112 protein-coding genes, 1 tRNA gene, 1 other RNA gene and 1 riboswitch (1 of these 115 running past the window's edge) are annotated in these 113276 nt (G+C 60.9%); of the genes, 74 read left to right on the top strand and 40 right to left on the bottom strand.

What is annotated here, in order from left to right:
* The 4 genes from ACKTSJ_RS01385 to ACKTSJ_RS01370 form a co-directional block, all read left to right on the top strand.
* Nucleotides 1–1846, top strand: the 3' portion of a protein-coding gene (locus tag ACKTSJ_RS01385; RefSeq protein ID WP_407896645.1) for an Orn/Lys/Arg decarboxylase N-terminal domain-containing protein. 401 nt of this gene lie to the left of the window's left edge; the window shows 1846 of its 2247 coding nt (coding positions 402–2247); its start codon lies beyond the left edge, outside the window; the stop codon is at nt 1844–1846.
* A gap of 174 nt (nt 1847–2020) precedes the next feature.
* Nucleotides 2021–3373: a diguanylate cyclase domain-containing protein gene (locus ACKTSJ_RS01380; protein WP_407896643.1), complete on the top strand. Its 1353-nt coding sequence runs from the start codon at nt 2021–2023 to the stop codon at nt 3371–3373.
* Between the two features lie 14 nt (nt 3374–3387).
* On the top strand, nt 3388–3810 hold the full coding sequence (locus ACKTSJ_RS01375) for an RNA-binding S4 domain-containing protein (RefSeq protein WP_407896641.1): 423 nt from the start codon (nt 3388–3390) through the stop codon (nt 3808–3810).
* Between the two features lie 120 nt (nt 3811–3930).
* Nucleotides 3931–5499 (top strand): AAA family ATPase, encoded by a 1569-nt coding sequence (locus ACKTSJ_RS01370; protein WP_407896639.1) that lies wholly within the window; start codon nt 3931–3933, stop codon nt 5497–5499.
* A gap of 111 nt (nt 5500–5610) precedes the next feature.
* Here the strand turns inward: ACKTSJ_RS01370 and ACKTSJ_RS01365 are convergent, their stop codons facing one another.
* The 8 genes from ACKTSJ_RS01365 to rpe all read right to left on the bottom strand — a co-directional run bounded on the left by ACKTSJ_RS01365 (nt 5611) and on the right by rpe (nt 12917).
* A complete protein-coding gene (locus ACKTSJ_RS01365) occupies nt 5611–5811 on the bottom strand; it encodes a DUF3079 domain-containing protein (protein WP_407896638.1) in 201 nt (66 codons plus the stop codon).
* Between the two features lie 35 nt (nt 5812–5846).
* A complete protein-coding gene (locus ACKTSJ_RS01360) occupies nt 5847–6284 on the bottom strand; it encodes a helix-turn-helix domain-containing protein (RefSeq protein ID WP_407896636.1) in 438 nt (145 codons plus the stop codon).
* A gap of 100 nt (nt 6285–6384) precedes the next feature.
* A complete protein-coding gene (locus ACKTSJ_RS01355) occupies nt 6385–8340 on the bottom strand; it encodes a RelA/SpoT family protein (protein WP_407896634.1) in 1956 nt (651 codons plus the stop codon).
* A 5-nt stretch (nt 8341–8345) separates the two neighbouring features.
* Nucleotides 8346–9365, bottom strand: coding sequence for an anthranilate phosphoribosyltransferase (trpD, locus tag ACKTSJ_RS01350; RefSeq protein WP_407896632.1), 1020 nt, complete (start codon nt 9363–9365; stop codon nt 8346–8348).
* Nucleotides 9362–9931 (bottom strand): anthranilate synthase component II, encoded by a 570-nt coding sequence (locus ACKTSJ_RS01345; RefSeq protein WP_407896630.1) that lies wholly within the window; start codon nt 9929–9931, stop codon nt 9362–9364. Before ACKTSJ_RS01345 ends, trpD begins: the two co-directional genes overlap by 4 nt.
* A gap of 9 nt (nt 9932–9940) precedes the next feature.
* Nucleotides 9941–11428: an anthranilate synthase component I gene (gene trpE / locus ACKTSJ_RS01340; protein WP_407896628.1), complete on the bottom strand. Its 1488-nt coding sequence runs from the start codon at nt 11426–11428 to the stop codon at nt 9941–9943.
* A gap of 113 nt (nt 11429–11541) precedes the next feature.
* Nucleotides 11542–12228: a phosphoglycolate phosphatase gene (locus tag ACKTSJ_RS01335; protein ID WP_407896626.1), complete on the bottom strand. Its 687-nt coding sequence runs from the start codon at nt 12226–12228 to the stop codon at nt 11542–11544.
* Complete coding sequence (gene rpe, locus ACKTSJ_RS01330; protein ID WP_407896624.1) at nt 12228–12917, bottom strand: ribulose-phosphate 3-epimerase; 690 nt, start codon at nt 12915–12917, stop codon at nt 12228–12230. The genes ACKTSJ_RS01335 and rpe overlap by 1 nt, the downstream gene beginning before the upstream one ends.
* A gap of 106 nt (nt 12918–13023) precedes the next feature.
* Here rpe and apaG point away from each other — a divergent pair, with 106 nt between their 5' ends.
* Both apaG and ACKTSJ_RS01320 read left to right on the top strand, forming a co-directional pair.
* On the top strand, nt 13024–13407 hold the full coding sequence (gene apaG, locus ACKTSJ_RS01325; RefSeq protein WP_407896622.1) for a Co2+/Mg2+ efflux protein ApaG: 384 nt from the start codon (nt 13024–13026) through the stop codon (nt 13405–13407).
* Between the two features lie 44 nt (nt 13408–13451).
* Nucleotides 13452–14576, top strand: coding sequence for a murein transglycosylase A (locus ACKTSJ_RS01320; RefSeq protein ID WP_407896620.1), 1125 nt, complete (start codon nt 13452–13454; stop codon nt 14574–14576).
* A 45-nt stretch (nt 14577–14621) separates the two neighbouring features.
* On the opposite strand, the gene ACKTSJ_RS01315 is transcribed toward ACKTSJ_RS01320, so the two are convergent.
* The 4 genes from ACKTSJ_RS01315 to ACKTSJ_RS01300 form a co-directional block, all read right to left on the bottom strand.
* Nucleotides 14622–15014 carry a YqaA family protein gene (locus ACKTSJ_RS01315; protein ID WP_407896618.1) on the bottom strand — a complete coding sequence of 131 codons (393 nt, stop codon included), beginning with the start codon at nt 15012–15014 and terminating at the stop codon, nt 14622–14624.
* A gap of 105 nt (nt 15015–15119) precedes the next feature.
* Nucleotides 15120–15884 carry a DUF4197 domain-containing protein gene (locus tag ACKTSJ_RS01310; RefSeq protein WP_407896616.1) on the bottom strand — a complete coding sequence of 255 codons (765 nt, stop codon included), beginning with the start codon at nt 15882–15884 and terminating at the stop codon, nt 15120–15122.
* Entirely contained in the window at nt 15881–17650 is a 1770-nt protein-coding gene (gene lpdA / locus ACKTSJ_RS01305) for a dihydrolipoyl dehydrogenase (RefSeq protein WP_407896614.1), read from the bottom strand. The genes ACKTSJ_RS01310 and lpdA overlap by 4 nt, the downstream gene beginning before the upstream one ends.
* An 82-nt stretch (nt 17651–17732) precedes the next feature.
* Nucleotides 17733–18992, bottom strand: coding sequence for a glutamate-5-semialdehyde dehydrogenase (locus ACKTSJ_RS01300; protein WP_407896612.1), 1260 nt, complete (start codon nt 18990–18992; stop codon nt 17733–17735).
* Nucleotides 18993–19123: 131 nt separating this feature from the next.
* Between ACKTSJ_RS01300 and trpC the strand changes: the two genes are divergently transcribed.
* Complete coding sequence (gene trpC, locus ACKTSJ_RS01295; protein WP_407896610.1) at nt 19124–19918, top strand: indole-3-glycerol phosphate synthase TrpC; 795 nt, start codon at nt 19124–19126, stop codon at nt 19916–19918.
* A 655-nt stretch (nt 19919–20573) separates the two neighbouring features.
* Here the strand turns inward: trpC and ACKTSJ_RS01290 are convergent.
* Nucleotides 20574–21527, bottom strand: a complete 954-nt coding sequence (locus ACKTSJ_RS01290) for a TIGR01212 family radical SAM protein (RefSeq protein WP_407896608.1) — start codon at nt 21525–21527, stop codon at nt 20574–20576.
* A gap of 348 nt (nt 21528–21875) precedes the next feature.
* Here ACKTSJ_RS01290 and ACKTSJ_RS01285 point away from each other — a divergent pair, with 348 nt between their 5' ends.
* Together ACKTSJ_RS01285 and coq7 are read left to right on the top strand one after the other, a co-directional pair.
* Entirely contained in the window at nt 21876–22895 is a 1020-nt protein-coding gene (locus ACKTSJ_RS01285; RefSeq protein ID WP_407896606.1) for a porin, read from the top strand.
* Nucleotides 22896–23017: 122 nt separating this feature from the next.
* Nucleotides 23018–23644, top strand: a complete 627-nt coding sequence (coq7, locus tag ACKTSJ_RS01280) for a 2-polyprenyl-3-methyl-6-methoxy-1,4-benzoquinone monooxygenase (protein ID WP_407896604.1) — start codon at nt 23018–23020, stop codon at nt 23642–23644.
* Nucleotides 23645–23759: 115 nt separating this feature from the next.
* Here the strand turns inward: coq7 and ACKTSJ_RS01275 are convergent, their stop codons facing one another.
* Together ACKTSJ_RS01275 and ACKTSJ_RS01270 are read right to left on the bottom strand one after the other, a co-directional pair.
* Nucleotides 23760–24176 carry an OsmC family protein gene (locus ACKTSJ_RS01275; RefSeq protein WP_407896602.1) on the bottom strand — a complete coding sequence of 139 codons (417 nt, stop codon included), beginning with the start codon at nt 24174–24176 and terminating at the stop codon, nt 23760–23762.
* Between the two features lie 94 nt (nt 24177–24270).
* The gene (locus ACKTSJ_RS01270) at nt 24271–25026 is read right to left on the bottom strand and encodes a YdcF family protein (RefSeq protein WP_407896601.1); all 756 of its coding nucleotides are present in this window, start codon (nt 25024–25026) and stop codon (nt 24271–24273) included.
* A gap of 120 nt (nt 25027–25146) precedes the next feature.
* Here ACKTSJ_RS01270 and ACKTSJ_RS01265 point away from each other — a divergent pair, with 120 nt between their 5' ends.
* Nucleotides 25147–25998 (top strand): zinc dependent phospholipase C family protein, encoded by an 852-nt coding sequence (locus tag ACKTSJ_RS01265; protein WP_407896600.1) that lies wholly within the window; start codon nt 25147–25149, stop codon nt 25996–25998.
* A 134-nt stretch (nt 25999–26132) separates the two neighbouring features.
* Here ACKTSJ_RS01265 and phoU read toward each other — a convergent pair whose 3' ends face one another.
* The 9 genes from phoU to ACKTSJ_RS01220 all read right to left on the bottom strand — a co-directional run bounded on the left by phoU (nt 26133) and on the right by ACKTSJ_RS01220 (nt 33781).
* A complete protein-coding gene (gene phoU / locus ACKTSJ_RS01260) occupies nt 26133–26813 on the bottom strand; it encodes a phosphate signaling complex protein PhoU (protein ID WP_407896598.1) in 681 nt (226 codons plus the stop codon).
* An 8-nt stretch (nt 26814–26821) separates the two neighbouring features.
* Complete coding sequence (locus ACKTSJ_RS01255) at nt 26822–27352, bottom strand: phosphatase PAP2 family protein (RefSeq protein ID WP_407896596.1); 531 nt, start codon at nt 27350–27352, stop codon at nt 26822–26824.
* Complete coding sequence (locus tag ACKTSJ_RS01250) at nt 27318–28532, bottom strand: glycosyltransferase family 4 protein (RefSeq protein WP_407896594.1); 1215 nt, start codon at nt 28530–28532, stop codon at nt 27318–27320. The genes ACKTSJ_RS01255 and ACKTSJ_RS01250 overlap by 35 nt, the downstream gene beginning before the upstream one ends.
* A gap of 114 nt (nt 28533–28646) precedes the next feature.
* Entirely contained in the window at nt 28647–29621 is a 975-nt protein-coding gene (locus ACKTSJ_RS01245) for a hypothetical protein (RefSeq protein ID WP_407896592.1), read from the bottom strand.
* Between the two features lie 88 nt (nt 29622–29709).
* The gene (locus ACKTSJ_RS01240; RefSeq protein ID WP_407896591.1) at nt 29710–30078 is read right to left on the bottom strand and encodes a diacylglycerol kinase; all 369 of its coding nucleotides are present in this window, start codon (nt 30076–30078) and stop codon (nt 29710–29712) included.
* Nucleotides 30079–30195: 117 nt separating this feature from the next.
* On the bottom strand, nt 30196–30954 hold the full coding sequence (locus tag ACKTSJ_RS01235; protein ID WP_407896589.1) for a GNAT family N-acetyltransferase: 759 nt from the start codon (nt 30952–30954) through the stop codon (nt 30196–30198).
* Nucleotides 30887–31780 carry a lysophospholipid acyltransferase family protein gene (locus ACKTSJ_RS01230; RefSeq protein ID WP_407896587.1) on the bottom strand — a complete coding sequence of 298 codons (894 nt, stop codon included), beginning with the start codon at nt 31778–31780 and terminating at the stop codon, nt 30887–30889. The genes ACKTSJ_RS01235 and ACKTSJ_RS01230 overlap by 68 nt, the downstream gene beginning before the upstream one ends.
* Before the next feature lie 7 nt (nt 31781–31787).
* Nucleotides 31788–31913 carry a hypothetical protein gene (locus tag ACKTSJ_RS01225; protein ID WP_407896585.1) on the bottom strand — a complete coding sequence of 42 codons (126 nt, stop codon included), beginning with the start codon at nt 31911–31913 and terminating at the stop codon, nt 31788–31790.
* A gap of 23 nt (nt 31914–31936) precedes the next feature.
* Nucleotides 31937–33781: an EAL domain-containing protein gene (locus ACKTSJ_RS01220; protein ID WP_407896583.1), complete on the bottom strand. Its 1845-nt coding sequence runs from the start codon at nt 33779–33781 to the stop codon at nt 31937–31939.
* A 42-nt stretch (nt 33782–33823) separates the two neighbouring features.
* On the opposite strand from ACKTSJ_RS01220, the gene ACKTSJ_RS01215 reads away from it, so the two are divergent.
* The 10 genes from ACKTSJ_RS01215 (at nt 33824) to erpA (ending at nt 42204) form a co-directional block, all read left to right on the top strand.
* Nucleotides 33824–34969, top strand: coding sequence for an alpha/beta hydrolase (locus tag ACKTSJ_RS01215; RefSeq protein WP_407896581.1), 1146 nt, complete (start codon nt 33824–33826; stop codon nt 34967–34969).
* On the top strand, nt 34966–35697 hold the full coding sequence (locus ACKTSJ_RS01210) for a glycerophosphodiester phosphodiesterase (RefSeq protein WP_407896579.1): 732 nt from the start codon (nt 34966–34968) through the stop codon (nt 35695–35697). Before ACKTSJ_RS01215 ends, ACKTSJ_RS01210 begins: the two co-directional genes overlap by 4 nt.
* Complete coding sequence (locus ACKTSJ_RS01205) at nt 35694–37253, top strand: FAD-dependent oxidoreductase (RefSeq protein ID WP_407896577.1); 1560 nt, start codon at nt 35694–35696, stop codon at nt 37251–37253. The genes ACKTSJ_RS01210 and ACKTSJ_RS01205 overlap by 4 nt, the downstream gene beginning before the upstream one ends.
* Nucleotides 37250–38629: an FGGY family carbohydrate kinase gene (locus tag ACKTSJ_RS01200; protein WP_407896575.1), complete on the top strand. Its 1380-nt coding sequence runs from the start codon at nt 37250–37252 to the stop codon at nt 38627–38629. The genes ACKTSJ_RS01205 and ACKTSJ_RS01200 overlap by 4 nt, the downstream gene beginning before the upstream one ends.
* A gap of 97 nt (nt 38630–38726) precedes the next feature.
* Nucleotides 38727–39164: a 50S ribosomal protein L13 gene (gene rplM / locus ACKTSJ_RS01195; RefSeq protein ID WP_407896573.1), complete on the top strand. Its 438-nt coding sequence runs from the start codon at nt 38727–38729 to the stop codon at nt 39162–39164.
* A gap of 2 nt (nt 39165–39166) precedes the next feature.
* Nucleotides 39167–39559: a 30S ribosomal protein S9 gene (rpsI, locus tag ACKTSJ_RS01190; protein ID WP_407896571.1), complete on the top strand. Its 393-nt coding sequence runs from the start codon at nt 39167–39169 to the stop codon at nt 39557–39559.
* Nucleotides 39560–39639: 80 nt separating this feature from the next.
* A complete protein-coding gene (argC, locus tag ACKTSJ_RS01185; protein WP_407896569.1) occupies nt 39640–40668 on the top strand; it encodes an N-acetyl-gamma-glutamyl-phosphate reductase in 1029 nt (342 codons plus the stop codon).
* Between the two features lie 4 nt (nt 40669–40672).
* The gene (locus tag ACKTSJ_RS01180) at nt 40673–41416 is read left to right on the top strand and encodes a DUF6776 family protein (RefSeq protein ID WP_407896567.1); all 744 of its coding nucleotides are present in this window, start codon (nt 40673–40675) and stop codon (nt 41414–41416) included.
* Nucleotides 41417–41429: 13 nt separating this feature from the next.
* On the top strand, nt 41430–41837 hold the full coding sequence (locus tag ACKTSJ_RS01175; RefSeq protein WP_407896565.1) for a polymer-forming cytoskeletal protein: 408 nt from the start codon (nt 41430–41432) through the stop codon (nt 41835–41837).
* A 16-nt stretch (nt 41838–41853) separates the two neighbouring features.
* Nucleotides 41854–42204 carry an iron-sulfur cluster insertion protein ErpA gene (erpA, locus tag ACKTSJ_RS01170; RefSeq protein WP_407896563.1) on the top strand — a complete coding sequence of 117 codons (351 nt, stop codon included), beginning with the start codon at nt 41854–41856 and terminating at the stop codon, nt 42202–42204.
* Between the two features lie 48 nt (nt 42205–42252).
* On the opposite strand, the gene ACKTSJ_RS01165 is transcribed toward erpA, so the two are convergent.
* Nucleotides 42253–43350 (bottom strand): anhydro-N-acetylmuramic acid kinase, encoded by a 1098-nt coding sequence (locus ACKTSJ_RS01165; RefSeq protein ID WP_407896561.1) that lies wholly within the window; start codon nt 43348–43350, stop codon nt 42253–42255.
* Entirely contained in the window at nt 43351–44649 is a 1299-nt protein-coding gene (locus tag ACKTSJ_RS01160) for a peptidoglycan DD-metalloendopeptidase family protein (protein WP_407896559.1), read from the bottom strand.
* 139 nt (nt 44650–44788) lie between these two features.
* Between ACKTSJ_RS01160 and tyrS the strand changes: the two genes are divergently transcribed.
* The 29 genes from tyrS to ACKTSJ_RS01015 all read left to right on the top strand — a co-directional run bounded on the left by tyrS (nt 44789) and on the right by ACKTSJ_RS01015 (nt 75897).
* Complete coding sequence (tyrS, locus tag ACKTSJ_RS01155) at nt 44789–45985, top strand: tyrosine--tRNA ligase (protein WP_407896557.1); 1197 nt, start codon at nt 44789–44791, stop codon at nt 45983–45985.
* Nucleotides 45986–46256: 271 nt separating this feature from the next.
* Nucleotides 46257–46820, top strand: coding sequence for a c-type cytochrome (locus tag ACKTSJ_RS01150; RefSeq protein WP_407896555.1), 564 nt, complete (start codon nt 46257–46259; stop codon nt 46818–46820).
* Between the two features lie 20 nt (nt 46821–46840).
* Complete coding sequence (locus tag ACKTSJ_RS01145; RefSeq protein WP_407896553.1) at nt 46841–47413, top strand: NapC/NirT family cytochrome c; 573 nt, start codon at nt 46841–46843, stop codon at nt 47411–47413.
* 160 nt (nt 47414–47573) lie between these two features.
* Nucleotides 47574–49949: a hypothetical protein gene (locus tag ACKTSJ_RS01140; protein ID WP_407896551.1), complete on the top strand. Its 2376-nt coding sequence runs from the start codon at nt 47574–47576 to the stop codon at nt 49947–49949.
* 130 nt (nt 49950–50079) lie between these two features.
* Nucleotides 50080–51372, top strand: coding sequence for a peptidylprolyl isomerase (locus ACKTSJ_RS01135; protein ID WP_407896549.1), 1293 nt, complete (start codon nt 50080–50082; stop codon nt 51370–51372).
* Nucleotides 51369–51863 carry a TlpA family protein disulfide reductase gene (locus ACKTSJ_RS01130; RefSeq protein ID WP_407896547.1) on the top strand — a complete coding sequence of 165 codons (495 nt, stop codon included), beginning with the start codon at nt 51369–51371 and terminating at the stop codon, nt 51861–51863. Before ACKTSJ_RS01135 ends, ACKTSJ_RS01130 begins: the two co-directional genes overlap by 4 nt.
* Nucleotides 51864–52008: 145 nt before the next feature.
* Entirely contained in the window at nt 52009–52221 is a 213-nt protein-coding gene (gene rpsU / locus ACKTSJ_RS01125) for a 30S ribosomal protein S21 (protein WP_013030570.1), read from the top strand.
* Between the two features lie 56 nt (nt 52222–52277).
* The gene (locus tag ACKTSJ_RS01120) at nt 52278–52724 is read left to right on the top strand and encodes a GatB/YqeY domain-containing protein (protein ID WP_407896545.1); all 447 of its coding nucleotides are present in this window, start codon (nt 52278–52280) and stop codon (nt 52722–52724) included.
* 58 nt (nt 52725–52782) lie between these two features.
* On the top strand, nt 52783–54516 hold the full coding sequence (gene dnaG, locus ACKTSJ_RS01115; RefSeq protein WP_407896543.1) for a DNA primase: 1734 nt from the start codon (nt 52783–52785) through the stop codon (nt 54514–54516).
* Between the two features lie 131 nt (nt 54517–54647).
* Entirely contained in the window at nt 54648–56663 is a 2016-nt protein-coding gene (gene rpoD, locus ACKTSJ_RS01110; protein WP_407896541.1) for an RNA polymerase sigma factor RpoD, read from the top strand.
* A gap of 7 nt (nt 56664–56670) precedes the next feature.
* Nucleotides 56671–56747, top strand: a tRNA-Ile gene (locus tag ACKTSJ_RS01105).
* Nucleotides 56748–57081: 334 nt separating this feature from the next.
* Nucleotides 57082–57528 carry a division/cell wall cluster transcriptional repressor MraZ gene (gene mraZ, locus ACKTSJ_RS01100; RefSeq protein ID WP_407896539.1) on the top strand — a complete coding sequence of 149 codons (447 nt, stop codon included), beginning with the start codon at nt 57082–57084 and terminating at the stop codon, nt 57526–57528.
* Nucleotides 57525–58466, top strand: coding sequence for a 16S rRNA (cytosine(1402)-N(4))-methyltransferase RsmH (rsmH, locus tag ACKTSJ_RS01095; protein ID WP_407896537.1), 942 nt, complete (start codon nt 57525–57527; stop codon nt 58464–58466). Before mraZ ends, rsmH begins: the two co-directional genes overlap by 4 nt.
* Nucleotides 58459–58770, top strand: coding sequence for a cell division protein FtsL (ftsL, locus tag ACKTSJ_RS01090; protein WP_407896535.1), 312 nt, complete (start codon nt 58459–58461; stop codon nt 58768–58770). Before rsmH ends, ftsL begins: the two co-directional genes overlap by 8 nt.
* A complete protein-coding gene (locus tag ACKTSJ_RS01085) occupies nt 58767–60497 on the top strand; it encodes a peptidoglycan D,D-transpeptidase FtsI family protein (RefSeq protein WP_407896533.1) in 1731 nt (576 codons plus the stop codon). The genes ftsL and ACKTSJ_RS01085 overlap by 4 nt, the downstream gene beginning before the upstream one ends.
* Entirely contained in the window at nt 60494–61993 is a 1500-nt protein-coding gene (locus ACKTSJ_RS01080; protein WP_407896531.1) for a UDP-N-acetylmuramoyl-L-alanyl-D-glutamate--2,6-diaminopimelate ligase, read from the top strand. The genes ACKTSJ_RS01085 and ACKTSJ_RS01080 overlap by 4 nt, the downstream gene beginning before the upstream one ends.
* On the top strand, nt 61990–63366 hold the full coding sequence (gene murF, locus ACKTSJ_RS01075; RefSeq protein WP_407896529.1) for a UDP-N-acetylmuramoyl-tripeptide--D-alanyl-D-alanine ligase: 1377 nt from the start codon (nt 61990–61992) through the stop codon (nt 63364–63366). The genes ACKTSJ_RS01080 and murF overlap by 4 nt, the downstream gene beginning before the upstream one ends.
* Entirely contained in the window at nt 63351–64454 is a 1104-nt protein-coding gene (gene mraY, locus ACKTSJ_RS01070; protein ID WP_407896527.1) for a phospho-N-acetylmuramoyl-pentapeptide-transferase, read from the top strand. The genes murF and mraY overlap by 16 nt, the downstream gene beginning before the upstream one ends.
* 118 nt (nt 64455–64572) lie before the next feature.
* Complete coding sequence (gene murD, locus ACKTSJ_RS01065) at nt 64573–65955, top strand: UDP-N-acetylmuramoyl-L-alanine--D-glutamate ligase (protein WP_407896525.1); 1383 nt, start codon at nt 64573–64575, stop codon at nt 65953–65955.
* Nucleotides 65952–67115: a putative lipid II flippase FtsW gene (gene ftsW, locus ACKTSJ_RS01060; protein WP_407896523.1), complete on the top strand. Its 1164-nt coding sequence runs from the start codon at nt 65952–65954 to the stop codon at nt 67113–67115. Before murD ends, ftsW begins: the two co-directional genes overlap by 4 nt.
* Nucleotides 67116–67230: 115 nt before the next feature.
* Entirely contained in the window at nt 67231–68292 is a 1062-nt protein-coding gene (murG, locus tag ACKTSJ_RS01055) for an undecaprenyldiphospho-muramoylpentapeptide beta-N-acetylglucosaminyltransferase (protein ID WP_407896521.1), read from the top strand.
* 5 nt (nt 68293–68297) lie between these two features.
* Nucleotides 68298–69716 carry a UDP-N-acetylmuramate--L-alanine ligase gene (gene murC, locus ACKTSJ_RS01050; protein WP_407896519.1) on the top strand — a complete coding sequence of 473 codons (1419 nt, stop codon included), beginning with the start codon at nt 68298–68300 and terminating at the stop codon, nt 69714–69716.
* Nucleotides 69713–70630 carry a UDP-N-acetylmuramate dehydrogenase gene (gene murB, locus ACKTSJ_RS01045; RefSeq protein WP_407896518.1) on the top strand — a complete coding sequence of 306 codons (918 nt, stop codon included), beginning with the start codon at nt 69713–69715 and terminating at the stop codon, nt 70628–70630. Before murC ends, murB begins: the two co-directional genes overlap by 4 nt.
* Nucleotides 70627–71541, top strand: coding sequence for a D-alanine--D-alanine ligase (locus ACKTSJ_RS01040; RefSeq protein ID WP_407896517.1), 915 nt, complete (start codon nt 70627–70629; stop codon nt 71539–71541). Before murB ends, ACKTSJ_RS01040 begins: the two co-directional genes overlap by 4 nt.
* Nucleotides 71531–72223 carry a cell division protein FtsQ/DivIB gene (locus ACKTSJ_RS01035; RefSeq protein ID WP_407896515.1) on the top strand — a complete coding sequence of 231 codons (693 nt, stop codon included), beginning with the start codon at nt 71531–71533 and terminating at the stop codon, nt 72221–72223. The genes ACKTSJ_RS01040 and ACKTSJ_RS01035 overlap by 11 nt, the downstream gene beginning before the upstream one ends.
* 19 nt (nt 72224–72242) lie before the next feature.
* Nucleotides 72243–73472 (top strand): cell division protein FtsA, encoded by a 1230-nt coding sequence (gene ftsA / locus ACKTSJ_RS01030; protein ID WP_407896513.1) that lies wholly within the window; start codon nt 72243–72245, stop codon nt 73470–73472.
* 63 nt (nt 73473–73535) lie between these two features.
* Nucleotides 73536–74696 (top strand): cell division protein FtsZ, encoded by a 1161-nt coding sequence (ftsZ, locus tag ACKTSJ_RS01025; RefSeq protein WP_407896511.1) that lies wholly within the window; start codon nt 73536–73538, stop codon nt 74694–74696.
* An 80-nt stretch (nt 74697–74776) separates the two neighbouring features.
* Complete coding sequence (gene lpxC / locus ACKTSJ_RS01020) at nt 74777–75694, top strand: UDP-3-O-acyl-N-acetylglucosamine deacetylase (protein WP_407896509.1); 918 nt, start codon at nt 74777–74779, stop codon at nt 75692–75694.
* Between the two features lie 5 nt (nt 75695–75699).
* Nucleotides 75700–75897, top strand: coding sequence for a hypothetical protein (locus tag ACKTSJ_RS01015; protein WP_407896507.1), 198 nt, complete (start codon nt 75700–75702; stop codon nt 75895–75897).
* 11 nt (nt 75898–75908) lie between these two features.
* On the opposite strand, the gene ACKTSJ_RS01010 is transcribed toward ACKTSJ_RS01015, so the two are convergent.
* Complete coding sequence (locus ACKTSJ_RS01010; RefSeq protein WP_407896505.1) at nt 75909–76334, bottom strand: DciA family protein; 426 nt, start codon at nt 76332–76334, stop codon at nt 75909–75911.
* A 32-nt stretch (nt 76335–76366) separates the two neighbouring features.
* Here ACKTSJ_RS01010 and ACKTSJ_RS01005 point away from each other — a divergent pair, with 32 nt between their 5' ends.
* From ACKTSJ_RS01005 to ACKTSJ_RS00940, 14 genes are all read left to right on the top strand, one after another.
* Nucleotides 76367–77290 (top strand): M23 family metallopeptidase, encoded by a 924-nt coding sequence (locus ACKTSJ_RS01005; RefSeq protein ID WP_407896503.1) that lies wholly within the window; start codon nt 76367–76369, stop codon nt 77288–77290.
* Nucleotides 77291–77371: 81 nt separating this feature from the next.
* Nucleotides 77372–80089, top strand: a complete 2718-nt coding sequence (gene secA / locus ACKTSJ_RS01000; protein ID WP_407896501.1) for a preprotein translocase subunit SecA — start codon at nt 77372–77374, stop codon at nt 80087–80089.
* Between the two features lie 25 nt (nt 80090–80114).
* Nucleotides 80115–80612: a Crp/Fnr family transcriptional regulator gene (locus tag ACKTSJ_RS00995; protein WP_407896499.1), complete on the top strand. Its 498-nt coding sequence runs from the start codon at nt 80115–80117 to the stop codon at nt 80610–80612.
* 2 nt (nt 80613–80614) lie between these two features.
* Entirely contained in the window at nt 80615–81832 is a 1218-nt protein-coding gene (gene argJ / locus ACKTSJ_RS00990; protein ID WP_407896497.1) for a bifunctional glutamate N-acetyltransferase/amino-acid acetyltransferase ArgJ, read from the top strand.
* A gap of 64 nt (nt 81833–81896) precedes the next feature.
* Nucleotides 81897–83375 carry an N-6 DNA methylase gene (locus ACKTSJ_RS00985; protein ID WP_407896495.1) on the top strand — a complete coding sequence of 493 codons (1479 nt, stop codon included), beginning with the start codon at nt 81897–81899 and terminating at the stop codon, nt 83373–83375.
* Between the two features lie 11 nt (nt 83376–83386).
* A complete protein-coding gene (locus tag ACKTSJ_RS00980) occupies nt 83387–83809 on the top strand; it encodes a nucleotidyltransferase substrate binding protein (protein ID WP_407896493.1) in 423 nt (140 codons plus the stop codon).
* Nucleotides 83806–84126, top strand: a complete 321-nt coding sequence (locus tag ACKTSJ_RS00975; protein ID WP_407896491.1) for a nucleotidyltransferase domain-containing protein — start codon at nt 83806–83808, stop codon at nt 84124–84126. The genes ACKTSJ_RS00980 and ACKTSJ_RS00975 overlap by 4 nt, the downstream gene beginning before the upstream one ends.
* On the top strand, nt 84123–85349 hold the full coding sequence (locus tag ACKTSJ_RS00970; RefSeq protein WP_407896489.1) for a restriction endonuclease subunit S: 1227 nt from the start codon (nt 84123–84125) through the stop codon (nt 85347–85349). Before ACKTSJ_RS00975 ends, ACKTSJ_RS00970 begins: the two co-directional genes overlap by 4 nt.
* 51 nt (nt 85350–85400) lie before the next feature.
* The gene (locus ACKTSJ_RS00965) at nt 85401–85526 is read left to right on the top strand and encodes a hypothetical protein (RefSeq protein WP_407896487.1); all 126 of its coding nucleotides are present in this window, start codon (nt 85401–85403) and stop codon (nt 85524–85526) included.
* Nucleotides 85526–86500, top strand: coding sequence for a RhuM family protein (gene rhuM / locus ACKTSJ_RS00960; protein WP_407896485.1), 975 nt, complete (start codon nt 85526–85528; stop codon nt 86498–86500). Before ACKTSJ_RS00965 ends, rhuM begins: the two co-directional genes overlap by 1 nt.
* Before the next feature lie 2 nt (nt 86501–86502).
* Nucleotides 86503–87561 carry a virulence RhuM family protein gene (locus ACKTSJ_RS00955; RefSeq protein ID WP_407896483.1) on the top strand — a complete coding sequence of 353 codons (1059 nt, stop codon included), beginning with the start codon at nt 86503–86505 and terminating at the stop codon, nt 87559–87561.
* A complete protein-coding gene (gene hsdR / locus ACKTSJ_RS00950) occupies nt 87558–89909 on the top strand; it encodes an EcoAI/FtnUII family type I restriction enzme subunit R (RefSeq protein WP_407896481.1) in 2352 nt (783 codons plus the stop codon). The genes ACKTSJ_RS00955 and hsdR overlap by 4 nt, the downstream gene beginning before the upstream one ends.
* Nucleotide 89910: 1 nt before the next feature.
* Nucleotides 89911–90774, top strand: a complete 864-nt coding sequence (locus tag ACKTSJ_RS00945; RefSeq protein ID WP_407896479.1) for an ATP-binding protein — start codon at nt 89911–89913, stop codon at nt 90772–90774.
* Nucleotides 90761–91705 carry a Nudix family hydrolase gene (locus ACKTSJ_RS00940; protein ID WP_407896477.1) on the top strand — a complete coding sequence of 315 codons (945 nt, stop codon included), beginning with the start codon at nt 90761–90763 and terminating at the stop codon, nt 91703–91705. Before ACKTSJ_RS00945 ends, ACKTSJ_RS00940 begins: the two co-directional genes overlap by 14 nt.
* Here the strand turns inward: ACKTSJ_RS00940 and ACKTSJ_RS00935 are convergent.
* From ACKTSJ_RS00935 to lgt, 8 genes are all read right to left on the bottom strand, one after another.
* Nucleotides 91687–91872, bottom strand: a complete 186-nt coding sequence (locus ACKTSJ_RS00935; protein WP_407896475.1) for a DNA gyrase inhibitor YacG — start codon at nt 91870–91872, stop codon at nt 91687–91689. The genes ACKTSJ_RS00940 and ACKTSJ_RS00935 overlap by 19 nt on opposite strands.
* On the bottom strand, nt 91869–92627 hold the full coding sequence (gene zapD / locus ACKTSJ_RS00930) for a cell division protein ZapD (RefSeq protein ID WP_407896473.1): 759 nt from the start codon (nt 92625–92627) through the stop codon (nt 91869–91871). Before zapD ends, ACKTSJ_RS00935 begins: the two co-directional genes overlap by 4 nt.
* Nucleotides 92628–92699: 72 nt before the next feature.
* Nucleotides 92700–93299: a dephospho-CoA kinase gene (gene coaE, locus ACKTSJ_RS00925; RefSeq protein ID WP_407896471.1), complete on the bottom strand. Its 600-nt coding sequence runs from the start codon at nt 93297–93299 to the stop codon at nt 92700–92702.
* A 39-nt stretch (nt 93300–93338) separates the two neighbouring features.
* Nucleotides 93339–94202 carry a prepilin peptidase gene (locus ACKTSJ_RS00920; RefSeq protein WP_407896469.1) on the bottom strand — a complete coding sequence of 288 codons (864 nt, stop codon included), beginning with the start codon at nt 94200–94202 and terminating at the stop codon, nt 93339–93341.
* Nucleotides 94203–94253: 51 nt separating this feature from the next.
* A complete protein-coding gene (locus ACKTSJ_RS00915) occupies nt 94254–95468 on the bottom strand; it encodes a type II secretion system F family protein (protein WP_407896467.1) in 1215 nt (404 codons plus the stop codon).
* A gap of 130 nt (nt 95469–95598) precedes the next feature.
* Complete coding sequence (locus tag ACKTSJ_RS00910; protein ID WP_407896465.1) at nt 95599–96882, bottom strand: HlyC/CorC family transporter; 1284 nt, start codon at nt 96880–96882, stop codon at nt 95599–95601.
* A 63-nt stretch (nt 96883–96945) separates the two neighbouring features.
* Complete coding sequence (locus tag ACKTSJ_RS00905) at nt 96946–97923, bottom strand: phospholipase A (RefSeq protein ID WP_407896463.1); 978 nt, start codon at nt 97921–97923, stop codon at nt 96946–96948.
* Nucleotides 97920–98708 (bottom strand): prolipoprotein diacylglyceryl transferase, encoded by a 789-nt coding sequence (gene lgt, locus ACKTSJ_RS00900; protein WP_407896461.1) that lies wholly within the window; start codon nt 98706–98708, stop codon nt 97920–97922. Before lgt ends, ACKTSJ_RS00905 begins: the two co-directional genes overlap by 4 nt.
* Before the next feature lie 53 nt (nt 98709–98761).
* Here lgt and ilvD point away from each other — a divergent pair, with 53 nt between their 5' ends.
* From ilvD to ACKTSJ_RS00875, 5 genes are all read left to right on the top strand, one after another.
* Complete coding sequence (gene ilvD / locus ACKTSJ_RS00895) at nt 98762–100612, top strand: dihydroxy-acid dehydratase (RefSeq protein ID WP_407896459.1); 1851 nt, start codon at nt 98762–98764, stop codon at nt 100610–100612.
* A gap of 114 nt (nt 100613–100726) precedes the next feature.
* The gene (locus ACKTSJ_RS00890) at nt 100727–101356 is read left to right on the top strand and encodes an AAA family ATPase (protein WP_407896457.1); all 630 of its coding nucleotides are present in this window, start codon (nt 100727–100729) and stop codon (nt 101354–101356) included.
* 9 nt (nt 101357–101365) lie between these two features.
* A complete protein-coding gene (locus ACKTSJ_RS00885) occupies nt 101366–101959 on the top strand; it encodes a c-type cytochrome (protein WP_407896455.1) in 594 nt (197 codons plus the stop codon).
* A gap of 141 nt (nt 101960–102100) precedes the next feature.
* Nucleotides 102101–102418: a c-type cytochrome gene (locus ACKTSJ_RS00880; RefSeq protein ID WP_407896453.1), complete on the top strand. Its 318-nt coding sequence runs from the start codon at nt 102101–102103 to the stop codon at nt 102416–102418.
* Nucleotides 102419–102558: 140 nt separating this feature from the next.
* Nucleotides 102559–104079 (top strand): alanine/glycine:cation symporter family protein, encoded by a 1521-nt coding sequence (locus tag ACKTSJ_RS00875; protein WP_407896451.1) that lies wholly within the window; start codon nt 102559–102561, stop codon nt 104077–104079.
* Here ACKTSJ_RS00875 and ACKTSJ_RS00870 read toward each other — a convergent pair.
* The 5 genes from ACKTSJ_RS00870 to ACKTSJ_RS00850 form a co-directional block, all read right to left on the bottom strand.
* Nucleotides 104063–104860, bottom strand: coding sequence for a sulfite exporter TauE/SafE family protein (locus ACKTSJ_RS00870; protein ID WP_407896449.1), 798 nt, complete (start codon nt 104858–104860; stop codon nt 104063–104065). The genes ACKTSJ_RS00875 and ACKTSJ_RS00870 overlap by 17 nt on opposite strands.
* A complete protein-coding gene (locus ACKTSJ_RS00865) occupies nt 104860–105324 on the bottom strand; it encodes an EVE domain-containing protein (RefSeq protein ID WP_407896447.1) in 465 nt (154 codons plus the stop codon). The genes ACKTSJ_RS00870 and ACKTSJ_RS00865 overlap by 1 nt, the downstream gene beginning before the upstream one ends.
* A gap of 53 nt (nt 105325–105377) precedes the next feature.
* Nucleotides 105378–105556: non-coding RNA, 6S RNA (gene ssrS / locus ACKTSJ_RS00860), on the bottom strand.
* Between the two features lie 10 nt (nt 105557–105566).
* Entirely contained in the window at nt 105567–105881 is a 315-nt protein-coding gene (locus ACKTSJ_RS00855) for a cell division protein ZapA (protein WP_407896445.1), read from the bottom strand.
* A complete protein-coding gene (locus tag ACKTSJ_RS00850) occupies nt 105878–106078 on the bottom strand; it encodes a hypothetical protein (RefSeq protein ID WP_407896443.1) in 201 nt (66 codons plus the stop codon). The genes ACKTSJ_RS00855 and ACKTSJ_RS00850 overlap by 4 nt, the downstream gene beginning before the upstream one ends.
* Nucleotides 106079–106191: 113 nt before the next feature.
* Nucleotides 106192–106397, top strand: a riboswitch (cobalamin riboswitch).
* A 119-nt stretch (nt 106398–106516) separates the two neighbouring features.
* On the opposite strand from ACKTSJ_RS00850, the gene ACKTSJ_RS00845 reads away from it, so the two are divergent.
* From ACKTSJ_RS00845 to ACKTSJ_RS00820, 6 genes are all read left to right on the top strand, one after another.
* Nucleotides 106517–108583, top strand: coding sequence for a TonB-dependent receptor (locus ACKTSJ_RS00845; RefSeq protein ID WP_407896441.1), 2067 nt, complete (start codon nt 106517–106519; stop codon nt 108581–108583).
* Nucleotides 108584–108678: 95 nt separating this feature from the next.
* Complete coding sequence (locus tag ACKTSJ_RS00840) at nt 108679–109266, top strand: hypothetical protein (protein ID WP_407896439.1); 588 nt, start codon at nt 108679–108681, stop codon at nt 109264–109266.
* Nucleotides 109267–109293: 27 nt separating this feature from the next.
* Complete coding sequence (gene msbA / locus ACKTSJ_RS00835) at nt 109294–111033, top strand: lipid A export permease/ATP-binding protein MsbA (protein ID WP_407896671.1); 1740 nt, start codon at nt 109294–109296, stop codon at nt 111031–111033.
* Between the two features lie 93 nt (nt 111034–111126).
* The gene (locus ACKTSJ_RS00830) at nt 111127–111729 is read left to right on the top strand and encodes a peroxiredoxin (protein ID WP_407896437.1); all 603 of its coding nucleotides are present in this window, start codon (nt 111127–111129) and stop codon (nt 111727–111729) included.
* A gap of 188 nt (nt 111730–111917) precedes the next feature.
* Entirely contained in the window at nt 111918–112757 is an 840-nt protein-coding gene (locus tag ACKTSJ_RS00825; protein ID WP_407896435.1) for an REP-associated tyrosine transposase, read from the top strand.
* Between the two features lie 30 nt (nt 112758–112787).
* Complete coding sequence (locus ACKTSJ_RS00820; RefSeq protein ID WP_407896433.1) at nt 112788–112964, top strand: hypothetical protein; 177 nt, start codon at nt 112788–112790, stop codon at nt 112962–112964.
* Nucleotides 112965–113276 lie beyond the last annotated feature (312 nt).

Raw genomic sequence — 113276 nt, 5'->3', positions numbered from 1 at the left:
GGCGCGCCACATCATCCGCGAGGCGAAGTCCTACATGGATTCGCTGGCGCCGCCGTTCTTCCGCGCGCTGGTGGATTATGCGCAGGACGGTTCCTATTCGTGGCACTGCCCCGGCCACTCCGGCGGCGTGGCATTTCTGAAATCCCCGGTGGGGCGCATGTTCCACCAGTTCTTCGGCGAGAACATGCTGCGCGCCGATGTGTGCAACGCGGTGGACGAACTGGGCCAGTTGCTCGACCACACCGGCCCGGTGGCGGCCTCCGAGCGCAATGCGGCGCGCATCTTCAATGCCGACCATCTGTTCTTCGTCACCAACGGCACGTCCACTTCCAACAAGATCGTGTGGCACTCGATGGTGGCGCCGGACGACATCGTGGTGGTGGACCGCAACTGCCACAAATCCATTTTGCACGCGATCATGATGACCGGCGCGGTGCCGGTGTTCCTGACGCCGACGCGCAACAACTTCGGCATCATTGGACCCATCCCGAAATCCGAATTCGAGCCGGAGAACATCCAGAAGAAGATTGACGCCAATCCTTTCATCAAGGACAAGACCAAGAAGCCGCGCATCCTTACCCTCACGCAGAGCACCTACGACGGCGTGATGTACAACGTCGAGATGCTGAAAGAGATGCTGGACGGCAAGATCGACGCGCTGCATTTCGACGAGGCGTGGTTGCCGCACGCGGCTTTCCATGATTTCTACCAGGACATGCACGCGATCGGCAAAAATCGCCCGAGCGCCCGGGAGTCCATGATTTTCTCCACCCAGTCCACGCATAAACTGCTGGCCGGTCTGTCCCAGGCTTCGCAGATTCTGGTGCGCGACAGCCAGACGCGAAAACTGGACCGGGACTGTTTCAACGAGGCCTATCTGATGCACACCTCCACCTCGCCGCAATACGCCATCATCGCCTCGTGCGACGTGGCCGCCGCGATGATGGAGCCGCCCGGCGGCACCGCGCTGGTGGAAGAATCCATCGCCGAGGCGCTCGACTTCCGCCGCGCCATGCGCAAGGTGGAAGCCGAGTTCGGCGCCGACTGGTGGTTCAAGGTGTGGGGGCCGGATTACCTGTCGGAAGAAGGCATGGCCGACCGCGAAGACTGGGTACTGCGTGCGGACGACCGCTGGCACGGTTTTGGCAAACTGGCCGAAGGTTTCAACATGCTCGACCCGATCAAGGCCACGGTGGTCACGCCGGGGCTGGACGTGGACGGCGACTTCGCCGACAGCGGCATCCCCGCCAGCATCGTCACCAAATACCTGGCCGAGCACGGCGTGGTGGTGGAGAAGTGCGGCCTGTATTCCTTCTTCATCATGTTCACCATCGGCATCACCAAGGGGCGCTGGAACAGCATGGTGACCGAGTTGCAGCAGTTCAAGGACGACTACGACAAGAACCAGCCGCTGTGGCGCGTGTTGCCCGAGTTCATCGCCAAAAACCCGCGCTACGAGAAGATCGGTCTGCGCGATCTGTGCGACCAGATCCACGGCATCTACAAGGCCAACAATGTGGCCAAGCTGACCACCGAGATGTATTTGTCCACCATGGTGCCCGCGATGAAACCGTCGGATGCCTTTGCCAAAATGGCGCACGGCGAGATTGATCGGGTCGCCATCGACGATCTGGAAGGGCGCATCACGGCGGTGTTGCTCACGCCCTATCCGCCCGGAATTCCCCTGCTGATCCCGGGCGAGCGTTTCAACAAGATCATCGTCGATTACCTCCGGTTCGCGCGGGAATTCAACAAAAAATTCCCCGGCTTCGAGACCGACATCCACGGCCTGGTCGCGGACAAGAGCAACGGCGAGCGGGTGTATTACGTTGATTGCGTGAAATAACGCGTGCTATCAAACGCTGCTGCATGAGGGCGAGTGGAAAAGCTTCGCCCCATCGCACGTTCGCGCGGGCTGTTTGCGGGACGGATGGCCCGCGTTATCCAAAGTCACGACGGCCTGGCGCTTGACCCTGTGCGCGGTGGGGAGGATGATTTCCGCCGTGCAGGAGGCGAGGGTTTGCCAAAAATAAAAAACGGATTCACCCGCGATCAACAGCTCGCGCTGCTCGGTGCGGCCGTGGTATTCATTGTCATCGCAACGATGGGCGAACTGCTCCAGAACTATCGCGAAACGGACAAGAAAGAAGCGCGTTTCCTTGACAGCCTCACCTTCATTGGCAAGCTGCGCGCCCAGGTCGAGAGCGAATTGAATTCGGTGCTTTATCTGAGCAGCGGGCTGGGCAGTTACCTGGTGGTGCGCAACAACCAACTGCAAGCCAAGGAAGTCAACGACATCCTCGCCGTCCTGCACCAGAGCAGCGGGTATGTGCGGGACTTCGGCATCGCAGTCGGCTATACCCTGAAATACGTCTATCCCCGGGCAGGCAACGAAGCGGCGATCGGCTTGCATTACCCGGATCTTCCGCAGCAGTGGCCCATGGTGAAGCGGGTTGCCGAGCGTGGCATGCCAGCGCTGGACGGGCCGCTCGATCTGGTGCAGGGCGGACGCGGGCTGATTTATCGTGTCCCCCTGTACCTCGACCGGCACTATTGGGGCATGCTGTCCACTGTCATCGACCTGGATTCTTTCGCCAGCGTGATCGCTGCAAGGGTCGATCTGTCGCAGTTTGAGTATGCCATCCGCGCGAGTGCCGGTTCCACGGAGAACGGTGACGTGGTGCTGGGCGACAAGGCGCTGTTCGACCGGGCCGATGCACTCACCCAGGCGATCGATGTGCCCGGCGGAAGCTGGCTCATCGCAGTCCGCCCGCTGCGAGACCCCGGTTCCGGTCATGCCGATGCTTGGGCGCGGTCTCTGTTCTATCCGTTGGCGCTGATTGCGGCGTGGATGATGTACCTGCTGATCCGCAGCCGATCGGCCCTGGCCACCCTGGCCCTGTACGACCCGCTGACCGGGCTGCCCAACCGCCACCTGCTGGAAGACCGCGCCGAGATGGCTTTCGCGCGACAAAGGCGCAACCCCGGCCAGACTTGCGCCATCCTGTTCCTCGATCTGGACGGATTCAAGGGAATCAATGATCGTTGCGGACACAAGGCGGGGGATGCGGTGCTGCTCGCCGTGGCGGAGCGCGCGCGTGCCGTGGTGCGCGAAAACGATACGGTAGCGCGCTGGGGCGGCGACGAGTTCATCGTGCTGATGGACGATGTGGACCCGTCCACTGTGCAGCGACTGACGGAGCGGTTGCGCAGCGAGATCGAAGCGCCCATCCCGTTCGAAGGCGCCACACTCCGGGTCGGCGTGTCAATCGGCATGGCGCTGTGCCCGAAATTCGGGGGTAGCCTTGACACGCTTCTGAAGCTGGCCGACCAGCAGATGTACGCGGAAAAGCAGCAGCGCAAGGCGGCGTGAGCACGTTCAGTCCAATGACCGAACCCGCCGAAAAACTCCGCGTCGATAAATGGCTGTGGGCGGCACGTTTTTTCAAGACGCGCAGCATCGCCGCCGATGCTGTCGAGAGTGGCAAGGTGACCCTGGATGGCGCGCGCATCAAGCAGGCCAAGACGGTGGGGGTGGGCGACGTGCTGGTGATCCGTCTCGGCCCCTATCAGCACGAAGTCGAGATCCTGGAACTGTCCGGCAAGCGCGGCCCGGCACCGGTGGCGCAGAAGCTGTATCGCGAGACGGACGAGAGCAAGCGCAAGCGCGCGATACAGGCCGAGCAGAACAAACTGTTGCCGCAGTCGGAATTGAAAGGCCGCCCGACCAAGCGCGACCGGCGCGAGATCGCGCGTCTGGTGGAAGGCGAACGTCCGTCGCGCAAGAGCGCCTGGGGTGATTTCGAGTGAAAGCGGGATGTTTCCCATCTACTGTGGGTCGGACTTCAGTCCGACAAGCTTCATGCATTCATACCGGGATTGTCGGACTGAAGTCCGACCCACGAGCGTACGCAATAAGTGTGGTCAAGCATGCAACGGCTTACTAGCCAGCACCAGCTCATCGCTGCGCTCCGCGATTCGCAGCGCTACCCGCATACTGTGCGCAGCGTGCGCGTGATCGAGACGCATATTTCATGGATAGTGCTGGCCGGAAAATTCGCCTACAAGATCAAGAAGGCGGTCGATCTCGGTTTCCTTGATTACACCTCACTGTCAGCCAGAAAACATTTTTGCGCAGAGGAGTTGCGCCTCAACCGGCGCACCGCGTCGGAACTCTATCTCGATGTGCTGAGCATCGGCGGCAGCGCGGAGGCGCTACAGTTCGGTGTGCAGCCCGCGATTGAATACGCGGTGAAGATGCGCCGCTTTCTCGATGGCGCGCTGATGGATGAGTGTCTGCGGCAGGGCAAGGTTACGGCAGCGCACGTCGATGCGCTGGCAAGCACAGTCGCACTTTTCCATGCGCGTGCCGCAACAGTGGATTTGAAAACTGAATTTGGGAGCGCTGCGACCATACGCGCTGCCGCGCAGCAAAACTTCGATCAGTTGCGCAGGCTGTTTCAGGATGCGGACGATCTGCGCCAGGTGGAGACGCTGCAGCAGACAACGATGCGCGAATGGGAAAGTCGTGCGGCGCTGTTTGAAGCGCGGCGTCGTGCCGGGTGCGTACGCGAATGTCACGGCGACCTGCACTTGGGCAACATCGCGCTCATCAACGGCGCACCTGTGCCGTTCGATTGCATCGAGTTCTCGCAGGCCTTGCGGTGGATCGACGTGATGGACGAGGTGGCCTTCACCATGATGGATCTGCTGCAGCACGGACAGCCTGACTACGCGTGGCGATTCCTCAACGCTTATCTGGAAGCGAGCGGCGATTACGCGGGCGTGGCCGTGCTGCATTTCTATCTGGCCTACCGCGCGGCGGTGCGCGCCAAGATTGCCGCCATCCGTGCCCGCCAGACGGGGATGGCCGCGCGCGCCAAAGTGCAGGCGCTGCATGCTTGCCGCCGTTATCTGGCGCTGGCGCAGCGTTGCCTGCACGAACGGCGGCCAGCGCTGATCATCACCCACGGGCTGCCGGGATCGGGCAAGACCACGTTTGCCCAATATGTCATCGAGCAGATGGGTGCCGTCCGCATCCGCTCCGATGTCGAGCGCAAACGTCTGCATGGCTTGCAGGCGGGCGAACGCAGTCGCGGCGACATTTACGATGCGGCGGCGACAGAAAAAACCTACACGCGCCTGCTTGAACTGGCACGATCCCTCTTGCAGGCGGGCTATCCCGTGATCGTTGATGCTGCCTTTCTCAACCGGGCGGAGCGCGCGCAATTCCGCCGTCTTGCACAAGCGCTGTCCATCCCGTTTGCGATTGCCAGCCTGCATGCCCAGGAGGCTGCCCTGCGCCAACGCCTCGACCAGCGCCGGCACGATGCTTCGGAGGCGGATGTGGCGGTGTTGGAAAAACTGCGCAAGGTCGCGCAACCGCTCTCGTCCACAGAACATGCGCGGACGGCTGAATTCAGCACCGCGCAAGCACCGGGCAGCCGCGCCAACGCGCAAGGCTGGCGCAAACTGGCATCGCTGTTGTCTGCCGCATGAGCGCGCCGCTGGGGGCGGAGGGACATGCCCGATCGGCGCCCGAGGTTGGGGTGGGTGGTTTTTTTTGAGTCGTGGCGTGCCGCGTGGATATGCGAAGCGGCCAGAAACGGCCTACACGGACTTCTTTGGTTTTGCTGCGGGATCGCTTCCTTCGGTGCCGAATTCGAGCCAGTCGCTGCCGAACAATTCAGACGGATGCTGCGTGCGGTCGGACCAGTTGCCGCAACTCATGGCATCGACCGGGCAGTATTTATCGCATCCCCAGCAGATGCGCTCCGGGTGTTTGGGGTGGGTTGGGAATTTTTTCGCCATCTCAATTTTGTGTTGCCGGGGGCGGCGCGAAATGTTTAGCGGGTGCGCTGTTCCAGGAGGACTGTGGCTTCCTTTTTTCCCATCTTGCGCAAGGCCGCGATCGCGGGCAGGTGCTGTTTGCGCGGGCTGGCATTTTCCGCCTCCCATCCATAGATGGTCTGCGCCGACACGCCCAGGATTTTTCCGAGGGCTTCTGCCGTCAAGCCCAGCCGCTGCCGCAGCGATCTGAAACCTTTTGCGCTGAAGCGCACGTTGCTTTCTGCGGCACCATCCGTTTCAGTTGCCGGCCCTCTGGCGACGGATTTGTCCAGCCGCGCGATCCGTTGTTCGAGCGCCGCAATGCGGCGTTTCAACGCTGCGATCTCGGTTCTGTATTGTGCCGAGGCTTTTTTCAGCTTGTCCGTTTCGCTGCGCGCTTCCTTGCGCGACAGGCGCGAAATTTCTTCCTTCAATACGCTTGCGAGGTTGGCCATATTCTCTCCTATGGTGATGGCGGGAATGGAATGCACCCCAAAGGGCGCGACGCGACCGCTGGCGCAGATGCGCCGCCGCAGACCGTGGCGGGATTATGAATCATTCGGATGCGGCTGCCCATCCTGCATTCAGCAAACGATCCTCCCTTTCCTGCGGCACGCGTTGCATGAACGAACAATCGCGGCGGTGGATGGTGAGGCCGCGGTCGCGGGTGACGTAGGCGACGATGGCGTCGGTGATTTGCGGACGGCAGCACAGGGCCAGTTTATAAGTGAGATTGTTCACGCCCTCGACCAGGACACGCGGCGTGTGCGCACTGTGTTGTCCGGAGGGAACCTTGCGCGGCGCGGGTGCCTCGGGGGTGATGGCGAGGCTCACGCGGCGCGGGGTGATGTCGCCGCGCCCGAGTGCGGCGTGCAGATCGTCCGGCTTGTTGAAGCGCAGTTGCTGGGCGAGCTTCTCCAGGTTGATGTCGTTCGCGCCGATGCGGTGCAGTTCGCGTTCGAGCAGGGCGCGTCCCTGCGCGATGCTGTCGTCCAGATTCTGTTCCGCGAACCAGTGGCGCACTTTGGCGCGGGCGCGCGCGCTTTGCAGATAACCGAGCTGCGGGTTGATCCAGTCGCGGCTGGGGCCGCCCTGTTTGACGGTGAGGATTTCCACGCGCTGGCCGGTCTGCAACTTGTGTTTGAGCGGGACGATGTTGCCGTCCACCTTGGCGCCGCGCGTGCGGTGGCCGAGGTCGGTGTGCAGCACATAAGCGAAGTCCACCGGCGTCGCACCCTGCGGCAGGTCGATCACCTTGCCCTGCGGGGTCAGCACATAGACGCGGTCGTGCAGCAGTTCGTTGCGCAACGGCTCATGCAATTCGCCGTTGTCGGCCAGTTCCGCTTTCCACGCCAGCACCTGGCGCAACCAGGCGACTTTGCGGTCGAGCCCGCTTTCCGACTTGCGGTTTTCCTTGTAGCGCCAGTGCGCTGCCACGCCCAGCTCGGAATCGTGGTGCATCTGTTGCGTGCGGATTTGCACCTCCACCGACAGGCGGCGCGGGCCGAGCACGGCGGTGTGCAGCGAGCGGTAACCGTTCGGCTTGGGGCGCGCGATGTAGTCGTCAAACTCTTTCTGGATCGGCAGCCACAACTCGTGCACGATGGAGAGCGCGGCATAACACTGCTCGACAGTTTCGACCAGGACCCTTAACGCGCGCACGTCGTACAACTGGTCGAAATCGAGCTGCTTGCGCTTCATCTTGTTGATGATGCTGTAGATGTGCTTGGGGCGGCCGCTCACTTCGGCCTTTATTCCGGCACGCGCCAGGGCTTGCCTGAGCTGCGCGATGAGGTCGGCGATATAGCGCTCGCGATCGATGCGCCGCTCGTCGAGTTGGGCGGCGATCTGCTTGTACAACGCCGGTTCGAGATAGCGCATCGACAGGTCTTCCAGTTCCCACTTGATTTGCCAGATCCCGAGGCGGTTGGCGAGCGGCGCGAACAGGCTCTGCGTCTCCTGCGCAACCTGGCGTTGCAGGGACGCATCCGCGCGGGACAGATTGCGCAGGGTCTGTGTGCGCTCGGCCAGTTTGATCAGGACGACGCGGATGTCCTCTACCATCGCCAGCAGCATCTTGCGCAGGCTTTCGGCCTGCTGCGCGGCCTGCTCCTTGTTTTCCTCTCCGCGCATCTCGCTGAACTGGCGCACGTGTTCCATCCGGGCGATGCCCTCCACCAGCCCGGCCACGCCGCGCCCGAAACGTTCGGTCAACAGCGGGTGCCAGTCTTCCAGCAAGCCGGGCACGGCATGCAGCACGGTGGCGGCGATGGTTTCGTGATCCATGCCGAGGCCGGCGAGAATGGAAGACGAGCCCAGCGCATGCTGCAACAGGGGCGTGCCGGTGAGGTCGGTTTGGCCCTGATAGAGCGGTGCGGCGAATTCGCACGCTTGCCGAATCAGCCCGATCTCGGCGGGCGCATGGCTGCCGGACAGCGCGGCCAGCCAGCTCTGGATATCTTCGCCATCCTGGCCGGCGAGCGGCGGAAACTGATGTTGGACGGAGACCACGGGGTTCAGCGATGGCTGAACTGTTTCAACTGTTCCAGTTTGGCGAACGCCGCGCCGGAGGCGAGCATCTCGGCCGCTTTTTGCACGCCGCCGGCCAGGGTGTCGGACAACCCCGCTACATAAATCGCGGCGCCCGCGTTGAGCAGGACGATGTCGCGCGCGGCACCGGGCTGGTTCTGCAGCACGCCGAGCAGCATGGCTTTGGCGCCGGCGGTATCGGTCACGCGCACGGCATCGAGCGTCGTGCTGCGCAAGCCGAAGTCTTCCGCGCGGATGCTGTATTCGCTCACTTGTCCCGCTTTCAATTCGGCGATACGGGTCGGGCCGTTGAGGGTAATCTCGTCCAGGCCGTCGCTGCCGTTCACCACCAGTACGTGATGGCTGCCGAGGCGTTGCAGCACGCGCGCCTGGATGCCGACCAGATCGGGGTGGAACACGCCCATCACCTGATTTTCCGCGCCCGCCGGATTGGTGAGCGGTCCCAGCACGTTGAACATCGTGCGCACGCCCAGCTCCTTGCGCACCGGCGCGGCATATTTCATCGCGCCGTGGAAGTTGGGGGCAAACATGAAGCCGATGCCGATCTCGTCGATGCTGTGGCCGACCTGTTCCGGGGTCAGGTTGAGGTTCACGCCCAGCGCTTCCAGCACATCGGCCGAGCCGCAAGTGGAGGACACCGAACGTCCGCCGTGCTTGGCGACGCGCGCACCCGCAGCCGCAGCGACGAAGGCGCTGGCGGTGGAGATATTGAATGTATGCGCCGCATCGCCGCCGGTGCCGCAAGTGTCCACCAGATGCTCGCGCCGGCTGACCGGCACCTTGGTGGCGAACTCGCGCATCACGAAGGCGGCGGCTGAAATCTCGCCGATGGTCTCTTTCTTGACGCGCAATCCCACCAGCAGCGCCGCGATCATGGTCGGCGCGACTTCGCCGCGCATGATCTGGCGCATCAGCGATACCATCTCGTCATAGAAAATTTCGCGCTGTTCGATCAGGCGGACGAGTGCCTGTTGCGGCGTAATCATGGTTTCCCCTCCAGAAAATTTTTCAGCATGGCGTGGCCGTGTTCGGTCAGGATGGACTCGGGATGGAACTGCACGCCGTGCACCGGCAAGGTCTTGTGGCGCACGCCCATGATCTCGCCGTCATCGGTCCAGGCGGTGATCTCCAGGCAATCCGGCAGCGTCTCGCGTTCGATCACCAGCGAATGGTAGCGCGTCGCGGTGAACCGATTCGGCAGGCCGGTGAACACGCTGTTGCCGTGGTGGTTAATCAGCGAGGTCTTGCCGTGCATCAGCGTCTTGGCATGGATGATATGCCCGCCGAAAGCCTGGCCGATGCTCTGGTGGCCGAGACATACGCCCAGCAGCGGGATATTGCCCGCGAAGGTTTTGATTGCCGCAACCGAGATGCCCGCCTCGTTCGGCGTGCAGGGGCCGGGCGAGATGACCAGATGTTGCGGGTTCATCTGCGCGATGTCTGCCACGCTGATCTCGTCGTTGCGTTTCACCACCACGTCCGCGCCCAGCTCGGCGAAGTATTGCACCAGGTTGTAGGTGAAGGAGTCGTAGTTGTCGATCATCAATAACATGGTGTTCTCCTAGCGGTGGTTCTGGGCGTCGAGCCCGTCCAGCACCATCTCGGCCGCGCGCAGTACCGCGCGCGCCTTGTTCTGTGTCTCCATCCACTCGCTGTCGGGATCGGAGTCGGCGACGATGCCTGCGCCCGCCTGCACATAAAGTGTCTTGTCTTTCACCACGGCGGTGCGCAGCGCGATGGCGACATCCATGTCGCCATTGAAGCCGAGGTAGCCGACCGCACCCGCGTAGATGCCGCGCTTGGAAGGCTCCAGTTCGTCGATGATCTCCATCGCACGTACTTTCGCCGCGCCGCTCACGGTGCCGGCGGGAAAGGTGGCCTTCAGTACGTCCATCGCATCCAGACCTTGTTTCAGTTTGGCTTCCACGTTGGACACGATGTGCATCACGTGCGAGTAACGCTCGATGACCATCTTGTCGGTGAGCTTGACCGTGCCGTGCTCGGCGACGCGACCGATGTCGTTGCGTCCGAGGTCGATCAGCATCAGGTGTTCCGCCAGCTCCTTGGGATCGGCCAGCAGTTCCTTTGCCAGTTCGGCATCCTGCTGCGGCGTCTTGCCGCGCGGCCGCGTGCCGGCGATGGGACGCACGGTGACCGTGTCGTTTTCCAGCCGCACCAGGATCTCCGGAGAGGAGCCGACCACGTGATGGTCGCCCATGTCGTAGTAGAACAGGTAGGGCGAGGGATTGATGCTGCGCAGTGCGCGGTACAACGACAGCGGCGATGCAGGGAAAGGTTGCGCCATGCGTTGCGACAACACCACCTGCATGATGTCGCCGTCGAAGATGTAACGCTTGGATTTTTCGACGGCGGCCTTGAAGGCGGCCTCGCCGAACTCCGACTTGGCTTCCTGGCGGCGCAACTGCGCCGCTTGCGGAATCTGTACCGGCTGGCGCAAGGCCTGTTGCAGGTCGTCCAGCCGTTGCAGTGCGGCGTGGTAGGCATCAGCCTGCGCCGGATCGGCATACACGATGAAGGTGAGCGTGCCGGACAGGTTGTCCACCACCGCCAGTTGCTCGGTCAGCATCAGCAGGATGTCGGGCGTGCCCAACGTGTCCGGTTTCTGCGTTTTGGCCAGGCGCGGCTCGATGTAACGTACGGTGTCGTAGCCGAAATAACCCGCCAGGCCGCCGGTGAAGCGCGGCAGGCCGGACAGCGGCGCGACTTTGAAGCGCTTTTGGTAATCGCTGATAAAGTCCAGCGGATTCTCTGCTTGCTGAGTCGTTTCACCTTGCGGTGTATTCAGCGTGACTGCATTGCCGCGCACGCTGATGCGCGTGCTGGCCGGCAGGCCGATGAAGGAGTAGCGCCCGAAACGTTCGCCGCCCTGCACCGATTCCAGCAGGTAGGAGAAGGGCTGGTTGGCCAGCTTGAGGTAGAGCGAGAGCGGTGTATCGAGATCGGCGAAGGTCTCCGCGACCAGTGGAATGCGGTTGTAGCCCTGTTTGGCCAGTGCCTGAAATTCCTGTTCTGAAATGGGATGCAACATGAAAAACCTCCTGGGAATTTGTAGGTCGGGTTTTAACCCGACAAGCTGTCTGTCGGACTGAAGTCCGACCCACAATTCAGCACCATCGCCAATAGAGGTTATTCGATTTCATGTCAGGCTCGTTGTATGAGAGGCAACACACCTGTCAGATCTGGGATGACGGCATCCACGTTCAAGGTTTCGACCGGTTCGCCGTGATTGTAGCCGTAAGGCACGCAGAGGATGGGGCAACCCGCAGACCGTGCAGCCTGTGCATCGCTCAATGAGTCGCCGACCAGCAGCAGATGTTCGATCGCGCAGCCGAAGAATTTGGCCGCGTGCAACAGCGGCAGCGGGTGCGGCTTCTTCTCCGGCAGGGTATCGCCGGCCAACACGATCTCGAAATACGGTGCGAGGCCAGAGGCTTTCAGGACCGGATCGGTGTAGCGCATCACTTTGTTGGTGATGCAACCGAGGCGGAAGCCCGCGGCCTTCATCGCATCCAGCCCTTGCACCACATTGGCGAATGGCTTGCTCGTGCACGCCAGCTCGGTGTAGTGCTTCTCAAAGATAGGCAATGCCTTGTCGAACAGCGCGCCTTCCGGCTCGGCATACATGTCGCCCGTGAGCGCACGTTTTACCAGCCAGTGGATGCCGTTGCCGATGTAGCTCATCAACAGGTCTTGCGACACGGGCGCACGTCCCATGTCGCGTAGCATGCGGTTGGCCGATTCGGCCAACTCTGGCGCGGTATGCAGCAGCGTACCGTCCAGATCGATGACGATGGCCGAGATGGGCAGCGGGAACTGCTTGAAATCCATTACTTCTTGGCCTTGGCCAACTCGGCGCGCAATTCGCCAATGATCGTGTTGTAGCGGTTGCTGTCCTTGTCATTGCGTTTGCTGAACACGGCGGAACCTGCCACGAACGTGTTCACGCCCGCTTCGGCCACCTCGCGGATATTGGCCGGGCCAACGCCGCCGTCGATCTCCAGACGGCAGTTGTATTTTCCGGCATCGATCATCTTGCGTACGGCGCGTGCCTTGTCCAGCACGTAGGGGATGAATTTCTGCCCGCCGAAGCCGGGGTTGACCGACATCAGCAGAACCATGTCGAGCTTGGGCAGCGTGTACTCCAGCACGTCCAACGGCGTGGCCGGGTTGAACACCAGTCCGGCCTTGCAGCCGCTTTCCTTGATCAGGCCGATGGTGCGGTCGATGTGCTCCGAGGCTTCCGGGTGGAAGGTGATGTAGGTGGCGCCCGCCTTGGCGAAGTCGGGGATGATGCGGTCCACGGGTTTGACCATCAGATGCACGTCGATCGGCGCGGTGACGCCGTGTTTGCGCAGCGCCTCGCACACCAGCGGACCGATGGTCAGGTTGGGCACATAATGGTTGTCCATCACGTCGAAGTGGACGATGTCGGCACCGGAAGCCAGCACGTCATCGACTTCTTCGCCGAGGCGGGCGAAATTGGCGGAAAGAATCGAAGGGGCAATCTGGTAGTCCATGGTTTGATCCTCGAGAGTTTGAAATTTGGACGTTCATTCTAACCGAAACTCCGCGTTATTCGCTGTGCAGCTTGTCATGCCGGACAAAATACGGTGAAATGCCGCGATGCAAGATTCCTCACTCTATCGTGTCCACGTAGCTGTCCAGGTGCGCTATCTGACCGAACAGTCGGACGAGGCAGATAACCGGTTTGTCTTCGCCTACACGATCACCCTGACCAATGAAGGCGAGCATCCGGTCCAATTGCTCAGTCGCCACTGGATCATCACCGATTCCAACAACCATGTGCAGGAGGTCAGGGGCAAGGGCGTGGTCGGCGAACAACCCGTCATCAATCCGGGGCAGGGCTTCGAGTACACCAGTGGCACCGTGCTGGCGACGCAGGTGGGCACCATGTCCGGCAGCTATCGGATGCAGGTTGTATCGGGTGGCGAATTCGACGTGGCGGTGCCGCAATTCGTGTTGAGCGTACCGCGCACTCTGCATTGAGCATGAAGCCGTCCATCCTGCGTTCAGCCCTGCTTGTGTTTTGGATGAGTGTCTGGCTTGCGGCCTGCCAGACGCCCCCGCCCAAAGCGCCGGTGCTCCCGGTGGGCAAGCCCTCCCCCGATTATCTGCTGGCCAGTTGGGCGGATCTTCCGGACTGGCTGGCGCAAGACTTGACCGCTTCGTGGCCGGCGTTGCAGCAGTCTTGCAACGCGCTGCGTCTGAAAACCAACTGGTTGCCGATCTGCGCCGCTGCCGCCGAGATCGCTGCCGACGATACGATGGCGCAGCGCACCTTTTACGAACAATGGTTCACGCCCTACAAGGTGCTCAATCCGGATGGCAGCGACAGCGGCCTCATCACCGGTTATTACGAGCCGCTGCTGCTGGGCAGCCGCAAGCGCAGCCAGCGTTTTGCCTATCCGCTGTATGCGCCGCCGGACGACATGCTGGAAGTCGATCTGGGCGAGCTCTATCCGCAAATTCGCGGCAACATCGTGCGTGCCCGCCTGCAAGGCAAACGTGTCGTTCCTTATTTCAATCGCGCCGAAATAGACGCCGGGCAGGCGCCCGCCCTGCGCGGGCGCGAACTGTTCTGGGTGGAAGACCCGGTCGAGCTGTTCTTCCTGCAAATTCAAGGCTCCGGGCGCATCCAGCTTGAAGACGGCTCCTATGCCAAGATCGGTTATGCCGAACAGAACGGCCATCCTTATGCCTCCATCGGCAGACGATTGATCGACATGGGCGAGCTCTTGCCGGAGCAGGCCTCGATGCAGGGCATCAAGAATTGGGTGGAGAAAAATCCGGAACGGATGGAGGTGTTGCTCGGCCACAATCCCAGTTATGTCTTTTTCCGCGAGCTGCCCGATTCGCTGTCCGGGCCGCTCGGCGCGCTGGGCGTGCCGTTGACCAATGAATACAGCATCGCGGTTGACCGGCGCAGCATTCCGCTCGGCGTCCCGGTATTCCTTGCTACCACGCAACCGAACAGCAGCGATCCGCTCAACCGCCTGGTCTTCGCGCAGGATACCGGCGGCGCGATCAAGGGAGCGGTGCGTGCCGATTTCTTCTGGGGCTTCGGCGAACTGGCCGGGCACCAAGCCGGGCGCATGAAACAAAGCGGACGCCTGTGGATCCTGTTTCCCAAGGGGGCCGAACCCCCGCTGAACTGATCGGCATGTTTCCATCGGCAAGGCCTGAATGACCTTGCCCTGCAATCACAGAGCCAGTGCGATCACAGCATAACGGGCGAGCTTGCCCATGGCCATGAATAGCGCCGCGTGCCACGGATTCAGGCGCAACCAGCCCGTCGCGAGGCATAACGCGTCGCCGATGAAGGGCAGCCAGGCCAGCAGCAGCACGGGCGTGCCGTAGCGCCGCACTTTCTCCACCTGCTTGAGTTGCTGGGTCTGCGGCAGCAGCCAGCCCATGCCGAAACTGACCATCCCCCCCAGCGTGTTGCCGAGCGTGGCGAGCGCGAGCGTGAGCCAGAACGTTTCGGGGTAAGCCTTGAGCACCACGAACAGCACCGCTTCTGAACCGCCGGGCAGCAAGGTGGCGGCCAGGAAACTGCTGAAGAAAAGAGAGGCGAGGCTGGCGGTTTCAGTCATGGGTTGTGGGTCGGACTTTAGTCCGACGGGGTGCTTTGCATCCCTTTGTGCTGTCGGACTAAAGTCCGACCCACACAACGACTTAACGACTGACGCAGCAATTGGTCACTGGCCGCGCAGCACGGCGAACACCTTCCGCGCCAGATCGCCGGTCGCCTGCAGCGGATGGGCGCGAATCTTCTTTTCTTCCGCCGCCATCATCAGGAACAGGCCGTCCAGCGCCTTGCGCGTGATGTAGTCGTCGAGGTGTGCGTCCTGTTCATCGACCAGTCCCAGCTTCACGCCCTTGCCCGCGAAGCGGTCGTAGGCCCGGGCGAGGCTGACCTTCTGCATCGACTGCACCACGACAGGTTTGAATTTTCCGGAGAGCGCAGCTTCGGTGCTGTGGCGGAAGAATTGCGTGGCGGCATCGTCCTTGCCGAGCAGGATGTTCTTCGCATCCGTCACGGTCATGTTCTTCACCGCGCCAAGCAGCAGCGTCCTGGCTTCCGGCACGGCGGCTTCGGCGGCGTGGTTCATCGCGGCAATCAGTTCATCGGAATATTTTCCCAAGCCGACCCTGCGCAGGGCGCGATCCGCTTTTTGCAGATTCTCCGGCAGCGGGATGTGCACCATGGCGTTATTCAGGTAACCGTTCTTCTTGGACAGATTTCTGACAGCAATTTCCGCACCTTGATTGAGCGCCTGTTTAAGGCTGGAGACCTGTTCCTGCGTGCTGAACCGGTCCAGCCCTGACGCGGCGGGAGCTGCCGCGTGTTGTGCCGATGGCGGGTTCAACGCGTCGAGTTTTCCCTTGAGGTCGCCGAGATTGAAGGCGCCGCAGGGGGCGCTCAACGCAAGCAATAGTGGCACACTCCAGTAACGCCTCATTTTTTGCGCGGCGGCAGCAGGTCGGTGATGGTTCCTTCCGCCATTTCGGCGGCGAAGCACAGCGTTTCCGACAGCGTCGGGTGCGGGTGGATGGTGAGGCCGAGGTCTTCCATGTCCGCGCCCATCTCCAGTGCCAGCACCGCTTCGGCGATGAGTTCGCCCGCGTTCACGCCGACGATGCCCATGCCGAGGATGCGGCGTGATTCGGGATCGAGCAGCACCTTGGTCGAACCTGCCTCGGCATCCATCGCCAGCGCCCGACCGGAGGCGGCCCACGGGAAGCTGCCCTTTTCGTAGGCGATGCTACGGGCTTTCGCTTCGGTCTCGGTCAGCCCCATCCACGCCACTTCGGGGTCGGTGTAGGCCACCGAAGGAATCGTCAGCGGCTCGAAGAAGGCCTTGTGTCCGGCGATGTTCTCCGCCGCCACCTTGCCTTCGTGCACCGCCTTGTGCGCCAGCATCGGGTTGCCCACGATGTCGCCGATGGCGTAGATGTGCGGCACGTTGGTGCGCATCTGCTTGTCCACCGGGATGAAGCCGCGCTCGTTGACCGTCACGCCTGCCGCTTCCGCAGCGATGAGGCGGCCGTTCGGGCTGCGGCCTACCGCCATCAGTACGCGGTCGTAGAGTTGGGGTTCGGCCGGTGCCTGTTCGCCTTCGAAGGTGACCAGCAGGCCTTTCTTCTGCGCTTCGATCTTCGTCACCTTGGTCTTCAGCATGATCGCTTCGTAGCGCTTGGCGATGCGCGTGTGCAGCGGCTTCACCATATCCTTGTCCGCGCCGGGCATGATCTGATCCATCAGTTCGACCACGGAAATCTTCGCGCCCAGCGCGTCATACACCGTCGCCATCTCCAGGCCGATGATGCCGCCGCCGATCACCAGCATGCGTTTGGGCACATCTTGCAGCGCAAGCGCGCCGGTGGAATCGATGATGCGCGGATCGTCATAGGGGAAGCCGGGGATGCGCGCCACGCTCGAACCCGCTGCGATGATGGCGTTGTCGAAGGTGACGATCTTTTCGCCTTCCGCCGTTTGTACGGCGAGCGAATTGGGCGAAGTGAATTTCGCCGTTCCGCGCACCACCTGCACCTTGCGTTGTCTGGCGAGGCCGGCCAGGCCGCCGGTGAGCTTGTCCACCACGCTTTCCTTCCAGGTGCGGATGGCGTCGATGTCGATTTTTGGCTTGGCAAACGAGACGCCGTGATGGCCCACTTCTTCCGCCTCGCTGATGACCTTGGACACATGCAGCAGCGCCTTGGACGGGATGCAACCCACGTTCAGACATACGCCGCCGAGCGAGGCGTGCTTCTCGATCAGCAGCACCTGCTTGCCGAGGTCGGCGGCGCGGAAAGCGGCGGTGTAACCGCCGGGGCCGGCACCCAGGACGACGACTTCGGCATGGAGATCGCCTTTGGCCGCCGGGGCGGCGGATGTTGGCGCGACCTGCGCTGTGGCGGCGACCGAAGCGGCGGCAGGTGCTGCCGCCTGCGGAGCTGGTGCGGTATTGGTGGGTGCGGGCGTAGCCGCGCTGCTCTCCAGCAGCAGGATGACGGAGCCTTCGGATACCTTGTCCCCCAGCTTGACCTTCATCTCTTTCACCACTCCGGCGCTGGGCGAGGGCACATCCATCGTCGCCTTGTCGGTCTCCAGCGTGACTAGCGCCTGTTCCTTCTCCACCGTGTCGCCAGCCTTGACCGCGATTTCGATGACCGCCACGCCCTTGAATCCGCCGATGTCCGGTACTTTGATTTCGACTGTGCCCATATTTTCTGCTCCGTTGTGGTTTGTGTGGGTCGGGTTTCAACCCGACGATTTTTAATATGCTGCTGTCGGGGTGAAACCCGACCTACATCCTGATTTGTCCGCTGCCGAGCACGATAAATTTCTGCGACGTCAGCCCTTCCAGTCCGACCGGCCCGCGCGCGTGGATCTTGTCGGTGGAGATACCGATCTCCGCGCCCAGGCCGTACTCGAAACCGTCGGCGAAGCGCGTCGATGCGTTCACCATCACGCTGGCGGAATCCACCTCGCGCAGAAAGCGCATCGCCCTGGAATAATTTTCCGTCACGATGCTGTCGGTATGCTGCGAGCTGTAGGTGTTGATATGGCCGATGGCCTCGTCCAAATTCGCCACGATGCGCACCGAGAGGATGGGCGCGAGATACTCGGTCCGCCAGTCCTCCTCGGTCGCCGCCTTCATCTGCGGGATGAGCTTGCGCGCCGCAACATCGCCGCGCAGCTCGACCCCCTTCTTCAGGTAAATGCCGCATAGCTCGGGCAACACCTGCGCGGCCACGGCCGCGTTCACCAGCAACGTCTCCATCGCGTTGCACACGCCGTAGCGGTGGGTCTTGGCGTTGTCGGCGATGCGGATGGCTTTTTTCAGGTCGGCCTCGTCGTCGATATACACGTGACAGATGCCGTCCAGATGCTTGATCACCGGAACTTTGGCTTCATCAGAGATGCGCGCGATCAGGCTCTTGCCGCCGCGCGGCACGATCACGTCCACATATTCCTTCATGGTGATGAGTTCGCCCACCGCGGCGCGGTCGGTGGTGCTCACCACCTGCACCGCGTTCTCCGGCAGTCCCGCCTCGCGCAGGCCCTGATGCACGCAGGCGGCGATGGCCTGGTTGGAATGGAGCGCTTCGGAGCCGCCGCGCAGGATGCAGGCGTTTCCGGATTTCAAACACAGTCCGGCAGCATCCGCCGTCACGTTCGGGCGCGACTCGTAAATGATGCCAACGACCCCGATCGGCACACGCATCTTGCCGACCTGGATGCCGGAAGGGCGGTACTTCATGTCGGAGATTTCGCCGATGGGGTCGGGTAGCGCCGCGATCTGGCGCAGGCCTTCAGCCATGCCCTTGACGGTTTTTTCCGTGAGCGTGAGGCGATCAATCGCAGCATCGTCTAGTCCGCTGGTTCTGGCTGCCGCCACGTCTTTTGCATTTTCTGCGATGAGCTTGCCGCTGTTAAGCAGGATCGCGGTGGCAATGTTTTTCAGCGCGCGGTTCTTCGCATTGGTGTCGGCCAGCGCCATCGCGCGCGAGGCAGCCCGCGCCTGTTGGCCGACGGACTGCATATAGTCTTTAATATTTTCCATGCGAGCAAATTATTGGGTGGGTCGGACTTCAGTCCGACAGAGGCGTCGGACTGAAGTCCGACCCACACGGTACGCGGCACATTTTAGCACTCTGCATGCGCTAGAATGTGCGCCTCATTTGAAAGATTTACATGTCCGATATCCTCAACAAAATCCTCGCCGTCAAGGCACAGGAAGTCGCCGCCGCACTGTCTGCCAAGTCGCTGCCCAAACTGCGTGCGGAGGCGGAACAGGCCTCGCCCGCGCGCGATTTCGTTGCGGCGATCCGTAACAAAATTGCGGCGGGCAAGCCCGCCGTCATCGCCGAGATCAAGAAAGCCAGCCCCAGCAAAGGGGTCATTCGCACCGATTTCCACCCCGCCGAGATCGCGCAAAGTTACGCCCGCCACGGCGCGGCCTGCCTGTCCGTGCTCACCGACGCACAATTCTTCCAGGGCAGTGCGGCGTATTTGCAGCAAGCGCGTGCGGCTTGTGAGCTTCCCGTGCTGCGCAAGGATTTCATCATTGACGAGTATCAAGTGTGGCAGGCGCGGGCGATGGGCGCGGATGCCATCCTGCTCATCGCCGCCGCGCTCACCCTCAAGCAGATGCAGGCGTTTGAAAAACTGGCGCACCGGCTCGGCATGGCGGTGCTGGTCGAAGTGCACGACGGCAAGGAACTGGAAGTCGCGCTGCAACTCGACACGCCGCTGCTCGGCATCAACAACCGCAACCTGCGCACGTTTGAAGTGAACCTGAAAACCACGCTCGACCTGCTGCCCGAAATTCCGTCGCAGCGCATCGTCGTCACCGAAAGCGGCATCTTCACCGCGCAGGACGTCCGGCACATGCGCAGCCACCAGGTGCACGCCTTCCTCGTCGGCGAAGCCTTCATGCGCGCCGCCGATCCGGGTGCCGAACTCGCTGTAGTCTTCGGGACTGACTAGCGGCCGGTTTTGTGGGCCGGACCGTAGGTCGGACTTCAGTCCGACAAGGCAGGATGAATTCGAACCCCTTGTCGGGTTAAAACCCGACCCACAGGGAGCAGCAGGGGTTTGTGGGTCGGACTTCAGTCCGACAGGGCAGAATGAATTTAACCCCTTGTCGGGTTGAAACCCGACCCACAGGGGGCAGCAGGGGTTTGTGGGTCGGACTTCAGTCCGACAGGGCAGAATGAACTTAACCCCTTGTCGGGTTAAAACCCGACCCACAGGGAGCAGCAGGGGTTTGTGGGTCGGACTTCAGTACGACAGGGCAGAATGAACTTAACCCCTTGTCGGGTTAAAACCCGACCCACAGGGAGCAGCAGGGGTTTGTGGGTCGGACTTCAGTCCGACAGGGCAGAATGAATTTAACCCCTTGTCGGGTTGAAACCCGACCCACAGGGGGCAGCAGGGGTTTGTGGGTCGGACTTCAGTCCGACAGGGCAGAATGAATTTAACCCCTTGTCGGGTTAAAACCCGATCCACAGGGAGCAGCGGGGGTTTGTGGGTCGGACTTCAGTCCGACAGGACAGGATGAACTAACCCCTTGTCGGGTTAAAACCCGACACACAGGGAGCAGCAGGGGTTTGTGGGCCGGACTTCAGTCCGACATGTCGGGCTAAAGCCGGCGATGTTCGGGCCGCAGCCCGCACGGGTTGCCCGCGCGCTGCCCCTGGTGGCTGTTGCGCTGGCGCAGTTCGCGCTCGATGCCGTTCAGCACGCCCCACTTCTGCGCGGCCCAGTCTGGCGCCAGTAAAATATCCTTTGGCGCGGTACCGGTGACACGGTGATAGACCACCTGGGCCGGTGTGCGCTCGATCAGGTCGGCGGCGATGCGGATATAGTCTTCGCGTGCCAGTGGCCGGTATTCGCCCTTGCGCCATTCGTGCGCTAGCATCGTATGTTTCACCACGTGCAGCGGATGCAGCTTGAGCCCGTCCACGCCGATGTCGAGCACGGTGTCGAGCGTGGTGTGGTAGTGCGATTCATCCTCGCCGGGCAGACCGACGATCAGGTGGGCGCACACCGGGATGCCGCGTTGCCGCGCCGCCCGGGTGGTCGCTTCATATTCGGCCAGGCCGTGGCCGCGGTTGACCCGGCGCAAGGTCTCGTCGAAGGCCGACTGCAGCCCCAGCTCCAGCACCACTTCCAGCCCGTCGGCGCGAAACTCGACCAGCAGATCGAGCACTGCGGCGGGGACGCAGTCGGGGCGGGTGCCGATGGCCAAGCCAACGACATCCGGTTCCGCCAGCGTCTCGCCGTACAGCGCCCGCAGGCGCCCGATCCCGGCGTAGGTATTGGTGTAGGCCTGGAAATAGGCGATAAATTTCGTGGCGCCAGTGCCCCGGGAAATGGCGCGCCGTCCCGAGGCCAGTTGTTCATGCAGGGTAGGCGGGGTGTGCCCGTTGGGGCTGAACGAGTCGTTGTTGCAAAAAGTACAGCCGCCGCTGCCTTTGCTGCCATCGCGGTTGGGGCAGGTCATGCCGACATCCAGCGCAATCTTGTGGATGCGCTCGCCGTAGCGACGCAGCAAATCTTGCCCGTAAGTGTTGACGCGGCGGGAGAGAATCATCTGTTTGAACGGGCGGATTTGCCGTGAACGAAGCGGGTGGATGCTACCGAGTGTGGCGCGGGATGACAAACATCAATGCGATGTTGCATAAAAACAACGCCGTGGTTATTTCCGTGCGTTTTGTCACTTTCCTGTAATAAAGCAACAGCACAATGCGCTCCGCTCGGCCTTGCTTTGGCTGATCAAAGAGTGCGTCCACCCCCGGTGGGAGGGCTGTAAGCGCTTTGTAAGATTGTTGTAATACGTTTTGCCCCGAAGCGAAAAGACCTCCTCGTCTTCGAAGCGAAAAGACCTCCTCGTCTTCAAGTTCGGATTATTCAATACCTAAATTATTAAGGAGAAACAACGATGCAAAAGAAACTCATCGCACTTGCAGTTGCAGCTGCTTTTGCCGCCCCGGCCCTGGCCGAGACGGGCAACGTCACGGTGTACGGCAAGGTATACATGACCGTGGATCAATTTGATGATGGTGTCGCCGGCCACGGCAGCGTGACCCGCATCAACACCAACGCTTCGCGCCTGGGCTTCAAGGGCAACGAAGATCTGGGCGACGGTCTCAAGGCGATCTTCCAGTACGAAGTCGCCGTGGATGCGGATGGTCAGCAAGGGAACGGCTTTGCGCGCGGAACCCGCAATAGCGGGGCCGGCCTGGAAGGCGATTTCGGCAAGGTCATCGCCGGCCGCTGGGATAGCCCGTACAAGGTCGTGCACAACAAGATCGAGTTGTTTGACAATGAAAGCGCCTTCACTTCGCTCAACGTGACCGGCCATTCCGGCGGCAAGTTTTACAGCTCGCGCCTAAGCAACATGGTGCAATACTGGACGCCGAAGATCAGCGGCCTGCAAGCGGCGGTGCTGTACAGCCCGGACGAAGTGCGTGACAACGTTACTGCCCCGACCGGAACAGAAGGCAACAAGTACATCGTCTCCACCTCGCTGACCTATGCGGTGGATGCGCTGTATGTATCGGGTGCCTACGAGCGGCGCAATGACCAGACCAGCGTTGGTGACGCCGACAACGCGTTCCGTCTGGCCGGCCGTTATGATCTGGGCGATCTCTGGCTGGGGGCTCAGGTCGAAAGCATCAAGACCAACTTCAGCAGCACCGACAGCAACACCGGGTTCAACTGGGAAGTGGTCGGCGAATACAAGGTGGATGACAAGAACCGGGTCGCGGCCAGCTATGCCAATGCCGGATCTTCTCATGCAACGGGTAAAGCCAAGAACGACGTGAGCCAATATGTGCTGAAACTGGCGCACGCCGCCAGCAAACGCACCGAACTGTTCGCTGCCTATGCGCTGAAGGACATCAACGAAACCAACCAAAAGGGCAATGCCCTCGGGGTTGGGTTGATCCACGTGTTCTAAATTGTTTCACTTGCGGCAAAATGCAACGGGCCTCTGCGGAGGCCCGTTTTTTTGTATCCTGATTTCCGTCGGCGCCAGAATCTAGTACGCTTGTTCCCCCAACATTCTTGCAGGAGTACGACATGCTGAATCTGGACCGTTGCATCACCGAATTCGACAAAGGTCTGCGCACGCTGTTTGCCAAGGCGCCGACCGCGCGCCCGTATCCGGATGCCAGTGTCGAGGAGGCGGCGATGAGCGAGGCGGAGAAGAAGCATGCGGCCGCGCTGATGCGCATCAACCATACCGGCGAGATCTGCGCGCAAGCCTTGTATCAGGGTCAGGCGCTGACGGCGCGCGATGCCGTGGTGCAGGAAAAACTGAAACACGCGGCGTGGGAAGAGACCGAGCATCTGGCCTGGACCTCGCATCGCGTGCATGAACTGGGCGGGCGGCTGAGCCTGCTCAACCCGTTCTGGTACACCGGCTCGCTGGCGATCGGTGCGGTGGCGGGGGCGCTGGGCGACAAGTGGAACCTGGGTTTTCTGGCCGAGACGGAGCGCCAGGTCGGCGCGCATCTGCAACATCATCTGGACACCTTGCCGCCGCAGGATGCGAAAAGTCGTTCTGTGGCGCAGCAGATGTATGTGGATGAGGTGGGCCATTCCGATATGGCGGTGGAGTTGGGCGCAGCGGAACTGCCGTTGCCAGTGAAGCTGGCGATGCGCGGCATGTCGAAGGTGATGACGAAGACGGTGTATTGGGTCTAGCTGCGCTTGTGGGTCGGACTTCAGTCCGACGCAGCAGGATGAATTCAAATCCTCGTCGGGTTACCCCGCAGGGGTTCTCGTGCCCTTTGGGTGAAGCCCGACCCACAAAGAGCGGCTACTCTTCCGCAATTTCGAAATCGTGCGTCATCGCTGCCGTGGCGCCGAGCATGATGGAAGCGGAGCAGTATTTCTCCGCCGACAGTTTCACCGCCTTTTCCACCGCTTCCGCCTTGATGCCTTTGCCTTTGACCACGAAGTGCAGGTGGATGCTGGTGAATACCTTGGGCTCGCTCTCCGCGCGCTCGGCCGCAATCTCCACATAACAATCGCTGACCGCCTGGCGCATCTTGGTCAGGATGGACATGACGTCGATGCTGCTGCATCCGCCGGTTCCCAGCAGCAGCATCTCCATCGGGCGCGGCCCCAGATTGCGTCCGCCGACCTCGGGCGAAGCATCCATCACCACGGCATGCCCGCTCTCGCTCTCGCCGACGAAGGCCATTTTCTCGATCCATTTGACGCGTACTTTCATTTTTTTCCTCTGTGTTCTTGTGGGTCGGACTTCAGTCCGACAGTAGTTTGAACAAAGAAAGTCGGACTGAAGTCCGACCCACATCAGACCAGTATCAGTATTTTAACCGATACCACAGCATGCCGATCTGTTCATGCAGGTACCAGTAACTATCGCGCAGCGCGTTTGCGTTTGGCACGAAGGTCAGCAGGGTCGTCCCGTTGCGCGTGGTGAAGGCGGTGGGGGCGGGGACGACGTCGAAGCCGGCGGTACGGAACGCAAGCTGCGCGCGCGGCAGGTGCCAGGCGTGGGTGACCAGATAGATGCGGCGCACGCCGGCTTGTGCCAGCACTGAATGACTCAGGCGCGCGTTCTCGAACGTGTTGTCCGATTCCCCTTCGACCCACTGCACCGGAACGTTGAATTCCTGCTCCAGCACCTGTTTCATCTGCATCCCCTCGGACAGCGCGTTGCCCAGGGGTTTGCCACCGGTGACCAGGAGTGGCTTGCCCGTGGCGCGATGCAGGCTGGCGGCATAGCGCAGGCGCGCCAGCGTCCGCTCACCAACGGTGTCGCCGCCATATTCTGGCGCATGAAAATACGTACCACCGCCGAGCACCACGATGGCGTCGGCCGGGTGCGCGCGCGGATCCACGGCATAAGGCTCGCCTTCCAGCTGGCGCATCAGCGCATCGCTGACATAGGGCGTGGACAGCAGCCACAGCGCGGCGCAGGCCGTGAAAACCAGCGCGCGCGCGATGCGCGGCCGTTTGTGCCAAAGCCACAGGCCCAGCGCCGCGAGGAGCAGCAGGTTGAGCGGCGGCAGCAGGAAAGCGCCGATGAAGTTGGTGATCAGAAATGGCCAGGACATGTGCGCGTAAGCCGGGGTGGAATGCGCGGCATTATCGCAGATGGCATGCGCGGCGCGGCTTCATAAAAAAATCATGCCGCTGTCATCGGATTGTTGCAGGGTGCAACGACACTGCACGCCATGAAAAATAGTTTCGTGCATTGGCGTTGGCTCTTTCCGCTGTTGCTGTTCAGCGGCGACGCATTCGCCTGGGGGCTTTATACGCACGTGTATTTTGCCCAGTTGCTGCTGTGGGCCGTGCCGCTCACCGACCCGCGTTTTCGCCGCGCGGTCATCGCCTGTCCGCGCCTGGTTCTGGCGGGCGCGTGCCTGCCCGATCTGTCGTTGGTGGGGCGCTACCATGGCGCAGCGGCACTGGATGCGACGCATGACTGGGAACAGGCGCAGCGCCAGTTGCGGCAGGCCTCGACCGATGCCGAGCGGGCGATGGCACTGGGCTATGCGTCCCATTTGCTGGTCGATGTGATCGCGCACAATCATTTCGTGCCGGTGCACGAGACGATGTGGGGAGAGATGCCGTGGGTCACGCACGCGATCGCGGAATGGGCCATGGACCGGCATATTCAGCGCCATCTGTTTGCCACGCCTGCCGAGTTGTGCGACGCGCACCGCCATCAGCTATCGGCCTTCATTGAACGGCATTTCGATTGCACCCGGCACAATGCATGGCGCAGTCTGCGCACGCTGTCCCGCGCCGATGCCCTGTTGCGCGGCAGCCGCTTGCACAGCCTGTGTTATCGCGGCGCGCGTGCATGCGACGACCGCCTGCGCCAGCGCTTCAACCATTACCTGCGCGAGACCGGCGGGCGACTGGTGCAGATCAATCGCATCCTGTCCGGCGACGTTCCGCAATGGGAGGCCGAGCCGCCATGCGAAGCAAGCGCCCGCGAGCGCGTCGGGCTGTGCACGCCACACCAGTTGCGCGGCCGCATGCCGCTGCCGCGCGATCTGTTCGAGATTGAACCGGGCTGATCACGGGGAAATCAGAATAGGCCGTCATCTCCGCGCGGGCGGGACCTCCGGATTGTTGCCTTGACGGGGTTGCCGCCGTAGCACGCCCTCGGACATGGCGGTCGGGGACGGGAACAACGAATCCGCACCACAATTCAAATTTGCAGCTCGCCGGTGTCGCGCCCCAGACGCATATATCTGACCAGATGGGCGATATTTTTGGCGTAGTCGCCGATGCGTTCGATTGACCGGACGATCAGCAGGGCATCCACCGCGCTGGCAACGACCTGCGGACTCTCCATCATGTAGGTCAGCTGGTGCCGAATGATGACGCGGGAAGCGCTGTTGATCTCCTCATCCATGCCTTCAAGTGTTTGCGCAGCCTCCGCATCGGCCGCTGCGAATGCCTGCTGCGCCGCTTGCAGCATGTCCTGCGCGATCAAGGTGGCGCGGTTCAATTCATGGTGGCGCGCCAGAATGCCGAGGTCGCGCGTCCCTACACGGACAACGGCCTCGGCGATCTTGTTGATGTGGGCATGCAGTCGGCCCAAATCGTTGCTGATGCGGATGCAGGCAACCACGAAACGCATGTCGCGGGCCGTCGGTTGCCGCCGCACCAGAATGAGATCGCAGGTTTCCTCGATCAAGCGTTGCTTCTGCTCGATCTCTGAATCATCCTGCGCCAGGGCGTTTGCGGACATTTGTTTGCCGGTGAGCAAGGGGTCGGTTGCCGCCGCATAGCGCCGCCTGATCTGTTCCGTCATGGCCATGATGCAGCCGCGCAATTCTTCCAGTTCATCGTCGAAGCGGTGCGAGATATGGGGATCGGTTGCCATGTCGAGCATCAGAGCTGTAAGGAGAAGAGGGCGAGCACGGCGCCCAGTGCTGCACCTGCCAACACGTCGCTGGGGTAGTGCAGGCCGAGGATGGGGCGCGACAGCGCAACCATCAGCGCGAACGGCGCAACCAGCCACAGCAACCCCGGGTAGTAGGAGACCGACACGATGCTGAATGCGACCGCATGCAGGGTGTGGCCGGAAGGGAAACTGAACTGGTCCAGCGTCTTGCCCATACAGACAATGGCAGGATAGACATTGAAGGGACGCGGGCGCAGGGTCTTGCCCTTGATGAGCTTGTACAGCGCAGTGCCGACGAGGCCGACCGCGAGCATGTGCAGCACGGCAGGCAGGGCGGCCGTGCCGTCCTGGAGCAGCAACGCGGCCATCAGCAGGTACCAGAACACGCCATCCCCCAACCGGCTGAAGAAGCGGAACAGGTTGCGCACCGTGAAGCTGCGGCTGCGCCGGTTGCAGAAGGCGCAGAGCTCGGCGTCCCAGCGGTTAATCCGTTGCAGGGGAGAGTTCAGGTTGGCCATGTTTTGCGCTCTGTGAACGTACCGTATCGAGCAGGACGAATTCCATCTCACCCATGATGTGTTCCCAGGTCAGCGATTCCACCGTGTCGCGTGCGGCTTTCCCCAGGCGGCGCACGCGCGGCAGGTCGTTTGCCAGCGTGCGCGCTTCGGCAATGAAGGCATCGCTGTCGGCGCAGGTCGCCAGCAATCCGTTCACATCGTGCTTGATATGCTGCTGCGCGGCGGCATAGTCGAAAGCGACCGTGGCCAGCCCGCTGGCCATCGCCTCCACCGTTACGTTGCCGTAGGTCTCGGTCAGACTGGGGTAGAGGAAGAGGTCGCCCGACGCGTAGTGGCGTGCCAGTGCCTGGCCGGTCTGCATGCCGGCGAAGATGACCTGCGGATGCTGGCGTTCCAGCTCGGCGCGCGCCGGGCCGTCGCCCACGATCACCAGTCGCGCCAGCGGATTGAGCTTGCGTATCTTGTCAAAGGCGCGGATCACCACGTGCAGGTTCTTCTCCGGCGCGATGCGGCTGACCAGCATCACCACCAGGGTGTTTTCATCGGCATTCCACGACGCCCGTAATGCGGCATCGCGCTTGGCGGGGTTGAACAGTTCGGTGTCCACGCCGCGCGCAACCACCCGCACGTTGCGGTAGCCTTCCGATTCCAGTTGCTGCTGCAAGGAGGTAGTGGGCACCAGCGTGCAGCCTGCCTTGTTGTGGAAATGGCGCAGGTAGGCGGCGATGGGTTTCTTCAGCAGGCCGATGCCGTAGTGCTGCGTGTAGTTGTGGAAATTGGTGTGGAAATCTGTGCTCACCGGAATGCCGAGCTTGCGTGCCGCCGACAGCGCCGACCAGCCGAGCGGGCCTTCGGTGGCGATGTGCACCACGTCCGGCCGCTGCGCGTTCCACAGCTTGAGCAGCAACCCTCTGGCCGGCAGGCCGGACTTGAGTTCCGGGTAACCGGGGATGGGCATGCCCGCAACAAGCGTTTCTGCATAGTTTCCGTCGGCGGCCGGCGCATCCTGCTTGTGCTGGCGCGGCCTGACCAGGTGGATGCGGTGGCCGCGCTTGAGCAGGCCGTGCACCATGCGCCCGAGGGTGATGGCGACGCCGTTCACTTCCGGCACATAGGTTTCGGTGACCAGCGCGATGTGCAGCGCTGGGGCGACTTGCAGGTTTTCGTTCGGAGTTTGCATGCCGCGCATGGTGCACGGCACAGATGAACTTTTGATTAAGCCCGGGTGAATCGTTTATGACAGGGGCCAGCCCTTCGGCTCACCCGCCCACGGGGCGGGCGGTTACCCGGCGAATCAGCGTGCGGGGAGGCCGGCAGGGGCGAAGTTGCAGGTATCAAAACATTGCTCCTTGCTGCGGTCGGTGTATTGCCGGCAGCGCGCGAAGCATTGCCCGAAGGCATCCGTGTCCGGACCCGTTTGCGGTGCGGTGTTTTTCGGCGCCTCGGCGGCAACCGGGGCAAGTGGAGCGATGGGGATGTGTTGTTCCGCCGCGCCGGTTTTGTCTGTGAATCCAAGCGAGTCGAAAGCGAGGTTCAGCCGGGTGGCCAAATCGGCGAGCACCTCGTTGCCCAATTTCTGCAAAATTTCCGGACGGTGATTGGCTTTCATGTCATTGCGCACGCCATAGTCTTCGGCCCTGTGTCTGACGGGTGAGACCGGGTTTGACGGCACTCTGCCCACGGTCAGAATCTCCCCGTGTTGGTCCAGGATGGATACGGTCAAGTTGGCACGAAAGGACAGTTCCCGGTCCCCGAGGAGGCTGTTGTCCAGGAGCAATACGCTCAAGCCCTCGCGCAGCGCGAGCGGGTTGGGACTTTGTTGCATGGTGACCGATTCTTCGGGATCTGCAGCGGCCCGCACGACGACCACGGCATCCAGACCCTGGTCGCGCGCCAGTGCGGAGATTGCCTCTCTTGCCCGGGCGGACAGGGTTTTGCCATCTGCGCCCGCTTTGGCCCTGAGGGCGGCCTGATCGTACGTGATTTTTTTGACGTTCCAGTCGGGATGGGTGCGGGTGATTCTGCCTTGCGCGACGGACACGATCCCTTCGGTTACCGCACTCCCCAGGTTGAACGTGGTGGTTTGGCTGGAAAAGGAAATGATGCCGACCTTGTCAAAGTTGACGCTTTCCGGCACCAGGGAAACGACCGCGACGTTCCGGATGTTGCTTTGGCTTGCCGCGGTCAACTGCTGTGGCGGAGTCGCACAACCCGATAACACAAACAGGGTGGCGGCAAGGTGAATGATGCGGCTGTTTGAAAAATTCATTGCGTGACTCCGATTCAAATGGGCGTGCGCGAGATTGTACTATCTGCCGCCGCACCCGCAACGGATATTCGGTTCACGGCTATTTGGATCACCCCAGCAATACCAAGCCCCACACTGCAAACACGTTGAACAGGCTGACCAGTACCGCGGCACTGCCGGTGTCTTTTGCGCGCTTGGCCAGGTTGTGATCCTCCAGTGAAATACGATCGACGGTTGCTTCGACGGCGGAGTTGAGCAGTTCGACAATGATCACCAGCAACACGCTGGCGATCATCAGCGCCTTGCCGAGAGAGCCCACCGGCAGCCACAGTGCCAGCGGGATAAGAATGGCAGCGAGCAGTGTTTCTTGCCGGAAGGCGTCCTCATGTTTGTAGGCGGCACGGAAACCATCCCATGAATAAATGAAGGCGTTGCACAAGCGGATGAAACCGGTCTTGCCTTTATACGGGCTTTCCAAGGTTCGTTCCTGTTCGTCTAGAGTGTCCATTGTCGCTACGTCCCATCAAAAAGATGCGCAAAAAAAGAACGCGCACCAAGCTGCATGCGCGCAAAGGGGGAGAGAACACGAATCAGGTTATGAGGCCTTGTGCATGAAGTGTTTGGCATAGCGCGCGTTCAGGCGCGATACCGGCAACAGGATGAACAGGTCGGCACAATTGAAATCCGGGTCCCAGGCCGGCTCGCCGGCGATATAGGCGCCGAGGCGCAGATAACCTTTGATCAGCGGCGGGACGGCGACTTCAAGATTTTGGTTCAGCGCTTCCAACGGCAGGCGGCAATGCGGGAATACGCGATATTCGGCGGGCGCGGCGTGCAGTTTGTGCACCTTGTTGTACACGCTGGCGGCGTAATGACCGCCGTCGGCCATGCTGATGCTGGCGCAGCCGATCACATATTCGTGGTTGTGCTTGCCAATGTAGTCGGCCAATCCGTTCCACAACTGGGTGATGGTTGCGCCGTCGCGGTAGTCGGGATGCACGCAGGAGCGTCCCACTTCCACCATGCGGTCGCGCAGGTTCTCCAGGCGCGACAGGTTGAATTCGGTTTCGGAGTAGTAGCAGCCTGCCTTGCAGGCTTGATCCGGGGGCAGGATGCGATAGGTGCCGACGACTTTGTCCGTGCCGTGGTCACGCACCAGCAGGTGGTCACAGAATGCGTCGAAGCGGTCGATGTCCAGCCCGAGGTTTGCGCTCGGCAAAGTGGCGCCCATCTCTTCGCCGAACACCTTGAAGCGGATGCGCTGTGCTTCGGCGATTTCGGGCAAATTACGCGCCAGGCTGAAAGTAAGCCGGCGCTCGGTCTTGGCAGTCGGTTGTCGGATTAGTTCTAACATGGGTGCTCTCCTGTGACGATGAGGCTCGCAGGTTAGCGTGCGCATGTTGCACGCGGGTTAAGGCAGGATGAATGTTGGATGAATCCGCGGTTCCCAGGGCGTCCGCGATGGATCGTTGGGCTGCCTGGCTCAGACTGCGCCTGTCCTGCGCACTGGCGTTCAGTGCCGGAGTGGTCAGCAGGCGCACCTGCAATGCCGGCGCGCACAGGATGGCCCACATCGAGCTGCCGAAAGAGACCTCGTCGATGTAGGCGGCTGTCGTGCTGATCCTGCCCTGCGCGTCCTGATAGCGGATGGCGACGGGCAACACAGCGGCCGCCGCATCGATGGCGGGCTGGAACAGCGAAGCGTGGAAATGCCCGACTGCGCTGCCATCGGTGGTGGTGCCTTCAGGGAATATGGCAAAACATTCGCCGCTGCGCAGGGATTGCACCAGATGAACATTGAGGCGCGCCGCATCGCGTGCCTTGCCGCGTTCGATGAACAGGGTCTGTGCGCGTGCACACAGCCAGCCGATCAGCGGCCAGTGCCGCACTTCCGCTTTGGCGACGAAGCGCATCGGCACCACCGTGTTCAACACGAACACGTCCAGCCAGGAGATGTGATTGGTGACGATGAGTCCGTGGCGCAGCCCGTGCAGAGGAGCGTCGGCGGCGACAAGCACTTTCACGTTGAAGATGTCCAGCAGTCCGGCCGACCAGTTTTGCAGGATGCGGCGGCGGAGATTGGCGTTCAGCCAGGGATAGATCGTCGCCAGCGTCAAGCCGTAGCCAATGTGCAGGGCGATGCGCGCGGCACGGAACAGGGCGACAATCCGTCGTGGCATCAGGGATTCAATCCACCGAGAACACGAACAGCGTGCAGACAAAATCGAGGGCCGCAGCGAGACCTTGCGTGAACAACAGGGAGCCGATGCTGCAAGTGCCGTTTGCGCTGACTGCGGTGACGAAGGGTTGCATGTCAATCTCCTTTTTAAAATGCTTCAGGCGAGTGCGCGCTGTTCGACGAACAGACTGTTGCCGGCAATTTTCTTTGCCATCTTCTTGGCGTCCGTCATGGCCGCAGAGACTTCGAGATATGACGTGAATTCGCCGGGTGTCACCTGGAGCGCACCGATGGAAAGGCTGGTGAGCGGATGGAATTGCTGCATGCCATCGCGGCCTTCGGTGGTGTAGCCGCCCGCAATCTTGTGTTCTTCCTGGAACATCAGCGAGGCGGCCTGCGCGAACGAGCGCAGCGCCTGTTCGCAGCGTGCCCGCCAGTTGGGACTCTGCAGCAGCAACACAAAATCGTCGCCGCCGATGTGGCCGATGAAATCCAGCTTCGGGTCGCAGGCCCAGTTGAGGATGCGACCGGTAAGCCGGATCATCTCGTCGCCTTTGCCATAACCATAGATGTCGTTGAACGGCTTGAAATGATCGAGGTCGGTGTAACAGGCGACGAACGGGGTGTGCGCCTGCAACAGGCGTTCGATGTGCTCGTTGATCGGCACGTTGCCGGGCAGCAAAGTCAGCGGATTGGCGTAACGCGCCGCTTCCAGTTGCATGCGCGTCAGTTCGCGCAGCAGATCCTGGCCGGACGCGACGCCGATATAACTGCCGTTCTCGGTAATGATGAAGCCCTCCGTCAGATGACGGCTGTCTGTTTCGGCCAGGAAGTGACTGAGTTCCGCGATGGTCATGTTCTTTTCCACCAGCAACGGCGCACCCGGAATAATGTCCTGGCAAGGTTCTTTGCCATGCAGTTCGCGCTGGAATGGCTTGGAAAACTGTTCAATGAAGTGATGGCGGTTGACCAAGCCGAGCGGAGTGCCCTTGGCGACGATCGGGATGAGGGACAACGCGGGATTGGTGTAAAAACGTTCAAACAGGCGATCGATCGGCGTTTCAGGGTGGACCGGTTCGATGTGGGTAATCAAGTTGCCCGCCATCGCCTGTGAACGATTAAAGCTTGCGCATTGGGTGGCGGCGGTGTTTGATTCATGGATGATGTGCCGGGTGTCATCTCCGGCCAGCAGCGGCGGCGTGGCCTGGGGGCGCGCGATAAAATAGCCCTGTCCCAGTGCGATGCCGATGTCTTTCACCGCGCGCAACTCGGCTTCGGTTTCGATCCCTTCGGCGATGACTTGCGTGCCGCAGCTGGCGGCGATGTGCTGGATCGATTTCAGAAACTGCAATTTGATCGGGTCGCGGTCCACGCCCTGCACAAAACTCATGTCGATCTTGACGAACTCCGGGCGCAGCTCCAGCCACAGACGCAGACTGGAGAAGCCCTCGCCCAGATCGTCGATGGCGATCCTGAAGCCCATCGCGCGGTAATGCAGGAGCGCATCGCGCATCGCAGCAAAATCAAAAACAGGCTGGTTTTCGGTGAGCTCGATCACGATGCGAGCCGGGTCGAGGTTGAGTTCGCGCATGAATGCCAGCGTCTGGCCGTTCCTGAAGTCGGGGAGAGCCAACATTTCGGGACTGACGTTGAGGAACAGGTTCCCGGGCAGGCTCTGCGTGGCAAACGCTTCCAGCACGGTTTGCCGTGCAAGCATCTCGACTTCCAGCGACAGCCCGTGTTGTTCCGCCGCACCGAACAGTTTGATCGGCGTATGCAGCGGGCTGTCAGCCGGACCCCGGATCAATCCTTCGAAGCCCAGAAAATCAGCGTGGCCGAGGTTGAGGATGGGTTGAAACACGGCGTTCAGGCGGCGCTGGTCGATGATCTCGCGCAAAGGGGCCCCGCTTTTCTCCCTGACGGGTGACGACAGAAATTGGTCTGCCAGGAATTGTGCACGGGCAGTGGTGCGATACTTCTCAACAGGTAGAATGCTTGGCATGTGTTTCTCCTGCGGTTTAGGGGAGCGAAAGATAGCGTCGGTTTGTTACGCGGTTATGACGAAGAAGAAATGATCCAGCTTGAGCAACGCCACCGCACCTCTGGCATGAACTCCCGCTTTGCCGGAACGGGTTTGTCGTTCGCCGACTATGTGCGGCAGACGCGGGCGATGTTGCGCGTGATACGGGCGGATACTGTGGTTGACGGCAACGCGCCGTTCGAATTGTTGCCCGTGGGCGATGACCATCGGGGGCGGGCCAAACCCTTTCGGCGCGGTATTTTGCTGACCCACGGCCTGTCCGATTCGCCCTATCACATGCGCCATCTCGCCGCGTTTTTCCAGCGCAACGGGTTCCGGGTGATGGCGCTGCTGTTGCCGGGGCACGGCACGCAGCCCGGCGATCTGCTCGACGTGCATTGGCGGGAATGGGCAAGGACAGTGGCCTGGGGGGTCGACTGTCTCGCCGCCGAAGTGGACGAGCTGTACCTGGCGGGATTTTCGGCGGGCGGCGCGTTGAGTGTGCGGCAGGCCGCGAGCGATGCGCGGGTGCGCGGCCTGTTCCTTTTTTCACCGGCGCTGGAGATCACGGCGCGCGCGCGCTGGGCAAATCTGCACAAGCTGTATAGCGGGTTCGTTCCGGCTGCAGCGTGGCTAAACCTGTTGCCGGATGCCGACCCCTATAAATATGAGTCGTTCTGCAAGAATGCGGCGGCACAGATGTATGCGCTGACGCAAACGCTGCCGCGCGGTGGCATGGATATTCCGGTGTTTGCTGCCGCCAGCGCGGAGGATGCGACCGTGCATGCGATGGCCACGCTGCGTTTCATGCAGCGGGTGCGCCACCCGTTGCACCATCTGGTGTGGTATGCGCGGGAAGCGCTGACCGGGCAAAACCTGGAGTGGGTGAACAGTCATCTGCCCGGGCAGCACATCCTTTCCAGTGCACACACCGCCATCGTCATGGCGCCGGAGGATGCGCACTATGGCGCGCACGGGGATTATGCGAACTGTCTGCATTATTTTGCGGAAGAGCCGGCGCGTTATACGGCGTGCATGGCGCGCGCGGACGGATGGGGCGAGGTGCTGCCGGAACTGCTCGCGCCGGGTGTGCTGCGCCGCCTGACCTGGAATCCGCACTATGCGGCGCTGGAGACTTCCATGCAGCGTTTCATCGGGGAATTGCCATGAGCCTGATCTATGCCCACCGCGGTGCCAGGCGCGAAGCAGCGGAGAATACGCGCAGCGCCTTCGACCGGGCGCTGGACTATCCGATCGACGGCATCGAGACGGATATCCAGTTGACCCGCGACGGGGTGTGCGTGCTGTGGCACGACGATGACCTGAAGAAACTCGGCCTGCCCGGCACGCGCATCGACGACTGCGATTTGTCGCGATTGCAGGCAATGGACTTCGCCGCACATTTTCCCGGCGCGGCCAAAGGGAATGTGATGCGCTTGCAGGATTTTGTGGCAGCCTATCGCGCGCGTTGCCGTTTGCTGCTGGAAATCAAACGCTATCCAGGCGAGGCGGAGGCGCGGCAGCAGGACAAGGTGGCACAGACCCTGGCCGCCGCAGGCACGGGGTCGGAGCGGATGCTGGTCTCTTCGTTCGATCTTGACTCGCTCATCCATGCGCATCGCCTCGCGCCGGATTTTCCGCTGGTGCTGAATCTGGAGCCGGAACACGATGCGAATTTTGCGCAACAGACCTTGATCGCGCACCCCTGGCTGCACGGGCTGTGCGTGCATATCGCCACGCTGGACGAGGGCATGACCGGCGTGGTGCGCGAGGGCGGCAAACGGATCGCGGTCTATACCTGCAACAGCGACGCGCAGATCGGGCGTGCGCTGCGGCTCGGGGTGGACATCCTGATCAGCGATGTGCCGCAGCAGGCGTTGCAAATGAGGGCTGCATGAAACGCGATTTTGCAGCGCTCAACGACGACTTCGACCTGCTCGTCTGCGGCGGCGGCATCTATGGCGCGTGGACGGCTTACGATGCGGCGTTGCGCGGGCTGAAGGTCGCGCTGGTCGAGCAGGCAGACTGGGCGAGCGCGACATCGTCTGCTTCGAGCAAACTGATCCACGGCGGTCTGCGCTATCTGGAGACTTACGATTTCAGGCTGGTGAAGAAAGCGCTGCGGGAGCGGCGCGTGTTGCTGGACATTGCGCCGCATCGTGTGTGGCCCTTGCGTTTCGGGGTGCCGGTGTATGCGGATAGCCGCAATGGCCTGCTCAAATTGAAAGCCGGCCTGACGTTGTACGACGCGCTCGCCGGTTTTCCGCCGGAGGCGATGCGCCATCGCCGTTTTGGCGCCGCAGATTTCCACGCGCATTTTCCCTTCCTCGCCGCACCGGCTTTGCGCGGCGGTTTTACTTATGGTGATGCGCAGACCGACGACGCGCGACTGGTGCTCGAGCTGGTGGCCGGCGCGCAGGCAGCGGGCGCGGTGTGTGTGAACTACGCCCGGCTCACGGCGTGGAACGAAGCCGGGGGCAAGGTGTGCGGCGCAACGGTGCGCGACCAAGAAAGTGGCGCCACCGCGTCGGTCGCGGCGCGGCAATGCGTGAGCACGAGCGGGCAGTGGCTGGCAACGAGCGAAGCAGGGCGCGCCTGGTGCCGCCTGAGCAAGGGCGTGCATCTGGTGCTGCCGGGGCTGCCGGCGGCGGAGGCGCTGCTGCTGACGGCGAAAGCGGATGGCCGCGTGTTCTTCCTCATTCCCTGGTACGGGCGCACCCTGCTGGGCACCACCGACACCGACTATCGCGGCGATGTGGGGCGAGTCGAGGTCGGGGAAGCGGATGTCGACTATCTGCTGGATGCCGCCAATGATTATCTGCAATTGAAGTGGACGCGACAGGATGTCATCGCCGCCTACGCCGGTTTGCGCGTGATGAAGCGGAGCGACGCGGCGCATCCTTCTGCGGCCAGCCGCGACTGGGAAATCAGAACGGCAGCAAACGGTCTGCACCATTCGGTCGGCGGCAAGATCACCTCGGCGCGCGAGGACGCGGCAGTGATCGTGGATGCGGTGTGCGCCAGACTCGGCCTGGCGGCGCGCGGCACGAGCGGCGTGCGCGATCTGCCGTGGAAGCCGCAGCAGGATTTTGGTCTATGGGCGGCTGAAATGACCGCGCGCGCGCACAGGCTGGGCATCGATGACGAGAGCGCGCTTTGGTTGCTGCGTCGGCATGGTTCGCGCGCTGGGCAAGTGATGCAACGGGTCGGGGAATCGCCGCAACGGGCGGCACGGATCGTGCCGGAGTTGCCTTTGACCGAAGCCGATCTGTTGTTTTGCGCACAGCGCGAGATGGTGCTGCATCTGTCCGACCTGTTGCGCCGCCGCCTGCCTTTGATGATTCTGGCGCAACCGGACGAGCGCATGCTGCGCCGTGTCGCCAACCTGCTCGCGCCGATGCTGTGCTGGGATGCGGCGCGAGTCGAGCAGGAGATCAAGGCGTGCCGCGCATGATTGCCGCGATCGGACTTGATCTGGGCACGACCGCGATCAAGGCGGGATTGCTGTCGGGCGCGGGCGAACTTGACGCCATCGTCTCTCGCCCGGCACCTGCCATCGTGGCCGACGGCGGGCGTTACGAAAGCGATGCGCTGGAATATGCGACGGTGGCGGAGGCTGTACTGGCGGAATGTCTGGCCAGCACGGATGCGCGCCCACCGTTGGGGATGTGCAGCCAGCGCTCTTCTTTTCTGTTGTGGGAGCGGGACAGCGGGCAGCCCGTCACACCGCTCATCTCGTGGCAGGATGACCGGGGCGCGGCAAGCTGTGCGGCGTTGCGCGCCGCCGAGCACACGGTGCGCGCGCTGACCGGACTCCCGCTGACGCCTTATTACCTGGCGCCCAAACTGCACGGACTCCTGCATGCGCATCCGGCATGGCGCGAAAATTTGGTCGGCGGCGAATGGCTGCTGGGCACCCTCGATACTTTTCTCATCTGGCGCTGGAGCGGCGGCCAGCACTACCAGACCGATGCGTCGATGGCGGCGCGCACGCTGCTGATGGACACGCAGCGCGGGCAATGGTCGAGCGAACTGTGCGCGCTGTTCGATATTCCGCAACAGATTCTGCCGCAGATCACGCCTTCGGCGGGTATCGCCGTGCCGTTGCGCAACGGGCTGGTGTTGCGCGCCAGCCTGGGCGACCAGTCGGCCGCACTGCGGGCGGCAATCGCGGAAGGCCCGGCGCAGGCGCTGGTCAATCTGGGCACGGGCGGTTTCGTCGTGCGCTACCTGCCCGCGGGGCGCGGCGCACCGCCGGGTTATCTGCAAACGCTGGTGTGGCAGGATGCCGCGCGGGGGATGCACTATGCCGCCGAGGGCACGCTCAATTCCATCGCCGCCGCACTGGCCGCGTATCCGGTCGCGTCGTGCCGGGCGGATGATCTGGCGCGCGATGACATTTTCTGCCTGGCCGAACCGAGCGGGCTGGGGGCGCCATATTTTCGCGGCGATCTCGGCCTTGCCTTCTCCGCGCCGGTCGAAAACTTGTCGGCACCCCGCATGGGAGTACTGCTGCTGGAGGGCATCCTCTTCCGCGTGGCGCGCATCCTGGAAGATTTCCGGCGTGAGTTCGGCCTCGAACGCGTCTATCTTTCCGGCGGCTTGTCCAACCTGACCTGTCTGCAGCAGGGCATTGCGCAGTGTGTGCCGTGCGCCATCTATCTGCTGCCGCAACAGGATGCCAGTCTGGCGGGCGTCGCCCGGCTTGCGGCCGGAATGGCAGGCGGCGCGGCCGCAGCGGAAAAGGTCGGAGGGCCGGTTAAACTGCCGCAGTTGGCGGCCAAATACGGGCGCTGGAAGATCTGGCTGGACGGCTTGCTGCGCGCCTGAAGTCGCCGCACGCGATTCGTTTGACAGGGCGGGATGACTCGCATAGAATGCGCGCCCTTCGCAGTCCGTTATCCATTTTTAAGTATTAGGAAATGCCATGAAAACATTTTCCGCCAAGCCGCAGGAAGTCCAGCACGACTGGATCCTCGTTGACGCAGCCGACAAGGTGCTGGGCCGTCTGGCCAGCCAGATCGCATCCCGTCTGCGCGGCAAGCACAAGGCCATCTACACCCCGCACGTCGATACCGGCGATTTCGTGGTGGTCGTCAACGCAGACAAGCTGCGCGTGACCGGCAACAAGGCACAGGACAAGATGTACTACCGCCACACTGGTTATCCCGGCGGTATCTACGAAACCAATTTCATCAAGCTGCAACAGCGTCATCCGCAGCGCGTGCTGCAAAAGGCCGTGCGTGGCATGTTGCCGAAAGGCCCGCTGGGCTACGCCATGTTGAGCAAACTCAAGGTGTACGGCGGGGCTACGCATCCGCACAGCGCGCAACAACCGAAACCCACTGACCTGTTGAAGGCTTAATCATGAGCGTAACTTATAACTACGGAACGGGCCGTCGCAAGAGCGCGGTGGCACGTGTGTTCATCAAGCCCGGCAAGGGCGAGATCATCGTCAACGACAAGCCGATCGACCAGTTCTTCTCGCGCGAAACCGGGCGCATGGTCGTGCGCCAGCCGCTGGAACTGACCGCGATGGCAGGCAAGTTCGACATTCTGGTGAACGTGTCCGGTGGCGGCGAATCCGGCCAGGCCGGTGCGGTGCGCCACGGCATCACCCGCGCCCTGATCGATTACGATGCGGCGCTGAAACCCACCTTGAGCCAGGCGGGTCTGGTGACGCGTGATGCACGCGAGGTCGAGCGTAAAAAAGTCGGTCTGCGCAAGGCGCGTCGCAGGAAACAATTCTCCAAGCGTTAAGCTTGCAGGGAACCGGGAAAGCCGCCTTTGGGCGGCTTTTTCATTTATCATTCGGGCACTTGGAAGGTGTGGAGGCGGACGTGATCAAAGTCGGAATCGTGGGGGGGACGGGCTATACCGGGGTCGAATTGTTGCGCTTGCTGGCGCGGCATCCGCAGGTGGCGTTGCAGGCGATCACCTCGCGTGCCGATGCCGGCATGCCGGTCAGCCAGATGTTCCCCAGTCTGCGCGGGCAAGTTGATCTGGCTTTCTGCCATCCCGATGCGGCGAATCTCGACCAGTGCGACGTGGTGTTCTTCGCCACCCCCAACGGGATTGCGATGCAGCAAACCCGTGCCCTGCTCGATGCGGGCGTCAAGGTCATCGATCTGGCTGCGGATTTCCGCATCAAGGACATTTCCGAATGGGAAAAATTGTATGGCATGCGTCACGCCTGCCCCGATCTCGTGGCCGAGGCGGTTTATGGTCTGCCGGAAGTGAACCGGGCGCAGATCAAACAGGCGCGCCTGGTGGCGAATCCCGGCTGTTATCCGACGGCCGTGCAATTGGGATTCATCCCGCTGCTGGAGGCCGGTCTGGTCGAGGCCGGCTCGCTCATCGCCGATGCCAAGTCCGGGGTGTCGGGGGCGGGGCGCAAGGCGGAAGTCGCCACCCTGTTCGCGGAAGCGACCGACAATTTCAAGGCCTATGGCGTGGGCGGGCATCGACACCTGCCCGAGATCAGGCAGGGATTGGCGCGTGCAACCGGCAACGAAGTGGGGCTGACGTTCGTGCCGCACCTGACGCCGATGATTCGCGGCATCCATGCGACGCTGTATGCACGCCTGAATAAAGAGGCCGATTTGCAAGCCGTGTTCGAGCAACGTTACGCCGGTGAAGCTTTTGTCGATGTGATGCCGGCGGGCAGCATGCCGGAAACCCGTTCGGTGCGGGGTTCGAATCATTGCCGGATCGCGGTCCATCGGCCGCAGGGCGGCGATACCGTGGTTGTGCTGTCGGTGATCGACAACCTGGTCAAGGGTGCCGCCGGGCAGGCGATCCAGAACATGAACATCATGTTCGGTCTGGCCGAGGGGAGTGGCTTGCACGTGGTTCCTTTGCTACCATGACGCCATGATTTCCCGATTCAAGCGTCGTTTCAGCATTTCCGCGCCGCGCCTCGCGGTGCGTCCGCACGTTCCCTGGTATGTGCGCTGGGCGATTACCTTGCCCTTCCTGCTGGCCGTCGGCTTTCTGGTCTGGTGGGCGTATGACGCGGGGATGGCGCTGGCCGGATTCCATCGCGGCGAGGCGGAGCAGGAGATTTCCCGCTTGCGCGAACAGGTGATGCTGCTGGAAGCGCAGAATGCGGTGCAGATCAACCAACTTGCGGTGCAGGAGCGCCAGGCACAGATACAACTGGCGGCGGCCGGCGAGGTGCAGCAACAGATCATGGTCCTGCAGGAGGAGAACGGTCGGCTGCGCGAAGATCTTTCCTTCTTCCAGAGTCTGCCGCTGACGGCGGGGCGCGATGCCGAACTTTCGATTCACAACGTGAAACTGGAGCCCGGAACCTTGCCGGGCGAATACCACTGCCGCATGCTGCTGGTGCAGGGCGTACAGCGGCGCGGACGGGTGTTCCAGGGCGATTTGCAGATCGTGGTGGACGGCGAACAGGGCGGGCAGAAAGTGGTGTTACAATTCCCCCCCCCGGACTCGCCGGAGGTGGCTGCACAGCACCTTAACTTCAAGTATTACCAGCGCGTCGAGCGTACCTTCCGCTTGCCGGAGGGCGTGCAAATCGACAGCGTGCAGATCAGGATTTTCGAGAAAGGCATGCAGGAACCGAAGATGGTCCAAACGGTCCTGCTTTCATGACGGAGTGGCAGTGATGTTCAGCAAGCACAGCAAACCGCAAAATCGAATCGACTCGCTCATCGGGGTGGGTACCAAAGTGGTGGGTGACCTCCATTTCACCGGTGGATTGCGTATCGATGGAGAAATTTGCGGCAATGTCATCGCCGATCCGGGCAAGGCCAGCACGCTGGTGCTGAGTGAACAAGCCAGAGTGAGCGGCGAAATCCGTGTGACCCATCTGGTTTTGAACGGCACGGTGATCGGGCCGATCGAGGCGAACGAGTACCTGGAACTGCAAAGCAAAGCCAAGGTCACAGGCGACGTGAAATACAAAACGCTGGAGATTCAGTTGGGCGCCATCGTCGAGGGAAAGTTGGCGCATATCAGTGAAGCAACGGAGAAGGTGGTGTCACTGAAGGTGAGTGGCGCCGAATCCAAATAACACCAAGGAGAGCGAAATGAATGCAGTCACCGAAATGCAAGACCCGTTGTTGTTCACCGACAGCGCGGCAAACAAAGTGAAGCAGTTGATCGAGGAAGAGGGGAATGCCGACTTGAAGCTGCGCGTATTCGTCAGCGGTGGCGGCTGTTCCGGCTTCCAGTACGGCTTCACGTTCGACGAGGTCGTCAACGATGACGATACCGTGATGAGCAAGAACGGCGTGCAACTGCTGATCGACCCGATGAGTTTTCAGTATCTGGTCGGTGCCGAGATCGATTACAGCGAAGGACTGGAAGGTTCGCAGTTCGTGATCAAGAATCCGAACGCGACAACGACCTGTGGCTGCGGCTCCTCATTTTCCGTTTGAGCGTTGATCAGGCAATGAAAGCGGGGCACACAACGTGCCCCGCTTTTTTTATGCGGGATAGATTGCCCCCAGGATGCACGGGTGGCGTGCGCCGGTGACGGCGGGCAGATTGCCGGGCTGCAAGTGCAGTGCCTGTTGCGCCAGCCAGGCGAATGCGACCGCCTCAACCCAGTCGGCGCCCAGGCCCAGAACGTCAGTTTTCTGGATGCGGCATTCCGGCAGCGCCGTGCGCAAACGGGCGACCAGAGCCGTATTGTGGGCGCCGCCGCCGCACAGATAGAGCTCTTCCGTTCCGGTGCAATCACGTCGCACGGCGGCGGCGATGCTGTCTGCGGTCAGTGCCAGCAACGTTGCCTGTACATCTGCGGGTGCTTCATCCCCGCGCAAATGACGTTCCAGCCATTGCGGATTGAACCGGTCTCGCCCGGTACTTTTGGGCGGTGCAGCGGAAAAGTAGGGTTCGGCCAACAAGGATTGCAGCAGTCCGGGCAGGATTTTTCCGCTGTTCGCCCACGCGCCGTGCGCGTCGTAAGGCTGGCCCCGGTGTTTGGCGATCCAGGCATCCAGCAACAGGTTGCCCGGGCCGGTATCGAACCCGGTCGTCAGCCGATTCGGGTCGAGGTCGGTCAGGTTGGCGATGCCGCCGATGTTGAGGATGGCGCGATGGATGTCTGGGTGGCGCATGACTCGGTCATGGAAAGCGGGCACCAGCGGCGCGCCTTGTCCGCCCGCCGCGATGTCCCGGGCGCGAAGATCGCTGACGACCGTGATCCCGGTCAGCTCCGCCAGTAACGCGCCGTTGTTGAGTTGCAGCGTGTAGCCCTGCGCCGGTTGGTGGCGCACGGTCTGGCCGTGGCAGCCGATGGCGCGCACTTGATGCGGCAGGATCACAGATGATTGCAGCAGGTTCAGGGTGGCTGTTGCATAGGCATTGGCAAGTCGGTTGGACATGAGCTGGGCGCGATGCAACTCATTCGGGCCCGATGCGTGCAAATCGAGCAAGGCTTCCACCCATTCCGCGGGGTAAGGTTGGAAGTGGCTGGCAATCAGCACCGGCGTACTTGTCAGATCGACCAGGGCGACATCAATGCCGTCCAGACTGGTGCCGGACATGATGCCGAGGTAGAACTCCGCTTCTTTTTTCACCTAATCGAGTTGGGCGATACGCGTGTTGCGCAGGAGTGAAAGACGAGCGTGCAGCGAGTCCGTGGCTTGGAGAAAGGCCGACTGTTGCGCTTCCCCGATCGGCTTGCCATCGGGCAGTGCCACCTTCAACGGGTCGCGCTGCACGCCGCCGACCTTGAATTCGTAGTGCAAATGCGGGCCGCTGGCGAGTCCGGTCATGCCGACAAAGCCGATGATTTCACCCTGACTGACGCGTTGTCCGCGATGGATGCCGCCGGCAAAACCGGAAAGGTGGCCGTACACCGTCTGATACATCCCCTGGTGTTCCAGCATCACCACGTTGCCGTAACCGCCTTGCTTGCCGACAACGGTCACCACGCCATCCGCGGTTGCTCTGACCCGGGTGCCGATGGGGGCGGCGTAATCCACGCCTTTATGGGCGCGCCAGCGATTCAACACCGGGTGGAAACGGGCATTGCTAAAGCCGGAACTGACCCGCGAAAACTCGATGGGGGAGCGCAGGAATGCCTTGCGCATGCTTTTTCCGTCGGGCGAAAAATAATCGCCCCCGTATTGGGTATTCTGGAAATAAAAGGCCTGCAGGGTGCGGCCGTGGTTGATGAATTCGGCGGCAAGGATGCGCGCGTTGCGGGTCGGCTCGCCGTTCAGATAAGACTGTTCGTAGAGGATGCTGAATTTGTCACCGCGCCGAAGATCGCGGTGAAAATCGATGTCGCCACCGAAGATTTCCGCCAATTGATTGGCTACGTTATCCGGCAAATCCGCTTCGTCGGTTGCGTCGTAAAGGGTGCTGCTGATCTCGCCGGTCTGCACCAGAATTCTGCGTTCAGCCAGTCCGGGCTGTGTCTCTACCTTGAAACGGTCGCCGGCAGGAGTGATAACGGTTTGATTGCCGTCATTATCAATGTAGGACAGGGCGAGCAGGTGCGAGTCGGCCGAAGTCCGGACTTGTACGGAGCGGCCGGGTCGGAGCTGGCGCAAGGAATGGGCGTCTGCCGCGCGTCGCAAAAAATCATCGGCCGCGACATCCTGTACATTCATGCGGCGCAACAGTTCGCTGACGGTATCGCCGCGCTGGACGCGCTCACTGTGCCAATAGACCGGGTCCGTCTCGATGGCCTCCGGCGCGGACGGCAGCGTCAGGTCGGACGTGAAGGTATGGCGGATCTCCGCCGCATCATTGGGTTGCGGCATGATGCCGAACGCGGTCACCACCCCCAGCAAAGGCAGGGTGGAGAGGGCAATGACCCAGCGCAGCTTCATCTTGTGTGCGTGTAATAAAGTGTTTTGCGGTAACATTCGCGACTCCCGGGCATCGGTGTTTCTGTGTTCCGGATGCGGCCTCTGGCAGAAATCCGGGCGTCACTTTAACAGAAAGCCTCACCCCCACAAAATCCGTTCAGGCGGGAGCCACGCAACTGACAAGCGGTCTTTGAATATGAATCAACAGGAAATTCTCAATCAAATCAGGCGCGGCAGCGACGAGTTGCTGCTGGAGTCCGAGCTCGTCAAGAAACTCGAATTGGGGCGCCCACTGCGCGTTAAGGCTGGTTTTGACCCGACCGCGCCGGATTTGCACCTCGGCCACACCGTATTGCTGAACAAGATGCGCCAATTGCAGGATTTGGGGCACCACGCCCTGTTCCTGATCGGCGATTTTACCGGCATGATCGGGGATCCTACCGGCAAGAACACAACTCGCCCACCGTTGACGCGCGAGCAGGTGCTTGCTAACGCGCAAAGCTATCGGGAGCAGGTCTTTAAAGTGCTTGATCCGGACAAGACCGAGGTGGTGTTCAATTCTGCCTGGATGGATAAATTCAGCGCGGTCGATCTGATCAGGCTGGCAGCCACCCATACCGTGGCGCAGATGCTGGAGCGGGACGATTTCGGCAAGCGTTACCGCGCCAGCCAGCCCATTGCGATCCACGAGTTCGTCTATCCTCTGGTGCAGGGCTACGATTCGGTCGCCCTCAAGGCAGACCTCGAATTGGGCGGTACCGACCAGAAATTCAATTTGCTGATGGGGCGCGAATTGCAGCGCCACTTCGGGCAAGCGCCGCAGTGCGTGCTCACCATGCCGCTGCTGGAAGGCCTGGACGGCATCAACAAGATGTCCAAGTCGCTGGGCAACTATATCGGCGTGACGGACACCCCGCAGGACATGTTCGGCAAACTCATGTCCGTTTCAGACGATCTGATGTGGCGGTATTTCGACCTGCTGTCCTTTCGCAGCCTGGCGCAAATCGCCCATTTCCGTGAAGAGGTGGAGCAGGGACGCAATCCCCGCGACATCAAGGTGCTGCTGGCGCAGGAAATCGTGGCGCGCTTCCATACCCGGCAAGCCGCCGAAGATGCGCTGACCGAATTCGAGGCGCGCTTCCAGAAGGGTGTGCTGCCGGATGACATGCCCGAGATCGCCGTTCCCGGTGCGGACGGCCAGATTGGCATCGCCCAGTTGCTCAAACAGGCGGGCCTGGTAGCCAGCACCTCCGAAGCATTGCGCATGATCGACCAGGGCGCAGTCAAGCTCGACGGCGAGAAAATCAGCGACAGGGCGCTGAAAATCAAGGCGGGAACGGTGGTGGTGGCGCAAGTGGGCAAGCGCAAATTCGGTCGGGTCAGCGTCGCCTAGGCGCAATCTGCGGCAGCCGTTCGGGTGTAACCCCAAGGGGTTATTAACCATGCGCCATGTAGGGGATGGACGCTGCCGGGGGAGTCATATCTAATTTTACCTGCAAAGTTTTACCTGCAAAGTGCGTTGCTTTCCCGGTCTCCGGAAGTGAAGTCAATAAAAAAAGAAGCGCGCGCCCACGGTTTTTTCAGGGAGATTCAAATTGAACAAGCGCAATGCATGTTTCCACCTTTCTTTTTTTCCCGTGTTTGTACTGCTTGGATTGGCACCGATGGGTTCAGCGCTGTCGGCCAGTCCCGATGCTGTAGCCAAAGAGTGTGCCTACTGCCACGGCAAGGCGGGTGCAAGCACCGATCCGGAGGTTCCCATCATCGGCGGTTACTCGACCGAATTCCTGGTCAACAACATCACGACCTACCGCGACCACGAGCGTGCTTGTCCGGATACCAAATATCGCAGCGGCCCCAAGAAGGGCAAAACCACCAACATGTGTCAGGTTGCCCACAGCCTGACCGATAGCGATATTCGCCAGCTCGCCGTGTATTTTTCCAAAAAGAAATTCGTGCGCGCCAAACAGCAGGTGGATGCCGTTTTAGCTGCAAAAGGCCGGGAGGTCCACGAATATTACTGTGAAAAATGCCATTCCGAAGGGGCATCCGAAGCCAATGACGATGCGGGCATGATGGCCGGGCAATGGATGCCTTATTTGCGTCAGGCCTTTGACGAGTTTGCAACCGGCAAACGGCCGATTCCAAAAAAGATGAAACTGAAATTTGATCAGCTCTCGCCGGAGGACATGAATGCGCTGGTGCATTACTACGGCAGTATTCACTAGATTCTCAGGCGGAAACCATCGTGCAGACAGAATCCGGCAAGAAAGGGATGTTGGCCAGGCTGGGATGTTCGCGTTGCGTTCGTTACGGTTGCGGTGCCGGGATTTCGGTGCTGGTGTTTCTCTTGCTGGTGGGCGGATTCTCTACGGCGCTGGAAGCCACCAACAGTCTGGATTTTTGCGTTTCATGCCACAGCATGAACACCAATTTTGAGGAATACAAGGAATCGACGCACTATGCCAATGTGGCGGGTGTGCGCGCCGAATGTTCGGACTGCCATGTGCCGAAAAAAGACTGGTTCGCCAAGATGTATCGCAAGGTGATTGCGGCCAAGGATGTGTGGGGCGAGATCGTCGGCACCATCGATACGCCGGAAAAATTTGCAGCCCATCGGCTGGAGATGGCCAAGCGGGAATGGGCGCGCATGAAGGAATCGGATTCCATCGGTTGCCGCAACTGCCACAGCTTTGCCGCGATGGATATCGGTGAACAAGTACGGCTTGCCCAGAACAAACATGCAACGGCAGAAGGAGAAGGCAAGACCTGTATCGACTGCCACAAGGGTATTGCGCACAAACTGCCGCGCTTGCACTGATGAATTCGTATTTCCCGATTTGCCTGCATGGGAATAGGGGATGGGATGGTAGCAACAACTCGCGAATAGACCTCGCGCGAAGAACCGAACCGGGCATATTCAGATTGCACGTATCTGCCATGCTTGGGATTGTTAATTCAATGACTACAGGGAGTTTCACGTGAAAAACATAAAAGTCTGGTTCGCGGGGACGCTGCTGTGCGTCTTTGCGATGGGCACGGCGTCTGCTGTGCCAACATCGGCGACCAAGCCGAAAAACGATTACAACATCACCATCAACTACGAACTGGGCATGCACTGCACGGGCTTCGATTTCAGCTATTGCTGCGTGTTGCCGCCCTACAATTCGGTGCAAAGCCAGATCATCAAAACGGCGCGGGGAGCAAACAAATTCCCCGAGTTGCTGGAAGCCGATCCGAACGATCCCACCGTGTTGCTCGATGGGAAGAAACGCTTCCGCCTGGCCTACGGCCATGTCGATAACACCTACGCCGAAGGGAGCAAGCTGAAATACTGGGATGTGCCTTACGACGTCAACGGTGACGGCACTTATAGCGCCAATGAAAATGTCGCCAACGCTTATTTCACCCACCTGTATGTGTACAAGGATTTGAAGGGCACCAATCCCAAAGGAACCAGCGCCGACAAGGAAAAATTGTTCGTCGGCATCCAGATCCCGGTTCCCCGCGACAACGGTCCGGCCGGCGCGGCTGCGCCCAGTCCGCTGAAGGGGGGGCACCTGCACTATACCGGCGACAAGGGCACCGTGGTCTACACCAAATCGCCGGTGCTGGACAACGTGCCAATCATGCTGACCAACCCCGGCATCTGGGACGCGCTCGGATTGCCGTTGACCCCGTTCAACGATCGTTCCGTGCAGGACCCATTGACCTTGACCGAAGCGGATATCCAGCCGTTCCAGGAAGCATGGGTGAGCATGGTCGATGAAAAAACGGGCAAGCCGGTGATTGACTCCCATTCCGGTCAGCCGGTGCGTTTCGTCGGTACCAACCCGATCGACATCCCCAACTGTGCGAACTGCCACAGCAACAAGACCGCCAATGGCGACAAGTTCACCCTGTACAAACAGGAGCGCGCGTTCTGGAAGGGGATGGGCGCCAGCGACTGGATCGCCAACCTGAAGGCCACCTCTGTTTCCATTCTGGAAATGCACGATGACCGGACCGGCACCACGTTCGTGAAGAACTACAACCCCAACAGCCGCTCGCTGGACAATCGGCTGGGGCGCGATCCCGTGCTGTGCCAGAAGTGCCACGCGGACAACGTGATCGCCGTATTGAGTTCAAAGACATTCAAGGACCCGAAGACCGGAGCGGATGTGACCATCTCGCCGCTGACCCAGGCGATCCATACCGTGCACCAGACCAAGGCGCCGTTGCCTGATTCGCAGGGCCGCACTGCATCCTGCCAGGGGTGTCACCCGGCGCACCGTCAGGACGGCAAGATGGAGCAATATCCCATCACCCTGGATGGCAAAAATGCCTATGCCAATGGCGACAACCGCGATGCATCCGGCGGCTGCTTTGTCGGGCGCGATGTGCACGCCAATCGCAACAAGGACAAGGATGGTGCCGGAACGCCGGAACATCTGAATTCCATCGGCAAGTGGATCCAGACCAGCGTGTCGAAGATTGGCACCCAAGAAGGTGGCAAAGGTTTGTGGTGTACCAACTGCCACAATCAGTTGAGCCGGGAGCTGTACCAGCGTGACAATCTGACCAACGCCTTCAAGCAGACCGGTTCCACGCTGCGCAACAAGCCGCTGGAGGAAATTGCCAGGACGATCGGCGTGTCCATGGATGACCTGAAGAACAAGTACATGGATCCCAAGGTCGTGCCCAACGCCAAGGGCGAAGATACGCCGGGAGCATCCGGTATCCTGGAAACCTGGGCCGCCAAGCGCATGGTGCCGGACATCGCCGTCATTGCGCTGCAAGGCAATGGTCCGCTGGTCAGCAAGGATGAGGATGGCGACATCAATGTCTCCATCCTGTCGGCCAATCCGGCGGTGAATGTCGCACAGCTGAAGCTGCCGGCAGGCGCCACCGGTGCCACGGCGGTCCCATACGATGCGGCCACGCATGGGCGCGACTACTGGTTGTCTCCGGGCGCGCCGCACTGTGCGGACTGCCATGCGGCACCGTACGTCGAAGGTCAGGGCGGTATGGCCTATCCAATCAACCAGCCGGGCAAGTACAGCGTGATGCGCTATTCGAAGGGCCACGCCGGCCTGTCCTGCCAGTCCTGCCATGAATCCACCCATGGCCTGTATCCGGTCACGCCTTCCACCGATGTGACTTCGTACAAACAGGCTGCGCAATACAACCCGGATGGCTCGCATGGCCCGCTGAAGTGCGCTTCCTGCCACGTCACGAACAAGTCGGGTGTGCCGCTGATCGCCAAGAAGAAGGAGCATGTCTGGAACGGCAAGCCGATCCTGAACGACTTCGATCTGGCGGTAACCTGGATGCACGGCAGTGCGCCGGATCTGGGTGGCGCGGTACCTAAAGAATAAAGTTGCACATCATCTGAAAATAGGACGAATCGGGGGGCATGCCCCCCGATTTGTTGTCTAGTGCAGGATACAACCGGATCAAAGGCCGCATTGAGCGGACTTGTTGACCCCAACCAACGGGAATGAAATTATGTGGAACAGAAAAGCGTCGTTGGCCGGCATGTTTTGGGCTGTCGCCCTGATTTTTTCATCTTTCCCCACCTCTGCGGCCGATCAAGTCGTGGCGACAGTCGGGGATGAAGCCATTTATGCGCGCGAACTGGAGGGTGCCATAGCCAGTTCGCCGTTTTATACCCAATTCAACACCCTGGGCGAAGACGAACAGGCAAGCCTGCGGGGCGACATGTTGCACCGGCTCGTGTCGGCGCGCTTGCTGGCCCGGGAGGCCAGGCGTCTGGGCCTGGACAAGACATCGGCGTTCAAGCGCGAACTGGAGAACTTCAGGCTGGGGCTGCTGTATCGCAGTTACATGGACAAATTGCGCGAAAGTGTGAGCGTTCCGGATGAGGCGCTGGCAGCGATGAAGCAGCAATACAAGGGGGATGCAGATGCGCTGGAAGCGGCCAAAGCGGCCTATCTGTCCTCGCAGTTTCGGGAGCGGAAGCTGGCCGCGCTGCGCCAGATGCAAATCGACAGTCATCTCCAATTTTTCGAATCGCGCATCCGTCCCGGCATCAAGTCCGGCACGGTGCTGATGCAGGCCGACGGAGTCCGTGTTACCTACGGCGACATTGTGGACACGGGCAAATGGGGAAAACTGCCTAATCCGGAGTGGGTCAGTGAGCAGTTGCAAAATCGCAGCGAACTGTTGCTGGTTGCCCGGTATGCCGAGCGTGCCGGGGCAAAGGTTGACGAGCAACTGAAACGCTATGGCGATGAGGCGTTGCCGGCGTTGGCGCTGGCGAAAAAGACCCAAGAATGGATTCCGAACGAACAAGCCAAGCGCAACTGGTACAAGGATCATCCGGAGATCGGGCGCATTCCTGCGAGCTACCATGTGGGGCAACTGGTTGTTGCCAGCAGGGCTGAAGCGGAAGCCCTGCGTGCGCGCATCGTCAAGGGGGAAAGTCTGTTCACGCTGGCGGGCGGCTACAGCATTGACCCTGCCGGGCGGCAGCAGAATGGCGACATGGGCTGGCTGCCGGAAGGGAGGGGCATGCCGGAGTTGCAGCAGGTTCTCGATACATTGAAGGACGACGAACTCAGCGGCGTGATCGAGACCCGGTCGGGCTACCATCTCCTCATGGTGCTTGAGCGGCGAATCGGCAGGCAAAAACCGTTCGCCGAAGTGCGCGAGCGTGTGCAGCAGAGGATGGTCAACCAGCAACTTCCCGCCTATTTGGGGGAGCTGGAAAAACGCTATCCGGTAAGCTGGAATGTGATGATTCCGCCTGCCGCAACACAATCAGCCGTTGCCCGATGAGGAAAGTCGTCATCTGCGTACTGGTTTTAAGTCTGTCCTTGCCATTTGCGGATGCCGGCGAGCTGGCGGTGCCGGCAGCGGTTCGGCCGCCCCCCTTCACGCTGCATGGCATGGATGGCCGGCCGCATGAACTGGCGGAATGGCGGGGCAAAGTTGTCCTCCTCAATTTCTGGGCCAGTTGGTGTTCGCCCTGTCAGACCGAAATTCGCGATCTGGTGGCCTGGCAGACGCGATACGGCCCGTCCGGATTGCAAGTAGTCGGGCTGGGCATGGATGACGAAGTGAAACTGCGCAATGTCGGGCGCACACTCGGCATCAACTACCCGGTATTGCTTGCCCGCTCCCCCGCCTTGCTGGCGAGTTTTGGCAACCGCACCGGAGTCGTGCCCTATTCGGTGCTGATCTCGCGGACGGGGGAGATCGTTTTTACCCGGGCCGGGGTGATTGACCAGAATTTATTCGACGCGGAGGTGTTGCCGCTGTTGCAGTGATTCGTTGTCGCGTGTTCGCGCGGGAGCTGAAGGGCGGAACCGAAGCTTTGGGCGTTTGCTGGCGGGGTAAAAATATCGGTTGTGGAGCAAGCCTTTGTTTTGCTAGAATCGCGCCCTCAATTTTTTGGTAGAAGGTAGTTTGTTCATGACAACCGTACGTGTTAAAGAGAATGAGCCGTTCGAAGTCGCGATGCGTCGCTTCAAGCGTTCCGTAGAAAAGACCGGTCTGCTGACCGAGTTGCGCGCCCGAGAGTTCTATGAGAAGCCCACCGCCGAACGCAAGCGCAAGCTGGCCGCCGCCGTGAAGCGCCATTACAAGCGCCTGCGCAGCCAGACGCTGCCGCCGAAGCTGTATTGATTCGCCATTGAACAGACGCCGCAATCTCGTGTGGGTTGCGGCGTTTTCCTTTTCCCATGAGCCTGAAACAACAAATCACCGAAGACATGAAAACCGCGATGCGTGCCAAGGATGCCGCGCGTCTCTGGGCAATCCGGCTGTTGCTGGCGGCGATGAAGCAGCGCGAAGTCGATGAGCGGATCGAGCTTAACGATGCTGATGTTGTTGCCATCATCGAAAAAATGCTGAAGCAGCGCCGCGATTCGATCAGCCAGTACAAGGCGGCGGGGCGCCAGGATCTGGTGGATGTGGAAGAATTCGAGGTGACCGTGTTGCAGTCCTACATGCCGCAGCAGATGAGCGCGGCCGAGATCGATGCGGCCGTTGCGCAGGCTGTTGCCGCAACGGGCGCCGCCGGCGTGCAGGACATGGGCAAGGTCATGGCGATCCTCAAGCCGCAATTGGCGGGACGCGCCGATCTGGGAAAAGTCTCCGGGCTGGTCAAGGCCAAGCTGTCGAATTGATCCCGTCATTCCGGCGCCCGCCGGAATCCCGTAGTTGCGTTGAAGAGCGAGGGCTGGCGTGATTCCAAAAAGCTTCATTCAGGATCTGCTCAATCGCCTTGATATCGTGGACGTGATCGAACGCTACGTCCCGCTCAAGAAAGCCGGTGCCAATTACGTCGCCTGCTGTCCTTTCCATAACGAGAAATCCCCTTCCTTCACCGTCAGCCAATCCAAGCAGTTCTATCACTGTTTCGGCTGCGGCGCGCATGGCACGGCTATTGGCTTTGTCATGGAACATGCCGGCATGGGCTTCGTCGAAGCGGTGGAAGAGCTGGCGCGCGGCATCGGCCTGACGGTGCCGCAAGAGCAATCGAATGCTGTCCAGCACAAGGTGGCGCCGGATCTGTACGCGCTGATGCAGGCGGCCACCCGCTACTACCGCGAGCAGCTCAAGGTCAGCCCGCGCGCCATCGAATACCTGAAGAAGCGCGGCTTGAGCGGCGAGGTCGCTGCACGTTTCGGCATCGGTTATGCGCCGGACGACTGGCAGAACCTCAAGGCTGCCGTGCCGGACTATCAGGACAAGTCGCTAGTCGAGACCGGTCTCGTCATTGCCGGCGACGACGGCAAGCGTTACGACCGTTTCCGCGACCGCATCATGTTCCCCATCGTCAATGTACGCGGCCAGGTCATCGGCTTCGGCGGGCGCGTGCTCGACAAAGGCGAACCCAAATACCTCAATTCGCCGGAGACTGCGCTGTTTGAGAAAGGCCACGAACTCTATGGCCTGTTTCAGGCGCAGAAGGCCATTCGCGCCCGGCAGTGCGTGATCGTGGTCGAAGGCTACATGGATGCGGTGGCGCTGGCGCAGCACGGGGTCGAGTATGCCGTCGCCACCCTGGGGACTGCCACGACCCCGTACCACGTGCAGAAATTGCTGCGCCTGTGCGACCAGATCGTGTTCTGTTTCGACGGCGACAAGCCGGGACAGAAAGCCGCCTGGCGCGCCCTGCAAAACGCGCTTCCGCAATTGCAGGACGGCAAACGCATCGGCTTCCTGTTTCTGCCGGAAGAACACGACCCCGACACCTACATCCGCGAGTACGGCCGAGAAGCCTTCGAGCACGAGGTGGATAATTCGCTGCCGCTCTCCGGCTACCTGCTGCGCGAACTGGCGGCGGCAGTCGATTTGCGCGCCCAGGAGGGACGCAGCGCGCTGCTCAAGAACGCGCAGCCCCTGCTGACTGCCATCACCGCACCAACCACCGCGCTGCTGTTGCGCAAAGAAGTTGCGGCTCTGGCGGGCGTGACGCAAGCCGAACTGGAGGCGCTGTGGGCGATCAGGCCGGTGGCTGTGCCGCAGCGCCAGATGCCGCAGAGAGTCAGGCGGTCTGGCCCGTCCGGTCTGCGTGCCATGCTGCGTTGTCTGGTCATGAAGCCGGAGCTGGCCCGGCAAATTCCGCCAGCCTGGCAAGGCGACGGGGCGGATGGGGCGGCGATTGCGGCGCTGGCTGACTGGCTGCGGGAGTCGGCGGACGAGACCAGCAGCGCCGCGTTGATCCAGCATTTTCAGGGTACGGTACATGAAAATGCCCTCGCGGCCGTGCAGGGCGAAATCCTGCATCTCGGCCAGGATTTCGATGTGGAGACCGAGTTTGCCGGCATTCTGCACCATTTGCGGCGTGAAGCGATCGAAACGGAATTGTCCGCGTTGCAGGGCAAGGGCCTGGGCGGCATGTCTGGAGAAGAACGCGCGCGCCATGAGGCGTTGCATGCGCAATTGAGGCAGATCAAGGCAACGTCGAATTGAGCGCGGCAGCACCGCCACGGCTGTGCCCCGGGGCTGCCTAAGCTGCGGAAATGTTTTGGGAATTCGGGTATAATCCGCGCCCTTTCGGCGGTACGACCGCCAACGATTAACTTGATTTCCGGGAATCGAGCATGGCGACTCAGCAAAAGAAAACCTCCGCAACTGCAAAGATTAAGTCCACTCCTGCAAAGAAGGCGGCGGTGAGCGCCAAGGAAATGCTGGCCCAGAAAAAAGCTTCTGCCAAAGCGAGTGAAGCGGCCGCCGCAAAGGCGGTGGATAGCACGCAGGACGTGGAAGAACGCCGCACCCGCCTCAAGACGCTGATCCTGCTGGGCAAGGAGCGCGGCTACCTGACCTACGCGGAAATCAACGACCATTTGCCGGACATGCTGGAAGTCGAGCAAGTCGAAGGCGTGGTCAGCATGATCAATGACATGGGCATCACCGTGTGCGATGTGGCACCCGATGCAGAAACGCTGGTGATGACGGATGCGGCGGCACCGGTTGCCGACGAGGATGCCGCCGCCGAAGCGGAAGCCGCGATTTCCACCGTCGATTCCGAATTTGGCCGCACCACCGATCCGGTGCGCATGTACATGCGCGAGATGGGCGTGGTTAATCTGCTGACGCGGCAGGATGAGATCGAGATCGCGAAACGGATCGAAGAAGGACTGAAGCACATGATCCAGGCGATTTCCGCCTGCCCCGCGACGATCGCCGAAATCCTGGCGTTGGCGGAAAAGATCGACAAGGACCAGTTGCGGGTTGACGAACTGATCGATGGTTTTGTCGATGGCGAGGACGAGGCTCAAATTGGCAGCGATGCCGAAGACGAGTCGGCGGATGAAGCGCAGGAAGACGCCGGCGACGCAGAGGTGGACGAAGAAGAGGATGAAGAAGCCGTGGCGGCGGCCGCGGCCGCGAATTTGGCCCAGCTGAAAGCGGATGCGCTCATGCGCTTTGCAGTGATCGGCGACCTGTTCACCAAGATGGGCAAGGCGTACGAAAAGTACGGTTATCGCAGCAAGCAGTACGATAAATTGCAGCAGCAGATTTCGGATGAGCTGATGCAGTTCCGGTTCTCCGCCAAACAGGTGGACGCGCTGTGCGACACCATGCGCCATCTGGTGGAGGACGTGCGCAGCAGTGAGCGCGCAATCCAGGATTTGTGTGTGAACAAGGCGCACATGCCGCGCCAGCATTTCATCAAGAGTTTTCCTACCAACGAGATCAATCTGGATTGGGTCAAGCGCGAGATCGCCGCAAAAAAACCCTACAGTGATGCCTTGTCGCGGCACGAGGCGGCGATCATCGACCAGCAGAAGCAGATGCTTGCCCTGCAGCAGCGCGTCGGCATCCCGATTCTCGATCTGAAGGAAATCAATCGCCAGATGACCAACGGCGAAGCCAAGGCACGCCGCGCCAAGCGCGACATGATCGAGGCCAACCTGCGCCTGGTGATCTCCATCGCCAAGAAATACACCAACCGCGGGCTGCAGTTCCTCGACCTGATCCAGGAAGGCAACATCGGCCTGATGAAGGCCGTGGATAAATTCGAGTATCGCCGCGGCTACAAATTTTCGACCTACGCCACCTGGTGGATCCGCCAGGCCATCACCCGCTCCATCGCGGACCAGGCCCGCACCATCCGCATCCCGGTACACATGATCGAAACCATCAACAAGATGAACCGCATCTCGCGCCAGATCATGCAGGAAACCGGCGAGGAACCGGATGCCGCGACGCTGGCCATCAAGATGGAAATGCCGGAAGACAAGATCCGTAAGATCCTCAAGATCGCGAAAGAACCAATCTCGATGGAAACCCCGGTGGGCGATGACGACGATTCGCACTTGGGAGATTTCATCGAAGACGGCAATTCCCTTGCCCCGATCGATGCGGCCGTATTCGACAGTCTGCGCAACGTAACCAAGGACATTCTGGACAGCCTGACCCCGCGCGAGGCCAAAGTGCTGCGCATGCGCTTCGGCATCGAAATGAACACCGATCACACCCTGGAAGAGGTGGGCAAACAGTTCGACGTCACCCGCGAACGGATTCGCCAGATCGAAGCCAAGGCATTGCGCAAACTGCGCCATCCTTCCCGTTCGGAAAAGCTCAAGAGTTTCCTCGACGGCGAGAGTTGAGTTTTACGGGCCCTTAGCTCAGTTGGTTAGAGCAGAGGACTCATAATCCTTTGGTCGTTGGTTCAAGTCCAACAGGGCCCACCATATAGAACAAGGCTTGCAGCGATGTAAGCCTTTTTCACATCAAGCAGTTTTGTGTTCATGTATGTTGGCGCGCGCCAACAGGCGGATAGGGTGCTGTTCCTCGGGATCACCCATTTCCCGACATCAGAAGATATAGACTTTCCATAACAAACAACGTGAGCTTATTTGTGCAATTCATTGCTTTTTAAGCATATTTTATTTCTGTTAACTTTCTGCGCTAACTCCTTGTCCTGAAAAGAAAAATCCCTTTATTTGCCTTGACTGCCCAAAATATTTTCAATATAGTGGGGGAGAGTGGTAAAAAGTGGGAATAAATGGGAGGCAAAGGGATTCCATGTTCCAAGGGGCGGCGCAATTCAATCTGGATGGCAAGGGCAGGCTGACGATACCGACGCGGTATCGCGACATGCTGCTGGCGCATTGTGCTGGTCAGTTGGTGCTGACTGCGGATGCGGACGGCTGTCTGCTGCTCTATCCGCAACCCGAGTGGCAGCCCATCCGCGAAAAACTGATGCAGCTTTCCGCCTTCAATCCAAAGATCCGTTCCCTGCAGCGTTTCCTGGTCGGCCATGCGGAAGATGTGGTGATGGATGCGGCCGGCCGTGTGCTGATTTCGGCAACCCTGCGCGATTACGCCAAGCTGGACAAGCGCGTGATGCTGGTCGGTCAGGGCAATAAATTCGAATTGTGGGACGAGGCGCGCTGGCAGGCGCAGTACGAAAAGATGACGAGTTTCTCGATGGATGACCTGCCGCCAGAATTGAATGGCTTCACGCTGTGAAGGACGTGCTGGGGCACGCCACCGTTTTGCTGGAAGAGGCGGTCGAGGGGTTGCAGGTGAAGCCGGGGGGTGTCTATGTGGATGGCACGTTCGGACGCGGCGGACATAGCCGGTTGATTCTGGAGAAGCTGGGCGCGCGCGGCCGCTTGATCGCGCTGGATAAAGACCCGCAGGCGGTGGCGGCGGGAGCAGCGTTGCAGGATGCGCGGTTTCGCATGGTGCATAGCGGCTTCGAGCATCTGGGTGCAGTGCTGAACGAGCTTGGCGTCGATGGCATCGATGGGGTGCTGCTGGATCTGGGGGTGTCATCGCCGCAACTGGATGACGAGCAGCGCGGTTTCAGCTTTCGTTTCGATGCGCCGCTGGACATGCGCATGGACACGAGCAGGGGGCAGACGGCGGCGGAATGGCTGGCTGTGGCGGATGAAGGCGAACTGGCGGAGGTGATACGTGATTACGGCGAAGAACGGTTTGCTGGGCAGATTGCAAGGGCGATTGTTGCTGCGCGCCAGGAACGTGAACTCCTCACCACGCAGCAACTGGTCGAGGTCGTCGCGCGCTGCGTGCGTACGCGCGAGCCGGGGAAAAATCCGGCCACGCGCACCTTTCAGGCTATACGGATTTATCTCAATCGCGAGCTCGAAGAACTCGAGAGCGTGTTGCCGCAATGCGTGGGCTATCTGAAGCCGGGTGGCCGCATGGCTGTCATCAGTTTTCATTCGTTGGAAGACCGCATCGTGAAACGCTTCATGCGTGACCTGGCGGAGGGGGACAAGTTGCCAAAGAGTCTGCCGATCCGCGCGATTGATGTGCCGCAGGGGCAGTTGCGCCTGGTCGGCAAAGCGCTGCGCGCGTCGGCGGCGGAGCTTGCGCGCAATCCGCGCGCGCGCAGCGCCGTGTTGCGCGTGGCGGAGAAAATGGGAGGCGCCAGTGGCTAGGCTGGATGCGCTCCTTCTGTTGTTGACGATCGCTTGCGCGCTCGGTGTTGTGACCTCGCAACACAAGGCGCGCAAGCTGTTTGTGGCGTGGCAGGACGAAAAGGAGCGGGCGCAACAGATGGATGTGGAGTGGGGGAAATTGCAATTGGAGCAGAGCACGCTGGTCGCGCCGGCACGCGTGGAGAAAATTGCGCGCCAGCAATTGCAGATGCACGCGCCCGCCAAGGAACAGATGCGCTATGTGTATGACGGCAACGAATCCGGAATGGCGGGCCCGCATATTTCCGCAGAGGCGCGGCCGTGAATTACGCGCGCCTGCCCCAGACTTCTGCCCAAATCGCCCTGCCGGCATGGCGTGCCCGCACGTTGTTCGTTTTCCTGCTGCTGGGGATGGCCGGCCTGTTTGCGCGCGCCATCTATCTGCAGGGAGTGCACACCGACTTTTTGCAACAGAAGGGGGATGCGCGCTATTCGCGCGTGGTGGAAGTGCCGGCGCACCGCGGCATGATCACCGACCGCAACGGCGAACCGCTGGCGATCAGCACGCCGGTGGACTCGGTGTGGGCCAGCCCGCCCGATGTGGTGGCCGATTCGGCGCAACTGCGCCAGTTGGCGCGCCTGCTCGAGATGAGTGTGGGCAGCCTGAAAGAGCGCCTGTTCGACACGTCGCGCGAGTTCGTCTATCTGAAGCGGCAACTGCCGCCCGATCAGGCGCGGCGGGTGGCCGCGCTCGGCATTCCCGGGGTGTCGCTGCAGCACGAATATCGCCGCTACTATCCCGGGGGCGAAGTGGCCGCGCAGTTGCTCGGTTTTACCGATGTGGACGACAACGGGCGCGAAGGGCTGGAGCTGGCGATGCATGATGTGTTGCGCGGCAAGCCGGGCAGCCAGCGCGTGATCAAGGACCGGCGCGGGCACATCGTGGAAGATGTCGCCAGTTTGCGCGCCCCGAAAGAAGGGCGGGATGTCGCCTTGAGCATCGACAGCAAACTGCAGTTCATCGCCTTCCGCGAGATCAGGCAGGCGGTGGTCGAGCGCGAGGCAAAAGCCGGGGCGATCGTGGTGCTTGATGCGCGCAGCGGGGAGGTGCTGGCGCTGGCCAACTGGCCGGCCTACAACCCGAATAACCGCAGCCGGCCGGCGCTGGCGGCGATGCGCAACCGCGCCGTGACCGATCTGTTCGAGCCCGGTTCGACCATGAAGCCGTTTGCGGTCGCGGCGGTGCTGGAAGAGGGCAAGTTCAAGCCGGGGACGCGGGTCGATACCGGCAATGGCCATCTAACCATCGGCAATCGCACGATCCACGACACGCACCCCGCAGCTTCCCTGACCGTGGCGGAAGTGCTGCAAAAATCGAGCAACGTCGGTGCCGCCAGGCTGGCCCTGTCGCTGTCCCCGCAAATCTTCTGGAATCACCTGAGCCGTTCGGGTTTCGGCGCGGAATCTGGTTGCGGTTTTCCCGGCGAAGCGGCGGGCAAGCTGCGCAAATATCAGACCTGGCGTCCGATCGAGCAGGCGACCATGTCTTACGGCAACGGGATTTCGGTCAATCTGTTGCAGTTGGCGCGTGCGTACACCATTTTCGCCAATGACGGCGAGTTGAAGCCGGTCAGCATGCTTAAGCAGGAAACTCCGGTCGGCGGCAGCCCGGTCTATTCGGCGCAAACCGCGCGCGCGGTGAGGGACATGCTGGAGCTGGTGGTGCAACCGGGCGGCACCGCTCCGCTCGCGCAGATTCCCGGATACCGCGTGGCCGGCAAGACCGGCACGGCGCACAAGCTGCTGAACGGCATTTATGTGGACCGCTACATCGCTTCCTTTGTCGGCATGGCTCCCGCAAGCGATCCGCGGCTGATCGTGGCGGTGATGCTGGATGAGCCGGGCGGCAAGGAATATTACGGCGGGCAGATCGCCGCGCCCGTATTCGGCAGCGTGATGAACGCGTCCCTGCGCGCGCTGGAGGTGCCCTACGATGCGTCCCTGGACAATGTGCTGCCCAGCGTCGGGCCGGTGCTGGAGGAATCGACATGAACGCGCTGCGGTTCGATGAGTTGGCCAGTCTCGGCGTCAGTATCAATCGGCTGGTGGCGGACAGCCGCGACGTCAGGGCGGGCGATACCTTTGTCGCCTATCCCGGCGCGCAGGCCGACGGCCGGCGCTACATCGCCCAGGCCATCGCGCGCGGCGCGAATGCGGTGCTCTGGGATGCGCACGAATTCGCATGGGATCCCGCGTGGCGCGTGCCCCATCTCGCGCTGCACGATTTGCGCCAGCAGGCCGGTTACATCGCCGACAAAGTTTATGGCCAGCCTTCGCGGCAGTTGCGGATGATCGGGGTGACCGGCACCAACGGCAAGACTTCCATCAGCCACTGGCTGGCGAAATGCTTCACCGCGCTGAACGTGAAGTGCGGGCTGATCGGCACCCTCGGCAACGGATTTCCCGATGCGCTGCAGGCCAGCGCCAACACCACGCCGGACGCACTGCGCGTGCACGAGTTGCTGGCGCAATTCGTGCACCGGGATGCGCGGACAGCGGTGATGGAAGTCTCCTCTCACGCCCTGGCGCAGGGGCGCGTCAACGGGGTGCACTTCGATGTGGCGCTGCTCACCAATCTGACGCGCGACCATCTGGACTATCACGGCGACATGCAGCACTACGCGGCGGCGAAGCGGCGCCTGTTCGACTGGGACCGGCTCGGCCATGCCGTGCTCAATCTGGACGATCCATTCGGCGCGGAACTCGCCGCGCAGTTGCACGCGGGCGGCACCGAAGTGATTGGCTACGGTCTGCGCCAGGAAGCGGTGGAACTGGCGCAAAGGCTCGGCCTGCGCCGGGTGTACGGCGAGCTGCGGCGGGCCGATGCGCAGGGCCTGGAAATTCTGCTGGATACGTCCTGGGGCGCGGCAGAGTTGTCCAGCCATCTGCTGGGTCGTTTCAATGCGGCCAACCTGCTGGGGGCGTTGGCCGTGTTGCTGGCAAGCGGCATTGCGCTTGACGACGCGGTGCGCGAACTTGGCGCGCAAAAAGCGGTGGCGGGGCGCATGCAGGCTATGGGCGGCAGGGATGCGCCGGCGGTGGTGGTCGATTACGCGCACACCCCGGATGCGCTGGAGAACGTGCTGGGCACCCTGCGCGAAGTGTGCGCGCCGGGGGGTCGGCTGATCTGCGTTTTCGGCTGCGGCGGCGACCGTGATCGCGGCAAGCGCCCGATGATGGGGAGGGTCGCCGACCGTTTTGCCGATGTGCGCATCCTCACCAGCGACAATCCGCGCAGCGAAGCGCCCGCGGCCATCATCGAGCAGATCGCCGCCGGCATGGCGGGCGAATATCGGGTGATCGAGGACCGTGCGCGTGCCATCAGTGAAACCATCGCCAATGCGCAGGCACGCGACACCGTGCTGATCGCGGGCAAGGGACACGAGGATTACCAGGAGATCGCGGGGGTGCGACAGCCTTTCTCCGACAGCGAGATCGCGCAGCGCGCCCTGAGCGTGTGGACGCCCAAGGAGCGCTGGCCGACATGATGCTGCTTTCGCAAATCGAAAAAGTATTGCGTGGCGACCGGCAGGGGGCGGATGTGCGCATTGGCGGTGTCAGCACCGATACGCGCAGCATCGCGGCGGGCGACCTGTTCATCGCGCTCAAGGGAACGCATTTCGACGGGGCGCAGTTTGTGGCGCAGGCCGCGCAAGCCGGTGCGGTCGCGGCCATTGTCAAAGAAGGCAGCGTGCTGGAAGACGTAAATTGTCCCGTGCTGTTCGTGCCGGACACGCGCCTCGCGCTGGGCAAGCTGGCTGCGCACTGGCGCAAGCAGTTCGACATCCCGCTGCTTGCCATCACCGGCAGCAACGGCAAGACCACGGTGAAGGAGATGCTGGCCGCGATCCTTGCTGCGCACGCGGGCGAGGAAGCCGTGCTGGCGACGCGCGGCAATTTGAACAATGACATCGGCCTGCCGCTCACCCTGCTCAAGCTGCGCGCGACGCATCGCTACGCGGTGATCGAGATGGGCATGAACCATCCCGGCGAGATCGACTACCTCACGCGCATCGCGCAACCCGACGTGGCGCTGATCAACAACGCCAGCGGCGCGCATCTGCAAGGCTTGGGCACGGTGGAAGGCGTGGCGCGCGCCAAGGGCGAGATTTTCGCCGGGTTACGGCAGGGCGGCACGGCAGTCATCAATGCCGACGATGCGCATGCCGCACGGTGGCGCATGCTGGCAGACCAGCATCGCGTGTTCGACTTCGCGCTGGAACACGCGGCTGCCGTCAAGGGTGCATGGCAGGTGCAAGGTTATGGCGGGCTGTTGCGCGCCCATACCCCGGCGGGCGAGCTGCGTGTCGTGTTGCAGGTGCCGGGCGAACACAATGCGCGCAACGCGCTGGCGGCAGCCACGGCAGCATTGGCCTTGCCTGTGCCGCTGGAGATCATCGCACGCGCACTGGAAACGTTCGGCGGCGTAGCCGGGCGTTTGCAGCGCAAGCCGGCGCTGCACGGCGCGACGCTGATCGACGACACCTACAACGCTAATCCCGCCTCCATGCGCGCCGCCCTGGAAGTGCTGGCGCAGGCGCCCGGAACGAGAATCCTGGTGCTGGGCGACATGGGCGAACTGGGCGATGCCGCCGCGCAGTTCCATCGCGAGATCGGTATCGCCGCGCGCGAACTGGGCATCGAAAACCTGTATGCACTGGGCGAACTCAGTGGGCAGGCTGCGACGGAATTCGGCAGCGGCGCAACGCACTTCGCGGAGGTTGAAGCACTACTGGCCGTACTCAAGCAAGAACTGGACGCGCAAACCACGGTGCTGGTGAAGGGGTCGCGCTTCATGAAAATGGAACGTGTCGTGCAGGCTTGTGCGGCACAACGGGAGGAAACATGCTGCTCGCATTAGCCCAATGGCTTTCGCAGGACGTTCGCGCGTTCAGTGTGTTCAACTACATCACGCTGCGCGCGGTGCTGGCGGCGATGACCGCGCTGGTGATCTCGTTCATGCTGGGGCCGTGGACAATCCGCAAACTGGCGGCGATGAAGATCGGCCAGTCGGTGCGCAGCGACGGCCCGCAGACCCATCTGGTCAAGGCAGGCACACCCACCATGGGTGGCGCGCTGATCCTGATGTCGGTCGCTCTCACCACCCTGTTGTGGGGCGACCTGCACAATGCCTATGTCTGGGTGGTGCTGCTGACGACCCTGGGGGTGGGCGTCATCGGCTGGGTGGACGATTACCGCAAGGTGGTGCATCGCAATCCGGACGGACTGTCGGCGAAGAGCAAGATGTTGTGGCAATCGCTGATCGCCTTGGCGGTCGGCCTTTATCTGTGGCAACACGCCACTTTGCCGGCGCATACCGAGCTCATCGTGCCGTTCTTCAAGCACTTGGTGGTGCCGCTCGGCATGCTCGCGTTCATCGTGCTGGTCTATCTGGTCATCGTCGGCAGCAGCAATGCGGTGAATCTGACTGACGGCCTCGACGGCCTGGCCATCATGCCGACCGTGATGGTGGCCGCGGCGCTGGCGATCTTTGCCTATGTCGCGGGCCATGCCGAATTCGCCAAGTATCTGGGCGAGCCTGCAATTCCGGGCGCGGGCGAACTGGCGGTGTTCTGCGCCGCCATTTCCGGCGCGGGGCTGGCGTTTCTGTGGTTCAACGCCTATCCGGCGGAAGTGTTCATGGGGGACGTCGGCGCGCTGGCGCTGGGTGCGGCGCTTGGAACGGTCGCCGTCATCATCCGCCAGGAACTGGTGCTGTTCATCATGGGCGGAGTGTTCGTGGTGGAGGCGGTGTCGGTGATGCTGCAAGTGTCCTGGTTCAAATACACCAAGAAAAAATACGGCACCGGGCAGCGCATCCTGCTGATGGCGCCGCTGCACCATCACTTCGAACAGAAGGGCTGGAAGGAAACGCAGGTGGTGGTGCGTTTCTGGATCATAACAATGTTGCTGGTCCTGATTGGCCTGTCAACGCTGAAGCTGAGATAAACAAAATGCGAAATCAGCCACGGATGCACACGGATGAAACACGGATGAACCCCAAAACGATTGGGTGCTCATTTGTGTTTCATCCGTGGCAATCCGTGGCGGAATGGTTTTCAAAATAATGAACACACTGCGCGGACAATCGGTGCTGATCCTCGGTCTGGGCGAGACCGGGTTGTCGCTCGCGCGCTGGCTGGGTGCGCAAGGGATGCGCGTGCGCGTTGCGGACAGCCGTGCGGCAGCGCCCGGCATCGATGCGCTGCGTCGTGAATGGCCCGGAGCTGACGTGCACTGCGGCCCGTTCGACGATGCACTGCTGCAGGGCATCGACCTCATCGCCATCAGCCCCGGTGTGCCGGTGGCCGAACCACTGATACAGAAGGCCATGGCGCGCGGCATCCCGGTCGAGGGCGATGTCGAGCTGCTGGCACAACTGCTGAACACCCGCCACTACCGGCGCAACACACGGGTCATTGCCATCACCGGCGCCAACGGCAAGACCACGGTGACCAGCATGGTCGGCGCGATGTGCGCCGCGGCGGGACTGGACACGCAGGTGGCGGGAAACATTTCGCCGGCGGTGCTGGATGCGTTGCGCGCACGCACGCAACAGCCGCAGGTGTGGGTGCTGGAACTGTCGAGTTTTCAGCTTGAAACGACGCACACGCTGAACGCGGATGCGGCGACCGTGCTCAACGTGAGCGAGGACCATCTTGACCGCTATGCCGGCAGCATGGATGCCTATGCGGCCGCCAAGGCGCGCATCTTCCGGGGGCAAGGTGTGCAGGTGTTGAATCGCGACGATGCGCGCAGCATGGCGATGGCGCTGGAGGGTCGGAAACAGGCGAGCTTCGGCTTGAGCCTGCCGCGCAATGCGCATGATTGGGGCATCAGCCGCGAAGGCGCGTTGATCTGGCTGATGCAGGGGCCGCAGAAGATCATGCGCGCCGACGAGTTGCAGGTGAGCGGCCTGCATAACGTGGCGAACGCGCTGGCCGCGCTGGCACTGTGCCGAGCCCTTGAGCTGCCCCTGGCGCCGCTGGTGCAGGCGCTGCGCGCATTCAGGGGTTTGCCGCACCGGGTGGAAAAAGTCGCCGAGGTCGGCGGCGTCACGTATTACGACGACTCCAAAGGTACCAATGTCGGTGCGACCGAAGCGGCGCTGAACGGATTGGGCAAGCCCGCTGTCGTTATCCTGGGCGGTGACGGCAAGGGGCAGGATTTTTCGCCGCTGCGGAATGCGGTGGCGCGCCATGCGCGCGCGGTGGTGCTGATCGGGCGGGATGCGCCGCTGATCGGGCGCGCGCTGTCCGGTTGCGGCAAGCCGGTCGCGCAGGCGCAGGACATGGAGCATGCCGTGCGCCTGGCAAGCGGATTGGCGCAGCCGGGTGATGCGGTTCTGCTTTCTCCCGCCTGTGCGAGCTTCGACATGTTCCGCAATTATGTGCATCGCGCCGAAGCATTCGTGCAGGCCGTGCATAAACTGGCGGAGGTGACGGCATGATCAGCGCCGCCCTGCATCCTCCGCGCGCGGTTGCAGCCGAGTATGACCGCGTGCTGTTGTGGCTGGTGACCGCGCTGCTCGCCATCGGGCTGGTGATGGTGTATTCCGCTTCGATCGCGACGGCGGAAGCGAGCAAATACACCGGCCATCAGGCGACCTACTATCTGCTGCGGCATGGCAGCTTCATCGCGGTCGGACTTGTCTGCGCGCTGGCTGCGTTCCAGGTGCCGATGCAGGTCTGGCAGAAATACGCCCCCTGGCTATTCATGGGCGGGGTGATCCTGCTGCTGCTGGTGCTGGTTCCCGGCATCGGGCGCTCGGTCAACGGCAGCCGCCGCTGGTTGCCGTTATTGCTCATCAATCTGCAACCCTCCGAGCTGATGAAGTTCTTTGCCGTGATCTACGCGGCCGACTACGCCGTGCGCAAGGGCGCCTTGCGCGACCGCTTCCTGAAATCCTTTCTGCCGATGTTCATCGTGATGGCACTGGTGGGTACGTTGCTGCTGCTGGAGCCTGACATGGGGGCACTGGTGGTGATCTGCATCATCGCCATGGGCACCTTGTGGCTGGGCGGTTTCAACCTGAAAATTTTCCTGGGTCTGCTGGTGTTGCTGCCGCTGGCTTTTGCGGTGCTGGTGCTGTCGTCCGAATACCGCATGCAACGGGTGCTGGGTTTTCTCGACCCGTGGGCCGATCCCTACGGCAAAGGGTATCAGTTGAGTCATGCCCTGATCGCCTTTGGGCGCGGCGAATGGTTCGGCGTGGGCCTGGGCGGCAGCGTGGAAAAACTGTTCTATCTGCCGGAAGCGCACACCGATTTTCTGCTCGCGGTGATCGCCGAGGAACTGGGACTGGTCGGGGTGAGCGCGGTGCTGGCGTTGTTTGCCTGGCTCATCGTGCGCGCCTTTTCCATCGGTCGCCATGCGGCGATGTCGGACCGCCTGTATGCCGCGCTGGTCGCGCAGGGGATCGCGGTCTGGCTGGGGACGCAGGCGATGATCAACATCGGCGTCAACATGGGCGTGCTGCCGACCAAGGGACTGACGTTGCCCTTCCTGAGTTTCGGCGGCAGCGGCCTGGTGATGAATCTGGTGGCGGTTGCGGTGTTGCTGCGTATCGACTACGAGAATCGGCGAGTGGCGAGGGGGTTGCCGATATGAAAAACATATTAGCCACGGATGAACACGGATGCACACGGATGAAAAACAGCGTGCAGGGTTTTATCCGTGTTTCATCCGTGTTCATCCGTGGCTCAATGAATTGGGTGGAGGGGCAATGAGACGCACCATCCTGATCATGGCAGGCGGCACCGGCGGACATATCTATCCGGGACTGGCCGTGGCTGACGCCCTGCGGGCGCAAGGTTGGAACGTGGTCTGGCTGGGCGCGCCCAACAGCATGGAAGCCGAGCTGGTGCCCAAACATGGCTACCCGGTGGCCTGGGTGAATTTCAGCGGCGTCAGGGGCAAAGGTCTGCTGCGCTGGCTGACCCTGCCGTTCACTTTGCTGCGCGCGCTGGGGCAGAGCGCGGCGGCAATCCTGCGCCACCGTCCCGACGTGGTGCTGGGCATGGGCGGTTACATCACGATGCCGGGTGGATTGATGGCGGCTTTTTTGCGCCGTCCGCTGGTGGTGCATGAACAGAATTCCATCGCCGGCATGAGCAACAAGGTGCTGGCAAAAATCGCCACGCGCGTGTTGAGCGGTTTCCCCGGGGTGCTGAAAGGCACCGAGTGGTGTGGCAATCCGGTGCGCGCCGATATTGCCGCATTGCCCGCGCCGCAAGCGCGCTATGCACCACGCAGCGGCAAGTTGAACGTGCTGGTAGTGGGGGGCAGCCTCGGCGCCCAGGCATTGAACGAAGCGTTGCCCAAGGCGCTGGTGTTGCTGGATGAGGCGGCGAGACCGAACGTGATCCACCAGACCGGCAAGAAACATTTCGAGACGGTGCAGCAGTTGTACGCGCAAGCCGGTGTGCAGGCCGATGTGCGCCCCTTCCTCGACGACATGGCGCAACAGTATGCGCAGGCCGATGTGGTGATATGCCGTGCGGGGGCGCTGACCATCGCGGAGCTGGCGGCGGCGGGCGTGGCCAGTGTGCTGGTGCCGTTCCCGTTCGCGGTGGACGACCATCAGACACACAACGCGCGCTTCCTCTCCGGGCACGGTGCGGCGATCCTGTTGCCGCAACAAGAATTGAATGCGGAAAAACTGGCGCAACTGCTGCGCGAACTGGATCGCGAAAAACTGCTGGCGATGGCGCAAGCCGCACGCAGCCTGGCCAAACCGGATGCGACACGACATGTGGCGCAAGTCTGCGTTGCTTTAGCGGGATAAAAGATATGAAACATAAAGTCAAAAACATCCACTTCGTCGGTATCGGCGGTTCCGGTATGAACGGTATCGCCGAGGTGATGCTCAACCTGGGGTTCAAGGTGAGCGGGTCGGACATTGCGGACAGCACGGTCGTCATGCGCTTGCGTGATCTGGGCGCGAACATCAGCATCGGACACGATGCCCTGAACTTGCGTGACGCGGATGCGGTGGTGACTTCCACCGCGGTGAAGGCGGACAACCCGGAAGTCATTGCGGCGCGTGAACAGCGCATCCCGGTGGTGCCGCGCGCGGTGATGCTGGCCGAGCTGATGCGCCTGCGCCAGGGCATTGCCATCGCCGGCACGCACGGCAAGACCACCACCACCTCGCTGGTAACCAGTGTGCTGGCCAAGGGCGGTTTCGATCCCACCTTCGTCATCGGCGGTCGCCTCAACAGCAGCGGCGCCAACGCGCGTCTCGGCACCGGCGAGTTCATCGTGGCCGAGGCGGACGAGTCCGATGCTTCGTTCCTGTATCTCACGCCCATCCTGGCGGTGGTCACCAATATCGACGCCGATCACATGGAGACCTACGGCCACGACTTCGAGAAGCTGAAGCAGGCCTTTGTGGATTTCGTCGAGCGCCTGCCGTTCTACGGCCGCGCCATGCTGTGCATTGACGACGTGAACGTGCGCGACATCCTGCCGCGTATCAGCAAGCCGGTCACCACCTACGGTACCCGCGAAGATGCGCATGTCCGCGCCGTGAACGTGCGCCACGAGGGCGGGCGGATGCGCTTCACCGCGCAGTGCCGCCATGACGAGAAGTGCCTGTACGAAGGAAAGCCGCTGGATCTCGACATCACGCTCAACCTTGCCGGCGAGCACAACGTGCTCAATGCGCTGGCCGCGATCGCGGTCGGACTGGAGGTGGGGGTTGCGCCCGATGCCATCGTCGCCGCGCTGGCGGAATTCCAAGGCGTCGGGCGGCGCATGCAGCGCTACGGCGAGATCGCGTTGCCCTCGGGCGGTTCGTTCACGCTCATCGACGACTATGGTCATCACCCGGTCGAGATGCGGGCGACGCTGGCTGCGGTGCGTGGCGCTTTTCCCGGCAAGCGTCTGGTGCTGGCCTTCCAGCCGCACCGCTACACGCGCACGCGCGACCTGTTCGAGGATTTCGTGCATGTGCTGGGCGGGGTGGATGCACTGGTGCTGGCCGAGGTCTATGCCGCAGGCGAAGCGCCCATCGTCGCGGCGGACGGGCGCGGTCTGATGCATGCCCTGCGCGTGGCGGGACAGCACGAAGTGGTGTTCGTCGAGCACATCGCCGACATGCCGCAGGCCATTTTGCAGATGGCGCGCGCCGGTGATGTGGTGCTGACGATGGGGGCGGGCTCCATCGGCACGGTGCCGAACCGGGTGAGGCTGTTGGCGCAAACATGAACATGAGCGAACCGGCACATTTTGACATCGGGGACTTGCGCGGCGAGATGCGCCACGACGAGCCCATGGCGCGCCATGTGAGCTGGCGCGCGGGCGGCGTCGCGCGGCACCTGTATCGCCCGGCCGACCTGGCCGACCTGCAAGCCTTCCTGCGCCGCACACCGGCAACGGAGCCGCTGCTGTTCGTGGGATTGGGTAGCAACCTGCTGGTGCGCGAGGGCGGGTTCCCCGGCACGGTGGTGCAGTTGGTAGGCGCGCTCGCCGAGCTGCGCATGGAGGATGGCCTGATCTACGCGCAGGCCGGCGTGCCGGGCGCGAAGCTGGCGCGTTTTGCCGCCGCGAACCATCTGTGCGGCGCGGAATTTTTCGTCGGCATCCCCGGCACGCTGGGCGGCATGCTGGCGATGAACGCCGGCTGCTACGGCGGCGAGACCTGGCAGCAGGTGGTGCGCGTGCAAGTGCTGACCCGCAGCGGCGAATTGCTGGAGCGTGCACCGCAGGAATATGACATCGCTTACCGCCATGTGGTGTTACGCCAAGCGCATGAAGAGTTTTTCGTCGGCGCATGGTTGAAGTTCGAGCAGGGCGATGTGGAAAAGGCGCGTCAGGAAATCAGGGCGCTGATGGAAAAACGCAGCGCCAGCCAGCCGTTGCAACAGCCGAATTGCGGTTCGGTCTTCCGCAATCCGGAAGGCGGCCATGCGGCCAGGCTGATTGAGCGCTGCGGCCTGAAGGGGCGGCAAATCGGCGGTGCCCAAGTGTCTGAAAAGCACGCCAATTTCATCGTCAACGTGGGCGGCGCAACGGCGACCGACATTGAAAACCTGATTGGTGCAGTGCAAGCCACGGTGTTGCAGCAGACGGGCATCGAGCTGCATCCGGAAGTGCGGATCGTTGGGGAAAGGGTGAAGTGAAAAAATTCGGAAAAGTTGCGGTGCTGATGGGCGGGAATTCGGCCGAGCGCGAGGTGTCGCTGAAGAGCGGGGCGGCGGTGCTGGCCGCATTGCAGCAGAGCGGGGTGGATGCGCACGCCTTCGATCCGGCCGAGCGCGACCTGCACATTCTGCTGGAACAGAAATTTGACCGCGTGTTCATCGCACTGCACGGGCGCTACGGCGAAGACGGCACGGTGCAGGGCGCGCTCGAACTGATGGGCATTCCCTATACCGGCAGCGGGGTGATGGCCTCCGCCATCGCCATGGACAAATGGCGCAGCAAGATGATCTGGCAGGCGGCCGGCTTGCCGATTCCGGAATACGAGGCGCTGACCGCGCCGACCGACTGGGTGGCGCTGGCCGACCATCTCGACCTGCCGTTGTTCGTGAAACCGGCGAACGAAGGTTCCAGTGTGGGCATCAGCAAGGTGCGCACGGTGGCGGAATTGCCCGCCGCCTATGCCGAGTCGGCCCGGCACGACAAGGTGGTGCTCGCCGAAAGCAGCGTCAGCGGCGGCGAATACACGGTGGCCATTCTCGGCGGACACGCGCTGCCGGTCATCAAGATCGAACCGGCCAATGAGTTCTACGACTACGAGGCGAAATATCTGCGCGACGACACGCGCTACCTGTGCCCGTGCGGTTTGAGTGCGGCAGACGAAGCCGCGATGCAACACATGGCATTGCAGGCATTCGCCCTGATCGGCGGCAGCGGCTGGGGGCGGGTGGATTTTCTGCGCGGCGCAGACGACGGCAAGGCCTATGTGCTGGAGGCGAATACCTCGCCGGGCATGACCGACCACAGCCTGGTGCCGATGGCGGCGCGCCAGGCGGGGATCGGTTTCGGCCAATTGGTGCTGCGGGTGCTGGAGGCTGCACATGTGGGCTGATGCGACACGGTTGCGCGCGTTGACCCGGCTGTTGCTGGGGGCGACGGTGCTGTGGCTGGTGTGGGGCGGCGTGCGTTACACCCTGCACCTGCCCGCCTTCGCCTTGCGCGCGGTCGAGTTGACAGCTACCCCGGAACATCTCGACGCGGTGCAGTTGCGCGCCGCCGTGGCCGGGGTGCAGGGAAATTTCTTCACCGTCGATCTGCAGCGCACGCGGCAGTCGCTCGAACAGTTGCCCTGGGTGCGCCGGGCCAGCGTGCGGCGCAAGTTCCCTTGGGCGTTGCAGGTGGAGCTGGAAGAGCATGTCGCGCTGGCGCGCTGGAATCAGCATGACCTGGTGAATACCCACGGCGAGGTCTTCCATGCGGAAACCGATGAGCGGCTGCCCGCCTTCCTCGGTGAAGCGCGCAACGCCCGCCAGGTGGCGGAGATGTATGCCGAGATGAATCGCCAGTTGCGGCCGCTGCGGAGAACGGTCGAGCGCATCGTGCTGTCGCCGCGCATGGCCTGGCAGATCGAGCTGGATGACGGACTGCAGCTGGCGCTGGGGCGGGAGGCAGTAGGCGAACGGCTGGCACGGTTCGTCAGGGTGTATCCCTCCAGTGCGGCGGCGCTGCCGGGCGTGCGGCGGGTGGACCTGCGCTATCGCGACGGTTTTGCGGTAGCCGGGGATGCGGCGTGAGTTTTTGGAGAGTCTGGGAATGAGCAAAGAAAGCAAGAATCTGATCGTCGGACTGGATATCGGCACCTCGAAGATCGCGTGCATCGTGGCCGAGGTGACGGCGGAAGGCACGCTGGAGGTGGTCGGCGCCGGCATGCACCAGTCATCGGGCATGAAAAAAGGCATGGTGGTGAACATCGACGCCACGGTCGGGGCCATCCAGCAGGCGCTGCAGGAAGCCGAGCTGATGGCGGACTGCAAGATCCGCGAGGTCTATACCGGCATCGCGGGCGGGCATATCCGCAGCTCGAACGCGCACGGCATGATCAAGATCAAGGACAAGGAGGTCGCACAGACTGACGTGGTGCGCGCGATCGAGACCGCCAGTTCGATCAGTCTGCCGGGCGACCAGCAGATCCTGCATATCCTGGAACAGGAATTCAGCATCGACGGGCAGGAGGGCATCAAGAAACCGCTGGGCATGAGCGGCCTGCGCCTGGAAGTGGAGATCCATATCGTGACCGGCGCGGTGTCGGCGGTGCAGAACATCCTGAAATGCATCCACCGCTGCGGCCTGGAAGTGAACGACATGATCCTGCAACCGCTGGCATCGAGCAAAGCGGTGCTGGCCGAAGACGAAAAAGAGCTGGGGGTGTGCCTGATCGATATCGGCGGGGGCACCACCGATGTGGCGATCTTTACCAACGGCGCGATCCGCCACACGGCGGTGATCCCGATCGCGGGCGACCAGATTACCAACGATATCGCGATGGCGTTGCGCACACCGACCAAGGATGCCGAGGACATCAAGATCAAATATGGCTGCGCCCTGCGCCAGCTCGCGACGGACGCGCCGATCGAGGTGCCCGGGGTGGGCGAGCGCAGCGCGCGCATGTTGTCGCGGCAGACGCTGGCGGAAGTGATCGAGCCGCGGGTGGAGGAACTGTATTCGCTGGTGCAGACCGAGTTGCGCCGCAGCGGGCTGGAAGAGGTGTTGTCGTCCGGCATCGTCATCACCGGCGGCAGCGCGGCCCTGCAGGGCATGGTCGAGCTGGGGGAAGAGATTTTCCATCTGCCGGTGCGCCTGGGATTGCCGCGCAATATCGGCGGATTGTCGGCGGTCGTGAAGACGCCGCGCTATGCAACCGGTGTCGGTTTGCTGCTGTACGGCCTGGAACAACGGCAGCGCAATGAGGTGGCCCGGGTGGGGGCGGGATCGTTCAAGGAGGTGCTGGAAAAGATGGCGGCGTGGTTCAAGGGGAATTTTTAGCGGGCGTGGCAGGACTGTTTTTGGTTTTCTTATATATTTTTTGATATCAACCCAAGGAGAAAAATGATGGCTTTCGAACTGTTGGATGCACAACCGCAAGGCGCGGTGATTAAGGTGGTGGGGGTGGGCGGCTGCGGCGGCAATGCCATCGATCACATGATCGAGCAGGGCGTGCAGGGGGTCGAGTTCATCACCATCAATACCGATGCGCAGGCATTGAAACGCAGCAAGGCCAGGGTGCAGTTGCAAATCGGCGCCAACCTGACCAAGGGGCTGGGGGCCGGTGCCAAGCCGCAGGTCGGACAGGCGGCGGCGGAGGAAGACCGTGAGCGCATCGCCGAAATCATCGGCGGCGCGAACATGGTATTCATCACGGCCGGGATGGGCGGCGGGACCGGCACCGGCGCCGCGCCGATCGTGGCGCAGGTCGCCAAGGAAATGGGCATCCTCACCGTGGCCGTGGTGACCAAGCCTTTCCTGTTCGAGGGCAAGCGCATGTCGCTGGCACTGGCGGGCATCGAGGAGCTGGCCGCCTATGTCGATTCGCTCATCATCGTGCCGAATGCCAAGCTGATGGAAGTGCTGGGCGGCAAGACCACGCTGCCGGAAGCGTTCAAGGCGGCGAACGGCGTGTTGCAGGGCGCAGTGGCGGGCATCGCCGAAGTGATCAACGTGCCCGGCATGGTCAACGTGGACTTTGCCGACGTGTGCACCCTGATGTCGGAGAACGGTATGGCGATGATGGGCGCGGCTTCCGCCGCCGGCGAAGGCCGGGCGCAGCGTGCTGCCGAACAGGCCATCGCCAGTCCGCTGCTGGAGGACGTCGATCTGTCCGGCGCGCGCGGCGTGCTGGTGAATATCACGTCGAGCAGCAACATCACGCTGGAAGAGTTCCACGAAGTGATGAACTGCTTCCAGTTCGCTGCCGCCGAGGCAACGGTGATCGTCGGTTCCGTGTTCGACGAGAACATGGGCGACGAGCTGCGCGTGACCATCGTGGCCACCGGTCTTGGATCGCTGCGCAAACCGCAGGCCAGGCCGGTGCTGGTGCCGCAGGCCCAATTGCGCACCGGGACGCATGATGCGCCGCTGGTTGATTTCAATGCGCTGGAAACCCCTTCGGTGTGGCGCTCCGGCCGCAACCGCGAGACGGTGGAGGCGATGAAACAATCCGGGGTGGAGGCGCTGGATATCCCGTCGTTCCTGCGCAAGCAAGCCGACTGATCGCGCCGTGCCGATGCGGCCGCACGACGGGGATAGGTGCGCCCGTGCTAAACTTCGCCCATAAACAGCAAGGTAAGCGCATGGTCAGACAACGCACATTGAAGACAACGGTCGAGGCGACAGGCGTCGGTCTGCACACCGGGGAGAAGGTCTATCTGACCTTGCGCCCGGCAGCGGTGGATACCGGCATCGTGTTTCGCCGCGTCGATCTGCCGCAGCCGGTGGATATCCATGCCCGCGCCGTGGCGGTGAACGACACGCGTTTGTCCACCTGTCTGGAGGAGAACGGAGCGCGCGTGGCGACGGTCGAGCATCTGATGTCCGCCCTGTCCGGCCTGGGCATCGACAATGCGATTGTCGAGTTGACCAGCCCGGAACTGCCGATCATGGACGGCAGCGCGGGGACATTCATCTTCCTGTTGCAATCGGCCGGGATCGTCGAGCAGGAGGCGGCCAAGAAATTCATCCGCATCAAGAAAACCATCGAACTGAAGGACGGCGACAAGTGGGTGCGCTTCGAGCCCTACAATGGCTACCGCCTGAATTTCACCATCGATTTTGCGCACCCGGTGTTTGCCGATACCAAGCAGCAGGTGAGAGTCGATCTGGGTGAACAATCCTATATCAAGGAAGTCAGCCGCGCCCGCACCTTCGGTTTCATGCAGGAGGTCGAATACATGCGCTCGCAGGGGCTGGCGCTGGGCGGCAATCTGGACAACGCCGTCGTGATGGACGAGTACCGTGTCATCAATCCGGACGGGTTGCGGTTCGAGGATGAATTCGTCAAGCACAAGGTGCTGGACGCCATCGGCGACCTTTATTTGCTCGGGCACCCGTTGATCGGGGCTTTTTCCGGGCACAAGTCCGGCCATGCCCTGAACAATGCCCTGTGCCGGGCCTTGCTGGCGGACGAACAGGCATGGGAATTCGTCACCTTCGACAAACCGGAAGAGGCGCCGAATTTCCTGCGCCTGCAATTGCAACCGCAAGCAGTCTGATCGTCATGCTGATTCGCTTGATTCTGCTGCTGTCGGCGCTATTCATCTTGGCGGCGGTGGGGGCCTACCTTTTTTCGCGCGACGCGCGTTATCTGGCATGGGCGGTGCAAGTCGCTCAATTCGTAGTGTTCCTGCTCCTGGTGTTCGGGGTGCTATTCCTGCTGGAACGCTATGGACTGGTGGCGTGGCGCGTCTTTGGCTGACAGCCGGCCGGCTATGTCGCCCGCTTGACCATGCGCTGCAGCGATAACTTGAGCGGGTCGCCGTCCTTCAGTTGACGGGTAAAATCTTCAAGCGTTTGCCGGCCTTGTTTGCCGAGCGTTCTCGGGCGGGTAGGGCCGGGTGGAGGGACATTGCTGGCTTGCACTCGAATCTGAATTCCAGTAACCTCGCATCCCCTTGTTAGAAATGAGGAAATTAGCTGGGGGACAAGCTGGCGCAGTTTTCCCGCTACCGCGCCATTGTCTGCTGCCAGCGTCAACCGGCCTTCGGCGTAGTGAGCGACGCGGCAGGAACGACCCAGTGAAGCCGGGACGAGTGCCTGGAAATGGCGCTGCAACACGGAGACTTGCCCGACCGTCCGGGCAAGCGCATGCAGATTCGGATTCGCGTCGATAAAGGCGTTCAGACGATGTGGCACAGGATCAGGGGTGTCTCGTAAAGGGGTATGGCATGAATATTATTCTGGTTTCCAACCATTTTGCAAAAGCGCGCAGTGTGACATTGACCCGCACGCATCTTCTGCTTGCCGGGTCGGTGCTGGCCGCCTTGTTCGTTGCGGCCGTCCTGCTGGCGCAGTATGCCATTGTGCGCTTCCAACCCGGGGCCATCAGTGATGAATTGCGCACCTGGCTGGCCAGCGCGCAGGCGGAAGAACAGCGCAAGCAGGAACTTTATCTGCGCCAGAGCCTGGATGCCATGGCGGCACGGCTCGGCCAGATGCAAGCGCAGTTGCAGCGTCTGGACGGCCTGGGGGCGCGTCTCGCCAAGATGAGCGGTATGAAGCCGAACGAGTTTTCCTTTGACCTCGCACCCGCGCGCGGCGGCCCTTATCTGCCGGCCCCGCCGCAACAGGAGTTGTCGATGGAGTCGCTGGACCGGCAACTGGAAGACCTGAGCCTGTTGCTGGGGGATCGCAGCGACAAGCTGGTTGCCCTGGAGACCTTGTTGCAACAGGACAGACTGGACAAGCGGATGCTGCCTTCGGTGGCGCCGGTCAAATCCAGCTGGTATTCATCCAACTTCGGCTGGCGGCTGGATCCGTTCACCGGCAAGAATGCCCTGCACGAGGGCGTCGATTACATGGTGCCGGAAGGTACGCCGATATACGCCTCCGCCGGCGGGGTGGTGGTGTTTGCGGGCCCGCACCCTCAATATGGTAATATGGTCGAGATCGATCATGGCAACCAGATCACGACCCGTTACGCGCACGCTTCCAAAGTACTGGTACAGGTTGGCGAGGTGGTGCGGCGCGGACACGAAATCGCCCGGGTGGGTAGCACCGGCCGTTCCACCGGCAATCATTTGCATTTTGAGGTGCGTTATCAGGGGAAGGCACAAAGTCCCGTGCGTTTCCTGCAAAAAGCAGCCGGTTGAGCGCCTTGATTTTGCGCGAGGGTGAGGTGAGCGCCTCACCCTTTTTATTTGTTTGTAACATCAGCCACAGAAAATGACAGCATGATTTCCAGATTGTTAAAGTCCGTATTCGGCAGCCGCAACGACCGTCTGCTCAAACAATATCGGCAGACTGTTACCCGCATCAACACGCTTGAGCCCGCAATTGCCGCGCTTTCCGATGAGGCTTTGCAGGCCAAGACGGCGGAATTCAGGGCGCGCCTGCAGCAGGGCGAGTCGCTCAAGGATTTGTTGCCGGAAGCCTTCGCGGTGGTGCGTGAAGGTAGCCGCCGCGTGCTGCAGATGCGGCATTTCGATGTGCAACTCATCGGCGGCATGGTGCTGCACTATGGCAAGATCGCCGAAATGCGCACCGGCGAAGGCAAGACCCTGATGGCGACACTGCCCGCCTATCTGAACGCGCTGTCGGGCAAGGGCGTGCACGTGGTGACGGTGAACGACTATCTGGCGGCACGGGATGCCGAATGGATGGGGCGCCTGTATCGGTTCCTCGGCCTCTCGGTCGGCGTCATCCTGACCAACATGCCGCAGGCTGAAAAACAGGCCGCCTATGCCGCCGACATCACTTACGGCACCAACAATGAATTCGGTTTCGACTATCTGCGCGACAACATGGCCGCCAGCGCGGAAGAACGTTTCCAGCGGACCCTGAATTTTGCCATCGTGGACGAAGTGGACTCGATCCTGATCGATGAAGCGCGCACGCCATTGATCATTTCCGGCCAGGCCGAAGACAATGTCGATATCTATGTGCGGATCGATGTGCTGGCGCCGCAGCTCAGCCGGCAGGCGACCGAGGAGGCTCCCGGCGACTACAGCGTGGATGAAAAGAACCACCAGATCCTGTTGAGCGAAGCCGGCCACGAACATGCCGAACAGTTGCTGGCACAGGCGGGATTGTTGCCTGCGGGCGGCAGCCTGTACGACCCGGCGAACATCACCCTGATCCACCACCTGTATGCAGCCCTGCGCGCGCACAACCTGTTCCACCGCGACCAGCATTACGTGGTGCAGAACGGCGAGGTGGTCATCGTGGATGAATTCACCGGGCGCCTGATGGCGGGGCGGCGCTGGTCGGACGGGTTGCACCAGGCGGTCGAGGCGAAGGAGGGCGTCACCATCCAGAAGGAGAACCAGACCCTGGCCTCGATCACGTTCCAGAACTATTTCCGCATGTACGAAAAGTTGTCGGGCATGACCGGCACGGCTGATACCGAAGCGTACGAATTCCAGTCCATCTACGGCCTGGAGACGGTGATCGTGCCGCCGAACCGGCCCACAATCCGCGCCGACCTGATGGACAAGGTGTATCTCTCGGCACGGGAAAAATACACGGCGGTGATCGTCGACATCCGCGATTGCCACGAACGCGGCCAGCCCGTGCTGGTCGGGACGACCTCGATCGAGACTTCCGAGCTGCTCTCCGCGATGCTGGACAAGGCCCAATTGCCGCATCAGGTGCTGAACGCGAAGCAGCATGCGCGCGAGGCCGAGATCGTGGCGCAGGCAGGCCGTCCCGGCATGATCACCATCGCCACCAACATGGCGGGACGCGGCACCGACATCGTGCTGGGCGGCAACGTGGAGAAGTCGATCGAGCTGGTGCGCATGGACGAAAGTCTGGATGCGGCGGCCCGCGAGCAGCGCATTGCCGCATTGCGCGCCGAATGGCAGCCGGTGCACCAGCAGGTCATCGCCAGCGGCGGCCTGCACATCATCGGTACCGAGCGCCACGAATCGCGCCGCGTGGACAACCAGTTGCGCGGCCGTTCCGGACGCCAGGGCGATCCCGGTTCCAGCCGTTTCTACCTGTCGCTGGAAGACCCCCTGTTGCGCATCTTCGCTTCGGATCGCGTGGCGGCGATCATGAACCGCTTCAAGTTGCCGGAGGGGGAAGCGATCGAGCACAGCTGGGTCACGCGCGCGATCGAGAACGCGCAACGCAAGGTCGAGGCGCGCAACTTCGACATGCGCAAACAGATCCTCGAATACGACGATGTCGCCAACGACCAGCGCAAAGTCATCTACCAGCAGCGCGCCGAGCTGCTCGAAAGCAAGGACATCAGCGACACCATCAGCGCGATGCGCGACAGCGTGCTGCTCGACCTGGTGAACCAGCATTTCCCGCCGGACAGCATGGAGGAACAGTGGGATGTGGCGGGGCTGGAGAAGGCGCTTGCGGCCGAGTTCCAGTTGCAGTTGCCGGTAGCGCAATGGCTGGAGCAGGACAAGCAACTCGATCCGACCGGACTGTTCCGGCGCATCGCCGATAGCGCCGGGCAGCAGTATCAGGAAAAAGTGTCACAGGTGAGCCCCGAGCTGATGCACGGTTACGAGCGGATCGTCATGCTGCAAAGTCTGGACCAGCACTGGCGCGAGCACCTGGCGGCGCTCGATCATTTGCGCCAGGGCATCCACTTGCGCGGCTATGCGCAAAAGAATCCGAAGCAGGAATACAAGCGCGAGGCGTTCGAATTGTTCGCCGCCATGCTGGACGCGATCAAGCGCGATGTGGTGCAGACCCTGCTCAATGTGCAGATTCGCAGCGAGCAGGCGGTACAGGAAGCGGAGGTGTCCCACGCCCCCGAAAATGTGCAGTATCATCACGCCGATTACGACGAGGCGCTGGGACAGAACGAACCTGCCGCAGCCGAACACGGCAAGCCTTTTGTGCGCACCGGGGAGAAAGTCGGGCGCAATGATCCGTGTCCGTGCGGATCGGGCAAGAAATACAAGCAATGCCACGGGAAATTGAACTGATTCATCAACCTGACGGGAGAACGCAATGCCGACCGATGATCTGATTTTGCAAACCCTGCACAACTCCACCCTGACCGAAGAGTTGCGCGATGCCGAAGTTGAAACGTTCGGCCAGTTGTTCGAGGTCAGCGAATACAAGGCGGGACAAAGTCTGCTGCGCCCGGGAGAAGAGCGGCTGAAGAATTCCCTCATCGTGCTCGCCGCCGGTGAAGTCGAGGCGACCGCAACGATAGGTGGCGAACAGGCAACCTTGCATCTGCTGCAGCCGGGCGACCTGGCCGGCATCATCACCTTCGTCGGCGGCAACGTGTCGCAGATCAGCGCCACAGTGACGGCCAAGACCGATTGCAAGGTGCTGGTGCTGGATCGCTGCAAATTCGAATCGTTGCTGAACTCGCAGCCGGCCATCGTCTATTACGTGATGCGCGGCATCGTGCGCCACGTGCACGGCATCGTGCGCCGCATGAATGCGCAATCGGTGGAAATGAGCAATTACATCTACAAAACCGGCGGACGTTTCTGAACATGCCGGTCAATCTGTTTGCGCCCGTAGCGGCACAACTGTTGCCCGTTGCGGGCGTTTCTTTGGGAATCGCGCAGGCTGGCATCAAATACGCCGGGCGCAAGGATCTGCTGGTCATCAAGCTGGATGAGGGCGCCACGGTGGCGGGCGTGTTCACCACCAACCGTTTTTGCGCGGCACCGGTAACCCTGGCCAAGGAATTTCTCGCGGCGGGCAAAGGCATACGCGCGCTGGTGGTGAACACCGGCAACGCCAACGCCGGCACCGGAGAACAAGGTCTGGCCGCCGCGCGCGACACCTGCACCGCGCTGGCGCGGCTGCTGGGTTGTGCGCCGGAACAGGTGCTGCCTTATTCCACCGGCGTCATCATGGAGCCGCTGCCGCTGGACAAGATCGTCGCCGGTTTGCCGCAAGCCATTGCCAACCTGAAAGCCGACAACTGGTTCGACGCCGCGCACGCCATCATGACCACCGACATCGTCGCCAAAGCGGTGTGCAAGCAGGTGCAGATCGGCGGCAAGACCGTTACCGTCACCGGCATTGCGAAAGGCTCCGGCATGATCCATCCCAACATGGCGACCATGCTGGGCTACATCGCCACCGATGCCGCCATCGCGCAACCGCTGTTGCAGCAGATGGTGAGCGAAGCCGCAAACAAATCCTTCAACTGCATCACCGTGGATGGCGACACTTCCACCAACGACGCGCTGATGCTGATCGCCAGCGGCAAGAGCAGCGTGACGATCGATGCCGCCAACCGCACCGCGCTGCAGGCCGTCATCACCGAAGTCGCCACCGTGCTGGCGCAAGCCATCGTGCGCGACGGCGAAGGCGCGACCAAGTTCATCACCCTCAAGATCGAAGGCGGCAGAGACGAAGCCGAGTGCAAGAAGATCGGCTACGCCATCGCCCATTCGCCGCTGGTCAAGACCGCGTTCTTTGCCTCCGATCCCAACCTCGGGCGCATCCTCGCCGCCATCGGCTATGCCGGCGTGGCCGATCTCGATGTCGAAAAACTCAAGCTGTATCTGGATGAGGTGCTGGTCGCCGAAAACGGCGGGCGGGCTGCGAGCTACCGCGAAGAAGACGGTCAGCGCGTGATGCAACAGAGCGACATCACCATCCGTGTGGTGCTGAACCGCGGCGCGGCGAATGCGACGTTGTGGACTTGCGACTTCTCGTACGACTACGTGAAGATCAACGCGAGTTACCGCAGCTAGTTCCTTACGCAATGAAAGCCCGCCGATTGGCGGGTTTTTTACATCCCGTAGAGGCAATCCAGGCATGTTCGAACAAACCTTCAAAAACATCGACGACGTCCTGCGCAAAGAAGCCGGCTGCGCCAGCGAACTCGACTACACCGAACAATCCTCCTGGCTGCTGTTCCTCAAATACCTCGACGCACTCGAAGCGAGCCGCGCGATGGAGGCCGAGCTGGAAGGCCGCAAATACACCTGGCTGCTCGACAAGCCTTATCGCTGGGAAACCTGGGCTGCACCCAAAGGCAAAGACGGCAAGATCGACCACAACGCCGCCATGACTGGCGACGACCTGCGCGACTTTGTGAATCAGCAACTGTTCCCCTACCTGCACCGCTTCAAGGAAAAAGCCGACAACGCCAAAACGCTGGAATACAAGATCGGCGAAATCTTCGGCGAGATCAAAAACAGAATTCAAAGCGGCTACAACCTGCGCGACATCATCGACCACATCGACGAACTGCGCTTCGGCTCGCAAGTAGAAAAGCACGAACTCTCGCACCTGTACGAAGCCAAGATCAAAAACATGGGCAACGCCGGGCGCAACGGCGGCGAGTACTACACCCCGCGCCCGCTCATTCGCGCCATGGTGCAAGTGGTCAACCCCAAGATCGGCGAAACCATCTACGACGGCGCCTGCGGCAGCGCAGGCTTTTTATGCGAAGCGTTCGATTATCTGCGCGCCAAGTCGCACCTCACCACGCGCGACCTCAAGACCCTGCAAGAAGGCACCTTCTACGGCATCGAAAAGAAAAGCCTCGCCTACGTCATCGCGATCATGAACATGATCCTGCACGGCATCGAAGCGCCCAACATCGCCCACGCCAACACCTTGGCGCTCAACCTCGCCGACGTGCAGGACAAAGACCGTTTCGACATCGTCCTCGCCAACCCGCCCTTCGGCGGCAAGGAACGCAAGGAAGTGCAGCAGAACTTCCCCATCAAGACCGGCGAAACCGCCTTCCTGTTCTTGCAGCACTTCATCAAGTTTTTGAAAGCGGGCGGACGCGGCGCGGTGGTCATCAAGAACACTTTCTTGAGCAACACCGACAACGCCTCGGTGAGCCTGCGCAAACACCTGCTCGAAAGCTGCAACCTGCACACCGTGCTCGATTGCCCCGGCGGAACTTTTCAAGGCGCGGGCGTGAAGACCGTCGTGCTGTTCTTCGAGAAGCCTGCCCTGAGCCGTGTCGAAGGGGGCGCGGCAACTAAAAAAATCTGGTACTACCAGCTCGATCCCGGCCGCAACCTGGGCAAGACCAACCCGCTCAATGATGCCGATCTTGCCGAATTCATTGAGTTGCAGAAGACCTTTGCCGATTCGCCCAATAGCTGGAGCGTGGATGCGACGACCTTCGACCCCACGACCTTCGACCTGTCGGTGAAGAACCCGAACGGCAATGAGGCCGTGGTGCATCGCAGTCCACAGGACATCATGGAAGAGATCGCCGCGCTGGATGAGCAGAGCGCACAGGTATTGGGTAATATTCGAGCCTTGTTGTAAGGGAGAAAACCATGCAGGACATCCGCTGGAAACAAAGATTCGATAACTATCTCAGGGCATACCAGACCCTCGTTGAGGCATCAGAGTTGGCTGAGGAGCGCGAATTATCCAATCTGGAGCAACAAGGCTTGATTCAAAGCTTCGAGTTTACGCATGAGCTGGCATGGAACGTACTAAAGGATTATCTGGAAAACAAAGGCATCACCAATATCATCGGCTCAAGAGATACTACTCGGGAAGCCTTCAAGAATGGGCTGATCTCAGACGGCGAGACTTGGATGGATATGATCAAGGCGCGCAATCAAACTACGCATACCTACAACCCGGCTATTGCCGATGATGTTGCAGAAGATATTCTGCAACGGTTTTATTTTGCTTTTGAAGAGATGGCCAAGAAATTCACCGCACTGAGCGAGCAGCAAGAAGATTTATGAAATATGGCTTGTCCGAAGCAACAGTAGAAAAAATCAGCAGTGTTTTCGCGCGCTTCCCGCAAGTCGAAAAGGCTGTGCTGTTCGGTTCCCGCGCCAAGGGTAATTACAAGACCGGATCGGATATAGACCTGACGCTCTATGGTGAACAGCTTACGTCCAGGCTGTGCGCGACGATAGCGTCCGAACTGGATGACCTGCTCCTGCCCTACACCATAGACCTTTCCGTCTTCGATGAACTTAACAACACCAAGCTGAGCGAACATATCGAGCGTGTGGGAGTGGTGTTTTATCAGCGGGACAGTGGGGCGCCACGATGAAGGCGGGGTGGCAGACCAAGACGCTTGGCGACGTATGCGAGTTCCAGCGTGGTCTCACCTATGCCAAAGGTGACGAGGTCGATGTGTCAGACAACATCGTTTTGCGCGCGATGAATATTGATCTCGCAACCAACCTTCTCGATTTCTCTGAACTGAAATACATCAGCGATGAAATCGCCATACCGGAAAACAAAAAAGTAAAAGCTGGCTCGCTGATGATTTGCACCGCCAGCGGAAGCAAATTGCATCTCGGAAAGGTTGCCTACATCGACGGTGACTACGGATATGCGTTTGGTGGCTTCATGGGAATGGTCACACCAAAGCATGAGTTGCACCCGAAATTTCTATTTCACCTGATGACTTCACCAGACTACAAGGACTTCATCGCTACTTTATCGGATGGCGCAAACATCAATAATTTGAAGTTCGATGACTTAAGGAAATTCGTAGTTCCATTGCCGCCGCTTCCCGAACAGCAGCGCATCGTTGCAATTCTCGACGAAGCGTTTGACGGCATCGCTGTCGCCCGCGCCAACGCCGAACAGAACCTGCAAAACGCCCGCGCCCTGTTCGAAAGCCACCTGCAATCCGTCTTTACCCAGCGCGGCGAGGGGTGGGAGGAGAAACCCTTTGAAGAGTTGATCGAAAGCAACGTAATTGGTCTTACCAAGAACAGTCGCGAGCAAGGCGAAGACAAGGCTTATCCTTATGTGAAGATGAACAACATCACACGCGATAATCGTTTTGATTTCTCCAGTTTCACATGCGTTGATGCAACAGGTGAAGAGGTGAGCAAATTTTCTCTTCGAGATGGTGACTTCCTCTTCAATACGCGGAATAGCTACGAATTGGTTGGCAAGTCCTGCATTTACGAATCAGATTCGGACGACCTTGTCCTGTTTAACAACAACATCATGCGAGTGAGATTTAAGGGTGGTGTTGATGCACGGTTTGTTTTGCTTGCGTTCTCGTCAAAAGCTGTCGCTGATGAACTGAATTCATTGAAGAGTGGCACGACGAATGTTTCGGCAATTTATTTCAAAGACCTAAAGTCGCTACCGATTTCAATTCCACCAATCGAGGCGCAAAAAGCAATCTCTGCCCAATTGAAATTACTCGCTATCGAAACCCAACACCTCGAATCCCTCTACCAGTGCAAGCTCGCCGCCCTGGACGAGCTGAAAAAGTCGCTGCTGCATCAGGCGTTCAGCGGGATGCTTTAATGCGCGGCTCCCCGTACAATTCTGCAATTCCTGCCTAGCCGGAGAGTCGCCATGAACGCCCAGCGCATCGCCAACCATCACCACACGACCTTTGAGGGGGCCCGTAAAGAACTTTGGCGTGTCGTGCAGAACCATTTTGCTGATGTCAGCAAAATGGTCTGGATTGGAGGTTGCTGATGGGCGAAATCAGCATCTACCAAACCGAGAGCGGCAGTGTCGAGGTCCGTCTTGAGAAGGACACGATTTGGCTGTCGCAAGAGCAAATGGCAGCTCTGTTTGATGTGCAAAAGGCGGCGGTTTCCAAACATCTGAAAAATATCTATTCCAGCGGTGAGCTGGAGCGACCGGCAACCGTTTCCAAAATAGAAACAGTTCAACAGGAGGGGGCGCGCCGAGTATCCCGCCAGATTGAGCATTTCAATCTGGATGCGGTAATTTCTGTCGGGTATCGGGTGAACTCTGCGCGTGCCACGCGCTTCCGTCAGTGGGCGACCAAAGTGCTGCGCGAACATCTCACCCAAGGCTATACGCTGAACCGCCAGCGCTTCGAGGCCAATGCGCGCGAGCTGGAAGCGGCGCTGCAATTGGTGCGCAAGGCGGCGCAAAGCCCTGAGTTGCGCGGCGACGAGGGGCGCGGGCTGGTGGATGTGGTGACGCGCTATGCCCAGACTTTTTTGCTGTTACAACGCTACGACGAGGGCTTGCTGGCTGAACCTCAGACGGTTGCAGGTGGAAAACTGCACACGTTGGATGAGGCGCGTATTGCTTTGGCTGGGCTGAAGGCCGATCTGATCTCGCGTGGCGAGGCAACGGTACTTTTCGCGCAAGAACGTGGCGATGGTTTGGGTGCGTTGCTCGGCAATCTGGATCAATCGGTGTTTGGCGAGCCGGCTTATCCCAGCATTGAGGCGAAGGCCGCGCACTTGCTGTATTTCGTCATCAAGAATCATCCGTTCTCGGACGGTAACAAGCGTAGCGCCGCCTTCCTGTTCGTCGATTTTCTGAACCGCAATGGCCGCCTGCTGGATGAGGCGGGTAATCCGGTGATCAATGACATTGGCCTGGCCGCGCTGGCGTTGCTGGTGGCGGAATCCGACCCTGCGCAGAAAGAGACGATGATCCGTCTCATCATGAATATGCTGGCGGGTTGAGAATGAACGAAGCCGATAACGAAATGCCGCAGTCATCCTTTCTTCTGTACCAGACAGAGGATGGCCGCACGCGCATTCAGTGCCGGTTCGAGAATGAAACGCTGTGGCTGACGCAAGCGCAGATCGCGGAGCTTTTCCAGACCACGCCGCAAAACGTAACGCTGCATCTGAAATCCCTCTACGCGGAAGGCGAGTTGTCGGAAGCGGCAACTTGTAAGGAGTACTTACAAGTTCGACAGGAAGGTGCGCGCGGGGTCGCGCGAAAGCTCCGTCATTACCAGTTGGAAGCCATTCTCGCCGTGGGCTACCGGGTGCGCGGCCATCGCGGCACGCAGTTCCGCCAGTGGGCGACGGCGCGTCTTTCCGAGTATCTGGTGAAGGGTTTCACCATGGACGACGAGCGGCTGAAGAATCCGCCGGGTACGGGGCAGACGGATTATTTCGACGAGTTGCTGGAGCGCATCCGCGACATCCGTTCGTCCGAGCGCCGCTTCTACCAGAAGGTGCTGGATATTTACGCGACCAGCGTGGACTACACGCCGAATGCGGAGCTGTCACAGCAATTCTTTGCGGCGGTGCAGAACAAGATGCATTGGGCGGCGCACGGGCATACGGCGGCGGAGATCATTCACGAGCGTGCGGATGCGAGCCAGCCTTTCATGGGGTTGCAAACGACACGTCCCGGCGGTGTGGTGCGCAAGGATGATGTGTCGGTTGCGAAGAATTATCTGACGGAAACCGAGTTGAATACGCTGAACCGCATCGTCAATCTGTATATCGAATTTGCCGAGTTGCAGGCTTTGGAACGCAAGCCGATGACCATGCGCGACTGGATCACAAAGCTCGACGACTTTCTGCGGATTTCGGGGCGCGAGTTGCTTGAGCACGCGGGCAAGGTTTCGGCCGAAAACGCGAAGGCAAAGGCTGAACTCGAATATGGCCGCTACCGCACGCTGGCCGATGCACTGCCGCGCCGTGTGGATGAGGACTTCGAGCAGGCCGCGCGAACTTTGCCCAAATTGCCGCGAACAAAAAGTCCGAAGAAGGATCGCAAAACGTGAACGAAGCCGAAACCCGCGCCGAACATATCGACCCCGCCTTGCGCGCCGCAGGCTGGGGCGTGGTGGAGGGCAGCCGCGTGATGCGCGAATACCGCATCACCGAGGGGCGCTTGCAGGGGGCGGGGCAACGGTCGAAACCGGAAATTGCGGACTATGTGCTGGTGTATCGCAATCACAAGCTGGCGGTGGTGGAGGCGAAGCGCCGCGATCTGCCCTACACCGAAGGCTTGGCGCAGGCGAAGCAGTACGCGGGCAAGATAGGTGCGCGATTTACCTACGCCACCAACGGGCTGCGCATCTACGGGGTGGATATGCAGAACGGGGTGGAGGGCGATGCGGATGCTTATCCTTCTCCCGAAGAATTATGGAATCGTACCTTCGCCGAGGCAAATGATTGGCGCGAGCGTTTCGCCGCCGTGCCGTTCGAGGACAAAGGCGGACTATGGGGTTCGCGCTACTACCAGGACAGCGCGATCAATGCGGTGCTGGAAGCTGTTGCGGAAAATCAGCAACGCATTCTGTTGACGCTGGCGACGGGCACGGGCAAGACCTTCATCGCGTTTCAGTTGGCGTGGAAGTTGTTCAAGTCGCGCTGGAGCTTGTCTACTTGGAAGACTGGGAATCGCGACGGGGCGCGCCAGCCGCGCATCCTGTTCCTTGCTGACCGCAACATTCTGGCGGATCAGGCGTACAACGCTTTCTCTGCCTTTCCCGAAGATGCGCTGGTGCGCATTGCACCGGATGACATTCGCAAGAAGGGGCGCGTGCCGAAGAACGGCAGCGTGTTCTTTACGATTTTCCAGACGTTCATGAGCGGGCCGCCGAAAGATGGCAAGCCTTCGCCGTACTTCGGCGAATATCCGCCCGACTTTTTCGATTTCATCGTCATCGATGAATGCCACCGTGGCGGCGCGAATGATGAAAGTACCTGGCGCGGCATCCTTGAATATTTCGCGCCTGCGGTGCAGCTTGGCTTGACCGCGACGCCGAAGCGCAAAGACAACGCCGATACCTACGCCTACTTCGGCGAGCCGGTGTATGTGTATTCGCTGAAGGAAGGCATCAACGACGGCTTCCTTACGCCGTTCCGCGTGAAGCAGTACGCTACCACGCTGGACGAGTACCGCTACACCTCGGATGACAATTTGGTCGAGGGCGAGATCGAGGCGGGCAAGCTGTACGAGGAAAAGGATTTCAATCGCAGCATCGAGATCGTGGAGCGCGAACGTTATCGCGTGAAGTTATTCATGGACGCGATCAATCAGCGCGAGAAGAGTTTGGTGTTTTGCGCCAATCAGGCCCATGCGTTGCTGGTGCGCGACCTGATCAACCAATTGAAAACGGAAAGCACCGATCCAAACTATTGCGTGCGGGTGACGGCAAATGATGGCGAGCGTGGCGAACAATATCTGCGCGAGTTTCAAGATAACGAGAAGAGCATTCCAACAGTGCTCACCACGTCACAAAAACTTTCTACCGGCGTGGATGCGCGCAATGTGCGCAACATCGTGCTGATGCGGATGATCAACTCGATGATTGAGTTCAAGCAGATCATCGGGCGCGGCACGCGGCTGTATGACGGCAAGGATTACTTCACGATTTACGATTTTGTGAAGGCGCACCAACTGTTCAACGACAAGGATTGGGATGGCGAGGCGGAGGTGCTCGATGGCGGCGATACGCCATTTACTCCGATTGTCCCGAGAGCGCCAACAGAGGCGAAACAAACCCGCCCCGAATACGAGAGCAAGCCCAAGGTGCGCGTGAAGTTGCGCGACGGAAAAGAACGCACCATCCAGCACATTTCTGTAACGACGTTCTGGGGGCCGGATGGCAAGCCGATCTCGGCGACGGAATTCTTGACGGTGTTGTTCGGTCAGTTGCCGGAGTTCTTCAAGGACGAAGACGAGTTGCGCGCATTGTGGAGTTTGCCGGATACGCGCAAGAAGTTACTGGAAGGGTTGGCTGAAAAAGGTTTTGGCAAAGACCAGCTTGTCGAGATGCAGAAAATCATCGATGCCGAGAAGAGCGACTTGTTCGATGTGTTGGCGCACGTGGCGTTTGCCATGCAGCCGATCACTCGCGAAGCACGTGCCGAGGTGGCGCATCAAGCTGTGCATCAACGCTTCAACGACAAGCAGCAAACCTTCCTCGATTTTGTGCTGGCGCATTACGTGAAAGAAGGCGTGGAAGAATTGGAGCAGGAAAAACTGACCAAGCTGCTACGCCTGAAATATCACGACTCGATTCCCGATGCGGTCAGCGATTTGGGCGGGGATATTGCGGAGATTCGCAATGTGTTCTCCGGTTTTCAACACTATTTATACGACACCCGGGGCACGTGCTGACATGGATAAGCTCGACCAATTCCTCACCCGTGCCGAAGGCTTCCTTTCTCGTCTCGAAACCATTTTCCCTAACGCGCAGTTGCAAGCGCCCGACTGGCAAGCTGCTGCGGCCTTCCGTTGGGATCACCGACAGCGCACGTTGCGTCCCGTTCCGAATTTCCAGCGCATCGCACTTGCTGACTTGCTCGGCATAGACGATCAGAAACAGCGCATCCAGCAAAATACTTTGCAGTTCGTGCGCGGCGGCACGGCCAACAACGTGCTGTTGTCCGGCGCGCGCGGCACGGGCAAGTCGTCACTGGTGAAAGCCTTGCTCAACGAGTATGCCGCGCAGGGGCTGCGCGTGATCCAGATCGACAAACAGGGGCTGATCGACCTGTCGCACATCGTCGGCCTGGTGCAGGGGCGCGCCGAGCGCTTCATCCTGTATTGCGATGACTTGTCCTTCAACACAGACGAGCCGGGCTACCAGGCGCTGAAGGCGGCGCTGGACGGCGATCTGGTGGCCTTTTCCGACAACTTGTTGATCTACGCGACGTCCAATCGCCGCCACCTGATGCCGGACTCCATGCAGGACAATCTCGCCACAAAACATATTGGTGATGAAGTACACCCGGCGGAGAGCGTGGAAGAGAAGGTGTCACTGTCCGAGCGTTTTGGCCTCTGGATTTCGTTCTATCCGTTCACGCAGGATGAGTATCTGGCCGTGGCTGCGCACTGGCTGGCGTATCACGGTTGGCAGCACGGCATGACTGACGAGGTTCGCACGGCGGCGCTGCAATGGGCACTGTCGCGGGGTTCACGCAGCGGCCGAGTGGCTGGGCAATTTGCGCGCGACTGGTGTGGCAAGCATGTCGCAAAATAAGATCGTGCGGGTGGCGGCGGCTGTCTTGCAGCGGCCCGATGGGTCTTTTTTGTTGGCGCAACGTCCTGCCGGCAAGATCTGGGCGGGCTACTGGGAGTTTCCGGGTGGGAAGCTGGAGCAAGGCGAATCTGCACGCGATGCGCTGGTGCGCGAACTGCGCGAGGAACTGGGCATCGAGGTGGTGACGGCCTATCCGTGGCTGACGCGGGTGTTCGCGTATCCCCACGCCACGGTGCAATTGAATTTTTTCCGGGTGACGGCGTGGCGCGGCGCGTTGCATCCGCACGAGGGGCAGCAATTCTCGTGGCAGTTGCCAGGCCAGGTTGCGGTAGCCCCTGTGCTTCCGGCCAACACACCCGTCCTGCGCGCCCTGGAGTTGCCGCAACGGTACGCGATCAGCAATGTCGCCGAACTGGGCGTGGAAGAATTCCTGCGGCGGCTGGAACGTGCCTTGCAGAATGGGCTGCGACTGGTCCAGTTGCGTGAAAAAAATCTGTCGCGCGAGGCGTTGCGTGCGCTGGCCTTGCGCGGGGTGGCTCTGGCGCATGCGGCTGGCGCGCGGGTGTTGCTCAACGGCGATGTCGAATTGGCGCAGGAAGTGGGGGCGGACGGGGTGCAATTGACCTCGACCCAGCTTGCCGAATTAAGTGGGCGTCCCACCGTGGAATGGTGCGGGGCGTCTTGCCACAATGCGCAGGAACTGCGCCGCGCGGAAGCATTGGGTTGCGACTTTGCCTTGCTGAGTCCGGTGCTGGCGACGCAGTCCCATCCGGGGGCGCCGCATCTTGGCTGGGATAACTTTGCGCTCACGACCGCTGGATGCGCCCTCCCGGTGTATGCCCTGGGCGGCCTGCATCAGGGGGATTTGCAGACCGCGTGGCAGCACGGTGCGCATGGCATCGCGCTGCTGCGTCAGGCCTGGGTTTCCTGATCTCCCGCGTCCCGTTCGCGTTGCTCGACGCGATATTCCTCGTTCGCCCACTTGCCGAGGTCGATCATTTTGCAGCGCTCGCAGCAGAACGGACGGAAGCGGTTGGCGGTATCCCATTCATGCAGTTTGCCGCAGGTGGGACAGGTGACGACGAGCGGCTTGTTCATTGCAGGGAGCAGAACACCAGGCTGAAATCGACATCGTGCTCGTACAACGAGGTCTTGGCGGAGAAGTCGGCGGCCACGAAGCGAATGTTCAGCGCATATTTGTTGGCGCTGATCTCGGGGTAGCAGGGCAGCGAACGCGCGAGGGAGACGCTCAACAGTTGCGCCACGCGCCCCCCCTGCATTTGCTGGAAAGTGCCCTGATGGGCGGTGAAGCGGCGCGCGCGCCCGCTTTCGCGCAACAGCTTCAGCAGAATATTGAGGCCGGCCTTGAGCGGCAGCAGCGGGGCCAGCCAGCCGGTCAGGTCGGCGCGCCGTTTGTCTTCCGGCAAGTGTTGCCAGTAGTGGTAGGAAGGCAGGTCGAATTCGCACACGCCGCCGGGGATGACCGCGCGTTGCTTGATGCCCATCAGCCATTCGTTGTCGCGCAGGTGTTGCCCGATTTTGCCGCTGATCTCGAGCAGATTGGCGCTGTCGTTTTCGAGCCTGTTCAGGATCGCATCCAGCACATCCTCGGAGATTTCCGGATTGTTGTGGAATGCATTGAGCGCCTTCTTCTGGCGGTCCAGTTCCTGCAGCAGTTCGGATTTCAGGTCGGCACGGCTGGCCACCTCGAGGATTTCAAACAGCACGTTCAGCGCGGCATGGTGATCGGTGCGATCCGATCGGGCAATGAAACGCTCGATGCGGACGAACAAATCCTCCAGACGCAACAGGGTGCGCACGCGCTCGTTGAGAGGAAATTCGTAGCTGATCACGGCAATCGGGTCGGGCTGGCGGTGGGTTGGGGCTGAAAGATATAGGCAGTGCCGATCATCGTCAATCGCCTTTCACAAAGCCAGCAGGCGCTGGTGCAATTGAACCACTTGCGCCTTCAGGGCGGCGAGATCGCCATCGTTATGGATGATTTCATCCGCCAGGCGCAGGCGCATGCCGCGCTCGATCTGTTGCCCCATGATGCTGCGCACCGCGGCTTCGTCCATACCGCTGCGCGACATCGTGCGGCGCACTTGGTCCTCTTCGGTGCAATCGACGACGACGATGCGCTGCAGCCAGTCGCGGTAGCGCATGCTTTCGAACAGCAAGGGCACAACGACCATGGTGTAGGGTGCAGTCGTTGGCATCAGCGCCTGTGTTTTTGCTTCGGCCAGAATCATCGGGTGCAGAATGTTCTGCAGCCGCATTTTTGCGCCGGGGTCGGAAAAAACCAGTTGCCGCATCCGGTCCCGATCCAGTGCGCCCTCCGGGTCGAGGTAGTTGGCACCGAAAATTTCGCGGATATCGTGCATGGCCTGACCCTTGCGGCCGGTCAGTTGCCGCGAGATTTCATCGGTATCGATAATCCGCGCGCCCAGCTCGCCCAGCCAGTCGGCCACCGTGGTCTTGCCGCTGCCGATGCCGCCGGTCAGTCCGTAATAACGATGCTCCATGTTGTGCCTTTTATTTTTTTCCAGTTGCCCTCGCGCCTGCTAGGGCGCGGCGAGGAGTTGCAGGTAAGACTGGGTGAGTGCCTGCCCCCAGAACAGCGCGATCAAGCCGCCACCGGCGAGATACGGGCCAAAGGGGATCGGGATGTTGCGCCCTCTTTTGGCCAGCACGATGAGCGCGATGCCGACCATGGCGCCGACCAGCGAAGACAGCAGAATCACCAGCGGCAACAGGCTCCAGCCCAGCCAGGCGCCGAGGGCGGCGAGCAGTTTGAAATCGCCGTAGCCCATGCCTTCCTTGCCGGTGACCAGCTTGAACAGCCAGTACACGCTCCACAGCACGAGATAACCGGCAACCGCGCCGATGACTGCATCGCTCAATGAAGCAAACGCGCTGTTGAGATTAAGCAGCAGGCCGAGCCAGAGCAGGGGCAGGGTGATGCTGTCCGGCAGCAATTGCGTGTCGAAGTCGATAACGGTCAGGGCGATCAAGGCCCAGACCAGGAACAGGGCGGCGATGCCGGCAAGGCCGAAGCCGAAATGCCAGGCCGTCAGGGCGCTCAAGATGCCGCTGACCGCCTCGACCACGGGATAGCGCGGCGAAATGGGCGCGCCGCACCCGGCGCAGCGTCCGCGCAGAAACAGATAGCTCAAGAGGGGGATGTTCTCCAGCGCGCTGATGGCGTGATTGCAGTGCGGACAGGCAGAACGTGGCACGAGCAGATTGAAGGGGGCATGGCCGGCAACCGGTTTGCCGTTCAGTTCTGCGCATTGGGCCTGCCACTCACGCTCCATCATCCTGGGCAGGCGATAGATGACGACATTCAGGAAGCTGCCGACCAGCAGACCGAGAATGCCGCAGAGCGTGGTGAAAAAGACCGGGGAATCCTGTAACAGTGTAAGCATCGAATCGGACGTGAAAAGGGCGCGGCAACCTGCCGCGCCCGGTTGGGGGAGTTAAACCACCTGTCCCATCTTGAAGATGGGCAGATACATGGCGATCACCATGCCGCCAATGAGTGTGCCGAGCACCACCATGATGACCGGTTCCATCAGGCTGGAGAGGGCTTCCACGGCGTCATCCACCTCGGCCTCGTAAAAGTCGGCCACCTTGGACAGCATGCTGTCGATGGAGCCGGATTCTTCGCCAATGGCGACCATCTGCAGCACCATGCCCGGGAAGACGTTGGTGCTGATCATGGCGGCGTTCAGGCTGTTGCCGGCGGCGACATCGCGCTGAATCTGCTTCGTTGCGTCCGCATACACCGCATTCCCGGCGGCGCCGGCGACCGAATCAAACGCCTCGATCAGCGGCACGCCCGCGGCAAACATGGTGGACAGCGTCCGCGTCCAGCGCGCGATGGTGGCCTTGCGCACCAGGGGGCCGAATACCGGGATTTTGAGCATCAGCTGATCCATGACGCGCTGCATCTTCTTGTTCCGTTTCCAGGCGTAGAAGAAGCCGTAAATGGTGCCGCCGATAATCGCGAAGATCGCCCACCACCACGCGACGAAGAAATCGGAGATCGCCATCACCACCAGGGTGGGTGCGGGCAGGTCGGCGCCGAAGCTGCTGAACAGTTCCTTGAACGCCGGGATCACGAAAATCATGATGATGGCAGTGATGACGAACGCCACCACGATGATGGAGATCGGATAGAACAGGGCGGACTTGATTTTGCTCTTGATGGCCTGGATTTTTTCCTTGTAGGAGGCCAGACGGTCGAGCAGGCTGTCGAGAATACCGGCGGCCTCACCCGCGCCAATCAGATTGCAATACAGGTCGTCGAAATACAACGGGAATTTGCGAAATGCCTGCTCCAGGCTGTTGCCGGTTTCCACATCAAGCTTGATGTCCATCAACAGCCGGGCCACTGCCGGGTTGTCGTGTCCCTTGCCCACGATATCGAAAGCCTGCAACAAGGGGACGCCCGATTTCAGCATGGTGGCGAGTTGTCGGGTGAACAGCGCGATATCTTTATCACTGACCTTGCCGGAGCCGGCTGAGCTTTTCTTGACCTTGCTGACGTTGATGCCCTGGCGGCGAAGATGGGCCGAGACGCTGGCCTCGCCGGGCGCGCGCATCTCGCCTTTCACAACCTTGCCGGTTTTGTCCTTGCCTTCCCAGGTGTAGAGGATTTCCTTGACCTTGATATTTTTCTCTCTAGCCATCGTGTTCCCCCGACTCAAAATCTGCACACGTGCAGTCGCCACCGTTCAATGCGTGCGATTTTTTACAGCGACCATTGTAAAGCCCTAGCGCATGATGCATGGCATCGTTTTCTTTGTAAAGCCGTGCGACTCAGTGATCGTGTGCGGGTTTCCGGATGCTGAAGATGCGCGCCACTTTAACCGCGTGGTCCTGGGTCTGGATGATCTCGATCGGGTAATCGCCGATCTTCACGCTGGTGCCTGCTTCCGGGATGTCCTGCAGGTGTTCGAGGATCAGTCCGTTGAGGGTCTTGGCTTCTCCCAGCGGCAGGTGGAGTCCCAGTTTGCGGTTGAGTTCGCGCAAACTGCTGCCGCCCTCGAGCAGATAGCTGCCGTCGTCCTGGCGCAGATATTTGCCGCTGTGGGCGGGGGATTGCGTGGTGAACTCGCCGACAATCTCTTCCAGGATGTTTTCCAGCGTGACCATGCCCAGCAGCTCGCCGTATTCGTCCACCACCAGCCCCAGCCGCGTCCGGCGTTCCTGAAATTGCTGCAGTTGCTTGAGGAGCGGCGTATCGGAAGGGATGAAATATGGATCGTTCAGCACTTCGCGCAATTGCGCGGTATCCATCGTTTCTTCATGCAACAGGGGTAACACACGTTTGATGTGCAGAATGCCGATGATGTTGTCCTGCGTCGCGGCATATACGGGCAGCAGCGTGTGATGGCAGGTGATGAGTTGCTGGCGCAATTCGGCGGGCGGCGTGTCGATATCCAGCGACTCGATCTGGAGGCGCGGAATCATCACATCGTTGACGGTGATGCGTTCCAGATCGACCAGGTTGAGCAGCATCTTCTGGTGTTTGCGCGGCAGGAAATGTTCGGCATCCAGCACCAGGCCGCGCAGTTCCTCCAGGGTCATTTTCTGCTTGCTTTGGTCGGTCTGGATGTGGATGCGGACGATCCACAGCAGTCCTTTGACCAGGGCGGTCGCCACCGAAACGATCGGATGAAACAGGGTAATCAGCGGCGTCAACACATAGCTGGCGGGCAGGGCGACCCGTTCCGGGAAGCTGGCTGCAATGATCTTGGGCATGATTTCGCTGAACACCACCAGTGCAAAAGTCAGTGCCAGCGTGCCGAACAGGATGGCCAGGTCATCCTGGCCGAACAGGCGCAGGATGATGATATTGGTCACGGCCGCAGCCGCGACGTTGAGCAAGGTATTGCCAAGCAGGATCGAACCCAGCAGCTTGTCCACCTTACCCAGCAGGCTGGCCGTCAGCCGCGCGCTGCGGTTGCCTTTGCGCACTAGGCTGTTCAGGCGGGCGCGATTGAGCGCCATCATGCTGGTTTCCGAGCCGGAGAAGAAGGCGCTGCAAATCAGCAGGACGATCAGGATGCCGAACAGCGTAGTCAGGGAAATGTCATCCAAAGCATAAGTCCCAAAGGGGGAAGAGGCGGGGAGTATCGGGGAGTGCGTCCGGCAGTGTCAACTTCACCAATCCTTGAAGGTCAGGCCGAACCCGAAGGTGGTTTGTTTGTGGTTATAGTCCACCAGGCTGTTGCCGTATCCGCTGGTGAGTTGCAGACTCAGGCGTGCCAGGTGCAGGAGGTGCACCGGGGTTGACCAGTCCAGTTGGGCGAAGCCGCGCAGTCGGGCCGTGGATAGATTGCTGCGAACGAGCAGTGTTACTTCGTCGTCGGTATCGGGGGCCCAGTGCGCTTCCAGTTCCGCCCGCCCCAGGAATTTTTGAATATCCGGATTGTCGTCGCTGGCGGTCGCTTCGGGGATGCGCCACCAGCCCCGCGCCAGCAAGTATGAGTGGCTCCACTCCCAGCCGCTTTGCAGATAGACGCGGTTCCAGCTGCGCGAGAGGGGGAGGCTGCGGCCATTGGATTGGTGCACCAGTCCCAGATTGATGAGTTTCCATCCGCGCGCGCGACCGGTGCCGAAGGTGCCGATCAATTCCGGCTCATAATTGGTTTCGCGAAAAGCAGAAGAGTTTGCGCTATTGAACATCTGCCAGTAGGACTGTTGGGTAAAGCCGGCCCAGAGCCGAAAATCCGTGAAACCCAAGGCGTTGATCTCGCGGAAATTGCCGATTTCCGATTTGGCGCTGAACTGAAATTTTAATTCGTTGGGGCCGTAAGCGTAGGGCGTGGCGGCGCTATGTCCCGGGGTGGGCGAGGCCGGCTGCGTGTTGATGCGCGAAGTATGGTGCAGCATCAGGCGGTTGGCGCGATACGGCTCGAGACGACGGATGCCGTCCCGGTCGGGGTTGCCGCGCCCATCGAGGTCCCAGGCGCGGGTCAGGGCCGAACGGTCGGCGTAGTGCTGGCCGGTGAGTGTGTCGTAGCAGGCGAGCCGCTCGGTATCGTTCGGCTTTTCGGCACAGGATTTCCAATCGGGTTTGGCGGCCTGGGCCGAACACGCGGCACAGGTGAGCCACAGCAACAGCATTCTCCGTTTCATGCCGGCCCCATTTTGCGGGCACGGTATAGCAGCCAGGCGCCGGCCAACACCATCGGCAGACTCAACCACTGTCCCATGCTGACCCCGAACGTCATCAGGCCAAAAATCCCATCGTCGGGATTGCGCGCGAATTCGCCGATGAAACGGAAGCTGCCATAGCCGATGAGGAACAGGCCGGATACGGCGCCGACGGGGCGCGGCTTTCCGGAATACAGCCAGAGCAGTGCGAACAGCGCGACGCCCTCCAGCGCGAACTCGTACAACTGCGAAGGATGGCGCGGTAGCGTGTCCACCCGGGGGAAGATCATGCCCCACGGTCCATCGGTCGGGCGCCCCCACAACTCGCCGTTGATGAAATTGCCGAGCCGCCCGAACGCCAATCCGGGAGGCACGAGTGGAGCGATGAAATCCATCAGAGACAACCATTGGATATTGCGACTGCGGGCAAACAGCGCCATCGCCACCAGCACGCCGAGGAAGCCGCCGTGGAACGACATGCCGCCTTCCCATACCGCGAGGATTTTGAAGGGATGAGAAAAGTAATAGCCCGGGTTGTAAAACAACACTTCGCCCAGGCGGCCACCGAGGATCACGCCGAGCACTCCATAAAACAGCAGATCGTCGAGGAATTTATTGTCCCGGTCGGGCTGTTTCAAGGCTCCCAGGCGCATGCGCCCCAGCCAGATGAACACGATGAATCCCAGCAGGTACATCAGCCCGTACCAGTGGATGGCGAAGGGGCCGAGATGCAGGGCGACGGGGTCGAATTGCGGGTGAACGAGCATGGGGCGATGGGTTAGAATTGATGCCCGGATTATACGTTGCTTAGAAAGACATCATGGCCCAATACCGTTCACGCACTTCCACCCACGGTCGCAACATGGCTGGCGCTCGCTCCTTGTGGCGCGCGACGGGCATGAAAGACGGCGACTTCGGCAAGCCCATCATCGCCGTTGCCAACTCCTTCACCCAGTTCGTGCCGGGTCATGTGCACCTGAAAGACCTTGGGCAACTGGTGGCGCGCGAGATCGAGAAGGCGGGCGGCATCGCCAAGGAATTCGACACCATCGCGGTGGATGACGGCATCGCGATGGGGCACGACGGCATGTTGTATTCCCTGCCTTCGCGCGACCTCATCGCCGATTCCGTGGAATACATGTGCAACGCGCACTGTGCCGATGCGCTGGTGTGCATCTCCAACTGCGACAAGATCACACCGGGCATGTTGATGGCGGCGATGCGCCTGAACATCCCGGTGGTGTTCGTTTCCGGCGGGCCGATGGAAGCGGGCAAGGCGACCTTGCAAGGCAAAGTCGTCGGTCTGGATCTGGTGGATGCAATGGTGGCGGCGGCGGATGGTCGCGTGAGCGACGAGGATGTAAATGTGATCGAGCGTTCTGCGTGTCCGACCTGCGGTTCCTGTTCCGGCATGTTCACCGCCAATTCGATGAACTGTCTGACCGAAGCGCTGGGTTTGTCACTGCCCGGCAACGGTTCGCTGGTGGCAACTCATGCCGAACGTAAGCAACTTTTCTTGCGCGCGGGGCGCACCGTCGTCGAGTTGTGCAAGCGCTATTACGAGCAGGACGACGCTTCTGTATTGCCGCGCAGTATCGCCACCTTTGAAGCGTTCGAGAACGCGATGACGCTGGACATCGCCATGGGCGGCTCGACCAACACCGTGTTGCACCTGCTGGCCATCGCGCGCGAGGCCGGGGTGGATTTCACCATGCGCGACATGGATCGTTTGTCGCGCCGGGTGCCGACCCTGTGCAAGGTCGCGCCGTCGTCGGAATACCACCTGGAAGACGTGCACCGCGCGGGCGGCATCGCCGCCATCCTGGGCGAACTGGATCGTGCGGGCTTGCTGCATGGCGAAGTCGGCACGGTGCACAGCCGGACAATGCGCGAAGGGTTGCAGCAGTGGGACATCGCGCAAACGAAAAATGAGGAAGCGAAGAAATTCTTCCGCGCCGCACCCGGCGGCATCGTCACCACGATTGCCTTCTCGCAATCCATGCTGTATCCGGAACTGGATACGGACCGCGCCACAGGCTGCATCCGCGATGCGGCGCACGCCTATTCCAAAGATGGCGGGTTGGCGGTGCTGTACGGCAACATCGCGCTCGATGGCTGCATCGTGAAGACAGCCGGCGTGGATGACAGTATTTTGAAGTTCAGCGGCCGCGCGCGCGTGTTCGAAAGTCAGGATGCCTCGGTTGCAGCCATTCTGGGCGATCAGATCGTAGCGGGCGATGTGGTGGTGATCCGCTATGAAGGCCCGAAGGGTGGGCCGGGGATGCAGGAGATGCTGTATCCGACCTCGTACCTCAAATCCAAAGGGCTGGGCAAAGCCTGCGCCCTGCTGACCGACGGGCGCTTCTCCGGCGGCACTTCGGGTCTTTCCATCGGCCATGTCTCGCCGGAAGCGGCGAGTGGCGGCGCGATCGGGCTGGTGCAGGAAGGCGACACCATCGCGATCGATATTCCCAACCGCACCATCAACCTGGCGATCTCCGATGCCGAACTGGCCAAACGCCGTGCGGTGATGGAGGCGCAGGGCAAGCAAGGTTGGAAGCCTGCCGCCGAGCGTCCGCGCAAAGTATCTGTCGCATTGCGCGCCTACGCGGCCATGGTGACATCCGCCGACAAGGGCGCAGTGCGCGATGTGACGCAGGTGGAAAAGTGATCAAAAAGCGAACTAGCCACGGATGAACACAGATGAAACACGGATAAGAATCAGGCCGATTTCATCCGTGTTTCATCCGTGAAAATCTGTGGCTGAAGGATTTTCGGGGGTGTCATGAAAGCCATACTGGTTGCAAATCCGAAAGGCGGCAGCGGCAAGACCACGCTGTCCACCAACATCGCGGGCTATCTGGCGGCGCAGGGGCAGCGGGTGGCAATTCTCGATCTGGACCGGCAGAAGTCCGCCACGCAATGGCTGGCGACACGCCCGCCCGAGCTGCCAGGCATCGAGTTGATGCAATCGGACGGCGAGCGCAATGCGCCGCTCGACACCCTGGTGATCGATTCTCCGGCGGGGTTGCATGGCAAGAATCTGGAACATGCGTTGAAGCTGGTGCACCGGGTGATCGTGCCGATCGCGCCGTCGGCTTTCGACATTCAGGCCAGCCGCGATTTTTTGCACCTGCTGCACCACGAGAAAATGGTGCGCAAGGGAAAGATATTCGTCGGCGTGGTCGGGATGCGCATGGATCCGCGCACGCGCGCCGCGCTGACGCTGGAGCAATTTTTGCAGGGGCTGGATTTGCCGGTGCTCGCTTATCTGCGCGAGACTCAGGCCTATGTGACGGCGGGATTCGAGGGCAAGACGCTGTTTGACTTGCCTCCTTCCCAGGCGCAGCGTGAACTGGAACAGTGGACTTATTTGCTGGGATGGCTGCAAAGTGGTGACGAAAATCATGATTAGGGAGGCGACATGAACAAATTTTGGATGATGTGCGGTGTGCTGGTGCTGCTGGGATGCCAGAAGGAAGACACGCCGCCTGCGGCGACGCAAGCGGCCGGGGCGGTGGTTGCGCCAGTCGCACCCCCCTCCGTGGCGCAGGAAGTGAGCAAGGCAGAAACTGCCCCGGCAAAACCGGTCGCCAAAGCTGCACCGGTGGTGAAGGCGGCTCCGGCGGAGCAGGCCAGCGCGAGGCAAGCACCCCAGATGGCTGCGCCGGTTGCAGTGCCGCCTGCGTCCGATCCATTGCCGCCGCCGACCGTTGCTCCAGCGCCCGCCCAGTTGGATACCGCGCCGGGACCTGCCGTGATGGAGGCGGCAGTCCTGGAATTGGCGCGCAAAAGCAACTGTTTTGCCTGCCACGCGCTGGACAAGAAAGTGGTCGGGCCGGCCTGGAAGGCGGTGGCGGCAAAATACCGGGGCGACGCCAATGCCCAGCGGTATCTGGAAAACAAGATCGCCAAAGGGGGCGGCGGGGTCTGGGGCGGAACGCCCATGCCGGCCCAACCCAAATTGGACCCGGAACAACGCGCGCAATTGGCGAGGTTCATCCTGAATTTGCAATAGCGCGTCAACCCGAGGGTGGGGCGCCGCGTTAACTGCCTACCGCCGGTATGTTTGCAATTTGCGCGGGGTTGTTTAGAATGCGGTCGGGGTAAGCGCTCCGCTCGTTTTTTCGTGATGTACAACTTGAATAATGGAGAAAACATGAAATCTATCGTTATCAGCATGGCAGTCGCAGCAGGTCTGATGGTTGCCGGTTCCGCAATGGCTACCGATATGCCGGCCGTCGCCAAGAAGAACAACTGTACCGCTTGCCACTCCGTGGACAAGAAGGTGGTGGGTCCGGCCTGGAAGGATGTCTCTGCCAAATACAAGGGGGATGCAGCCGCTTTCTCCACTACGTTGCCCAATAAAGTGAAGAAGGGTGGCAGCGGTTCCTGGGGCAAGATGCCGATGCCGGCTAATCCCAAGGTCAGCGATGCCGACATGGCAGAGATCATGGCTTTCATCAAAGGCCTGTGATTTAGTCAGTGTCAAACGAAGAAGCCGGCGCGAGCCGGCTTTTTTGTCGCCCCGAATTTTGCCGGGCCGCATTTACCGTGCTTGAGTCCGCTGCGTGTTCAGGGTTTAATCGGGCAAACGACAGATGACAGGGGGCGAAAATGAAAGTGCAGCAGGGGTTTCTGGGCCTGATGGCGTGTGCCGTGCCGCAACTGGCCTGGGCCGGCGTAAGCGAAATGGATGCCGCCTTTGCCTTGGTCAACGGCGTGCTGGCGCAGGTCATCTTTTTCGATATCTTCCCGGGTGAGCCGTCGATGCCGCTGATCGTCGCCTGGTTGATCGTGGCGGCGGTGTTCCTGACCGTGCGTTTCGGTTTCGTCAACCTGCGCATGATGCGCCACGCTTTTCGCGTGATCCGCGGCAAATACCGCACCGTGGACGACCGGGGAGAGGTGACGTCGTTTCAGGCCTTGTCCACCGCGTTGTCCGCCACGGTGGGCTTGGGCAATATCGCCGGTGTCGCCATCGCCATTTCCATTGGTGGGCCGGGCGCGACGTTCTGGATGATCGTGGCGGGTTTCCTCGGCATGAGCACCAAGTTCACCGAGGCCAGCCTGGCGCAGATGTACCGGCGCGTTCGCCCGGATGGTCGCCTCATGGGCGGCGCGATGGAATATCTGTCGATCGGCCTTGCCGAGAAAGGGGTCCCGGGGTTGGGCAAGACGCTGGCGATCCTGTTCGCCCTCTTCACCATCTTCGGCTCGTTCGGTGCGGGGAGTGCGTTCCAGGTCAGCCAGTCGATGGGGGCGGTCCAGGCGCAGATCCCATTCTTCAAGGAATTCCCGATTGCCTACGGCTTGCTCATGGCCGTGGCCGTAGGGCTGGTCATCATCGGTGGTTTGCGCCGCATTGCGCACGTGGCGGAAGCCGTGGTGCCGACCATGGTCATCCTCTATGTCGGAGCGTGTATCTGGATCATCGGCAGCAATGCGCCACTTATTCCGGATGCGTTGGTGAAGATCGTGACGGAAGCTTTTTCTCCCATTGCCGTCGCAGGAGGGATGGTCGGCGTGGTCGTGCAGGGGTTCAAGCGCGCCGTGTTTTCCTCGGAAGCGGGTTTGGGGTCGGCGGCAATCGCGCACTCGACTGCATCGGTAAAGTATCCCGTTCGGCAAGGCTTGGTGGCTTTGTACGAACCCTTCATCGATACCGTGGTGATCTGCACGATGACCGCATTGGTGATCATCATCACGGGGGTGTACAACGCGCCGGAATATGAAGTGATTCGTGCGGCGAGCCAAGGGGCCACGCTTACTTCGATGGCGTTCGCCACCGTCTCGGATTCGTTCCCTGCGATCCTCGCGCTGGCCGTTGTATTGTTTGCATACAGCACGGCCATTTCATGGTCATATTACGGCGAGCGGTGCTGGGTGTATGTCTTCGGCGAGCGATATTCGCTGCTGTACAAGACCCTCTTTATCGGCTTCGTCGTGATCGCATCGGTGGTGAGCGCAGCCAATCTGGTGGATTTCACCGACCTGCTGGTGTTGTCCATGGCCTTCCCCAACCTGTTCGGTCTTTATGTGTTGAGCGGCAAAGTGAAACTTGCGCTGAACGAATACGAGGCGAAACTTGCCAGCGGCGAGCTGGACCGGGAAGTGACCGTCAAACGATCGCTTTGAGCAGGAGCTTGGTCGCCAGGCCGAGCAGCAATAGCGCGAATCCCTTGCGCAGCAAGGGCACTTGAATGCGGTGGGCCGTTTGGGCGCCTAGCGGGGCCGTCAAGACGCTGGCGCTGGCCGCCCAAAACAGGGCGGGCAAATAAACGAAGCCGAGATGCATTTCCGGCAATGCCGGGAGGTGCGACCCAATCAGGATGTAGCCGAAGGTGCCGCCGACGGCAATGGGAAACCCGATGGCGGAAGCGGTGCCGATGGCGCGCCGCAGGGGTACGTTGCACCAGATCAGGAAGGGGATGACCACCGTGCCGCCACCGATGGAGACCAGACTGCTGAGCCATCCGGTGAACGTGCCGAACAGGCTCATTCCCGCGATGCCTGGCAATTCTCGCCCGGCGTGCGGTTTGAAATCCAGCAATATCTGGGTCGCTGCGAAATAAACGAACAGCGCAAAGAACACCATCAGGAAATGCGGCGACACCAGCGCCGCGGAGGTGGCGCCGAGTGCCGTGCCCGACAATATTCCGGGGGTGATATGGCGCAACACCCGCCAATCGACCGCGCCGTGCTGGTGATGCTTGCGCAGGCTCGCCAGCGAAGTGAACAGGATGACTGCCATGCTCGTCCCCAGTGCGAGGTGCATGGTGTGATCGGGCGGCAAATGTTGCGCTTCGAACAGCCACAGGAAGACGGGTACGAGGATCGTCCCGCCGCCGATACCGAACAGGCCGCCCAGGAATCCCGCGATTGCGCCCAACAGCAGATAGGCGAGAGCCCACTCCATCAGGTGTGTGCCAACCGGGCCGTGATGAACTTCCATTCCGCCGGATCGAGCGGCGTGATGGACAGGCGATTGCCGCGCTGCAAGGTGCGCATGTTTTTCAGCTCGGTGTGGCGCTTCAGTTCTTCGATGGAGATGAGCGCAATTTTTCTGACCAGTTTGACGTCCACGTTGAACCAGCGCGGCGTTTCCGGCGTCGCCTTCCCGTCGAAATATTTGCTCTTTGGGTCGAACTGGGTGGCATCGGGATAGGCGGTGCTGCTGACTTGGGCGATGCCCGCGATGCCGGGTTCCTTGCAGTTGGAGTGATAGAACAGCACGCCGTCGCCGATGCGCATCTGGTCGCGCATGAAATTGCGCGCCTGGTAGTTGCGCACGCCATACCAGGCGACAGTCTGGTCAGGCAAGGAAGCGAGATCGTCGATGCTGCAATCGGAAGGCTCGGATTTCATCAGCCAGTAACGCATGGGAAAGGTCCTTAAATGAAAAGTGCGACCGCCAAGGATCGCACTGGAAATTCAAGTCCCCCGCCTGTGCCGTTGACTCAATTTCTTGAACCTGGGTTCAAGAGGGTCGGTTCCCGGCCACATCAGGTGCATCCGCAAGGGATACTCGCAACAGTGGTTCAAGTGGGGCGCAACCTAAGCAATAGCTCATTGGTTCAAAGAATGATGAATCTGACGAACACTGCAGGGGACACGGTCCGATTCTAGAACAACTCATCCTGCTCTGCCAGCGTCGCGTCGATGATTTTCTGCATGGCCTGCGTCCGGTGTTTGAAGGTGGCGAGGTCGAAGCCGCCGCCGACCCGCGTGGTGAGCAGGTCATGCGCGATGTTGAGTGCCGCCATGATGGCAATGCGCTCGACCGAGGCGATCTTTCCGGCATCGCGGATCTCGCGCATTTTCTGGTCCAGATAGGCGACCGCGTCGAGCAATTCGGCGCGTTCGTCCGGCGGGCAGGCAACGCGGAACTCGCGATCGAGGATGCTGACGTCGATAAAACGGGTGTTGGCCTGATTCATGCCGATTCTGCGGGAAGTTGGCCGAGGATTTTCTCGATCCGCTGGGCGGCTTGGGACATTTTGTCCTGGGATCTTCGCTGCTCGTTCAGCGCGGCGGCAACGTGCTGGCGCAATTGCAGGTTCTCCGTGCGCAGGTGTTGCGTCAGTTGCACCAACTGGTTCAACTTCTGTTCGAGGCTGTCAAGTTCGCTTTGCATGGGCGAACTATAGTTTTGAAAACCCATTCAAGTCAATCGGTAACGGGATGTTTTACAAGTGTTTTGGAATTGTTGGCGCGGTTTCGTCCGGGGTGTCTGCCGAATGTTTGCTACAATTCGCGCCGCTTCAAGGTGCGGCGAGCTGAAAATCTCGCCGTTAAACGGGAAACAGGTGAGGAGGTGTTAACTCCAATGCCTGTGCTGCCCCCGCAACGGTAAGTCAGTGTGGATCTGTCAAAAGGCCACTGTGCGCAAGCATGGGAAGGCGACACATCAAGACTGGCGAGCCCGGATACCGGCCCAGAAGCAGGTTCAGGAAGTGCGCGTGGGGCGCATGGATGAAAATCAGTTCAGGTTCATTCCTCATTTCCCGCCGCATTCCTGATTTTGTTCACTGTTCCAACGGGGACGCTTGGAACGTATTCGGGAAAAATCCAAATGAAACAGAAAAAACTTTTTGCCGCACTGCTGTGTGTGGTGTCTTCTTTGGCTTTCGCGGCCGATGACAGCCTGGAGGAGGTGGTCGTCACCGCCTCGCGTTTCGAGGAAAAATCGACCAACCAACCCGTCAACATGACGGTGATCACCCGCGAAGACATTCGCCAGAGCAGCGCGCGAACCTTGCCTGAATTGCTCTCCACGCAGGCTGGCATCACGATGCGCGATCTGTTCGGCAACAACGCGGCTTCCGCCTCGGTCGATATGCGCGGGTTCGGCGCGGCGGCAGGGCAGAATACTTTGATCCTGCTCGACGGTCGCCGCATTACCGATCCGGATTTGTCCGGAGTCCAGTGGGCGGCCATCCCGTTTGCAGCGATTCAGCGCATCGAAATCATGCGCGGCAGTGGCGCGGTTCTGTATGGCGATGGCGCGACCGGAGGCGTCATCAATATCATCACCCGTGCTCCCGCACAAACGGATGGACACGGCGGGTTTGAGTTGCGCACCGGCAGTTATGATGCAAATGAATTGCAGGCGCGCGGCGCTTATTTTTCGGGTGTGGCCGGCATTGATCTGACGGCCAGCGGGTTGACCTCGGAGGGGTATCGCGCCAACAACCGCAACGAGCAAAACAATGTCCAGGCCAATCTGCGCTGGTTCACTGAGGCGGGCGAGTGGGCGCTCAAGCTGGGGCTGGACCGGCAGGATGTTCGTCTGCCGGGTGCGCGCGCCGTACAGCCGGCGCTGGGCATCGATCAGGTGGCGACCGATCCGCGCGGCACGTCAACCCCCCTGGATTTTGCCCGCCGCGACGGCGATCAGGTGGCGCTGGAATGGCAACACAGCCTGGCTGGTGCGGACACGCATCTCGGCGTGGCGCATCGCCGCAAGAACCAGAAGGCGTTTTTTGATTTTGGCGGGTTTCCGATCTACCGCGATAGCGATTTGACCGTGGATTCGTTTACGCCGCGCGTGCGTCTGCCCCATGCCGTCGGCGGCGACAGCACCTTGGTGCTGGGCGCGGATGTGCACCGCTGGGACTACGTGTTGCGCACGTCCAATGCGGTGGGCAACATCGGCCGGCCGATCAATCGGGTGAAAATGAACCAGAACAATACGGCGGTGTATCTGCAAAACAGCGCGCACGTCATGGCTGACACCTGGCTGTTGCTCGGTTGGCGCCGGGAGCATATCAGCATGAATGGCCGGGATGTTTACGATGCGGGCGCGCCCGGTGCATTTTTTGGCACGGCTGCCCCGGCCGGCGCGTTCTCGGATAACCAGAGCGCATATGAAGTGGGTTTGCGCCAGCAGATCAATGAGGCGATCACCCTGCGCGGAAAGTTTGGCCGCAGCTTCCGCCTGGCCAATGTGGATGAAATCTACGAGACAGACCCGTCCTTTGCCAACCAATTCCAGTTTTTGCGGGCGCAGACCGCGAACGGCGTTGAAATCGGGATGGAGCAGCAGGGCGCATCGGGGCGATGGAGCGTGACCGGATTCCGCAACGAAGTGCACAACGAGATTCACCTGGATGCCTTCACGACCGGGGCGGGCAATACCAATCTCCCGCCATCGCGCCGGCAGGGGGTTGAACTGGATGGCAAGTGGCAGGCGCTGTCCCGGTTGAATCTCAATGCGGCGTACACGTACACGCATGCGCGCTTTCTGCAAGGCGTGTTGCCGGGCGGGCCGTTCACTCAGGTGAATGTCAACATTGCCGGCAAGCATGTGCCGCTGGTCCCCACGCACACACTCACCCTGGCGGCCTCCTGGTCGCTGGGCGAGCAGACCCGTTTGAACGCCAGCACCCGGTATGTCGGTCCGCAATTCATGGATAACGACGAAGCCAATACCCTGGGAGTGAAAATACCGTCATACACCCTGGCCGACCTCAAGCTGGTGCATCAGGTCGGGGCGCTGAAATTTGATGCCGCGATCAACAATCTGTTCGATCGCCACTATTTCAACTATGCCGTCAGCAGCCAGTTCACTCCGGGCAGGTACAATGCCTATCCTTTGCCGGGCCGCACCTTTTATCTGGGTTTGGGCTATCAGTTATAGCGCCGGGGCACGGGGCAGGCGACAGCCGTTTCTGTTAGAGTTACAGCCGGTGAACCCATTGAATACAGGCACTGGCCGAAATATAAGGAGAGCAAATGGTGAAGATTTTACACAACAAGACCTTCTGGATTGGCGCGGCGCTGGTGCTGCTGATGGCGGCGACGCGCTTTAACCACTTCGGTTCGGCGGTGGCTTTGCCCGATGCCTCCTACGCCGTGTTTTTCCTGGCGGGGTTATATCTGGGGCGGATGCGCGGCGCGCTGGCGATGCTGGCATTATTGATGTTCGAAGCCGCGCTGGTCGATTTCTACGCGATCAATTTCCGCGAGATCAATGCGTATTGCGTGACCTCGGCGTATGCCTTCCTGGTGTTCGCCTATGGCGCGCTGTGGTTCGTCGGGCGCGGGTATGCGGCGCATTACGCGGTGAGTGGCAAAGGGGCGATCGGTCTGATGCTGGCGGCTGCGGCGGCGGGCAGTGCGGCCTTCGTCATCGCCAATGTCAGTTTCTATCTGCTGGCGGGCTATTTCGAACAGATGAGCGTGTGGCAATATGTGACCAGCGTGGCGCAATACTTCATGCCCTACGTTGCAGTGACGATGTTCTATGTCGGGCTGGCATTCGCGGCGCAGATGCTGGCGCGCCACTTCGGCAAGCCGCAGCACGAAGCTGATGTAGTCTGATCCGGCGTGAGCCCTGTTGCTGTGCAGATGACCAGTTATCAGCTCTATCTGCGCTTGCTGCGTTACGTTCACCCGCATTGGCGGGCATTTGCCGTATCAATTTTGGGCATGATCGTGGCGGCGGCGACCGAGCCGCTGTTGCCCGCCCTGCTCAAACCTTTCCTCGACGGCACCTTCGTGCACAAGGACGACTGGGTGATGCGCTGGGCGCCGGTGTTCATTCTGGCGATCTTTTTTGTGCGCGGGCTGGCCGGCTTCTTCGGGTCCTATGCCATCCACTGGGTGGGCAATCGGGTGGTGATGGACTTGCGCTCCGAAATGTTCGGCAAGCTGATGACGCTGCCCACCCGCTACTATGACGACCACGCCACCGGGCTGCTCATCTCCAAGCTGACTTACGATGTGACCAACGTCACGGCGGCAGCCACCAGCGTCGTCACCATCGTCATCCGCGACGCCATCATCATCCTCGGCCTGTTGGGCTGGCTGTTCTATCTGGACTGGAAGCTGACCCTGATCTCGCTCACCATCGCGCCCGTCGTGGCCGCGATCATTCAGACCATCAACCGCCGCTTGCGCAATGCCAGCCGCAACACGCAGGAGGCGATGGGCAACATCACCCAGGTCATCGAGGAAAGCGTGACGGCGCACAAGGTGGTCAAGCTGTTCGGCGGGCAGGCTTACGAACAGCAGCGTTTCAACAGCGAGATCAACGGGGTGCGCCGCTACATCATGAAACAGGCGGCGGCGGCGCTGGCGAATGTACCGCTGGTGCAGATGGTGGCGGCAGTTGCACTCTCCTTTGTGATCTATCTCGCCATCGGCCAGGCCAAGAGCGATGCCACGACCGTGGGCGGCTTTCTGTCCTTCGTCGCGGCGATGCTGATGCTGACCGCACCGCTCAAGCGCATCGCCAGCATCACCGAATTCATCCAGCGCGGGCTGGCGGCGGCGGAAAGCGTATTCGAGCTGCTCGACAGCGAAAGCGAGACCGATAGCGGCAAGAAACAACTGGGACGGGTGCACGGCAGTTTGCAACTTGAGCACGTCGGTTTCACTTATGGGCGTGACGGGCGCATGGCGTTGCAGGACATCAATCTTGGGATTCCAGCGGGGCAGGTGGTGGCACTGGTCGGGGCTTCGGGCAGCGGCAAGAGCACGCTGGCGAATCTGGTGCCGCGCTTCTACGAGTTAAGCAGCGGGCGCATCCTGATCGACGGTCAGGATGTGCGCGAGGTAACGCTGGCCAGTCTGCGCGCGAACATCGCCCTGGTCAGCCAGGAAGTGGTGCTGTTCAACGACACCCTTGCGGCCAACATCGCCTACGGCCAGATGCGCGAAGTGCCTGAGAGCGAGATCATCGCGGCGGCGACCGCGGCGCATGCGATGGAATTCATCAGCGACATGCCGCAGGGATTGAATACGCTGGTCGGCGAAAAGGGCGTGCGTCTCTCCGGCGGGCAGCGCCAGCGCATCGCCATCGCCCGCGCGATTCTGAAGGATGCGCCGATCCTGATCCTGGACGAGGCGACTTCCGCGCTCGACTCGGATTCCGAACGGCATGTGCAGGCGGCGCTGGAGATTCTGATGCGCGACCGCACCACCCTGGTGATCGCGCACCGCTTGTCCACCATCGAAAAGGCCGACCGCATCGTGGTGCTGCAAAAGGGCAGCATCGTCGAAAGCGGTACCCATGCCGAACTGTTGCGGTTTGACGGGGTGTACGCGCAGTTGCACCGCACCCAGTTCGGCGGCGGTACCGCGTAAAATTTGGCCGCCACCGGTTGACAGGACGCAACCATCTGGTACATTTCATACCCAAGCATTTCACTCAACAATCATCACTTAACGGAGGTCATCATGGCAGTACTCGTAGGCAAGCAAGCACCCGATATCAACGCTGTCGCCGTCATGGGCAACAACGAGATCAACGAATCCTTCAATTTGAAAAAGCACATCAACGGCAAGTACGCGGTCGTGTTCTTCTACCCGCTGGACTTCACCTTTGTCTGCCCGTCCGAAATCATCGCCTTCGATCACCGCCTGGACGAATTCAAGAAGCGCAACGTCGAAGTGATCGGCGTGTCCATCGACTCGCACTTTACCCACCTCGCCTGGAAGAACACGCCGGTGAACAATGGCGGTATCGGCCAGGTGCGCTATCCGCTGGTCGCCGACATCAAGCACGAAGTGTGCAAGGCATATGACGTCGAAGCAGACGGCGGCGTGGCTTTCCGCGGCTCGTTCCTGATCGACCGTTCCGGCATGGTGCGCCACCAGGTGGTGAACGATCTGCCGCTGGGACGCAACATCGACGAAATGATCCGCATGGTCGATGCCCTGCAATTCAACGAAGAGCATGGCGAAGTCTGCCCGGCCGGCTGGAGCAAGGGCAAGGCGGGCATGGGCGCATCGACAGAGGGCGTGGCGAAATACCTGGCTGCACACGCGGCTGAACTTTAAGTCGTCCGTTCGTCCAAAAAAGGCTCCTGCGGGAGCCTTTTTTCATGATCGGCGTGCGCCGGGATTGCGATAAAATGTGCTGCGTCAAAGGCAAGGAGCGGAGAATAGGGTCGAGCGGAGAATAGGGTCAGGTCTTGCCTTTTGCCTTGTTTAATGCCCTGTGTTAGTGTTGGCGCATGTCCAGACCGTTGCGAATCGAATTTGCCGGAGCGCTCTACCATGTCACCTCGCGCGGGGACGGGCGGGAAGATATTTTTCTGGATGACGCTGATCGCGAACTCTTTCTCGAAGTGCTCGAAGAAGTGGGCGAGCGGTTCAACTGGACACTCCACGCTTACTGCCTGATGGACAACCACTACCACCTGCTGCTGGAAACCCCCGACAGCAACCTCGCCAAGGGCATGCGTCACCTCAACGGCGTTTACACCCAGCGCTTCAACCGCAAACACAAACGCGTTGGTCACGTCTTTCAAGGTCGCTACAAAGCCATCATCGTACAAAAGCAAACCTACCTGCTCGAACTCGCCCGTTACATCGTCCTCAACCCCGTCAGAGCGCGCATGGTACGCGCTGCCCGCGACTGGCCGTGGAGCAGCTACCGCGCCACCGCCACAATGGCAGCTACACCGCCTTGGCTGGCAACCGACTGGATACTCTCCGCCTTCTCCGACAAACGCAGCGCAGCCATCGAACGCTACAAGGCATTCATCGCCGAAGGAAAGAACCAGCCCGCGCTCTGGGAACAACTCAAAAATCAAATCTACCTCGGCACCGATGCCTTCGTCGAAAAGATGCAAACCAAAAAACCAGAGAAACAAGACTTGAGCGAAATCCCTCTGAGCCAAAGACGCGCCATGGCAAAAGCATTGGAACACTATGCCGCAAAAGGCAGCAGCCGAGACGAAGCCATTGCCAACGCATACAACAGCGGCGCATACAGCATGAAAGAAATCGGCAACCACTTCGGATTGCACTATTCCAGAGTAAGCCGAATAATCGCCCACCAGCGCAAAGTCAAAGAAAGTTAGCGCAAAACGAACCCCGCGAAAGGATTGAAAATGAAACTGCTGCAATTCCTTTCACTGCTCGCCACAACAATCGTCATACCTCACACACCCGCAACGGCATTGGAACAAACAAGTTCGGCAAAAGGAATGGAGAGGGGCAAAAGGCAAGACCTGACCCCGTGGCGCGTGCGGGAAAAGGAATCGAGATGGGCAAAAGGCAAGACCTGACCCCGTGGCGTTGCGCAAAAGAGTGCAGCGGTGAATGTTGAAATGTGGAGGAAAGCAGCATGAGGGAGTTTGTGCTGATTGTTGCGTTTATATCAGGAGGGATGACTCTGCTAGGAATTTATTCTTTTTTAGAGTTTTCGGTCAAGTCCAAAATTTGCTGTAAATTCGATTCAGTAAATCTGCTTTCTCTCACCCGTTGAGCGCAATTACCTTGCTATCTTCGGGCGGGTTTTTTCTGGCTGCTGCCCATTCGTTGAATTCATCCATATCCAGGTATTTCCGCTCCTGCCAGACCTCGTTCTGTTCTGCCAG

The sequence above is a fragment of the Ferrigenium sp. UT5 genome (assembly GCF_045866295.1).
Lineage (GTDB): Bacteria > Pseudomonadota > Gammaproteobacteria > Burkholderiales > Gallionellaceae > Sideroxyarcus.
This window is presented reverse-complemented; position numbering and strand designations above follow the sequence as displayed.

Bases quoted from the DNA above. Each gene is read 5' to 3' on its own strand.
- murG (WP_407896521.1), top strand. From the start codon at position 67,231: ATGAGACGCACCATCCTGATCATGGCAGGCGGCACCGGCGGACATATC.
- murD (WP_407896525.1), top strand. From the start codon at position 64,573: ATGAACACACTGCGCGGACAATCGGTGCTGATCCTCGGTCTGGGCGAG.
- rpoD (WP_407896541.1), top strand. From the start codon at position 54,648: ATGGCGACTCAGCAAAAGAAAACCTCCGCAACTGCAAAGATTAAGTCC.
- lpxC (WP_407896509.1), top strand. From the start codon at position 74,777: ATGGTCAGACAACGCACATTGAAGACAACGGTCGAGGCGACAGGCGTC.
- ACKTSJ_RS01210 (WP_407896579.1), top strand. From the start codon at position 34,966: ATGAGCCTGATCTATGCCCACCGCGGTGCCAGGCGCGAAGCAGCGGAG.
- ACKTSJ_RS01180 (WP_407896567.1), top strand. From the start codon at position 40,673: ATGATTTCCCGATTCAAGCGTCGTTTCAGCATTTCCGCGCCGCGCCTC.
- lgt (WP_407896461.1), bottom strand. From the start codon at position 98,708: ATGCTCGTTCACCCGCAATTCGACCCCGTCGCCCTGCATCTCGGCCCC.
- ACKTSJ_RS01120 (WP_407896545.1), top strand. From the start codon at position 52,278: ATGAGCCTGAAACAACAAATCACCGAAGACATGAAAACCGCGATGCGT.
- ACKTSJ_RS01375 (WP_407896641.1), top strand. From the start codon at position 3,388: ATGACCGAACCCGCCGAAAAACTCCGCGTCGATAAATGGCTGTGGGCG.
- ACKTSJ_RS01315 (WP_407896618.1), bottom strand. From the start codon at position 15,014: ATGACTGAAACCGCCAGCCTCGCCTCTCTTTTCTTCAGCAGTTTCCTG.
- ACKTSJ_RS01005 (WP_407896503.1), top strand. From the start codon at position 76,367: ATGAATATTATTCTGGTTTCCAACCATTTTGCAAAAGCGCGCAGTGTG.
- ACKTSJ_RS01200 (WP_407896575.1), top strand. From the start codon at position 37,250: ATGATTGCCGCGATCGGACTTGATCTGGGCACGACCGCGATCAAGGCG.
- ACKTSJ_RS01255 (WP_407896596.1), bottom strand. From the start codon at position 27,352: ATGGCCAACCTGAACTCTCCCCTGCAACGGATTAACCGCTGGGACGCC.
- ACKTSJ_RS01035 (WP_407896515.1), top strand. From the start codon at position 71,531: ATGTGGGCTGATGCGACACGGTTGCGCGCGTTGACCCGGCTGTTGCTG.
- ACKTSJ_RS01130 (WP_407896547.1), top strand. From the start codon at position 51,369: ATGAGGAAAGTCGTCATCTGCGTACTGGTTTTAAGTCTGTCCTTGCCA.
- ACKTSJ_RS00945 (WP_407896479.1), top strand. From the start codon at position 89,911: ATGGATAAGCTCGACCAATTCCTCACCCGTGCCGAAGGCTTCCTTTCT.
- trpC (WP_407896610.1), top strand. From the start codon at position 19,124: ATGTCCGATATCCTCAACAAAATCCTCGCCGTCAAGGCACAGGAAGTC.
- ACKTSJ_RS00850 (WP_407896443.1), bottom strand. From the start codon at position 106,078: ATGCAAAGCGAACTTGACAGCCTCGAACAGAAGTTGAACCAGTTGGTG.
- lpdA (WP_407896614.1), bottom strand. From the start codon at position 17,650: ATGGGCACAGTCGAAATCAAAGTACCGGACATCGGCGGATTCAAGGGC.
- mraZ (WP_407896539.1), top strand. From the start codon at position 57,082: ATGTTCCAAGGGGCGGCGCAATTCAATCTGGATGGCAAGGGCAGGCTG.
- ACKTSJ_RS01335 (WP_407896626.1), bottom strand. From the start codon at position 12,228: ATGGATTTCAAGCAGTTCCCGCTGCCCATCTCGGCCATCGTCATCGAT.
- ACKTSJ_RS00840 (WP_407896439.1), top strand. From the start codon at position 108,679: ATGGTGAAGATTTTACACAACAAGACCTTCTGGATTGGCGCGGCGCTG.
- ftsW (WP_407896523.1), top strand. From the start codon at position 65,952: ATGATCAGCGCCGCCCTGCATCCTCCGCGCGCGGTTGCAGCCGAGTAT.
- ACKTSJ_RS01015 (WP_407896507.1), top strand. From the start codon at position 75,700: ATGCTGATTCGCTTGATTCTGCTGCTGTCGGCGCTATTCATCTTGGCG.
- ACKTSJ_RS00865 (WP_407896447.1), bottom strand. From the start codon at position 105,324: ATGCGTTACTGGCTGATGAAATCCGAGCCTTCCGATTGCAGCATCGAC.
- murB (WP_407896518.1), top strand. From the start codon at position 69,713: ATGAACATGAGCGAACCGGCACATTTTGACATCGGGGACTTGCGCGGC.
- mraY (WP_407896527.1), top strand. From the start codon at position 63,351: ATGCTGCTCGCATTAGCCCAATGGCTTTCGCAGGACGTTCGCGCGTTC.
- ACKTSJ_RS01265 (WP_407896600.1), top strand. From the start codon at position 25,147: ATGAAAAATAGTTTCGTGCATTGGCGTTGGCTCTTTCCGCTGTTGCTG.
- rpsI (WP_407896571.1), top strand. From the start codon at position 39,167: ATGAGCGTAACTTATAACTACGGAACGGGCCGTCGCAAGAGCGCGGTG.
- ACKTSJ_RS00880 (WP_407896453.1), top strand. From the start codon at position 102,101: ATGAAATCTATCGTTATCAGCATGGCAGTCGCAGCAGGTCTGATGGTT.
- murC (WP_407896519.1), top strand. From the start codon at position 68,298: ATGAAACATAAAGTCAAAAACATCCACTTCGTCGGTATCGGCGGTTCC.
- ACKTSJ_RS01345 (WP_407896630.1), bottom strand. From the start codon at position 9,931: ATGTTATTGATGATCGACAACTACGACTCCTTCACCTACAACCTGGTG.
- rplM (WP_407896573.1), top strand. From the start codon at position 38,727: ATGAAAACATTTTCCGCCAAGCCGCAGGAAGTCCAGCACGACTGGATC.
- ACKTSJ_RS01235 (WP_407896589.1), bottom strand. From the start codon at position 30,954: ATGTTAGAACTAATCCGACAACCGACTGCCAAGACCGAGCGCCGGCTT.
- ACKTSJ_RS00985 (WP_407896495.1), top strand. From the start codon at position 81,897: ATGTTCGAACAAACCTTCAAAAACATCGACGACGTCCTGCGCAAAGAA.
- ftsA (WP_407896513.1), top strand. From the start codon at position 72,243: ATGAGCAAAGAAAGCAAGAATCTGATCGTCGGACTGGATATCGGCACC.
- phoU (WP_407896598.1), bottom strand. From the start codon at position 26,813: ATGGCAACCGATCCCCATATCTCGCACCGCTTCGACGATGAACTGGAA.
- ilvD (WP_407896459.1), top strand. From the start codon at position 98,762: ATGGCCCAATACCGTTCACGCACTTCCACCCACGGTCGCAACATGGCT.
- ACKTSJ_RS01290 (WP_407896608.1), bottom strand. From the start codon at position 21,527: ATGATTCTCTCCCGCCGCGTCAACACTTACGGGCAAGATTTGCTGCGT.
- ACKTSJ_RS01250 (WP_407896594.1), bottom strand. From the start codon at position 28,532: ATGCAAACTCCGAACGAAAACCTGCAAGTCGCCCCAGCGCTGCACATC.
- ACKTSJ_RS01245 (WP_407896592.1), bottom strand. From the start codon at position 29,621: ATGAATTTTTCAAACAGCCGCATCATTCACCTTGCCGCCACCCTGTTT.
- ACKTSJ_RS01080 (WP_407896531.1), top strand. From the start codon at position 60,494: ATGAACGCGCTGCGGTTCGATGAGTTGGCCAGTCTCGGCGTCAGTATC.
- ACKTSJ_RS00855 (WP_407896445.1), bottom strand. From the start codon at position 105,881: ATGAATCAGGCCAACACCCGTTTTATCGACGTCAGCATCCTCGATCGC.
- ACKTSJ_RS00940 (WP_407896477.1), top strand. From the start codon at position 90,761: ATGTCGCAAAATAAGATCGTGCGGGTGGCGGCGGCTGTCTTGCAGCGG.
- coaE (WP_407896471.1), bottom strand. From the start codon at position 93,299: ATGGAGCATCGTTATTACGGACTGACCGGCGGCATCGGCAGCGGCAAG.
- ACKTSJ_RS00980 (WP_407896493.1), top strand. From the start codon at position 83,387: ATGCAGGACATCCGCTGGAAACAAAGATTCGATAACTATCTCAGGGCA.
- ACKTSJ_RS01360 (WP_407896636.1), bottom strand. From the start codon at position 6,284: ATGGCCAACCTCGCAAGCGTATTGAAGGAAGAAATTTCGCGCCTGTCG.
- ACKTSJ_RS01150 (WP_407896555.1), top strand. From the start codon at position 46,257: ATGGGTTCAGCGCTGTCGGCCAGTCCCGATGCTGTAGCCAAAGAGTGT.
- ACKTSJ_RS01220 (WP_407896583.1), bottom strand. From the start codon at position 33,781: ATGCCAAGCATTCTACCTGTTGAGAAGTATCGCACCACTGCCCGTGCA.
- ACKTSJ_RS00915 (WP_407896467.1), bottom strand. From the start codon at position 95,468: ATGGCTAGAGAGAAAAATATCAAGGTCAAGGAAATCCTCTACACCTGG.
- ACKTSJ_RS00890 (WP_407896457.1), top strand. From the start codon at position 100,727: ATGAAAGCCATACTGGTTGCAAATCCGAAAGGCGGCAGCGGCAAGACC.
- coq7 (WP_407896604.1), top strand. From the start codon at position 23,018: ATGCTGAATCTGGACCGTTGCATCACCGAATTCGACAAAGGTCTGCGC.
- ACKTSJ_RS01135 (WP_407896549.1), top strand. From the start codon at position 50,080: ATGTGGAACAGAAAAGCGTCGTTGGCCGGCATGTTTTGGGCTGTCGCC.
- murF (WP_407896529.1), top strand. From the start codon at position 61,990: ATGATGCTGCTTTCGCAAATCGAAAAAGTATTGCGTGGCGACCGGCAG.
- ACKTSJ_RS00965 (WP_407896487.1), top strand. From the start codon at position 85,401: ATGAACGCCCAGCGCATCGCCAACCATCACCACACGACCTTTGAGGGG.
- ACKTSJ_RS00820 (WP_407896433.1), top strand. From the start codon at position 112,788: ATGAAACTGCTGCAATTCCTTTCACTGCTCGCCACAACAATCGTCATA.
- ftsZ (WP_407896511.1), top strand. From the start codon at position 73,536: ATGATGGCTTTCGAACTGTTGGATGCACAACCGCAAGGCGCGGTGATT.
- ACKTSJ_RS01300 (WP_407896612.1), bottom strand. From the start codon at position 18,992: ATGGAAAATATTAAAGACTATATGCAGTCCGTCGGCCAACAGGCGCGG.
- ACKTSJ_RS00905 (WP_407896463.1), bottom strand. From the start codon at position 97,923: ATGAAACGGAGAATGCTGTTGCTGTGGCTCACCTGTGCCGCGTGTTCG.
- rhuM (WP_407896485.1), top strand. From the start codon at position 85,526: ATGGGCGAAATCAGCATCTACCAAACCGAGAGCGGCAGTGTCGAGGTC.
- ACKTSJ_RS00935 (WP_407896475.1), bottom strand. From the start codon at position 91,872: ATGAACAAGCCGCTCGTCGTCACCTGTCCCACCTGCGGCAAACTGCAT.
- ACKTSJ_RS01230 (WP_407896587.1), bottom strand. From the start codon at position 31,780: ATGCCACGACGGATTGTCGCCCTGTTCCGTGCCGCGCGCATCGCCCTG.
- ACKTSJ_RS00875 (WP_407896451.1), top strand. From the start codon at position 102,559: ATGAAAGTGCAGCAGGGGTTTCTGGGCCTGATGGCGTGTGCCGTGCCG.
- ACKTSJ_RS01310 (WP_407896616.1), bottom strand. From the start codon at position 15,884: ATGAGGCGTTACTGGAGTGTGCCACTATTGCTTGCGTTGAGCGCCCCC.
- ACKTSJ_RS00955 (WP_407896483.1), top strand. From the start codon at position 86,503: ATGAACGAAGCCGATAACGAAATGCCGCAGTCATCCTTTCTTCTGTAC.
- ACKTSJ_RS00975 (WP_407896491.1), top strand. From the start codon at position 83,806: ATGAAATATGGCTTGTCCGAAGCAACAGTAGAAAAAATCAGCAGTGTT.
- ACKTSJ_RS00830 (WP_407896437.1), top strand. From the start codon at position 111,127: ATGGCAGTACTCGTAGGCAAGCAAGCACCCGATATCAACGCTGTCGCC.
- ACKTSJ_RS00870 (WP_407896449.1), bottom strand. From the start codon at position 104,860: ATGGAGTGGGCTCTCGCCTATCTGCTGTTGGGCGCAATCGCGGGATTC.
- ACKTSJ_RS00995 (WP_407896499.1), top strand. From the start codon at position 80,115: ATGCCGACCGATGATCTGATTTTGCAAACCCTGCACAACTCCACCCTG.
- ACKTSJ_RS01270 (WP_407896601.1), bottom strand. From the start codon at position 25,026: ATGTCCTGGCCATTTCTGATCACCAACTTCATCGGCGCTTTCCTGCTG.
- ACKTSJ_RS01175 (WP_407896565.1), top strand. From the start codon at position 41,430: ATGTTCAGCAAGCACAGCAAACCGCAAAATCGAATCGACTCGCTCATC.
- ACKTSJ_RS01320 (WP_407896620.1), top strand. From the start codon at position 13,452: ATGAGTGTCTGGCTTGCGGCCTGCCAGACGCCCCCGCCCAAAGCGCCG.
- ACKTSJ_RS01225 (WP_407896585.1), bottom strand. From the start codon at position 31,913: ATGCAACCCTTCGTCACCGCAGTCAGCGCAAACGGCACTTGCAGCATC.
- ACKTSJ_RS00970 (WP_407896489.1), top strand. From the start codon at position 84,123: ATGAAGGCGGGGTGGCAGACCAAGACGCTTGGCGACGTATGCGAGTTC.
- ACKTSJ_RS01370 (WP_407896639.1), top strand. From the start codon at position 3,931: ATGCAACGGCTTACTAGCCAGCACCAGCTCATCGCTGCGCTCCGCGAT.
- erpA (WP_407896563.1), top strand. From the start codon at position 41,854: ATGAATGCAGTCACCGAAATGCAAGACCCGTTGTTGTTCACCGACAGC.
- ACKTSJ_RS01285 (WP_407896606.1), top strand. From the start codon at position 21,876: ATGCAAAAGAAACTCATCGCACTTGCAGTTGCAGCTGCTTTTGCCGCC.
- rpsU (WP_013030570.1), top strand. From the start codon at position 52,009: ATGACAACCGTACGTGTTAAAGAGAATGAGCCGTTCGAAGTCGCGATG.
- ACKTSJ_RS01205 (WP_407896577.1), top strand. From the start codon at position 35,694: ATGAAACGCGATTTTGCAGCGCTCAACGACGACTTCGACCTGCTCGTC.
- secA (WP_407896501.1), top strand. From the start codon at position 77,372: ATGATTTCCAGATTGTTAAAGTCCGTATTCGGCAGCCGCAACGACCGT.
- apaG (WP_407896622.1), top strand. From the start codon at position 13,024: ATGCAAGATTCCTCACTCTATCGTGTCCACGTAGCTGTCCAGGTGCGC.
- trpD (WP_407896632.1), bottom strand. From the start codon at position 9,365: ATGATTACGCCGCAACAGGCACTCGTCCGCCTGATCGAACAGCGCGAA.
- ACKTSJ_RS01160 (WP_407896559.1), bottom strand. From the start codon at position 44,649: ATGTTACCGCAAAACACTTTATTACACGCACACAAGATGAAGCTGCGC.
- ACKTSJ_RS01275 (WP_407896602.1), bottom strand. From the start codon at position 24,176: ATGAAAGTACGCGTCAAATGGATCGAGAAAATGGCCTTCGTCGGCGAG.
- ACKTSJ_RS00885 (WP_407896455.1), top strand. From the start codon at position 101,366: ATGAACAAATTTTGGATGATGTGCGGTGTGCTGGTGCTGCTGGGATGC.
- argJ (WP_407896497.1), top strand. From the start codon at position 80,615: ATGCCGGTCAATCTGTTTGCGCCCGTAGCGGCACAACTGTTGCCCGTT.
- ACKTSJ_RS01365 (WP_407896638.1), bottom strand. From the start codon at position 5,811: ATGGCGAAAAAATTCCCAACCCACCCCAAACACCCGGAGCGCATCTGC.
- ACKTSJ_RS00920 (WP_407896469.1), bottom strand. From the start codon at position 94,202: ATGCTTACACTGTTACAGGATTCCCCGGTCTTTTTCACCACGCTCTGC.
- tyrS (WP_407896557.1), top strand. From the start codon at position 44,789: ATGAATCAACAGGAAATTCTCAATCAAATCAGGCGCGGCAGCGACGAG.
- rpe (WP_407896624.1), bottom strand. From the start codon at position 12,917: ATGGACTACCAGATTGCCCCTTCGATTCTTTCCGCCAATTTCGCCCGC.
- msbA (WP_407896671.1), top strand. From the start codon at position 109,294: ATGACCAGTTATCAGCTCTATCTGCGCTTGCTGCGTTACGTTCACCCG.
- ACKTSJ_RS00845 (WP_407896441.1), top strand. From the start codon at position 106,517: ATGAAACAGAAAAAACTTTTTGCCGCACTGCTGTGTGTGGTGTCTTCT.
- trpE (WP_407896628.1), bottom strand. From the start codon at position 11,428: ATGTTGCATCCCATTTCAGAACAGGAATTTCAGGCACTGGCCAAACAG.